At 44.1% G+C, this 115,343-nt stretch carries 108 protein-coding genes, 9 tRNA genes and 7 rRNA genes (2 of these 124 cut by a window edge); 31 read left to right on the plus strand and 93 right to left on the minus strand.

Going from position 1 to position 115,343, the window contains the following annotated elements:
• From wecG to trxA, 14 genes are all read right to left on the minus strand, one after another.
• Positions 1-247, minus strand: partial view of a lipopolysaccharide N-acetylmannosaminouronosyltransferase gene (wecG, locus tag ACIH2S_RS18325; protein ID WP_430247833.1) — the beginning only. 491 nt of this gene lie to the left of the window's left edge; the window shows 247 of its 738 coding nt (coding positions 1-247); the start codon lies at positions 245-247; its stop codon lies off the left edge, out of view.
• A 10-nt stretch (positions 248-257) separates the two neighbouring features.
• A complete protein-coding gene (wzyE, locus tag ACIH2S_RS18330; RefSeq protein ID WP_154599723.1) occupies positions 258-1,613 on the minus strand; it encodes an ECA oligosaccharide polymerase in 1,356 nt (451 codons plus the stop codon).
• Positions 1,610-2,692 carry a TDP-N-acetylfucosamine:lipid II N-acetylfucosaminyltransferase gene (locus ACIH2S_RS18335; RefSeq protein WP_108478783.1) on the minus strand — a complete coding sequence of 361 codons (1,083 nt, stop codon included), beginning with the start codon at positions 2,690-2,692 and terminating at the stop codon, positions 1,610-1,612. The genes wzyE and ACIH2S_RS18335 overlap by 4 nt, the downstream gene beginning before the upstream one ends.
• Positions 2,689-3,939 (minus strand): lipid III flippase WzxE, encoded by a 1,251-nt coding sequence (gene wzxE / locus ACIH2S_RS18340; protein WP_036948828.1) that lies wholly within the window; start codon positions 3,937-3,939, stop codon positions 2,689-2,691. Before wzxE ends, ACIH2S_RS18335 begins: the two co-directional genes overlap by 4 nt.
• Complete coding sequence (gene rffA, locus ACIH2S_RS18345; protein ID WP_036948826.1) at positions 3,939-5,069, minus strand: dTDP-4-amino-4,6-dideoxygalactose transaminase; 1,131 nt, start codon at positions 5,067-5,069, stop codon at positions 3,939-3,941. Before rffA ends, wzxE begins: the two co-directional genes overlap by 1 nt.
• Entirely contained in the window at positions 5,056-5,796 is a 741-nt protein-coding gene (rffC, locus tag ACIH2S_RS18350) for a dTDP-4-amino-4,6-dideoxy-D-galactose acyltransferase (protein WP_036948823.1), read from the minus strand. The genes rffA and rffC overlap by 14 nt, the downstream gene beginning before the upstream one ends.
• Positions 5,774-6,655, minus strand: coding sequence for a glucose-1-phosphate thymidylyltransferase RfbA (gene rfbA / locus ACIH2S_RS18355; RefSeq protein WP_036948820.1), 882 nt, complete (start codon positions 6,653-6,655; stop codon positions 5,774-5,776). The genes rffC and rfbA overlap by 23 nt, the downstream gene beginning before the upstream one ends.
• An 8-nt stretch (positions 6,656-6,663) precedes the next feature.
• Positions 6,664-7,737 carry a dTDP-glucose 4,6-dehydratase gene (gene rffG, locus ACIH2S_RS18360; protein ID WP_181477694.1) on the minus strand — a complete coding sequence of 358 codons (1,074 nt, stop codon included), beginning with the start codon at positions 7,735-7,737 and terminating at the stop codon, positions 6,664-6,666.
• Positions 7,728-8,990, minus strand: a complete 1,263-nt coding sequence (gene wecC / locus ACIH2S_RS18365) for a UDP-N-acetyl-D-mannosamine dehydrogenase (RefSeq protein ID WP_036948818.1) — start codon at positions 8,988-8,990, stop codon at positions 7,728-7,730. Before wecC ends, rffG begins: the two co-directional genes overlap by 10 nt.
• Entirely contained in the window at positions 8,987-10,117 is a 1,131-nt protein-coding gene (gene wecB, locus ACIH2S_RS18370; protein WP_108478780.1) for a non-hydrolyzing UDP-N-acetylglucosamine 2-epimerase, read from the minus strand. Before wecB ends, wecC begins: the two co-directional genes overlap by 4 nt.
• Positions 10,118-10,213: 96 nt before the next feature.
• Positions 10,214-11,272, minus strand: coding sequence for an ECA polysaccharide chain length modulation protein (gene wzzE, locus ACIH2S_RS18375; protein WP_272535503.1), 1,059 nt, complete (start codon positions 11,270-11,272; stop codon positions 10,214-10,216).
• 29 nt (positions 11,273-11,301) lie between these two features.
• Positions 11,302-12,369 (minus strand): UDP-N-acetylglucosamine--undecaprenyl-phosphate N-acetylglucosaminephosphotransferase, encoded by a 1,068-nt coding sequence (wecA, locus tag ACIH2S_RS18380; protein WP_036948807.1) that lies wholly within the window; start codon positions 12,367-12,369, stop codon positions 11,302-11,304.
• A gap of 551 nt (positions 12,370-12,920) precedes the next feature.
• The gene (gene rho / locus ACIH2S_RS18385; protein WP_004915469.1) at positions 12,921-14,180 is read right to left on the minus strand and encodes a transcription termination factor Rho; all 1,260 of its coding nucleotides are present in this window, start codon (positions 14,178-14,180) and stop codon (positions 12,921-12,923) included.
• 564 nt (positions 14,181-14,744) lie between these two features.
• The gene (trxA, locus tag ACIH2S_RS18390) at positions 14,745-15,071 is read right to left on the minus strand and encodes a thioredoxin TrxA (protein ID WP_036948804.1); all 327 of its coding nucleotides are present in this window, start codon (positions 15,069-15,071) and stop codon (positions 14,745-14,747) included.
• Between the two features lie 117 nt (positions 15,072-15,188).
• Between trxA and rhlB the strand changes: the two genes are divergently transcribed.
• Both rhlB and gppA read left to right on the plus strand, forming a co-directional pair.
• On the plus strand, positions 15,189-16,475 hold the full coding sequence (gene rhlB, locus ACIH2S_RS18395; protein ID WP_036948801.1) for an ATP-dependent RNA helicase RhlB: 1,287 nt from the start codon (positions 15,189-15,191) through the stop codon (positions 16,473-16,475).
• 11 nt (positions 16,476-16,486) lie between these two features.
• The gene (gene gppA, locus ACIH2S_RS18400) at positions 16,487-17,989 is read left to right on the plus strand and encodes a guanosine-5'-triphosphate,3'-diphosphate diphosphatase (protein WP_036948798.1); all 1,503 of its coding nucleotides are present in this window, start codon (positions 16,487-16,489) and stop codon (positions 17,987-17,989) included.
• Positions 17,990-18,053: 64 nt separating this feature from the next.
• On the opposite strand, the gene rep is transcribed toward gppA, so the two are convergent.
• Positions 18,054-20,081, minus strand: coding sequence for a DNA helicase Rep (gene rep / locus ACIH2S_RS18405; RefSeq protein WP_108478778.1), 2,028 nt, complete (start codon positions 20,079-20,081; stop codon positions 18,054-18,056).
• 480 nt (positions 20,082-20,561) lie between these two features.
• Positions 20,562-22,037, minus strand: coding sequence for a ketol-acid reductoisomerase (gene ilvC, locus ACIH2S_RS18410; RefSeq protein ID WP_108478777.1), 1,476 nt, complete (start codon positions 22,035-22,037; stop codon positions 20,562-20,564).
• A 188-nt stretch (positions 22,038-22,225) separates the two neighbouring features.
• Here ilvC and ilvY point away from each other — a divergent pair, with 188 nt between their 5' ends.
• Entirely contained in the window at positions 22,226-23,122 is an 897-nt protein-coding gene (gene ilvY / locus ACIH2S_RS18415; RefSeq protein ID WP_108478776.1) for an HTH-type transcriptional activator IlvY, read from the plus strand.
• Here the strand turns inward: ilvY and ilvA are convergent.
• The 6 genes from ilvA to ilvL all read right to left on the minus strand — a co-directional run bounded on the left by ilvA (position 23,114) and on the right by ilvL (position 29,686).
• On the minus strand, positions 23,114-24,688 hold the full coding sequence (gene ilvA, locus ACIH2S_RS18420) for a threonine ammonia-lyase, biosynthetic (protein WP_108478775.1): 1,575 nt from the start codon (positions 24,686-24,688) through the stop codon (positions 23,114-23,116). The two genes, ilvY and ilvA, sit on opposite strands and share 9 nt — an antisense overlap.
• A 2-nt stretch (positions 24,689-24,690) precedes the next feature.
• Positions 24,691-26,541 carry a dihydroxy-acid dehydratase gene (gene ilvD / locus ACIH2S_RS18425; RefSeq protein WP_036948781.1) on the minus strand — a complete coding sequence of 617 codons (1,851 nt, stop codon included), beginning with the start codon at positions 26,539-26,541 and terminating at the stop codon, positions 24,691-24,693.
• 61 nt (positions 26,542-26,602) lie between these two features.
• Positions 26,603-27,532: a branched-chain amino acid transaminase gene (locus tag ACIH2S_RS18430; RefSeq protein WP_006658220.1), complete on the minus strand. Its 930-nt coding sequence runs from the start codon at positions 27,530-27,532 to the stop codon at positions 26,603-26,605.
• 12 nt (positions 27,533-27,544) lie between these two features.
• On the minus strand, positions 27,545-27,814 hold the full coding sequence (ilvM, locus tag ACIH2S_RS18435) for an acetolactate synthase 2 small subunit (protein ID WP_036948778.1): 270 nt from the start codon (positions 27,812-27,814) through the stop codon (positions 27,545-27,547).
• Positions 27,811-29,457, minus strand: coding sequence for an acetolactate synthase 2 catalytic subunit (gene ilvG / locus ACIH2S_RS18440; RefSeq protein ID WP_108478774.1), 1,647 nt, complete (start codon positions 29,455-29,457; stop codon positions 27,811-27,813). The genes ilvM and ilvG overlap by 4 nt, the downstream gene beginning before the upstream one ends.
• 130 nt (positions 29,458-29,587) lie before the next feature.
• Positions 29,588-29,686, minus strand: coding sequence for an ilv operon leader peptide (gene ilvL / locus ACIH2S_RS18445; protein WP_108478773.1), 99 nt, complete (start codon positions 29,684-29,686; stop codon positions 29,588-29,590).
• 481 nt (positions 29,687-30,167) lie between these two features.
• Here ilvL and ACIH2S_RS18450 point away from each other — a divergent pair, with 481 nt between their 5' ends.
• The gene (locus ACIH2S_RS18450) at positions 30,168-31,694 is read left to right on the plus strand and encodes a YifB family Mg chelatase-like AAA ATPase (protein WP_108478772.1); all 1,527 of its coding nucleotides are present in this window, start codon (positions 30,168-30,170) and stop codon (positions 31,692-31,694) included.
• A gap of 97 nt (positions 31,695-31,791) precedes the next feature.
• Here the strand turns inward: ACIH2S_RS18450 and ACIH2S_RS18455 are convergent, their stop codons facing one another.
• Complete coding sequence (locus ACIH2S_RS18455; RefSeq protein ID WP_036948772.1) at positions 31,792-32,130, minus strand: DUF413 domain-containing protein; 339 nt, start codon at positions 32,128-32,130, stop codon at positions 31,792-31,794.
• 111 nt (positions 32,131-32,241) lie between these two features.
• On the opposite strand from ACIH2S_RS18455, the gene hdfR reads away from it, so the two are divergent.
• Complete coding sequence (gene hdfR, locus ACIH2S_RS18460) at positions 32,242-33,072, plus strand: HTH-type transcriptional regulator HdfR (RefSeq protein ID WP_108478771.1); 831 nt, start codon at positions 32,242-32,244, stop codon at positions 33,070-33,072.
• Positions 33,073-33,280: 208 nt separating this feature from the next.
• Here hdfR and ACIH2S_RS18465 read toward each other — a convergent pair.
• The 6 genes from ACIH2S_RS18465 to ACIH2S_RS18490 form a co-directional block, all read right to left on the minus strand.
• A tRNA-Trp gene (locus ACIH2S_RS18465) sits at positions 33,281-33,356 on the minus strand.
• An 8-nt stretch (positions 33,357-33,364) separates the two neighbouring features.
• A tRNA-Asp gene (locus ACIH2S_RS18470) sits at positions 33,365-33,441 on the minus strand.
• Positions 33,442-33,497: 56 nt separating this feature from the next.
• A 5S ribosomal RNA gene (rrf, locus tag ACIH2S_RS18475) occupies positions 33,498-33,613 on the minus strand.
• Between the two features lie 139 nt (positions 33,614-33,752).
• Positions 33,753-36,658, minus strand: a 23S ribosomal RNA gene (locus ACIH2S_RS18480).
• 226 nt (positions 36,659-36,884) lie between these two features.
• A tRNA-Glu gene (locus ACIH2S_RS18485) sits at positions 36,885-36,960 on the minus strand.
• A gap of 85 nt (positions 36,961-37,045) precedes the next feature.
• Positions 37,046-38,585, minus strand: a 16S ribosomal RNA gene (locus tag ACIH2S_RS18490).
• Together the 16S, 23S and 5S rRNA genes with 3 tRNA genes alongside form the textbook arrangement of a ribosomal RNA operon.
• A 571-nt stretch (positions 38,586-39,156) precedes the next feature.
• Between ACIH2S_RS18490 and ACIH2S_RS18495 the strand changes: the two genes are divergently transcribed.
• Positions 39,157-39,702 (plus strand): gamma carbonic anhydrase family protein, encoded by a 546-nt coding sequence (locus ACIH2S_RS18495; protein ID WP_036955843.1) that lies wholly within the window; start codon positions 39,157-39,159, stop codon positions 39,700-39,702.
• On the opposite strand, the gene ACIH2S_RS18500 is transcribed toward ACIH2S_RS18495, so the two are convergent.
• Genes ACIH2S_RS18500 through dprA form a run of 5 tightly spaced genes read right to left on the minus strand, consistent with a single transcriptional unit; the run spans position 39,678 to position 42,993 of the window.
• A complete protein-coding gene (locus tag ACIH2S_RS18500; protein ID WP_036955850.1) occupies positions 39,678-39,938 on the minus strand; it encodes a DUF1488 domain-containing protein in 261 nt (86 codons plus the stop codon). The genes ACIH2S_RS18495 and ACIH2S_RS18500 overlap by 25 nt on opposite strands.
• The gene (gene aroE, locus ACIH2S_RS18505; RefSeq protein WP_036955855.1) at positions 39,938-40,753 is read right to left on the minus strand and encodes a shikimate dehydrogenase; all 816 of its coding nucleotides are present in this window, start codon (positions 40,751-40,753) and stop codon (positions 39,938-39,940) included. The genes ACIH2S_RS18500 and aroE overlap by 1 nt, the downstream gene beginning before the upstream one ends.
• 6 nt (positions 40,754-40,759) lie before the next feature.
• The gene (tsaC, locus tag ACIH2S_RS18510; RefSeq protein ID WP_036955858.1) at positions 40,760-41,329 is read right to left on the minus strand and encodes an L-threonylcarbamoyladenylate synthase type 1 TsaC; all 570 of its coding nucleotides are present in this window, start codon (positions 41,327-41,329) and stop codon (positions 40,760-40,762) included.
• 9 nt (positions 41,330-41,338) lie between these two features.
• Positions 41,339-41,881, minus strand: coding sequence for a DNA topoisomerase family protein (locus ACIH2S_RS18515; protein ID WP_036955862.1), 543 nt, complete (start codon positions 41,879-41,881; stop codon positions 41,339-41,341).
• 32 nt (positions 41,882-41,913) lie between these two features.
• Positions 41,914-42,993 carry a DNA-processing protein DprA gene (gene dprA, locus ACIH2S_RS18520; RefSeq protein WP_108479703.1) on the minus strand — a complete coding sequence of 360 codons (1,080 nt, stop codon included), beginning with the start codon at positions 42,991-42,993 and terminating at the stop codon, positions 41,914-41,916.
• Positions 42,994-43,124: 131 nt separating this feature from the next.
• Between dprA and def the strand changes: the two genes are divergently transcribed.
• From def to mscL, 5 genes are all read left to right on the plus strand, one after another.
• On the plus strand, positions 43,125-43,646 hold the full coding sequence (gene def / locus ACIH2S_RS18525) for a peptide deformylase (RefSeq protein WP_036955874.1): 522 nt from the start codon (positions 43,125-43,127) through the stop codon (positions 43,644-43,646).
• Between the two features lie 44 nt (positions 43,647-43,690).
• Positions 43,691-44,638, plus strand: coding sequence for a methionyl-tRNA formyltransferase (fmt, locus tag ACIH2S_RS18530; RefSeq protein WP_108479702.1), 948 nt, complete (start codon positions 43,691-43,693; stop codon positions 44,636-44,638).
• A gap of 74 nt (positions 44,639-44,712) precedes the next feature.
• Entirely contained in the window at positions 44,713-45,999 is a 1,287-nt protein-coding gene (rsmB, locus tag ACIH2S_RS18535; RefSeq protein WP_036955881.1) for a 16S rRNA (cytosine(967)-C(5))-methyltransferase RsmB, read from the plus strand.
• Between the two features lie 33 nt (positions 46,000-46,032).
• On the plus strand, positions 46,033-47,409 hold the full coding sequence (gene trkA / locus ACIH2S_RS18540; RefSeq protein WP_036955884.1) for a Trk system potassium transporter TrkA: 1,377 nt from the start codon (positions 46,033-46,035) through the stop codon (positions 47,407-47,409).
• A gap of 115 nt (positions 47,410-47,524) precedes the next feature.
• Positions 47,525-47,938 carry a large-conductance mechanosensitive channel protein MscL gene (gene mscL, locus ACIH2S_RS18545; protein WP_036955890.1) on the plus strand — a complete coding sequence of 138 codons (414 nt, stop codon included), beginning with the start codon at positions 47,525-47,527 and terminating at the stop codon, positions 47,936-47,938.
• Here mscL and ACIH2S_RS18550 read toward each other — a convergent pair whose 3' ends face one another.
• The 37 genes from ACIH2S_RS18550 to ACIH2S_RS18730 form a co-directional block, all read right to left on the minus strand.
• A complete protein-coding gene (locus tag ACIH2S_RS18550; protein WP_036955893.1) occupies positions 47,939-48,139 on the minus strand; it encodes an alternative ribosome-rescue factor A in 201 nt (66 codons plus the stop codon). It lies immediately after the preceding gene.
• Between the two features lie 26 nt (positions 48,140-48,165).
• Positions 48,166-48,582, minus strand: a complete 417-nt coding sequence (zntR, locus tag ACIH2S_RS18555) for a Zn(2+)-responsive transcriptional regulator (RefSeq protein ID WP_036955922.1) — start codon at positions 48,580-48,582, stop codon at positions 48,166-48,168.
• A gap of 135 nt (positions 48,583-48,717) precedes the next feature.
• Entirely contained in the window at positions 48,718-49,104 is a 387-nt protein-coding gene (gene rplQ / locus ACIH2S_RS18560) for a 50S ribosomal protein L17 (RefSeq protein ID WP_036955900.1), read from the minus strand.
• 37 nt (positions 49,105-49,141) lie between these two features.
• Positions 49,142-50,131 carry a DNA-directed RNA polymerase subunit alpha gene (locus ACIH2S_RS18565; RefSeq protein WP_036955903.1) on the minus strand — a complete coding sequence of 330 codons (990 nt, stop codon included), beginning with the start codon at positions 50,129-50,131 and terminating at the stop codon, positions 49,142-49,144.
• A gap of 25 nt (positions 50,132-50,156) precedes the next feature.
• Complete coding sequence (rpsD, locus tag ACIH2S_RS18570; protein ID WP_004265487.1) at positions 50,157-50,777, minus strand: 30S ribosomal protein S4; 621 nt, start codon at positions 50,775-50,777, stop codon at positions 50,157-50,159.
• Between the two features lie 37 nt (positions 50,778-50,814).
• Positions 50,815-51,204 carry a 30S ribosomal protein S11 gene (rpsK, locus tag ACIH2S_RS18575; RefSeq protein ID WP_004388621.1) on the minus strand — a complete coding sequence of 130 codons (390 nt, stop codon included), beginning with the start codon at positions 51,202-51,204 and terminating at the stop codon, positions 50,815-50,817.
• Positions 51,205-51,220: 16 nt separating this feature from the next.
• A complete protein-coding gene (rpsM, locus tag ACIH2S_RS18580) occupies positions 51,221-51,577 on the minus strand; it encodes a 30S ribosomal protein S13 (RefSeq protein WP_004907144.1) in 357 nt (118 codons plus the stop codon).
• Positions 51,578-51,722: 145 nt separating this feature from the next.
• Entirely contained in the window at positions 51,723-51,839 is a 117-nt protein-coding gene (rpmJ, locus tag ACIH2S_RS18585; RefSeq protein WP_004265484.1) for a 50S ribosomal protein L36, read from the minus strand.
• Positions 51,840-51,884: 45 nt separating this feature from the next.
• Positions 51,885-53,210, minus strand: coding sequence for a preprotein translocase subunit SecY (secY, locus tag ACIH2S_RS18590; protein WP_036955906.1), 1,326 nt, complete (start codon positions 53,208-53,210; stop codon positions 51,885-51,887).
• 7 nt (positions 53,211-53,217) lie between these two features.
• Complete coding sequence (rplO, locus tag ACIH2S_RS18595) at positions 53,218-53,652, minus strand: 50S ribosomal protein L15 (RefSeq protein ID WP_006657024.1); 435 nt, start codon at positions 53,650-53,652, stop codon at positions 53,218-53,220.
• 3 nt (positions 53,653-53,655) lie between these two features.
• Positions 53,656-53,835 (minus strand): 50S ribosomal protein L30, encoded by a 180-nt coding sequence (rpmD, locus tag ACIH2S_RS18600; protein WP_006657023.1) that lies wholly within the window; start codon positions 53,833-53,835, stop codon positions 53,656-53,658.
• A gap of 6 nt (positions 53,836-53,841) precedes the next feature.
• A complete protein-coding gene (gene rpsE / locus ACIH2S_RS18605) occupies positions 53,842-54,342 on the minus strand; it encodes a 30S ribosomal protein S5 (RefSeq protein ID WP_006657022.1) in 501 nt (166 codons plus the stop codon).
• A 14-nt stretch (positions 54,343-54,356) separates the two neighbouring features.
• Positions 54,357-54,710 (minus strand): 50S ribosomal protein L18, encoded by a 354-nt coding sequence (rplR, locus tag ACIH2S_RS18610; protein WP_006816326.1) that lies wholly within the window; start codon positions 54,708-54,710, stop codon positions 54,357-54,359.
• Between the two features lie 9 nt (positions 54,711-54,719).
• On the minus strand, positions 54,720-55,253 hold the full coding sequence (rplF, locus tag ACIH2S_RS18615) for a 50S ribosomal protein L6 (RefSeq protein WP_006657020.1): 534 nt from the start codon (positions 55,251-55,253) through the stop codon (positions 54,720-54,722).
• A 14-nt stretch (positions 55,254-55,267) separates the two neighbouring features.
• Positions 55,268-55,660, minus strand: a complete 393-nt coding sequence (gene rpsH, locus ACIH2S_RS18620) for a 30S ribosomal protein S8 (RefSeq protein ID WP_004907134.1) — start codon at positions 55,658-55,660, stop codon at positions 55,268-55,270.
• Positions 55,661-55,694: 34 nt separating this feature from the next.
• Positions 55,695-56,000, minus strand: a complete 306-nt coding sequence (rpsN, locus tag ACIH2S_RS18625; protein WP_004265458.1) for a 30S ribosomal protein S14 — start codon at positions 55,998-56,000, stop codon at positions 55,695-55,697.
• A 12-nt stretch (positions 56,001-56,012) separates the two neighbouring features.
• Complete coding sequence (rplE, locus tag ACIH2S_RS18630) at positions 56,013-56,552, minus strand: 50S ribosomal protein L5 (protein WP_006657019.1); 540 nt, start codon at positions 56,550-56,552, stop codon at positions 56,013-56,015.
• 15 nt (positions 56,553-56,567) lie between these two features.
• Positions 56,568-56,882: a 50S ribosomal protein L24 gene (gene rplX / locus ACIH2S_RS18635; protein ID WP_004265452.1), complete on the minus strand. Its 315-nt coding sequence runs from the start codon at positions 56,880-56,882 to the stop codon at positions 56,568-56,570.
• Positions 56,883-56,892: 10 nt separating this feature from the next.
• Positions 56,893-57,264 (minus strand): 50S ribosomal protein L14, encoded by a 372-nt coding sequence (rplN, locus tag ACIH2S_RS18640; protein WP_004265449.1) that lies wholly within the window; start codon positions 57,262-57,264, stop codon positions 56,893-56,895.
• A gap of 176 nt (positions 57,265-57,440) precedes the next feature.
• Positions 57,441-57,695, minus strand: coding sequence for a 30S ribosomal protein S17 (gene rpsQ / locus ACIH2S_RS18645; protein WP_006657018.1), 255 nt, complete (start codon positions 57,693-57,695; stop codon positions 57,441-57,443).
• On the minus strand, positions 57,695-57,886 hold the full coding sequence (rpmC, locus tag ACIH2S_RS18650; protein WP_006657017.1) for a 50S ribosomal protein L29: 192 nt from the start codon (positions 57,884-57,886) through the stop codon (positions 57,695-57,697). Before rpmC ends, rpsQ begins: the two co-directional genes overlap by 1 nt.
• Complete coding sequence (rplP, locus tag ACIH2S_RS18655) at positions 57,886-58,296, minus strand: 50S ribosomal protein L16 (RefSeq protein ID WP_004926449.1); 411 nt, start codon at positions 58,294-58,296, stop codon at positions 57,886-57,888. Before rplP ends, rpmC begins: the two co-directional genes overlap by 1 nt.
• 11 nt (positions 58,297-58,307) lie before the next feature.
• Positions 58,308-59,009 (minus strand): 30S ribosomal protein S3, encoded by a 702-nt coding sequence (rpsC, locus tag ACIH2S_RS18660; protein WP_004907131.1) that lies wholly within the window; start codon positions 59,007-59,009, stop codon positions 58,308-58,310.
• A 17-nt stretch (positions 59,010-59,026) separates the two neighbouring features.
• Positions 59,027-59,359 carry a 50S ribosomal protein L22 gene (gene rplV, locus ACIH2S_RS18665; protein WP_004265430.1) on the minus strand — a complete coding sequence of 111 codons (333 nt, stop codon included), beginning with the start codon at positions 59,357-59,359 and terminating at the stop codon, positions 59,027-59,029.
• A 15-nt stretch (positions 59,360-59,374) separates the two neighbouring features.
• Positions 59,375-59,653: a 30S ribosomal protein S19 gene (rpsS, locus tag ACIH2S_RS18670; protein ID WP_004265426.1), complete on the minus strand. Its 279-nt coding sequence runs from the start codon at positions 59,651-59,653 to the stop codon at positions 59,375-59,377.
• Between the two features lie 14 nt (positions 59,654-59,667).
• On the minus strand, positions 59,668-60,492 hold the full coding sequence (gene rplB, locus ACIH2S_RS18675; protein ID WP_006657016.1) for a 50S ribosomal protein L2: 825 nt from the start codon (positions 60,490-60,492) through the stop codon (positions 59,668-59,670).
• A 19-nt stretch (positions 60,493-60,511) separates the two neighbouring features.
• Positions 60,512-60,814: a 50S ribosomal protein L23 gene (rplW, locus tag ACIH2S_RS18680; protein ID WP_006657015.1), complete on the minus strand. Its 303-nt coding sequence runs from the start codon at positions 60,812-60,814 to the stop codon at positions 60,512-60,514.
• Positions 60,811-61,416, minus strand: a complete 606-nt coding sequence (gene rplD / locus ACIH2S_RS18685) for a 50S ribosomal protein L4 (RefSeq protein WP_036955909.1) — start codon at positions 61,414-61,416, stop codon at positions 60,811-60,813. The genes rplW and rplD overlap by 4 nt, the downstream gene beginning before the upstream one ends.
• 16 nt (positions 61,417-61,432) lie before the next feature.
• Complete coding sequence (gene rplC, locus ACIH2S_RS18690) at positions 61,433-62,062, minus strand: 50S ribosomal protein L3 (RefSeq protein ID WP_036955911.1); 630 nt, start codon at positions 62,060-62,062, stop codon at positions 61,433-61,435.
• 32 nt (positions 62,063-62,094) lie between these two features.
• Positions 62,095-62,406 (minus strand): 30S ribosomal protein S10, encoded by a 312-nt coding sequence (gene rpsJ, locus ACIH2S_RS18695; protein ID WP_001181005.1) that lies wholly within the window; start codon positions 62,404-62,406, stop codon positions 62,095-62,097.
• Positions 62,407-62,728: 322 nt separating this feature from the next.
• The gene (gene bfr / locus ACIH2S_RS18700) at positions 62,729-63,202 is read right to left on the minus strand and encodes a bacterioferritin (RefSeq protein ID WP_036955915.1); all 474 of its coding nucleotides are present in this window, start codon (positions 63,200-63,202) and stop codon (positions 62,729-62,731) included.
• Positions 63,203-63,321: 119 nt separating this feature from the next.
• Positions 63,322-63,522 carry a bacterioferritin-associated ferredoxin gene (bfd, locus tag ACIH2S_RS18705; RefSeq protein ID WP_036955919.1) on the minus strand — a complete coding sequence of 67 codons (201 nt, stop codon included), beginning with the start codon at positions 63,520-63,522 and terminating at the stop codon, positions 63,322-63,324.
• A 176-nt stretch (positions 63,523-63,698) separates the two neighbouring features.
• Positions 63,699-64,883: an elongation factor Tu gene (gene tuf, locus ACIH2S_RS18710; RefSeq protein ID WP_187128653.1), complete on the minus strand. Its 1,185-nt coding sequence runs from the start codon at positions 64,881-64,883 to the stop codon at positions 63,699-63,701.
• A gap of 123 nt (positions 64,884-65,006) precedes the next feature.
• Positions 65,007-65,082 (minus strand) — tRNA-Thr (locus tag ACIH2S_RS18715).
• Between the two features lie 6 nt (positions 65,083-65,088).
• A tRNA-Gly gene (locus ACIH2S_RS18720) sits at positions 65,089-65,163 on the minus strand.
• Positions 65,164-65,234: 71 nt separating this feature from the next.
• Positions 65,235-65,319 (minus strand) — tRNA-Tyr (locus tag ACIH2S_RS18725).
• Positions 65,320-65,334: 15 nt separating this feature from the next.
• A tRNA-Thr gene (locus ACIH2S_RS18730) sits at positions 65,335-65,410 on the minus strand.
• Positions 65,411-65,837: 427 nt separating this feature from the next.
• Between ACIH2S_RS18730 and coaA the strand changes: the two genes are divergently transcribed.
• Positions 65,838-66,788: a type I pantothenate kinase gene (gene coaA / locus ACIH2S_RS18735; RefSeq protein WP_036950939.1), complete on the plus strand. Its 951-nt coding sequence runs from the start codon at positions 65,838-65,840 to the stop codon at positions 66,786-66,788.
• 32 nt (positions 66,789-66,820) lie between these two features.
• Here the strand turns inward: coaA and birA are convergent, their stop codons facing one another.
• The 10 genes from birA to btuB form a co-directional block, all read right to left on the minus strand.
• The gene (birA, locus tag ACIH2S_RS18740; protein ID WP_036950942.1) at positions 66,821-67,798 is read right to left on the minus strand and encodes a bifunctional biotin--[acetyl-CoA-carboxylase] ligase/biotin operon repressor BirA; all 978 of its coding nucleotides are present in this window, start codon (positions 67,796-67,798) and stop codon (positions 66,821-66,823) included.
• Positions 67,795-68,829 (minus strand): UDP-N-acetylmuramate dehydrogenase, encoded by a 1,035-nt coding sequence (gene murB / locus ACIH2S_RS18745; protein WP_430247843.1) that lies wholly within the window; start codon positions 68,827-68,829, stop codon positions 67,795-67,797. The genes birA and murB overlap by 4 nt, the downstream gene beginning before the upstream one ends.
• A 175-nt stretch (positions 68,830-69,004) precedes the next feature.
• Positions 69,005-69,120 (minus strand): 5S ribosomal RNA (gene rrf / locus ACIH2S_RS18750).
• A gap of 29 nt (positions 69,121-69,149) precedes the next feature.
• Positions 69,150-69,225 (minus strand) — tRNA-Thr (locus ACIH2S_RS18755).
• A 45-nt stretch (positions 69,226-69,270) separates the two neighbouring features.
• Positions 69,271-69,386 (minus strand): 5S ribosomal RNA (rrf, locus tag ACIH2S_RS18760).
• Between the two features lie 139 nt (positions 69,387-69,525).
• Positions 69,526-72,431: ribosomal RNA gene (locus ACIH2S_RS18765) — 23S ribosomal RNA — on the minus strand.
• A gap of 226 nt (positions 72,432-72,657) precedes the next feature.
• Positions 72,658-72,733, minus strand: a tRNA-Glu gene (locus tag ACIH2S_RS18770).
• 85 nt (positions 72,734-72,818) lie between these two features.
• Positions 72,819-74,358, minus strand: a 16S ribosomal RNA gene (locus tag ACIH2S_RS18775).
• Positions 74,359-74,801: 443 nt separating this feature from the next.
• Entirely contained in the window at positions 74,802-75,665 is an 864-nt protein-coding gene (murI, locus tag ACIH2S_RS18780; RefSeq protein WP_108479189.1) for a glutamate racemase, read from the minus strand.
• Entirely contained in the window at positions 75,610-77,493 is a 1,884-nt protein-coding gene (gene btuB / locus ACIH2S_RS18785; RefSeq protein WP_108479188.1) for a TonB-dependent vitamin B12 receptor BtuB, read from the minus strand. The genes murI and btuB overlap by 56 nt, the downstream gene beginning before the upstream one ends.
• Positions 77,494-77,971: 478 nt before the next feature.
• Here btuB and trmA point away from each other — a divergent pair, with 478 nt between their 5' ends.
• Entirely contained in the window at positions 77,972-79,069 is a 1,098-nt protein-coding gene (gene trmA / locus ACIH2S_RS18790) for a tRNA (uridine(54)-C5)-methyltransferase TrmA (protein ID WP_036950906.1), read from the plus strand.
• Positions 79,070-79,156: 87 nt separating this feature from the next.
• Here the strand turns inward: trmA and ACIH2S_RS18795 are convergent, their stop codons facing one another.
• Together ACIH2S_RS18795 and fabR are read right to left on the minus strand one after the other, a co-directional pair.
• Positions 79,157-79,546 (minus strand): YijD family membrane protein, encoded by a 390-nt coding sequence (locus tag ACIH2S_RS18795; protein ID WP_036950904.1) that lies wholly within the window; start codon positions 79,544-79,546, stop codon positions 79,157-79,159.
• Positions 79,547-79,556: 10 nt separating this feature from the next.
• Positions 79,557-80,216, minus strand: a complete 660-nt coding sequence (gene fabR, locus ACIH2S_RS18800; RefSeq protein WP_036950902.1) for an HTH-type transcriptional repressor FabR — start codon at positions 80,214-80,216, stop codon at positions 79,557-79,559.
• Between the two features lie 337 nt (positions 80,217-80,553).
• On the opposite strand from fabR, the gene sthA reads away from it, so the two are divergent.
• The gene (gene sthA / locus ACIH2S_RS18805; protein WP_036950900.1) at positions 80,554-81,954 is read left to right on the plus strand and encodes a Si-specific NAD(P)(+) transhydrogenase; all 1,401 of its coding nucleotides are present in this window, start codon (positions 80,554-80,556) and stop codon (positions 81,952-81,954) included.
• An 87-nt stretch (positions 81,955-82,041) separates the two neighbouring features.
• On the opposite strand, the gene oxyR is transcribed toward sthA, so the two are convergent.
• Entirely contained in the window at positions 82,042-82,947 is a 906-nt protein-coding gene (oxyR, locus tag ACIH2S_RS18810; RefSeq protein ID WP_036950898.1) for a DNA-binding transcriptional regulator OxyR, read from the minus strand.
• Between the two features lie 1,395 nt (positions 82,948-84,342).
• Between oxyR and ACIH2S_RS18815 the strand changes: the two genes are divergently transcribed.
• The gene (locus ACIH2S_RS18815) at positions 84,343-84,696 is read left to right on the plus strand and encodes a hypothetical protein (RefSeq protein WP_108479187.1); all 354 of its coding nucleotides are present in this window, start codon (positions 84,343-84,345) and stop codon (positions 84,694-84,696) included.
• 64 nt (positions 84,697-84,760) lie between these two features.
• On the opposite strand, the gene argH is transcribed toward ACIH2S_RS18815, so the two are convergent.
• The 4 genes from argH to argC form a co-directional block, all read right to left on the minus strand.
• A complete protein-coding gene (gene argH / locus ACIH2S_RS18820) occupies positions 84,761-86,137 on the minus strand; it encodes an argininosuccinate lyase (RefSeq protein WP_036950894.1) in 1,377 nt (458 codons plus the stop codon).
• 77 nt (positions 86,138-86,214) lie between these two features.
• Entirely contained in the window at positions 86,215-87,435 is a 1,221-nt protein-coding gene (locus tag ACIH2S_RS18825) for an argininosuccinate synthase (protein ID WP_036950892.1), read from the minus strand.
• A gap of 63 nt (positions 87,436-87,498) precedes the next feature.
• Positions 87,499-88,275, minus strand: a complete 777-nt coding sequence (argB, locus tag ACIH2S_RS18830) for an acetylglutamate kinase (protein WP_430247845.1) — start codon at positions 88,273-88,275, stop codon at positions 87,499-87,501.
• A gap of 34 nt (positions 88,276-88,309) precedes the next feature.
• The gene (gene argC / locus ACIH2S_RS18835) at positions 88,310-89,314 is read right to left on the minus strand and encodes an N-acetyl-gamma-glutamyl-phosphate reductase (protein ID WP_108479185.1); all 1,005 of its coding nucleotides are present in this window, start codon (positions 89,312-89,314) and stop codon (positions 88,310-88,312) included.
• A gap of 102 nt (positions 89,315-89,416) precedes the next feature.
• Here argC and argE point away from each other — a divergent pair, with 102 nt between their 5' ends.
• The 4 genes from argE to gadC all read left to right on the plus strand — a co-directional run bounded on the left by argE (position 89,417) and on the right by gadC (position 95,372).
• Positions 89,417-90,571: an acetylornithine deacetylase gene (gene argE, locus ACIH2S_RS18840; protein WP_036950886.1), complete on the plus strand. Its 1,155-nt coding sequence runs from the start codon at positions 89,417-89,419 to the stop codon at positions 90,569-90,571.
• Positions 90,572-90,802: 231 nt separating this feature from the next.
• Entirely contained in the window at positions 90,803-91,690 is an 888-nt protein-coding gene (metF, locus tag ACIH2S_RS18845; RefSeq protein WP_036950884.1) for a methylenetetrahydrofolate reductase, read from the plus strand.
• Between the two features lie 665 nt (positions 91,691-92,355).
• Positions 92,356-93,756, plus strand: coding sequence for a glutamate decarboxylase (locus ACIH2S_RS18850; RefSeq protein WP_036950882.1), 1,401 nt, complete (start codon positions 92,356-92,358; stop codon positions 93,754-93,756).
• Positions 93,757-93,833: 77 nt separating this feature from the next.
• The gene (gene gadC, locus ACIH2S_RS18855) at positions 93,834-95,372 is read left to right on the plus strand and encodes a glutamate:gamma-aminobutyrate antiporter (protein WP_036950880.1); all 1,539 of its coding nucleotides are present in this window, start codon (positions 93,834-93,836) and stop codon (positions 95,370-95,372) included.
• Between the two features lie 77 nt (positions 95,373-95,449).
• Here the strand turns inward: gadC and ppc are convergent, their stop codons facing one another.
• From ppc to metB, 3 genes are all read right to left on the minus strand, one after another.
• Complete coding sequence (gene ppc / locus ACIH2S_RS18860; protein WP_349488175.1) at positions 95,450-98,089, minus strand: phosphoenolpyruvate carboxylase; 2,640 nt, start codon at positions 98,087-98,089, stop codon at positions 95,450-95,452.
• A gap of 363 nt (positions 98,090-98,452) precedes the next feature.
• Positions 98,453-100,894 carry a bifunctional aspartate kinase/homoserine dehydrogenase II gene (locus ACIH2S_RS18865; RefSeq protein ID WP_108479183.1) on the minus strand — a complete coding sequence of 814 codons (2,442 nt, stop codon included), beginning with the start codon at positions 100,892-100,894 and terminating at the stop codon, positions 98,453-98,455.
• 17 nt (positions 100,895-100,911) lie between these two features.
• The gene (metB, locus tag ACIH2S_RS18870) at positions 100,912-102,066 is read right to left on the minus strand and encodes a cystathionine gamma-synthase (RefSeq protein ID WP_108479182.1); all 1,155 of its coding nucleotides are present in this window, start codon (positions 102,064-102,066) and stop codon (positions 100,912-100,914) included.
• Between the two features lie 325 nt (positions 102,067-102,391).
• Between metB and metJ the strand changes: the two genes are divergently transcribed.
• From metJ to ACIH2S_RS18885, 3 genes are all read left to right on the plus strand, one after another.
• Positions 102,392-102,709: a met regulon transcriptional regulator MetJ gene (metJ, locus tag ACIH2S_RS18875; RefSeq protein ID WP_036950870.1), complete on the plus strand. Its 318-nt coding sequence runs from the start codon at positions 102,392-102,394 to the stop codon at positions 102,707-102,709.
• 389 nt (positions 102,710-103,098) lie between these two features.
• Complete coding sequence (locus ACIH2S_RS18880; RefSeq protein WP_108479180.1) at positions 103,099-103,824, plus strand: outer membrane protein; 726 nt, start codon at positions 103,099-103,101, stop codon at positions 103,822-103,824.
• Between the two features lie 259 nt (positions 103,825-104,083).
• Positions 104,084-104,824, plus strand: coding sequence for an outer membrane protein (locus ACIH2S_RS18885; protein ID WP_036950866.1), 741 nt, complete (start codon positions 104,084-104,086; stop codon positions 104,822-104,824).
• A 97-nt stretch (positions 104,825-104,921) separates the two neighbouring features.
• On the opposite strand, the gene rpmE is transcribed toward ACIH2S_RS18885, so the two are convergent.
• On the minus strand, positions 104,922-105,137 hold the full coding sequence (gene rpmE, locus ACIH2S_RS18890; protein WP_036950864.1) for a 50S ribosomal protein L31: 216 nt from the start codon (positions 105,135-105,137) through the stop codon (positions 104,922-104,924).
• A gap of 225 nt (positions 105,138-105,362) precedes the next feature.
• Here rpmE and priA point away from each other — a divergent pair, with 225 nt between their 5' ends.
• From priA to rraA, 7 genes are all read left to right on the plus strand, one after another.
• Positions 105,363-107,561, plus strand: a complete 2,199-nt coding sequence (priA, locus tag ACIH2S_RS18895; protein ID WP_272535745.1) for a primosomal protein N' — start codon at positions 105,363-105,365, stop codon at positions 107,559-107,561.
• 290 nt (positions 107,562-107,851) lie between these two features.
• Positions 107,852-108,880, plus strand: a complete 1,029-nt coding sequence (gene cytR, locus ACIH2S_RS18900) for a DNA-binding transcriptional regulator CytR (protein ID WP_036950860.1) — start codon at positions 107,852-107,854, stop codon at positions 108,878-108,880.
• Between the two features lie 72 nt (positions 108,881-108,952).
• On the plus strand, positions 108,953-109,792 hold the full coding sequence (gene ftsN, locus ACIH2S_RS18905) for a cell division protein FtsN (protein ID WP_036950859.1): 840 nt from the start codon (positions 108,953-108,955) through the stop codon (positions 109,790-109,792).
• Positions 109,793-109,959: 167 nt separating this feature from the next.
• Positions 109,960-110,490 carry an ATP-dependent protease subunit HslV gene (hslV, locus tag ACIH2S_RS18910; protein WP_006660514.1) on the plus strand — a complete coding sequence of 177 codons (531 nt, stop codon included), beginning with the start codon at positions 109,960-109,962 and terminating at the stop codon, positions 110,488-110,490.
• An 11-nt stretch (positions 110,491-110,501) separates the two neighbouring features.
• Positions 110,502-111,836 (plus strand): HslU--HslV peptidase ATPase subunit, encoded by a 1,335-nt coding sequence (hslU, locus tag ACIH2S_RS18915; protein ID WP_108479178.1) that lies wholly within the window; start codon positions 110,502-110,504, stop codon positions 111,834-111,836.
• A 185-nt stretch (positions 111,837-112,021) separates the two neighbouring features.
• Entirely contained in the window at positions 112,022-112,939 is a 918-nt protein-coding gene (locus tag ACIH2S_RS18920) for a 1,4-dihydroxy-2-naphthoate polyprenyltransferase (protein ID WP_036950853.1), read from the plus strand.
• A 119-nt stretch (positions 112,940-113,058) separates the two neighbouring features.
• Positions 113,059-113,577, plus strand: coding sequence for a ribonuclease E activity regulator RraA (rraA, locus tag ACIH2S_RS18925; RefSeq protein WP_036950850.1), 519 nt, complete (start codon positions 113,059-113,061; stop codon positions 113,575-113,577).
• Between the two features lie 242 nt (positions 113,578-113,819).
• Here rraA and zapB read toward each other — a convergent pair whose 3' ends face one another.
• Positions 113,820-114,059, minus strand: coding sequence for a cell division protein ZapB (zapB, locus tag ACIH2S_RS18930; RefSeq protein WP_108479177.1), 240 nt, complete (start codon positions 114,057-114,059; stop codon positions 113,820-113,822).
• Between the two features lie 305 nt (positions 114,060-114,364).
• Here zapB and ACIH2S_RS18935 point away from each other — a divergent pair, with 305 nt between their 5' ends.
• A complete protein-coding gene (locus tag ACIH2S_RS18935; protein WP_036950846.1) occupies positions 114,365-115,195 on the plus strand; it encodes an MIP/aquaporin family protein in 831 nt (276 codons plus the stop codon).
• Positions 115,196-115,265: 70 nt separating this feature from the next.
• Positions 115,266-115,343: the 5' portion of a glycerol kinase GlpK gene (gene glpK, locus ACIH2S_RS18940; protein WP_036950842.1), read on the plus strand. It continues 1,449 nt past the right edge of the window; the window shows 78 of its 1,527 coding nt (coding positions 1-78); the start codon lies at positions 115,266-115,268; its stop codon lies off the right edge, out of view.

Raw genomic sequence — 115,343 nt, forward strand, 5'->3', positions numbered from 1 at the left:
GATATTTACGGCGAATAGCACGCACAATGCTGATCCCATCGGCATAAAGGTATTCCGCCTGCCCTAATAAGGTATTCAGCGCAGTATCTTGCTCTGCGATCATCACTTTCTCTGCGTTGATAGCCACTAATGTGCCTGTTTTGGTCTTACCGTCAGCAAACAGATAGTCCAAGAAATGGGCCATGTTTTTAAAGCCCCAAATATTATGACCTCTGATGCTATATTGAGGAATTGACGACTGTTCCATGATGCTCCTTTTAACGGCTTTCCCGTTGACCACTTTTTAAATATAAAGCGGCTTTGGTACGAATAAGACCGGCACTTTCAAATAACCAGTACAGTAATTTAGCTAACACTAAACATAGCCCGAAGACTAAGCAGAAAAAGACTACGCGCGAGACAAAGGAATCGACCCCTTCACGAGCTAATACAATCATGTTGAAGATGGCGCCGAAACAAAATGCCTGCATAATCGCAGCCTTGTAACGGTTGGATTCTTTTAGACTTAACCCATAAATCCAATCAAACCATTTAATGATCATGCCCACCACGATAGCGCCCAGCGGGATAAACAGCACGCCCCCCATGACCACCAGCGAGCCAATTAACGTAGGCGAAATCGCTAACCCAGAATGGTTATTCAGCACTTCCCAGGTAAAATAGTTAGCCGAGTTTAATACCGTATCAGGGCGTTCAGGCCATACCCATGCTGGAATAAACACATAGAAATCACGGATAATCGGCGCTAAACCTTGGAATTCCATTTGGTCATAATAGCTGAGCAATAATCCTAAGTTTTCCCATGGCGAGAACGTATCGCGAGTTAGATACAAGAAGGTGTAAAACGCTTCGGCACCGCTCACATCAAGACCGTAACGCTTGAGAGCTAACCAGAACATCCCAACAATACTTGCCACACCCGCCGCTGCCAGCATCCAAAGCGTGATCCAGCCTCTGACAATCCCGATAAATAGGAACAGGGCAAATGCTAAGATAATGTTGGCACGGGTTCCGCCTACAATCACATAAGTTAAGAAACCGAATGAAACCGTGCTAATCAGGAAGAAAATCCAGCGTTTTTGTGTGGGTTTCAAGAAATAAACAATCAGCATTGCAGGGATAAAGAAGTAGAAAAAGCGCTTCAATGCCACGCCCGACACCTGACTGGAGAATATCTGGCTATAGGATTTCAACTTAAACAGCAAGAAACCGTTATCCATGAAAAAAATGCCTACAGTAACCACCGCCACGGCAATCAGCAGTAGACAGGTCAGATTGGTTTCCACCTTATTCATACTAAATACGGCGCGACGCTGGGTATCCACGCGCTTAGTTAAACGCGTTTTGTACGTCACGTAGTAAATGGCGTAGAAGCTGGTTGACGCCAACATGGCATACATCAAGTAATCTGCGGGGACGATTGCCACGTCAAACTGGAAAACCAATGCACAAGTCAGCGGGAATCCGAAGTAAAACGTCAGCAAATACAATAAGGTAAAGAAAATATTAAAATTAAAGCGCACGCGCAAAAACTCTTTATACATCAGCGTGCCGATAAAGATAATAGAGATTAGGTAGATAAGCGCTAAGCCACCCAATTCAAGCAATGTCATGCTTTCGCCTCCGCAATGCTGAGGATCTGTTTCCAGCCATCAGTAAAGTTAGGCGCAAAGAATTCAATATGCTGTTTATTCAGCGAATTCATTTGGCGTTGTGCTTCATCCACTAATGGCAGAGTCAGCTCATCACCATAGAAAAAGACTGGGACATTCTGCGCTGTTAAATCTTGCCAGAAGGTATTTTGGCGACTAATGACAAAAGGAATAGAGAACTGAATAAGCAAACAAACCGTTCCAACCCCTTGTTGGCGATTAAAAATAAAGTAGCCAAGATCGCAGGTTTTCAGCAAATTCAGGTAATCATCGAACGCCATACGTTCTTTAAGAATATCCACCTGCCCCTGAGGGAATTCGCTTTGTGCTGCTTGCTCAACTTCGGCAATATAGTTTTGGTTATTCGCTGGGTAGCCCATCGGGACTATCACCTTCACCTTGTCACCAAATTGCTGTTTAATCGCGCTCAGCGCTTCCACATGACGATTAGAGCGGTCACCTGAGTTACCGAGCAGGATAGTTAATTGCTCGCCCTCACGAGGCTGACGTTCGTTTAGCGTCAATGCCGGATCCATACGCGTCGGGAAATAGAGAACCGACGATGGCACATTAGGATTCGACTGCTGAAAATGGCACAAATCTCCCCGTGTTGCACAAACGTGCCCCACTTTTTTTTGAGCCAGACGACGTAGAATATAAAACAGCTTGAATTTCAGTGAGCTAGATTCTTCATAGAGATCAGCGCCCCAAATATGCCACCAGAATTGATGGGATTTTATCTTGCCAAAAAGCAGTGCTAACCAAATTGGCGCATTAAATTGCCCATGGAAGAAAAAGCGTGTACGACGCTCCGCTTTCGCGCGACGAATAACGCTATCTGCAATAGATTGTTTGCTGTCAAAAACTTCAATTTCAAGCATCGGATAGGCAGCAGCAAGCTGCGCATCCTGGCTCACCACCATAAAATGCGGCTTTTGTGACGGTGCCATCTCTTGGCAAATAACGTTATTAAAAAACGTTAAAACCGTCTGATTATGATGCGGGAGATCAGATCCCAGTACATGTATTAAGGTTGTCATGCTCGCCTACGGTAGATCAAAAATACGCAACAACAGAGAGTAAAATATACGATATAGGTCGCCATATAGGCTTGTGTCGCCCCCACCGCGCCATGTTCAGGAATAAACCAATGGGCAAAGCCCGTTAACAGAACAAATTGGCTAACTTCCGTAAGAACATAAAAACGTAGCGCTGCTTTCGCGATGACGAGATAACCAAAGACGTAAGCACCCACTTTCAATACATCGCCGACCAGCTGCCAAGCAAACAGGTCTCTCATCCCTGTAAACTCTTTTGAGAACAGCAGCCAAATCGCAAAATCACGCAGCAGCCAAACCGTAAAGCTCACGGCGGCAACAGCCGGTAATACAAACTTCAATGCCTTAACAATTTCGGCAGAAATTTCATTTTTATGCTGTAAACGGGACAGCGTGGGCAGTAAATATACCGAAAATGTTGCTGTGATGAATTGTAAATAGGCATCCGAAATCGTGGTAACGCCCGTCCATAATCCCACTTCATCCCAGCTATAAGTCTGTGCCAATAAATTTCGCATCATGATATAGGCAACAGGCAGTGTGATTGCCGTGAGCATTGCCATGATGGTGAACTTACCTAAATTAGTGGCAATAGCTTTATCCCATGCGGGTTTTAGTGATGACAACGCAAATTGTTTACGTCGAATAATCATCCCAACCGCAGGCAATACCACTAAAGCGGGTACCAATGCTAGCCCTGCAAGTGCGCCATCATAACCTCCCATCAGATAGCATAAATAATAGGCGACTACGCCGATTATGCTACCAAAAATGATGGCCGTCGCATTCCCAGCAGCGTCTCGGTAACCTTTCAAAATCGCCAAGAAATAGTTCGCATACGCGATACCCATTTGAATCAAGGCAACCATGCGGATCACGCCACTGTATTGCTCAGTATCAAATAGTGCAGCACTGATAGGGGCGCTACATAGCAAGAAAATAATCGCCAGTAACGTTGAAAATCCGAGGATTATCGTTGAAGACGTTCCCAGCACAGCCCGTAATTTCTGCGGATCTTGATGGTGTTCTGCCACATATTTTGTGACGCCATTGAAGATCCCAGCACCAGACAATACGCCTAGCACCGTAATTAATTGGCGGAAGTTCCCCGCCAGACCCACACCACTCGGGCCAAATGAGACTGCAAATAATTTCACGATCAACAGGCCCACCCCGATTTTAATCAGGGTAGACCCAGCAGTCCAAACCGATGCTTTAGCGAGTGACATTAGGCAAAGAACGCTTTGATTCGCTCAATAACCACTTGTTGCTCGTCGTCTGTCATGTTGTAGAACATTGGCAGGCGCACTAAACGGTCACTTTCAACCGAGGTGTATTTGTCTTCACCGTGGAAATAGCCGAATTCCAGTCCAGCAGGGCTGGTGTGCAGTGGCACATAATGGAACACCGTCAAAATACCATGGGATTTCATATACTCATTGAACGCTGTGCGCTCTTCCACATCTTTGAGTTTGATATAGAACATATGAGCATTATGTTTCAAATCTTCCGGTACGGTTGCTAACACTAAGCGACCGGCAGCCACCAGTGGTTGTAACGCTTGATAATAGCGATCCCACAGCAGTAAGCGACGTTCGTTGATTTTGTCTGCTTCTTCTAACTGCGCCCATAAATAGGCTGCTTGTAAGTCAGATAACAGGTAGCTTGAACCGATGTCACGCCAAGTGTATTTGTCCACTTGACCACGGAAAAATTGACTGCGGTTTGTACCTTTTTCGCGGATCACTTCTGCGCGGTTAATCAACGCCTTATCATTGATTAAGGTCGCACCACCTTCACCACCCGAAGAGTAGTTTTTGGTTTCATGGAAACTATAGCAACCAATATGACCGATAGTACCCAGTGCTTTACCTTTATAGGTGGACATCACGCCTTGCGCTGCGTCTTCAATCACAAATAAATTGTGTTTCTTCGCAATCGCCATGATGGTGTCCATTTCGCAAGCCACGCCTGCGTAGTGAACAGGAACAATTGCACGTGTACGATCAGTGATTGCCGCTTCAATTTTGGTTTCATCGATATTCATCGTATCTGGACGAATATCCACAAACACAATTTTAGCGCCACGTAACACGAATGCGTTAGAGGTCGATACGAAGGTAAAGCTTGGCATGATGACTTCATCGCCTGGCTTAATATCAATCAGGATCGCTGCCATTTCTAATGAAGCGGTGCAAGACGGCGTTAACTGGACCTTCGGACAGTTAAAACGTTTCTCCATCCACTCTTCACAACGCTTAGTGAAACCACCATCCCCGCACAGTTTGCCACTTGCCATGGCCTGCTTCATATACTCAACTTCAGTACCTACAACGGGTGGTTTATTAAATGGAATCATGTTGTCCCCTGTATAACCAATATGCTGTGCTGGCGATAGCCGCACCGCTACGTGAATAAAGATTTAACGCCGCAACATTGCTCATTTGTGTGGCAACATTTAACTGTCTTTTTTGGTGTTGCACACACCACTGATACGCTGCTGACATTAATTTCCGACCGATACCGCGTCCTGCTGCACTTGGCGTTGCCGCTAACAGCCCAATTCGCGCTGTATTTGCATCAAGGCTGCGTAGGCTAACGAAACCTAAAATATCACCTGCATTATCTCTAAGGAGTAAACAGGTGTGGTCAAAGGTGCCGAGAACGGCTTTTTCTATCCATAATGCATAAAACCGACCGCTGTCCCCTTCATGGTACCAAGGGGTTCTAAAGCGGCTGTTACTAAACACAGAGGCCGCGGTGTCGCGCAGAGAAACAATATCCCCTGTTTGTGCAACAACCACATTATCCGTCTCTGATAACGCTGTGTTTAGATAAGCATTTTCTGTGCCAATAGTTAACGCAAAATCAATTTCGCCTTCAACAAAACTGAATCCCATACTGGCAAGTTCATCGATTTTAGCTGTTTCGGATGCCGCGACTTTCGCTTGCACAATATCAAACTTATCCAATTGATAAGAAAGAATAATTTGCGCATCAGTCGCGGCGAAATCCAGTTTCGCCGTTGAACGTTTGAAAAAATCAGATTCCCAATCTAGGGGATCAATATTGGCGCGGACGGACACGAAGTAAGTCCTCTAAATATTTGCCATAGCCTGTTTTATTCAGGCGAGTTGCGGCTTCTTTAACTTGGTCGTCTGATAACCAGCCATTGCGCCATGCAATCTCTTCTAAACAAGCCACTTTAAAGCCTTGGCGTTTCTCAACGGTCTGAACAAATGTTCCAGCTTCAATTAAGCTGTCATGAGTTCCCGTATCTAACCAAGCGAATCCACGACCAAGCAGCTCAACACTAAGCTCGCCGCGCTCTAAATACATTTGGTTGATAGAGGTAATTTCTAATTCACCGCGCTCAGAAGGTTTTACTTGTTTAGCAAAATCAACCACTTGGTTATCATAGAAATATAAACCCGTTACTGCCCAGTTTGATTTTGGTTGTTTTGGTTTTTCTTCGATAGACAACGCTTTGAAATTGTCATCAAATTCCACCACACCAAAACGCTCAGGATCCATGACTTGGTAGCCGAATACTGTCGCGCCTTTTTGGCGTGCCGCGACTGACATTAATTTAGGGCTGAATGAGTGACCGAAGAAAATGTTATCGCCCAGCACTAAGCAGCAAGAGTCCCCATTAATGAACTCTTCACCAATGATAAACGCTTGAGCCAGCCCATCTGGAGAAGGCTGTTCCGCGTAGCTCAATTCGATACCAAACTCATGACCGTCGCCCAGCAAACGCTGGAACATTGGCAAATCATCCGGCGTCGAAATCACTAGAATTTCGCGGATCCCTGCCAGCATTAACACTGACAGCGGATAGTAGATCATTGGCTTGTCATAAATCGGCAGCAACTGTTTTGAAATGCCGCGAGTGATCGGGTGCAAACGCGTTCCCGAGCCACCAGCCAGAATAATACCTTTCATATTGCCTCCTAGCTGCCTAAGCCCAGACGTTCACCGGCATAGGAGCCATCTTGCACACGACGCCACCAAGTTTCGTTGTTTAAATACCACAGAACCGTTTTACGGATCCCGGATTCAAACGTCTCTTCAGGTGTCCAGCCTAATTCACGCTCAATTTTATCGGCGTCAATGGCGTAGCGCATATCGTGACCAGGACGATCTTTCACATACGTGATTAAGTCGCGGTAATGAGCAACCCCTTGAGGTTTCTGCGGGTGCAGTTCTTCAAGTAATTCACAAATTGTTTCAACCACTTGAATATTACGACGCTCGTTATGACCGCCAATATTGTAGGTTGACCCCGGCTGTGCTTGAGTGGCCACTAAATGCAGCGCACGGGCATGGTCTTCCACAAACAGCCAGTCGCGAATTTGCTCACCTTTGCCATACACTGGCAGCGGCTTGCCGGAAATCGCATTCAAAATAATCAATGGGATTAACTTCTCAGGGAAGTGATAAGGACCATAGTTATTTGAGCAGTTGGTGATCATGGTCGGTAAACCATACGTTCTCTGCCACGCACGCACTAAATGGTCGCTGGACGCTTTTGAGGCTGAATATGGGCTGCTTGGTGCATACGGTGTAGTTTCCGTAAAGAAGCCATCTGGACCTTCCAAGTCACCATACACTTCATCGGTTGAAATGTGATGGAAACGGAAAGCCGCTTTTTTACTATCTTCAAGTGCAGACCAGTAATGACGAGCCGCTTCTAACAGTGTGTAAGTACCCACTATGTTGGTTTCGATAAATGCCGCTGGACCATCAATTGAGCGGTCAACGTGGCTTTCTGCCGCTAAATGCATCACAACATCAGGCTTGTGTTCAGCAAACACTTTATCCAATGCAGCGCGGTCACAAATGTTCACTTGTTCAAAAGCGTAGCGCTCGCTATTGGCGACTTCCGCTAATGATTCCAAATTGCCCGCGTAGGTTAAACAGTCAACCACAATCGCGTGATCTTTTGTGTTTTCAATCACATGACGAACAACAGCAGAGCCGATAAAGCCGGCTCCACCTGTAATTAAAATACGTTTCAACGCCATACTCCTTTTGTATCCACAACCCATTTTTGTGGGATAGCAGAACCTTGGATACCTTTAAACAGGTTATGGTCGACTAACATCAGGATCACATCCGCTTCGCTCACAGCAGTTTCAATAGAAACCAGCTCCGCAATACCTTTCAGTGCAGTTGGTAATTCGTGAATATGTGGTTCAACTGCAAATGTTTTACCTGGGTTCCAGTTCGCAACCATTTTGGTGATGTGCATTGCTGGGCTTTCACGCAGGTCATCGATGTTTGGTTTGAACGATAAACCGAAACATGCGATTTTGATTTCATTCGCTTTTTTGCCAGTTTCCACTAAGCAATCAGCCACTGCGGCTTTCACTTGATCAACAACCCAGATTGGCTTGCCATCGTTAACTAAACGCGCAGTGTGGATTAAACGAGATTGTTTTGGGCTTTGTGCCACGATAAACCATGGATCTACTGCGATACAGTGACCACCAACGCCTGGGCCCGGTTGCAAAATGTTCACGCGAGGGTGACGGTTTGCAAGGCTAATCAGTTCCCAAACATTGATATCTTGGTCTGCACAAATCAGCGATAATTCGTTAGCAAATGCGATATTGACGTCACGGAAGCTGTTTTCCGTTAACTTGCACATTTCAGCTGTTCTTGAGTTAGTGATTACACACTCACCTTCTAAGAAGATGTTATACAGTTCGCTAGCACGCAGTGAAGATTTAGGTGTCATCCCGCCGACAACACGGTCGTTTTTGATCAGTTCAACCATCACTTGACCCGGCAGTACGCGCTCAGGGCAATATGCCACGTCGATATCTGCTTCTTCACCAGCTTGGTGAGGGAAGGTCAAATCAGGGCGAGCTGCTGCTAACCACTGTGCCATTTGCTCAGTCGTACCGACTGGAGATGTGGACTCCAGAATCACTAAATCACCTTTTTTCAGGACTGGTGCGATAGATTCAGCTGCCGCTTTCACGTACACCAAATCAGGCTCATGTTCACCTTTGAATGGTGTCGGAACAGCAATCAGGAATGCGTCTGCGGGTTGTGGCTTGGTGAAGGCTTTTAGGTGACCTTCTTCAACTGCTTTTTTCACCACAACGTCCAGCTCAGGTTCCACAATATGGATTTTACCTTGATTGATAGTGTCAACAGCATGCTGGTTGACATCTACGCCGACAACCTGCTTCTTACGAGATGCGAAGGCTGCCGCTGTTGGTAAACCGATATAACCGAGGCCGATAACAGAAATAGTTTCAAAACTCATAATTTCACCTGATTGCTTTTTAATGCTGCAAGAATACGCTGACAAGCATGACCATCACCATACGGGTTATGTGCGCGGCTCATTTCGTGATATTCCGCTTCATCTGTCAGTAACCGATTAACTTCATTTACAATGGTTTTTGTATCTGTACCCACTAAACGGACTGTTCCTGCATCAACAGCTTCAGGGCGTTCGGTGGTATCTCTCATAACTAAAACAGGCTTGCCTAAAGATGGCGCTTCTTCTTGAATACCGCCGGAATCCGTTAAAATCAGATACGCGTGGTTCATCAAATAGACGAACGGCAGATATTCTTGAGGGCTAATTAAGATAATATTATCAATACCATGCAGAATACGTTTTACAGGCTCACTCACATTCGGGTTTAAGTGAACAGGGTAAACCACTTGAACATCAGGATGAGTTTGAGCGATATCCGCTAATGCATGGCAAATGCGCTCAAAACCACCACCAAAACTTTCACGGCGGTGACCTGTTACAAGCAACATTTTTTTATTTGGATCGATAAATGGGTAATTTGCGGCTAACTCAGCCATCATGTTTTGGTTACCCATTACCTTCTCTTTGACCCACAACAGCGCATCAATGACCGTATTACCAGTCACAAAAATATGGCTATCGGGAATGGATTCATTGAGTAAGTTTTGGCGCGAGTTTTCTGTCGGCGCAAAATGGTACTGAGCAAGGTGCCCCGCAATTTTACGGTTACCTTCTTCTGGCCATGGAGAGTAGAGGTTCCCTGTGCGCAGTCCAGCTTCAACATGCCCAACGGGGATGCGATGGTAGAATGCCGCAAGACTGGTTGCCATTGTTGTGGCGGTATCGCCGTGCACAAGGACAACATCGGGTTGGAAATCCGCAAATACTGCCTTTAATCCTTCCAGAATACGGCAAGTAATATCGGTTAAATCCTGACCTGGCTTCATAATGTTGAGATCATAATCAGGCGTGATCTCAAATAAGTTCAGTACTTGATCTAGCATTTCACGGTGCTGAGCGGTGACACACACTTTCGCTTCAAAGTCTGCATCATCAGCAAGAGCATGAACCAATGGAGCCATTTTAATGGCTTCAGGCCGTGTGCCGAATACAGTCAATACTTTCACAGTGACTCTCTTATATTTTCTTCGCAGTTTACTGCTTTCTTTAGTTTTAATGATGCTATTTCGCCACCGACCTTGCCGCCGGTGGCGAATATGACATTACGATGGGCGACGGCGAGACAGTACCACTCCGGCACCTACTAACATACCAATTGCACCCCACAGAACAGTAATAAATGCTCTGCGCGGACTATCGCGTTTGATTGGATCTTCAGGCGTTCGCAGATAACGATACGCATGGAAATTATCTTGAAGAACAGGCTCAACATTCAGCGTCGATAACATCGCCACATTCTGATCATAATCCGTATCAAAATCTGGACCCGTTGCTTTTAATGTCTCAATTTGAGCTTGCAGTAATGGAACTCCTAACATAAACATTTTTGAGTCGGGAATTTCATCCACTGGCGTGGTCGTTTGATTACGTAAAATGCCTTGTTTTTCCGCTACTTTTAGGGCTTGTTCAAGGCTATTTAGACGACGATCATACGCTGCCGTTGCGACCATCGCTTCACGTTTAACTAACGCTTTCATTGATTGGGTTTTGGTTGCCCACGTCCCTTTCAATTCATCATTCAAATTTGTGGTTGCGCGTTGATTAGCAAACTCAATATATTCACGTAAGAGTTGGTTGCTGTCTGTTGCTGTCTCAGCCACTAACTTCACGCTATCTGTTGGGTTTTTAAGTGCATCAGCTGGCGTATATTCGATATTGTTGATTAGCTCATCCAACAATGCCGCATCCGCTTTCGGATCATTCTCCAAACGCTGTTTATAATACTCAGTACCTAACCAAAATTGGCGGCGAGTATCGTAAGAACCAAGTTGTTTGGTAAATTCTTCATAAGCTTCTTTGGCAATCGTTGGTAATTGCCCTTCTTGCCCCACCGCATTAATACGAGAATCAAGGTTGCGCAGAAACTGTTGCTGAGAATAATAACTTCCCAGATTGTTCACAGTTGGTAAATCCGTGATAGCCGTTGTGCTCCACTTCGGCTGCATAAAATAGGACGCTCCCAGTGCAATCGCAGCAAAAATCACTGCACATGCGACGATCCAAATTTTACCCTGCCACAGTGAGCGGCATAAATCACGAATATCTAACTCCGCTTCAAGCGAGGTTTGATGTTGATTAGGTTGCGTTTCTGAGTTATTCACTGCACAGAACCTCTATAGTTCGTTTGTCGTTACCGGACCGCACTCTTACGCGCACGACGTCTAATTCGTTTGATAAAACGGGCGACTTTCCATGCTCGCTTGATGCAGTAACCATACATCATAAATACAAGCAAAAATAATGCCAACATTACCCATTCAGGAACGAATGAAAGGCGCTCGCCAATAATACCAATACACGCAAGAATTGCCGCAGCCAATGTGATGATTACAAATGCCCCTTTCGGGGTAAAACCTGAGCGCATAATCAAGTGATGAATATGCTGACGATCCGGTGAAAATGGACTCATACCTTTACGAATACGGCGGTACATAATTGCCACCATATCCATAAGCGGAATAGCAATAATCCATAATGCAGTCACTGGGTTGATTGGATGAACGTCTTCTTGTGTTGATGCTACCAAAATCCAAATAATGGTAAAACCAATCAACGTACTTCCCGCATCACCCATGAACACTTTAAAGCGACGCCCTAAAACACCCATATTCATGAGGATATAAGGAAGGATAGCCGCTATAAACGCAAAACACCAAAACGCTAACGCATAGTTACCATTTTGATACAGTAAGAAACCAAGGGCACCAAAGGAAACCGAGGACAAGCCGCCTAACAGGCCATCAATACCATCAACCATGTTGAAGGCATTGATCGCAGCCCAAACGGCAAATAAGGTGACGATATAACCAAATGGCCCAAGTACCAGTTCCCAAGGACCAAATGCATGGCCTAGAGATTCCAGTGACAGCCCACCCGCAGTCATCATTATCACGGCGACAATCGCTTGAACTCCAGCACGTAACTTCACACTGATGTCAAACCTATCATCCAGTGCACCAACGAACACTAAGAGCCCCGCACAAGCAATATATAGCCACTTATGGGGAATATATTCTTCTGTGATCATAAACGCGAAGCAAACGCCAAAGAAAACAGAGATCCCCCCAACCAGCGGAACCAATCCTACGTGTTTCTTCCTGAAATTCGGTTTATCAACCAAGCCAATTTTTTTAGCTACGATACGCGCGACAAAAATAAAGGCTAAGGTAAACAAAAAGACATAGAAGAGATTACTCATAAAGTGTGTGCTATCCACTGTTCTACTCTCTTATATTTCTATCTAACTTTTAAACACTAAAACTTTTGGTTGCTGTGATAGAAGTCCATCACACAGTATTCGAACAAAAATCAATCGTACGCTAAAACACATTTTTCTTGTTTTTAACATGCACAAAACATGCCGAAAAAAACATACAGCTCAAATTCAGCATAAATAAACAGTTTTGTGTGACAAATTTAACCTAAAGATTTTATCCTTTAATAAAGCAAGATGCATGCCATAAAACACAATCTCAGATTTGTTAACCATGATTTATGATTGTTTCCATCTAAACGAGTAAACATCACCCATTGGTTCTACTTAAGTATAAAAATTAATGTAGAAAATACCATCTTCTAGTGAATAAGCTAGTATCCGTTAATTATTTTATTTTACACATAAATAAAGTAACTCATGCTCATGTTGATAAATAATAAAGACTATTGTTTTGTGAATACTCACAGTTCATTGATAAAAAAATAGGCGCTCTAATTAGAGCGCCTATTTCTATACTCATAATCCTAACGAGACTATGCTCTTTTCATAAAATCAAAGAACTCTTCGTTAGTCTTAGTCATAGCTAATTTGCTGATAAGGAATTCCATTGCATCGATTTCGCCCATTGGGTGAATAATCTTACGCAGGATCCACATTTTTTGCAGTTCATCTTGAGAGGTGAGCAGCTCTTCTTTACGTGTACCAGAGCGGTTGTAATCAATCGCAGGGAAAACACGTTTTTCAGCAATTTTACGGGACAGGTGTAATTCCATGTTACCTGTTCCTTTAAATTCTTCGTAAATTACTTCATCCATTTTTGAACCGGTATCAACTAACGCGGTTGCGATGATAGTCAAGCTACCACCTTCTTCAACGTTACGAGCAGCACCGAAGAAACGTTTTGGACGATGTAATGCGTTTGCATCCACACCACCAGTCAATACTTTACCTGAAGAAGGTACGACGGTGTTGTATGCACGAGCAAGACGAGTAATAGAATCCAGTAAAATGATAACGTCTTTTTTATGCTCAACCAGACGTTTCGCTTTCTCGATAACCATTTCAGCAACTTGAACGTGACGCGCAGCTGGCTCATCAAATGTCGAAGCGATCACTTCACCTTTAACTAAGCGTTGCATTTCAGTAACTTCTTCTGGACGCTCATCGATCAGCAGAACCATCAATACGCAGTCAGGATAGTTGTGGGCAATGTTAGCCGCAATATTTTGCAGTAACATGGTTTTACCCGCTTTCGGAGGTGCAACGATCAAACCACGCTGTCCACGGCCGATAGGTGCGGCTAAGTCCAATACACGCGCAGTTAAATCTTCAGTAGAACCGTTACCACGCTCCATGCGCAGACGATTATTGGCATGTAATGGGGTTAAGTTTTCAAAAAGGATTTTGCTGCGGGCGTTTTCAGGTTTGTCAAAGTTAACTTCGTTAACTTTCAAGAGGGCAAAATAACGTTCACCTTCTTTCGGGGGACGAATTTTTCCTGAAATGGTGTCGCCGGTGCGTAGGTTAAAGCGGCGAATTTGGCTAGGGGAAACATAGATATCATCAGGGCCTGCGAGGTAAGAACTGTCTGCTGAACGGAGGAAACCAAATCCATCCTGCAATATTTCCAGTACGCCATCGCCGAAAATATCTTCTCCACTTTTAGCATGCTGCTTCAAAATTGAGAAAATAATATCCTGCTTTCTCATACGGGCTAAGTTCTCTAGCCCCATGTTTTCGCCTAACGTAATCAGTTCTGATACTGGCGTATTTTTTAATTCGGTAAGATTCATAATGGTGGGTTCTTTAACTCGGGGTATTTCTCGAACTATGAACGTAAATTGGAGGCAACTTTTATAGTGAACCTATGAAGCGCCAGTTTAACTTTATAGTGCCCTGTTGATAGATATGGACTCATAACCAACAACAATGCATTAAAATTTGTGCTAGCTACAACTAATATTGCTGTGAAGGTGTTGTGACTAACGAAAGCGTTATAATCATCAAGATGACATGCCGCATATTATTAGAAACGTAATCAATATTAGCAATAGTTTTTTATACATTTTAGGACAACATCTTATCCCTAATACAGCCCATTTATTTTACTCAAGACTTAAGCCACAGTGATACAACCATGAATTATCAACTTTATATTAATAATCAGTAACTAAAATTGGCATTGAACAGAACTGCAAGCTAGACGTTTCAGAAAAGAGCAAAGGCAAACAAGGTAATTCTTACGGGTACTCTATGAGGAATGCGGATAACTTATCATGCTTAAATGGGGACGTCTAGCGACTCTCTATATAAAATAAATGCGCCGCTAAACGTTTTGGCTTATATAAAGCTATAACTTACAGATTTTCGTCTAGAAATTCTTTCAGTTGAGTTTTAGATAAAGCACCAACTTTAGTTGCAGCTACACTGCCGTTTTTGAATAATAACAGTGTAGGGATACCGCGAATACCAAATTTTGGGGCAGTCGCTGGATTATCATCAATATTCAGTTTTGCGATAGTCACTTTGCCTGTATATTCTTCAGCAACTTCATCAAGGATTGGCGCGATCATTTTACAAGGTCCACACCATGCAGCCCAGAAGTCGACTAAAACAGGTGAACTTGCATTTAGAACGTCTGACTCAAAACTTGCATCAGTAATATGTTTAATTTTGTCGCTCATGTTGTACTCCAAAGGATCATTTTTACAGACATAGTGTAACATTAATTGGCAGCAGTATGCTTTATTTCAAAAGATACGCTTTCGTAAACCAACCGATAACTGATATTCTAACATACTATGAGTAAAGCACACTTGACAGAAAAGAAGTTTTCCGACTTCGCATTGCACCCAAAAGTCATTGAAGCACTTAATAAAAAAGGCTTCAACTTTTGCACGCCTATTCAGGCGTCTACCCTGCCTTATACTGTCGAAGGCAAAGATGTTGCGGGGCAAGCACAAACAGGTACAGGTAAAACGTTAGCATTCCTAACGTCTACATTTCATTTTCTCTTAACTCACCCGGCAATTGAGGGGAAAAAAACCAATCAGCCACGTGCGCTGATTATGGCTCCGACTCGCGAATTAGCCGTACAGATCTACTCCGATGCTAAAGAGCTCGCTGAGTACACTGGTTTGAAAATGGGTCTAGCCTATGGTGGTGATGGCTATGACGAACAATTACGCGTACTACAAAACGGCGTTGATATCCTTATTGGAACAACGGGTCGCCTTATTGATTACGCAAAACAAGGTCACGTTGATTTAGCGGCTATCCAAGTTGTTGTTTTGGATGAAGCTGACCGTATGTATGACCTCGGTTTTATTAAAGATATTCGTTGGCTATTCCGCCGTATGCCTGGCGCAGCGGACAGACTCAACTTATTGTTCTCCGCAACGCTCTCTTACCGTGTTAGAGAATTAGCGTTCGAACAAATGAACAGCCCGGAATATGTGGAAGTTGAACCACTACAAAAAACCGGTCACCGTATTAAAGAAGAGTTATTTTATCCATCCAACGAAGAAAAAATGCGCCTGCTGCAAACGCTACTCGAAGAAGAGTGGCCTGAGCGTTGCATTATTTTCGCAAATACGAAACATCGTTGTGATGATATCTGGGCTCACCTTGCAGCTGATGGTCACCGCGTCGGTTTATTGACTGGCGATGTCGCTCAGAAAAAACGTCTGCGTATTTTAGATCAGTTCACTCAAGGTCAAATTGATATCTTAGTTGCGACTGACGTTGCCGCTCGTGGATTACATATACCATCAGTAACTCATGTATTTAACTATGATTTACCTGACGATTGCGAAGACTATGTACACCGTATTGGACGTACAGGTCGTGCGGGTGAAAGCGGAAATTCTATCAGCTTAGCGTGTGAAGAATACGCACTAAACTTACCTGCAATCGAAGAGTATATTCAGCACTCTATCCCTGTCAGTAAATATAACAGTGATGCACTGCTGAGCGACCTGCCGGCACCAAAACGCCGTCATCGTCCGCGCCCAAGTGGTCCACGCCGCAATTCTAATGCGCCGCGTCGCCATAATGGCCCACGTAATAACCATAAACGTGCAGGCTGAGTAAATACCCTATGCTGAAATCTTCTTCTCTGTATGCTGCTATCGATTTGGGTTCCAACAGCTTTCATATGCTGGTTGTTCGCGAGACCGCAGGTAGCATTCAGATTATTTCTCGGGTTAAACGGAAAGTTCGCCTGGCTGCGGGTTTAGATAAAGATAATGTTTTATCTGAGCAAGCCATGGAGCGAGGCTGGCAATGCCTGCGTCTCTTCTCAGAACATCTGCAAGATATTCCTAACTCGCAAATTCGAGTTGTGGCAACCGCGACATTGCGCCTTGCCAAAAATGCCGATGTTTTTATTGAGAAAGCCAGCCAGATCCTCGGAAATCCCGTGAAAGTGATCCAAGGAGAAGAAGAAGCTCGCTTGATTTATCAAGGCGTCGCCCATACAACCGGCGGTCCAGAGCAACGCTTAGTGGTTGACATCGGGGGCGGCAGCACCGAACTTGTCACCGGTACAGGCGCTAAAGCTCAGTTACTTTATAGCCTCGAAATGGGTTGTGTAACTTGGCTTGAACGCTACTTTAGCGACAGAACGCTAACAGAAGAAAACTTTGCTCAAGCCGAAGCAGCAGCTCAACACGTCATTGCGCCTATCGCAGATGCCCTTAAAAATCACGGGTGGAAAATTTGTGTCGGCGCATCAGGCACTGTACAGGCGATTCAGGAAATTATGATTGCTCAAGGGATGGATGAACTCATCACCCTGAGTAAATTACAGCAACTGAAGCACAAAGCTATCCAGTGCCATAAATTGGAAGAGCTTGAAATCGAGGGTCTCACGTTTGAACGTGCCCTCGTTTTCCCGAGTGGCTTATCGATTCTGATCGCGATTTTCAAAGCACTGAATATCGAAAATATGACATTAGCCGGTGGCGCTCTTCGCGAAGGCTTAGTGTATGGCATGCTTGAACTGCCTATTGAGCAAGATATTCGCGCACGCACGCTACGCAATATTCAGCGACGCTTCCTTGTGGATATTGAGCAAGCTACCCGCGTGCGTCAGCTTGCTGAACATTTCTACCTGCAAGTAGTCAAAGAGTGGGAATTAGATAGCCGTTGCCGTGATTTGTTATCCAGCGCTTGTGCATTACATGAAATTGGGCTGAGTGTTGATTTTCGCAAAGGTCCAGAGCACGCAAGCTATTTAATCACTCACCTTGATTTACCAGGCTTCACTCCCGCGCAAAAACGTTTTCTCGCTGTTCTTCTCAAGAACCAGCAAGGTCAAATCGATCTCGCTTCCCTGAGCCAACAAAATGCACTACCCATTCAGCAAACTTACGCATTATGCCGTTTATTACGACTAGCCATTATTTTCGCCAGCCGTAGACGTGATGATACATTACCAGCATTGCGCCTTAATGCTAATGGACAGGATTTAACCATCGCATTGCCGTACCGCTGGCTTGAGGAGCACCCTTTACGAGCTGAGAATTTACAGCAAGAGGTTCAGTGGCAAGGGTATGTGAATTGGCAATTGGCCTTAGAAGAGCGTAATAGCTCCAATTGATATCGTTCTAAATTGGTGATGATAGGTTCCCACCTTGTAGTGGGAACTCTCTTAAACTCTTTCGCTACTGATCGGTTTTCTTATTTAACCCTAAGCGTGCCTTGATATCCGCTAAAGCAGACTGCCCTTTTTGCATTCGCTCTTCAGCAGTAACTACTTTTCGTTGCTGCTCCCACACCAAATCATCTTGCGGTAATTCCATCAAAAAGCGGCTCAGTTCAGGGCGGATCAGTTCACCGTATTGGCGACGCTCACGGCTATGAGTAAAGAATAACTCTCGCTGTGCTCGCGTAATACCCACGTAAGCCAGTCGGCGCTCTTCATCAATATTATTTTCATCGATACTACTTTGATGAGGTAATAATCCCTCTTCCATTCCAACTAAAAAAACATAAGGAAATTCAAGACCTTTAGATGCATGCAATGTCATCAACTGAACCTGATCTGAATCTTCATCATCTTCCCCACGTTCCATCATATCGCGCAATGTAAAACGAGTGACAACCTGATTGAGCGTCATTGGGTCATTCAGCTCATCCCCTTCAATCATTTCGCTCATCCATGTAAACAATTGATTGACGTTTTTCATTCGCATTTCGGCGGCTTTGGTACTGGCAGAGGTTTCGTACAACCAGCTTTCGTAATCCATCTCCCGTAAAAGATCCCGTACCGCTATCAACGGTTCACGCTCCGAAATCCGGACTATCCCTTCCATCCAATGAGTGAAACGTTGCAACGCTTCCAACCCTTTCCCTGTTAAAGTCTGTTCCAGACCTAAATCAAAGCTGGCGTGATATAAGCTTTTGCCTCGTTGATTCGCCCATTCTCCCAATTTTTGGATAGTTTTAGGGCCAATTTCTCGGCGTGGCGTATTCACAATGCGCAAAAAAGCGCTGTCATCTTCAGGGTTAGTCAGCACCCGCAAATAAGCTAAAAGATCTTTAATTTCAGGACGCGAGAAAAATGATGTTCCACCTGAAATTCGGTAAGGAATGCGGTTTTGCATCAGCATTTTTTCAAAAATACGCGACTGATGATTACCGCGATACAAAATTGCATAGTCTTTATATTGGGTTTTATTAATAAAGTGGTGAGCAATTAATTCACCAATCACGCGTTCCGCTTCATGGTCTTCATTATTTGCTGTCAGCACCTTTAATGGCGCCCCGAAGCCCAATTCAGAAAATAATTTTTTCTCGAAGACATGGGGGTTATTGGCAATCAAAATATTAGCGGCTTTTAAAATACGACCTGATGAGCGGTAATTTTGCTCCAATTTAATCACATTCAGCTTTGGAAAATCTTGGCTGAGTAATACTAAGTTTTGCGGTCTTGCGCCACGCCAAGAGTAAATAGACTGATCATCATCGCCAACGACGGTAAAGCGGGCACGGCTACCCACCAGCAATTTCACTAACTGATACTGGCTGGTGTTCGTATCTTGGTATTCATCCACCAGCAAATAACGGATTTTTTGCTGCCAGCGCTCCCTAACTTCTTCATTATGATACAGCAGCAATGTTGGTTTGCTGATTAAGTCATCAAAATCCAAGACATTACAACTTTTTAAATGCAGCTCATAGCGGCGATAGCACTCAGCAAAATGATGCTCTTTTTCCGTTCTCGCTTGCCCAACCACTTGCTGAGGAGAAATAAGATCGTTTTTCCAATTTGAGATCGCAGAGATCAATTGTTGGAGAAGATCTTTATCTTCTTCAAGCAAATCAAACGTGAGTTCTTTCAGTAATGCCATTTGGTCTTGGTCATCAAACAAAGAAAAATTGGCTTTGATCCCTAGCGCCTTATATTCACGTTTGATAATTTCCAGTCCCAAAGTATGGAATGTGGAAATAATTAACCCACGGGCTTCTTTTTTACCTAATGTTTGCCCCACACGCTCTTTCATTTCGCGCGCGGCTTTATTGGTAAATGTCACCGCCGCAATTTGCCGAGGTTGATAGCCACAATGGCGGATCAAATGCGCAATTTTATTGGTAATAACCCGTGTTTTGCCCGAGCCTGCCCCGGCCAAAACAAGGCACGGACCATCTACATATTCAACTGCCTGTTGCTGGCTAGGATTTAATCGCATGGTTTCTCTGCATCACTTAGTTATTCAAAAAGGAATTCGCTACAGATTGTAGCAGAAACCGACCCAACTCTTGAGCAACGATCCTACCTATTTATAAAAAACAAAAAACCACATCATTCATCAGAGCGATGTGGTTTTGTTTGCTTTCTGTTTTTTGTTTTTTATAACAGCCATACATTTTTCTAAACTATTCGCGTTAGAGGAAGGCGGCAAAGGAGGTTATCCCAAGGAGCATACATTAGTATGTGACTTGGGTAACCGAGCGCAGCCAACGCGCCTATCACGCGAAGAGTGACGAAAAATTAGGTTATCTCAAGGAGCATACATTGAGTATGTGACTTGGGTAACCGAGCTCAGCCAACGCACCTATCACGCGAAAAGTGACGAAAAATTAGGTTATCCCAAGTAGCATACATTGAGTATGTGACTTGGGTAATCTTAAGAAACTGACACCCCTAGAGCGTGAAAGGGGAAGGATAATTAGCTGGCGCTAGAAATCTTCTTCATATCCGTCATATACCCCCGTAAAGTCTTACCGATCTTCTCGATAGGATGATTACGGATAGCTTCGTTGATATCACGTAATTGCGCGTTATCTGTTCCATTATCTGCAACTGGTTTCGCTAAATCACCGGCTTGTAACTTGGTCATAAACTCTTTCAGCATTGGAACTGCTGCAAATGAGAACAGATAGTTACCGTACTCTGCAGTATCAGAGATAACGACGTTCATTTCATATAAACGCTTACGTGCGATTGTGTTAGCAATCAGTGGCAGCTCATGCAGTGATTCATAGTATGCTGACTCTTCTAAGATACCCGCTTCTAACATGGTATCGAACGCTAACTCAACACCCGCTTTAACCATCGCAACTAACAGAACACCGTGGTCAAAATACTCTTGCTCTGCGATTTTACCTGCAAACTCTGGGTAATTTTCAAAAGACGATTTACCGGTCTCTTCACGCCATGTCAGCAAGTTTTTATCATTGTTCGCCCAGTCAGCCATCATTGTTGATGAAAACTCACCAGAAATAATATCATCCATATGTTTTTGGAACAGTGGTGCTAAGATGGTTTTCAGTTGCTCTGATAATGCATAAGCACGGATTTTCGCTGGGTTAGATAAGCGATCCATCATCAGGGTGATGCCGCCCTGCTTCAGTGCCTCAGTGATTGTTTCCCAACCAAACTGAATTAATTTCCCTGCATAGCCTGGCTCTACGCCATCAGCAACCATTTTGTCATAGCTCAGTAACGCACCTGCTTGCAACATACCACACAGAATAGTTTGCTCACCCATTAAGTCAGACTTAACTTCAGCAACGAAAGAGGATTCCAAAACACCCGCACGATGGCCGCCAGTCGCTGCAGCCCATGCTTTCGCAATTGCCATCCCCTCGCCTTTCGGGTCATTTTCAGGATGAACTGCGATCAATGTTGGAACACCGAAACCACGCTTATATTCTTCACGAACTTCGGTACCAGGGCATTTTGGTGCAACCATCACAACCGTGATGTCTTTACGGATTTCTTCACCCACTTCAACGATGTTAAAACCATGAGAATAACCCAGCGCAGCGCCTTGTTTCATCATTGGCTGAACAGCACGAACAACAGTGGAGTGTTGTTTGTCTGGCGTTAAGTTAACAATTAAATCTGCATCAGGGATCAGTTCTTCATAAGTCCCAACTTTGAAACCGTTTTCTGTCGCCTTACGCCATGATGCACGTTTCTCGTTGATTGCTTCTGGACGCAGCGCATAAGCGATATCTAAGCCAGAATCGCGCATGTTCAAACCTTGGTTCAGACCTTGAGCACCACAACCGACGATGACGATTTTTTTACCTTTCAGATAGCCAGCTTCATCCGCAAATTCTTCGCGTTTCATGAAACGACATTTGCCTAATTGCGCTAACTGCTCACGTAAATTCAATGTATTAAAATAATTCGCCATGGTCTTACTCCATTATTCGGTCAGTGTTCTGTTGTGTTCGTATTATCAGGCAACTTCGTTACCTGTTGCTCATTATTGAGCAGTTATGGATTTACTATATGCGATGATGAGCATTGCTTAAATTGATATATTAACAATATAATGTTGCAATATTTGCAACGATAATCAAGGTATCATCAGAGGGCAAAATGGATATTCGTGAACTACAACTGTTTTTGCACTTAGCAGAAAGCTGCCACTTTGGTCGAACGTCAAAGGCCATGCATGTCAGCCCATCCACACTATCAAGACAAATTCAGCGTTTAGAAGATCAATTGGGTCATCCTCTGTTCATCCGTGATAACCGTTCGGTAAAACTGACCCAAGCAGGTGAGCACCTCAAGCAATTTGCCCAGCAAACGCTGCTGCAATATCAGCAACTAAAACATGCTCTCAACCAGCAAAGTCCATCATTAAGCGGTGAATTACGCCTATTTTGCTCAGTCACCGCCGCGTATAGTCATTTACCTCAAGTACTTGATAAATTTCGTGCTTTGCATCCGCTCGTTGAAATAAAACTCACTACAGGCGATGCCGCAGATGCCGTTGAAAAAGTCGAAACCAAAGAAGCAGATTTAGGCATCGCAGGTAAACCTGAAAAATTGCCCGATAACGTGAGATTCGCCAAAATTGGGGAAATTCCCCTAGTGCTTATTGCCCCATCACTGCCTTGTGCGGTACGGAGTATGGTGACTGAAGCCGAGCCTGATTGGTCCACGGTGCCTTTCATTCTTCCTGAACATGGACCTTCTCGTAAACGTATTGAATTATGGTTTAAACGCCATCGCATCCATAACCCAGTGATTTACGCGACTGTTTCAGGTCATGAAGCTATTGTTTCTATGGTGGCATTGGGCTGCGGTATTGCATTGATACCGAGTGTCGTCGTCGATAATAGCCCCGAGCCTGTTCGTAGCCGTGTCTCTCAACTCGATAATATTTCGATGGTAGAACCATTTGAACTTGGCGTTTGCCTTCTCAGCAAACGCCTAAGTGAGCCATTAATTAAGGCATTCTGGGAATTGCTCCCAGAACACTCAATCTAATGTTTTTCTGCTATCTTGAGGCGCTAAGAAGAAACGGAAGGATGGATTCCCTGTTTCATCATGATATTCATACCCTAGCGCATCAAGGTGGCGATCAAAGCGTACTTCTGGACCCGAAAGCTCAAAGGCCGCCAGCACTCGCCCATAGTCCGTTCCATGACTACGATAATGAAATAGCGTGATATTCCAGTGAGTTCCTAGTGTTTCTAAGAACTTCAATAACGCCCCTGGAGATTCAGGAAACTCAAAACTATACAGCTTTTCATCCAATGGCTTCGATGGGCGCCCACCAATCATATAGCGCACATGCAACTTCGCCATTTCATCATCCGATAAATCAGCGACTTCATAACCATTATTTTGCAGCCCTTGAATAATGTCGTGCCGCTCTTGCTCACCACCATTTAAGCGAACACCCACAAAAATGCAGGCACGCTCTGGGTCAGCATCTGTATAACGATAATTAAACTCAGTGATTGAGCGGTTACCAAGCAATTGGCAGAATCGCAAAAAACTACCTTTCTGTTCAGGAATAGTCACCGCAAGCAGCGCTTCTCGTTGTTCACCTAATTCGCAACGCTCGGAGACATAACGTAAACCATGGAAGTTCATGTTTGCACCTGACAAAATATGCGCCAGCCTTTCACCTTTAATGTTATGTTGCTGAACATATTTTTTTAGTCCCGCCAACGCTAACGCCCCCGACGGTTCTGCAATCGCTCTCACATCTTCAAAAATATCCTTCAGTGCCGCACAAATAGCATCACTATCTACGGTGATCACATCATCGACATACTGCTGGCATAGGCGAAAGGTTTCGTCACCAATGCGTTTCACAGCAACGCCTTCCGCAAATAAACCAACACGAGGGAGATCAACAGGATGACCAGCCTCTAATGCCGCTTTTAAACAGGCTGCATCTTCAGCTTCTACACCGATAATCTTAATTTCAGGCATCAACTGTTTGATTAATACAGCGACACCGGCAATCAATCCACCGCCCCCAACAGGCACAAAAATACGGTCGAGGTGCGCATCCTGCTGAAGGAGTTCTAGTGCAATAGTTGCTTGACCGGCTATCACTGACGGATGATCAAATGGCGGCACAAAGGTATATCCTTCACGTTTTGCCATCTCAATTGCGTGAGCTTTTGCTTCATCAAAATTTGCGCCGTATAAAATGGCTTCTCCACCAAAGCTGCGAACAGCATCCACTTTGATATCTGCGGTTGCCACTGGCATAACAATTTTGGCCTTAATTCCGACACGATTAGCCGACAACGCTACGCCCTGCGCATGATTCCCCGCGGATGCAGTGACAACACCTTTGGCTTTTTGCTCTTCGGTCAAGCCCGCAATCATGGCGTAAGCGCCACGTAATTTAAAACTGTGTACTGGCTGCCTATCTTCACGTTTGACTAAAATCGTATTACCCAGACGTGAAGAGAGCTTGCTCATTTCTTGTAGCGGCGTCACTTGTGCTGCTTCATAAACAGGCGCACTAAGCGCCGCTTTGAGATAATCGGCACCTGTCGGTGCCGCAGGTAATGGTTTTGCGGCTGCCACAATTAGCCTCCTAATTTAGACTTATCGCGTACAGCACCTTTATCCGCACTCGTCGCCAAAGAAGCATAAGCACGCAAAGCGAAAGAAACCTCACGCTGACGATTACGCGGAGTATAGGCTTTATCTCCGCGCGCTAATTCTGCTTCGCGACGTTTTGCTAACTCACTGTCGTTAACATCTAGGGACATGGTACGCTTTGGAATATTGATATCGATAATATCCCCATCTTGTACCAACGCCAGTAACCCGCCACTTGCTGCTTCAGGAGAGATATGCCCGATTGATAAACCTGAACTTCCTCCTGAGAAACGCCCATCAGTGATCAGTGCACAATCTTTACCTAATCCCATCGATTTCAGATAAGAAGTTGGGTACAACATTTCTTGCATACCTGGTCCGCCTTTAGGACCTTCATAACGGATAACAACAACATCGCCGGCAACAACTTTTCCACCTAAGATAGCCTCTACCGCATCATCTTGGCTTTCAAACACTTTTGCAGGTCCACGGAAAGTTAAGCTACCTTCATCAACCCCTGCCGTTTTCACGATACAGCCATCTTCGGCGATATTGCCAGCAAGTACCGCCAAACCACCGTCCAAGCTATAAGCATGCTCAAGATTGCGGATACAACCATTTTCACGGTCAGTATCTAGCGATGGCCAACGGCAATTTTGAGAAAATGCTTGAGTGGTACGAATACCCGCAGGTCCCGCTGAAAACATAGATCTTACAGATTCATCCTTCGTCAACATAACATCGTACTGAGCTAATGTTTCTGGTAATGAAAGACCTAGAATATTCTTCACATCTTCCTGCAATAAACCTGCACGGCTCAGCTCCCCAAGAATACCAATCACACCACCAGCACGGTGTACATCTTCCATATGATATTTTTGTGTGCTTGGTGCAACTTTACATAAATGAGGGACTTGACGAGATAAGCGGTCAATATCATCCATGGTGAAATCTACTTCTGCTTCTTGTGCAGCTGCCAGTAAATGCAGAACAGTATTTGTAGAGCCTCCCATCGCAATATCTAATGTCATCGCATTTTCAAATGCAGCCTTTGTCGCGATATTACGCGGTAATGCGCTTTCATCATTCTGTTCGTAATAACGTTTAGTCAGCTCAACAATTCGCTTACCTGCATTGATAAATAACGTTTTACGATCAGCGTGAGTCGCAAGTAATGAACCATTTCCTGGCTGAGAAAGACCCAATGCTTCGGTTAAACAGTTCATTGAATTCGCAGTGAACATCCCTGAGCATGACCCACATGTTGGACATGCTGAACGTTCAATTTTTTCACTATCTTCATCACTGACATTTGGATTCGCGCCTTGGATCATCGCATCCACAAGGTCAAGTTTGATGATTTGATCTGAAAGCTTGGTTTTTCCTGCTTCCATTGGTCCACCGGAAACAAAAATCACGGGAATATTCAGGCGCAAGGATGCCATTAACATACCTGGGGTGATTTTGTCACAGTTGGAAATACATACCATGGCATCTGCGCAGTGCGCATTCACCATATATTCTACTGAGTCTGCTATCAGTTCACGGGAAGGTAAGGAATACAGCATACCACCATGTCCCATTGCAATCCCATCATCCACTGCAATAGTGTTAAACTCTTTCGCGACGCCGCCCGCTTGTTCGATTTGTTCTGCGACGAGCTTGCCTAAATCACGTAAGTGCACATGACCAGGAACAAACTGAGTAAATGAGTTTACAACGGCAATAATTGGCTTCCCAAAATCATCATCGGTCATACCTGTCGCGCGCCATAATGCTCGCGCTCCTGCCATATTACGGCCATGAGTGGTTGTTGCTGAACGGTACTTAGGCATATCTTAACTCCCGAGTTTTAAAACAGGCGGGGAACGACCGCCTGTAATTTTTAATATTTAATTATTGAGGGTTTACTGGATCTAACCAGCCCCATTTGTCTTCTGTTGTACCGTTAAATAAGCCAAAGAATGCTTGCTGAATTTTCTTCGTCACAGGGCCACAACGACCGATACCAACTTGGATACCATCAACACTGCGAACTGGCGTGATTTCAGCTGCGGTTCCTGTCATAAAGACTTCATCCGCTAAGTACAGAGATTCACGAGACAACGTTTGTTCACGCACTTCAATTCCCATATCTTTTGCTAATGTCAAAATGGCATCACGGGTGATCCCTGGTAACGCTGATGACGTAAATGGCGGGGTATACAAAATGCCATCTTTCACTTCAAAGATATTCTCGCCTGCCCCCTCAGAAAGATAACCATGAACATCCAGAGCGATACCTTCTTGGTAGCCATGGCGGCGCGCTTCGCTACCAACCAGTAATGAAGACAGGTAGTTACCACCTGCTTTTGCACCAGTAGGGATAGTATTCGGTGCAACACGATTCCATGAAGAGACCATTGCATCAATTCCTTGGTCTAATGCCTCTTCACCTAAATATGCTCCCCATGGGAATGCCGCTAAAATAACATCAGTACTGTAGCCATCTGGTGGATTCACCCCCATGCCCACATCACCAATGAAAACTAATGGACGAATATAGGCGCTGACTAAGTTATTTTTACGTAGAGTTGCACGACAAGCTTCCATTAACTCATCAACGCTGTAGCTGACAGGCATACGGTAAATTTTCGCAGAATCATGTAAACGCTGCATGTGTTCACGATGACGGAAAACCACAGGTCCCTTGTGTGAATCATAGCAACGGACGCCTTCAAATACGGAAGTTCCGTAATGCAGAGCGTGAGACATTACATGAACTTTAGCATCTGCCCATGGCGTCATTTCACCGTTAAACCAAATAAAGTCAGCTTTCTTAGTCATTTTATCTATTCCTTACATTGCACTTTGTGTGCGTAATAGTCGCGATTCTTGTTGTTTTATTTCAACTTCAGTGATGTCAGCCAACTTCGTTAACTGTGCACATAACTGTGCCAACGGTCTCTGGCTGCTGACAGTTAGTTCGATACTTACATTATCACTATCTGATAATTGATCCACATTCATAGAACTAATCCGAAATCCACGATGGCGAGTTACTCGCAAAATACGCTCTAAAACCTCGGGGCGGAAACGGGCTAATATCGAGAGTTGATGTTGCATCATAACGGTTTCTCCATCATTTTTTCGTTACTAGCCCCTGGTGGAACCAATGGCCAGACATTTTCTAATTCATTAATTGATACCTGTAATAAAAACGCGCCCTCACTTGTCAGTAGCTCATCGAGTGCTGCGTCCACTTCTGATTTACATGTAATACGGCGACCTTGAATGCCAAAAGCGCTCGCTAATGCAACAAAATCTGGATTGTCAGTCAAAATGGTTTCACTGTAGCGTTGCTCAAAAAACAGCTCTTGCCATTGACGAACCATTCCTAATCGTTGGTTATCTAACAATAAAATCTTAACGGGTAATTGCTTACGTTTGATAGTTCCCAGCTCTTGCACGTTCATCATGAAAGATCCATCGCCAGATACACAAACAACGGTATCTTCAGGGCGAGCAACTTGAGCTCCCACCGCTGCGGGGATCCCAAAACCCATCGTTCCTAACCCGCTTGACGTTAAAAAATTCTCTGGTCCATCAACAACAATATGCTGAGCAGACCACATTTGGTGCTGACCAACATCTGTTGTAACAACAGTATTGGGTTTCATTTTGTCTGACAGCTGTTTCAGCAATAATGGGGCGTAGATTGGTTCGCCGGGGTGGTCATAGCGCCAGCCAAACTCGTGCTTGAGTTGTTGAACCTCTTCCTGCCAACTTGTGATATTTTTTGTCACCATCAATTGAGGCAATAGCGCTTTCGCATCCCCCAATAGTGCTACATGGGTTTGACGTAATTTATCCAACTCAACGTGATCAATGTCGATATGAATAACTTTCGCATTAGGAGCAAAAGTGTTTAATTTACCTGTAACTCTATCGTCAAAACGCGCACCAACCGCGATGAGTAAATCACAACGTTGCACTGAAATATTGGCAGCTTTTGTACCGTGCATCCCCAACATGCCTAGATAGTTTTTATCTGCTGGATGTACTGCACCTAAACCTTTCAAGGTGACAACTGACGGAATCTTTGTGTGTTCTATAAAGGCTCTTAATTCAGTTACAGCCCCTGACATTCCGACTCCACCACCAATGTATAACATCGGTTTTTCTGACTGTTCCAACAGCGTTCTTGCTTGTTGGATTGCATCCTCAGAAGTCGAATCTTGTTGCTCTACAGGCATTAAATAGGGCGATAAATCTGCACATTGCAGCTGAATATCTTTCGGAATATCAATCAGTACTGGTCCGGGACGCCCACTATTTGCGATTGCGAAAGCTTCAGCAAGAATACGAGGTAAGTCCTCTATGGATTCCACCAAAAAACTATGTTTTGTACAGGCCAAAGATAATCCTAAAACATCAATTTCCTGAAAGGCATCTGTACCAATAAACTCTGAAGCTACCTGCCCGGTGATAGCAACAACAGGGACGGAGTCAAGCAATGCATCAGCCAATCCTGTAATCACGTTTGTTGCTCCAGGACCTGAAGTCGCAATACAAACACCTGTTTTTCCTGTCGAACGAGCATAGCCGATGGCAGCGATAACTGCGCCTTGCTCATGGCGACACAGCAAATGCTCCACACCACCATCGTACAACGCGTCATAAACAGGCATGATAGCGCCACCTGGATATCCAAAAACAGTATCAACGCCTTGTGTCCTTAATGCTTGAACTAACCACTGTGCTCCGTTCATGTTTATCACCTATCTGCCTTTTTATTTACTTGTATTTATTATGTTTTTATTATCTTTGTTGGTTTGCATAAATTTTATGTCAAAAAAAACCCCGCGCCTTTCGGTGCGGGGTTCTCGTAAGATTTAGCTATTATTTCAGCTTTCGTCGTCCAAGTGCAGCCCCGCACGGTGGGATAATAATCACCACCACGCTAATAATTAGGCTAATCACTTGGATGAATTTGTTCATGTGTTTAATCTTTTCAACTTTAATCGTTATCTTTATTAAAGAACTATCATTTTAAAATTACTTTGACAACTCTTATTTATTTTTTTAATGATTAAGTTTTTTATTTCATTTAAATTCAATGAATTACAATTAAATCAGACTAAACAACTATTAATAAAGCAAAAAACTAGCGATTAGCAATAATATTTGCCCATGATTTAGCTCAATTCTCTATCTCTGATTTAGCGAAATGTACGCCATCAAGCCTATCCAAAAAATTAACCTCACTTAACCAATTTGCTGTTGAAACTATTGTTATTCAAAAAACAAAATGAATGTAACTAGCTAAGTTAAAGGCTTCAAAGCGCATCGAAAAAAAATGAAACACCCATGCAATTAAACAATTTAATTATCGAGTCGCTTCGCAAATATGAAAATCACAATAGAAAAACACGTCTGATTCACAACAGAATATTATGCTAGTCAATCAAAGAGGTGATTTATGACGTTAGCTATTGTTTACACGCGAGCATCTATTGGATTAGACGCTCCTCTTGTGACCGTTGAAGCTCATATTAGTAATGGACTACCGGGGTTAACTCTAGTTGGATTACCAGAAACCGCAGTTAAAGAAGCGCGAGATAGGGTACGGAGTGCTATGGTCAATAGTGGCTTTGAATATCCAGTAAAAAAGATGACGGTAAACTTAGCGCCAGCAGATTTGCCTAAAGAAAGTGGTCGTTATGATTTAGCTATTGCGATTGCAATACTGGCGGCATCTGGACAAATTCCTGATCAGTTATTGGAGCACCATGAGTTTCTTGGTGAATTAGCGCTCTCTGGAGATATACGTTATGTCAACGGCGGGATCCCTGCCGCTCAAGCAGCAATAATCCAAAACAGACAATTAATTCTATCGAAAGATAATCAATATCAACTCAGTTTATTAGCAGATAGTAGCGTCTGTTTTGCCGCATCTTTACTGGAACTTTGTCATTACTTGCATCAAAAAAGTACACTATCGAGGAATCAACAAGTTATTCAACATGCTTATCCCTCTGACCATGAAAATGATATTCGCGATATCATAGGTCAAGAGCAAGGAAAGCGAGCATTAGAAATCAGCGCAGCAGGTGGACACAATTTATTACTGCTAGGTCCTCCTGGTACAGGTAAAACTATGTTAGCTCACAGGTTGATAACTTTACTCCCGCCCTTAACGCCTCAAGAAGCACTGGAAGTCACAGCATTACATAGCCTTAGCCAAACCATGGAAACCATAAATAAGTGGCCTACACGACCATTTAGATGCCCTCACCACAATACATCAATGACCGCTTTGATTGGTGGTGGCTCCTTACCTAAGCCAGGAGAGATATCCCTCGCCCATCACGGCATATTGTTTCTAGATGAATTACCTGAATTCACACGCTCCGTATTAGACTCTTTACGAGAACCGCTAGAATCTCATCAAATTGTCATTTCAAGAGCAAAAGCTAAGGTGTGTTTCCCTGCTAACTTCCAATTAATCGCGGCCCTTAACCCTAGCCCCACTGGGCATTACCAAGGAGAAATGAGTCGTACCTCTCCAGCGAAAGTACTACGATACTTATCACGCATTTCAGGACCATTCTTAGACAGGTTTGATCTCTCTATTGAGATCCCTCTACTCCCTCTAGGTACTTTAAGTCAACAAACGCACCAAGGCGAAGCTAGCAAACAAATTCGCTTACGAGTTATTGAAGCAAGAAACCAACAAATCAATCGAGCGGGGAAAATTAATAGTCAGCTAACAGCAAGTGAAACAACAAAAACCTGCCTACTGGCTGCTGAAGATGCACTATTCTTAGAGAATGCACTTATTAAACTAGGGCTATCTATCCGCGCTTGGCACAGGATTCTTAGAGTTTCGCGAACAATTGCAGATCTTAGCTATTCACCGAATATACAACGTGAACATTTACTAGAGGCGCTAGGGTATCGGGCAATGGATAAGTTATTGCTTCATTTGCAAAAACAAGTAAGCTGAAGGAATTAAGACAAAAGTTAATGCTTAGACATAAACAACAAAAGGGACCTAAGTCCCTATTTGTTTTAATGCTTATACTGTTTTAATACTAATGAAATTAATCATCCGTATCAGTATAGTCTTCTGATGGATCTATCTGTGGCTTACCACCCGATAGTGTGTGGAAGCGCTTTGGACGGTTAATTCTGCTAGAATATTTCACCCATACTTTTTCTTCAAGGGTTGTAGGTTCGCGCTCTCCACGGCAAACAGCGACGAATAATTTTTCTTCTTCTGTTTGCGCTGCGCGTTTTCCTGTATCAAGCTCATTGAAAGCTTGACCATGACGTTCTAGCAACTGAGCTTCTTTGATGGTGAAATCACCATGACGAGAAAAGCCACGTGGGTAATGTTTATTATCAAAAAAACGATTAGTCGTGATGAAGCTATCTGCCATCTGACACACTCCTAACTGATTACGGTCAACTCTATATGGCGCGGAGTATTAGACAGCATTGACAATCTGTAAAACAAAACATTTGAATCATCACGACAAAAATTATTGGAGATGCGTGTGGACAGCGAGTTATTAAGAACTTTTTTAGAAGTTAGTAGAACCAGACACTTCGGCAGAGCCGCAGAATCTCTCTACTTAACGCAGTCTGCCGTTAGCTTTCGTATCAGACAGTTAGAAACCCAATTAGGTACAAGTCTATTCACACGACACCGAAATAATATTCGTTTAACTGCTGCTGGAGAACGTTTAGTTCCTTATGCCGAATCTCTAATGAATACATGGCTTCAAGCCAAAAAAGAGATATCACACGCATCCCAGCATACAGAGCTGTCTATCGGCGCTACTTCATCATTATGGGAAAGTTATCTCACTGGTTGGTTGGAAGTTTTATATAACCAACATGATGAGCTACGATTAGAAGCTCGCGTATCTACACGTCAATCACTCGTAAAACAGTTACACTCTAGAGAATTAGACTTACTGATAGCGATCGAGCCGCCAAAAATGGATGAATTTGAAAGTACCATCATTGGTTCTATTCAACTTCAATTAATGGCATCCCAAAAGAATATAGCCCTTACTCAGTATAATTTTATCAAGCTAGAATGGGGGGCTGATTTTCATCCCAAGAATGAACCAACGCTACTTCAAGATGATTCCCCTATAATGATTACGACGTCCGCAGAAATTACGCGTCAATTGTTGCCTGTATCGCTTTCAGCGGCATTTTTACCAACACATTGGCTCCAACATTATCCAACGTTAAAAACACTCTCAAATAACGTTATTACTAAGCCTTTATATGCAATTTGGCTGAAAAAAAATGATCAGCAAGTTCTAATTAATCAACTTATTAAAACACCAATACCAAACACCCAATAGACATTAGAGAATTCAAAACAGGGCGAACTGTCGCCCTTTTTTATTGCTATGTTTTATCACTTAGATGGAATATTTAAAGGTAGATAGGTAGGATAAGTGCTAGGAAATTTTATAGTTAGGAAGAAATGAAGGGATACAAAAAGAAAAACCCGATTAATATAATCGGGTTATCAATAGATACTTCTTTTATTATTACTTAATTGGTAACTGGCAGGGGCGGAGAGACTCGAACTCCCAACACCCGGTTTTGGAGACCGGTGCTCTACCAATTGAACTACGCCCCTAAATTAAGTGGCGGAACGGACGGGACTCGAACCCGCGACCCCCTGCGTGACAGGCAGGTATTCTAACCAACTGAACTACCGCTCCACTTATTCTTTTTGCCTTTCAGCAACTTATTGCTTCGCAATAAGCTTTAATTTAATGTCTGGCAGCTCCCTACTCTCACATGGGGAGACCCCACACTACCATCGGCGCTACGGCGTTTCACTACTGAGTTCGGCATGGGGTCAGGTGGGACCACCGCGCTATTGCCGCCAGACAAATTCTGTTTATTCCCGTCTAAGTTTTCTCTTAAACCAGAATATCAATCCTGAACAAGCTGTGTGTCTACCTTCCGGATTCTCACTTTCTTTGAAAATCAACTTAATCTCTCATCTCGAAAACACCTTCGGTGTTGTCAGGTTAAGCCTCACGGTTCATTAGTATTGGTTAGCTCAACGTATCGCTACGCTTACACACCCAACCTATCAACGTCTTAGTCTTAAACGTTCCTTTAGGACCCTTAAAGAGTCAGGGAAGACTCATCTCAAGGCAAGTTTCCCGCTTAGATGCTTTCAGCGGTTATCTCTTCCGCACTTAGCTACCGGGCAATGCCATTGGCATGACAACCCGAACACCAGTGGTGCGTCCACTCCGGTCCTCTCGTACTAGGAGCAGCCCCTTTCAATCTTCCAACGCCCACGGCAGATAGGGACCGAACTGTCTCACGACGTTCTAAACCCAGCTCGCGTACCACTTTAAACGGCGAACAGCCGTACCCTTGGGACCTACTTCAGCCCCAGGATGTGATGAGCCGACATCGAGGTGCCAAACACCGCCGTCGATATGAACTCTTGGGCGGTATCAGCCTGTTATCCCCGGAGTACCTTTTATCCGTTGAGCGATGGCCCTTCCATACAGAACCACCGGATCACTAAGACCTACTTTCGTACCTGCTCGAGCCGTCACTCTCGCAGTCAAGCTGGCTTATGCCTTTGCACTAACCGCATGATGTCCGACCATGCTTAGCCAACCTTCGTGCTCCTCCGTTACTCTTTGGGAGGAGACCGCCCCAGTCAAACTACCCACCAGACACTGTCCGCACCCCGGATTACGGGGCTACGTTAGAACATCAAACATTAAAGGGTGGTATTTCAAGGTTGGCTCCACGCAGACTGGCGTCCACGCTTCAAAGCCTCCCACCTATCCTACACATCAAGGCTCAATGTTCAGTGTCAAGCTATAGTAAAGGTTCACGGGGTCTTTCCGTCTTGCCGCGGGTACACTGCATCTTCACAGCGAGTTCAATTTCACTGAGTCTCGGGTGGAGACAGCCTGGCCATCATTACGCCATTCGTGCAGGTCGGAACTTACCCGACAAGGAATTTCGCTACCTTAGGACCGTTATAGTTACGGCCGCCGTTTACTGGGGCTTCGATCAAGAGCTTCTCCTTACGGATAACCCCATCAATTAACCTTCCAGCACCGGGCAGGCGTCACACCGTATACGTCCACTTTCGTGTTTGCACAGTGCTGTGTTTTTAATAAACAGTTGCAGCCAGCTGGTATCTGCGACTGGCTTCAGCTCCATGAGTAAATCACTTCACCTAATGCCAGCGTGCCTTCTCCCGAAGTTACGGCACCATTTTGCCTAGTTCCTTCACCCGAGTTCTCTCAAGCGCCTGAGTATTCTCTACCTGACCACCTGTGTCGGTTTGGGGTACGATTAATGATAATCTAGAGCTTAGAGGCTTTTCCTGGAAGCGGGGTATGAGCTACTTCGCCACCGTAGTGACTCGTCATCAGACCTCAGCATATAGTGAACCGGATTTGCCTAATTCACCTGCCTACATCCTTAAACCGGGACAACCGTCGCCCGGCCAGCCTAACCTTCTCCGTCCCCCCATCGCAATTATCACCAGTACGGGAATATTAACCCGTTTCCCATCGACTACGCATTTCTGCCTCGCCTTAGGGGTCGACTCACCCTGCCCCGATTAACGTTGGACAGGAACCCTTGGTCTTCCGGCGTGCGGGTTTTTCACCCGCATTATCGTTACTTATGTCAGCATTCGCACTTCTGATACCTCCAGCAACCCTCACAGGTCACCTTCACAGGCTTACAGAACGCTCCCCTACCCAACAATATTTACATATCGCTGCCGCAGCTTCGGTGCATAGTTTAGCCCCGTTACATCTTCCGCGCAGGCCGACTCGACCAGTGAGCTATTACGCTTTCTTTAAATGATGGCTGCTTCTAAGCCAACATCCTGGCTGTCTGAGCCTTCCCACTTCGTTTCCCACTTAACTATGACTTTGGGACCTTAGCTGGCGGTCTGGGTTGTTTCCCTCTTCACGACGAACGTTAGCACCCGCCGTGTGTCTCCCGTGATAACATTCTTCGGTATTCGTAGTTTGCATCGAGTTGGTAAGTCGGGATGACCCCCTAGTCGAAACAGTGCTCTACCCCCGAAGATGAGTTCACGAGGCGCTACCTAAATAGCTTTCGGGGAGAACCAGCTATCTCCCGGTTTGATTGGCCTTTCACCCCCAGCCACAAGTCATCCGCTAATTTTTCAACATTAGTCGGTTCGGTCCTCCAGTTAGTGTTACCCAACCTTCAACCTGCCCATGGCTAGATCACCGGGTTTCGGGTCTATACCCTGCAACTCATTCGCCCAGTTAAGACTCGGTTTCCCTACGGCTCCCCTATACGGTTAACCTTGCTACAGAATATAAGTCGCTGACCCATTATACAAAAGGTACGCAGTCACACCATAAAGGTGCTCCCACTGCTTGTACGTACACGGTTTCAGGTTCTATTTCACTCCCCTCGCCGGGGTTCTTTTCGCCTTTCCCTCACGGTACTGGTTCACTATCGGTCAATCAGGAGTATTTAGCCTTGGAGGATGGTCCCCCCATATTCAGACAGGATAACACGTGTCCCGCCCTACTCGTCGAGTTCACAACACCAACACCTTCGGATACGGGGCTATCACCCTTTACTGCCGGCCTTTCCAGACCGTTCTCCTGATGCTAATGCTGATTAAGACTCTGGGCTGCTCCCCGTTCGCTCGCCGCTACTAGGGGAATCTCGGTTGATTTCTTTTCCTCGAGGTACTGAGATGTTTCAGTTCCCTCGGTTCGCTTCGTTTGACTATGTATTCATCAAACGATAGTGCAACGAATTGCACTGGGTTTCCCCATTCGGAAATCGTCGGTTATAACGGTTCATATCACCTTACCGACGCTTATCGCAGATTAGCACGTCCTTCATCGCCTCTGATTGCCTAGGCATCCACCGTGTACGCTTAGTCGCTTAACCTCACAACCCGAAGGTGTCTTTACCAACTGACCCGACGGCCAGTTGAACACATTCAAGTTGAGATTTTTGAGAGACTCTCACATTGTTTAAGCGATAAACAATGTGCGTTGTTTTCAATTTTCAGCTTGTTCCAGATTGTTAAAGAGCATAATTGTTAAACCAACTACAACGTAATTGGCTTAATCATTATTTGTGGGGAACGTCTTTCACTCATTCTCCGCGCAATTGGCGTCCCCTAGGGGATTCGAACCCCTGTTACCGCCGTGAAAGGGCGGTGTCCTAGGCCTCTAGACGAAGGGGACACTACAGTCAGCTTCGCAGACGCGCTTTTTGCTCTACTTTCTATCAGACAATCTGTGTGAGCACTTCACAAAAACACTTCAATGGTAAGGAGGTGATCCAACCGCAGGTTCCCCTACGGTTACCTTGTTACGACTTCACCCCAGTCATGAATCACAAAGTGGTAAGCGCCCTCCCGAAGGTTAAGCTACCTACTTCTTTTGCAACCCACTCCCATGGTGTGACGGGCGGTGTGTACAAGGCCCGGGAACGTATTCACCGTAGCATTCTGATCTACGATTACTAGCGATTCCGACTTCATGGAGTCGAGTTGCAGACTCCAATCCGGACTACGACGTACTTTATGAGTTCCGCTTGCTCTCGCGAGGTCGCTTCTCTTTGTATACGCCATTGTAGCACGTGTGTAGCCCTACTCGTAAGGGCCATGATGACTTGACGTCATCCCCACCTTCCTCCGGTTTATCACCGGCAGTCTCCTTTGAGTTCCCGACCGAATCGCTGGCAACAAAGGATAAGGGTTGCGCTCGTTGCGGGACTTAACCCAACATTTCACAACACGAGCTGACGACAGCCATGCAGCACCTGTCTCAGAGTTCCCGAAGGCACTAAAGCATCTCTGCTAAATTCTCTGGATGTCAAGAGTAGGTAAGGTTCTTCGCGTTGCATCGAATTAAACCACATGCTCCACCGCTTGTGCGGGCCCCCGTCAATTCATTTGAGTTTTAACCTTGCGGCCGTACTCCCCAGGCGGTCGATTTAACGCGTTAGCTCCGGAAGCCACTCCTCTAGGGAACAACCTCCAAATCGACATCGTTTACAGCGTGGACTACCAGGGTATCTAATCCTGTTTGCTCCCCACGCTTTCGCACCTGAGCGTCAGTCTTTGTCCAGGGGGCCGCCTTCGCCACCGGTATTCCTCCACATCTCTACGCATTTCACCGCTACACATGGAATTCTACCCCCCTCTACAAGACTCTAGCTGACCAGTCTTAGATGCCATTCCCAGGTTAAGCCCGGGGATTTCACATCTAACTTAATCAACCGCCTGCGTGCGCTTTACGCCCAGTAATTCCGATTAACGCTTGCACCCTCCGTATTACCGCGGCTGCTGGCACGGAGTTAGCCGGTGCTTCTTCTGTTGGTAACGTCAATCGCTGATGATATTAGCATCAACGCCTTCCTCCCAACTGAAAGTACTTTACAACCCTAAGGCCTTCTTCATACACGCGGCATGGCTGCATCAGGCTTGCGCCCATTGTGCAATATTCCCCACTGCTGCCTCCCGTAGGAGTCTGGGCCGTGTCTCAGTCCCAGTGTGGCTGATCATCCTCTCAGACCAGCTAGGGATCGTCGCCTTGGTGAGCCATTACCTCACCAACTAGCTAATCCCATATGGGTTCATCCGATAGCGCAAGGACCGAAGTTCCCCTGCTTTGCTCCTGAGAGATTATGCGGTATTAGCTACCGTTTCCAGTAGTTATCCCCCTCTATCGGGCAGATCCCCATACATTACTCACCCGTCCGCCGCTCGTCAGCGAGAAGCAAGCTTCCCCTGTTACCGCTCGACTTGCATGTGTTAGGCCTGCCGCCAGCGTTCAATCTGAGCCATGATCAAACTCTTCAATTAAAAAGCTTGATGCTCAAAGAATGTTACTGTCGTTTGATTTCCGAAGAAACCAAATTACCTATTAGTTCATATATATGAATTAACGTGTTAGTCACTCTTCAAGACTTAAAATCAAATATTTTTTTGATAGTGCCCTGTGAGTGCCCACACAGATTGTCTGATAAATTGTTAAAGAGCGGTGCGACTTAATCTTTTGATTATCGACTTTAGGTCGTTGTCGCGAGGTGTCGTATACTACGTTTTTTATTTAGAAAGTCAAGCGATTATTTTCAACTATTTTCTTTCTTCACCTCTGTTATCACGGGGCTTCGAGGTTTTCTTCGAGCCGGTTTGTCGTGACAACGGATGCGCATTATAGGGAGCTCGAAAAATTACACAACCTTTTTTTTAAAAAAAAATACCGTTTGCAGATAATTTCATCATTATGCTTTTTTTACTATCACTATGATTATAAAAACAGCTATTTTGCCGTATAATTCTATTCATATTGTCCTCTCTTAATTATTTGATTCTTAATTAAGAGCTTCCTTATAGTTACCTTTATATCCATCTACGTTTTATGGCTACGAATATGAATACATCTTTAAGACATTATTTAGAAACCTTCCCTTCTGTCGCTGCAAATGTTTTTATTGACCCATCTTCTGTCGTCATTGGAGATGTTCGCTTAGCCGAAGATGTAAGCATCTGGCCACTATCCGTACTACGTGGTGATGTAAATTATATCTCTATAGGTGCACGGACAAATATTCAGGATGGCTCAGTGCTACATGTCACCCATAAATCCGCCAGCAATCCTGATGGAAATCCATTAATTATTGGAGAAGATGTCACTGTTGGACATAAAGTCATGCTGCACGGATGCACGATAGGTAATCGTGTTCTTGTCGGCATGGGATCTATTGTGATTGATGGAGCTATTATTGAAGATGATGTTGTGATCGGCGCTAACAGCCTCGTCACTCAGGGAAAAAGATTGGAGTCTGGTTACTTATATATGGGAAGCCCAGCCAAGGCGATACGAAAGCTCACCGAAGCTGAACTTGGCCATTTACGTTATTCGGCTAATAATTATGTTGAGTGGAAAAATAACTATTTATCGTCCAGCAATTCATAGAAGCCATTCTCATTATCGAGTCCTTGTTCAATCAAGGTCTCGAACTCTTCTTCTATATCCCAACGATAATGTTGAAAAAGCGCCAATGGTGTTTCATTCTGACCATATCGTTTAATAAGTAAGGTTTGTGAAATAACGCACTCTGACAGTAGTCCATTGACTAAAACAGGGAACCGTACCTTATTAATAGCCGAGTCCCATACTTCCCTATCTGGAAATTGAATCGCCTGATTCATTATTCAAGTTCCTTTTTTAACTCTTTTAATACTGGCTCAATCTCTGGTACCACCCCATGCCAAAGTTTAAAGGCAAATGCAGCTTGCCCAACCAGCATACCTAAGCCATCAGCTAGCTTATTCACTTGGTGTTGCTTAGCAAATAACAAAAAAGGTGTTAAACCTCGTTGATAAAACATGTCATAGCATGCGGTTTGTTGAGAAAATAATTCAGGGCTGATTTTAGGGATCTCGCCAGTCACCCCAGAAGAAGTACCATTTATGATTAGATCAAATTCTGCTGAAATGAGCTGTGCCATTGGTCTACTCTGTATTTTCCCAAGAGCCGAAAAATGGTGAGATAAAGATTCTGCTTTTATAAAGGTTCGGTTAGTCAATGTAATATCGCAGCCGTACTCAAGTAGAGGTAATAGAGCACCACGAGTTGCGCCACCAGCTCCAATAACCAATATTTTGCTTGAAGGCGACACAAACCCAAGACGCTGTAGATCAAGCAACAATCCCACACCATCAGTATTGTCACCCAACAAGCGATGATTATCGAGTTTTCTAATCGTATTGACGGCACCACAGATTTGAGCTCTTTCTGTCAACTCTGATACGAATTGAAAAGCCCTTTCTTTAAACGGCAATGTAATGTTTGCACCCTGCCCGCCTTTTTCGAAAAAATCTGATAAATAGACTTCGAAATCTTCTACGGGAGCAAGTATTTTCTGGTATTCAAGATCAATGCCTGTCTGCTTAGCAAACATTTGATGTATTGAAGGTGATTTACTGTGTTGAATCGGGTTACCAAAAACTGCAAACATTCCCATTAATCATTATCCTTTACGATATAATTGCCCAGTCATAGCATCACGAATTTCTGATGGATTTAATCTTCCACCAACAACACCATCAAGAACAGGGATTGTGTCTTTAAACTGCACGATTACTTCTTCTGTAGTTCGACATGGTTCCAATCCACTCAAATTTGCACTCGTTGATACGATTGGCTTGCCATATTCCCTGCAAAGCGCTTTCACTAATTCATGGTTTGTCACACGAACAGCTAAAGTGTCAAATTGCCCCGTCAACCATTTTGGTGTCGTTTTCTTTGCAGGGATCACCCAGGTGACAGGTCCCGGCCATGTAGCAAACATTGCTTGGCGCTGCTGTTCGTTTAGCTGGCTGTCATCGACATAATTTTTGAGCTGTTCATAATTATCAGCAATCAAAATTAACCCTTTTTCCCAAGGGCGCAGCTTCAATTCAAGTAATTTATTTACCGCAACTTCACTATCAGGATCACATCCTAAGCCAAAAACGGCTTCTGTTGGATAAGCGATAACTTGTTGTTGTTTCAATGCTTCAATAATATTTTTAATTGCAGGTGTAGATTGATTTTGCATAGTTTTAACTCATAGTTCTTCTTGTAACTGACCGCAGCGTTTGCTGGCACAGAACAATCTTACTCCCTGTCCAACCTTTTTTTCCATAAGTAATGGGTATTCACAAGACTGACATTTTCCCACTACAGGCTTATTATTCAGGATAAACTGACAGTTAGGATAGTTATCGCAAGCATAAAAAGTTTTACCAAAACGGGATTTTCTTTGTAGTAAATTACCTGTTTGGCATTGAGGACAAGGAACCTTGGTTTCATCCGGTTTATCGATGAGCTCTGTATGTTCGCATTCAGGATAGTGGCTACAGCCAATAAACATCCCAAAACGCCCTTGTTTTAACACCAAATCATATCCGCATTTAGGACAGCTTTGACCTTCCAATACTTTGACAATGTGAGTCTCAGCAACAGCTCTTAATGGCTTAATATAATGACATTGAGGGTAACCAGAGCACGCTAAAAAAGGCCCATGAGCTCCGTTTCGAATAACCAGCAAAGAGTTACATTCAGGACAGTATTCATTTTTATCTGTATCAAAAGGCAATTGCTTCGACATGTTTTTGTTTAATCCACTCTTTTCTTCAACGACTAGTTTACTCTGAGATATCCACCAGCCACAGATATAACTGCACCACCTATCTCCAGTTCAGTTAAGGCTGAAATTACTTGCGTGATAGGTAACTGTAATTCAGTCGCGATGATATCTGCAGGGATCGGTTGGTACCCTACCATACCTAAAATCCGACTTTCTGTCAGATTTAACTCTGGCTGCACAGAGGTTTCAATCTCCAATTTTGGTTGTATCCAATTTGGTGAGCATTCTAGATGTAATAATATGTCCTCGGGTTCTACCAGCAGGTATGCCCCTTGCTGTATCAACCAATGATTACCACTAAATGCTGAGTTACCTAATGGTGCCGGTAGTGTAAATAGATCTCGATTTTGTTCAATTGCATATCGGGCTGTAATCAATGATCCACTTTTCATACCCGCTTCGATAACCAATACCACTTTGCTTAACCCACTAATGATACGGTTCCTTCGAGGAAACTGTTTTGCTAATGGAGGAGTATCAGGAAAATACTCTGAAACTAATACCCCTTCAGACCTAATTCGTTCTGCTAGATCAAAGTGTTGTTTTGGATAAATATGGGAAAGTCCACTTCCTAATACTGCGACTGTCTTTCCTTGGTTTTCTATTGCAGTTCTATGACTGATACCATCAATACCGAGAGCCAAACCACTGGTGATCGTCAATTTGTAATTTATAAATTTTCGAACAAAAGCTTCCGTCCATTTCTTACCATATGCAGTAACTTGCCGGCTTCCTATGATGGCAATTTGCTTTTCAGATAATAATTCACTTCGTCCCGACACAAACAGTAATAAAGGAGGGTTATATATCTGCTTTAATAAAAAAGGATATTGCGCATCCAAAAATGTAATTAATTGATTTTCTTTGACTTCCAACCATTTCAAAGTTGAATCAATGCGCTTTAAAGGGACATTTAGGAATTGCAATCGTTGCATTTCATTCAGCCCACAGGCTTTTAATACTGTATGGCTTACTTTATCCACTTGTTTTAATTGAGATACTATCTTTGGTGCTGTTTTTATCCCAACCCGGCTAACTTGCGAAAGCCTTAGCCATATTTCCTGTTCATTCATTTTGTCTTCCTGACAGTAAGTTAGCACATTTGGAAACGAACAAATCATAACCAATACTGTCAATATGACTGATAAATGTCTAGAATAGACGGTAATTACCTTTCAAATTTTGGAAACTACTCGAAAAATTTATGTCAGTCTTAAACGTGTTACATTATCCAGACGAGCGCCTTCGCACCGTTGCAAAACCAGTTGAAAAAGTTGATGCATCTATCCAGCGTATTATTGATGATATGTTCGATACGATGTATGACGAGGAAGGCATTGGGCTCGCAGCAACGCAAGTGGATATCCACCAGCGCATCATTGTTATTGACGTTTCTGAATCACGTAATGAGCGCCTTGTACTTATCAATCCTGAGCTTCTTAATAAAGAAGGTGAAACAGGTATAGAAGAAGGCTGCCTATCAATCCCTGAACAGCTAGGATTTGTACCAAGGGCGGAGAAAGTGAAAGTTCGTGCTCTTGATTATAACGGTACATCATTTGAACTGGAAGCTGATGGTCTACTGGCTATCTGTATTCAACATGAAATGGACCATTTAGTTGGAAAACTATTCGTTGATTACTTATCACCGTTGAAGCGCCAACGTATCCGCCAAAAAGTAGAAAAACTTGATAGACTGAGAGCTAAAGAAGCTAAAAATCGTTGATTTGATAATAAGTTAGTCTTTATTACTATAAATGGGAAAGGATCGTGTCAGAACCATTAAGAATTATTTTTGCAGGTACGCCTGATTTCGCAGCTAAACATTTGGCTGCATTGTTAGAAACCAATCATAACGTTGTTGGTGTATTAACTCGTCACGATAAACCTGCAGGCAGAGGCAAAAAGCTAACACCTAGCCCAGTGAAAATCCTTGCGGAAGAACATGGAATACCTGTTTTCCAGCCCGTTACTTTACGTGATCCAGACAATCAACAATGGATCAAAGATCAAAATGCTGATCTGATGATTGTCGTTGCTTATGGTTTGATCCTGCCACAAGCCGTTTTGGATATTCCCCGTTTAGGCTGTTTGAATGTTCATGGTTCATTGTTACCACGCTGGAGAGGCGCAGCTCCGATTCAACGATCCATTTGGGCAGGTGACAATGAAACTGGTGTCACGATCATGCAGATGGATGCCGGTCTTGATACTGGAGATATGTTATATAAAGCCACTTGCCCGATTACGGCTGAAGATACGAGTGCGACTTTATATGAAAAGCTGGCGATGACAGGGCCTAAAGCGCTCATTCATACAGTAGATTTACTCTCTTCGGGCCATTGTTCCCCAGAAAAACAAGATGATTCACTCGCCAATTACGCTGAAAAATTATCTAAAGATGAAGCGCGAATTGATTGGCAACTACCTGCTGAACACATTGAACGGTGTATTCGTGCCTTTAACCCTTGGCCAATGAGTTATTTCATGGTGCAAGAGCAATTAATCAAAGTATGGCAAGCGGAAGTCATCGCTCAAGCACATAATCGGCGCCCAGGTACTATTATCAGTGCCGATAAAAAAGGTATCAGTGTTGCAACTGGCAATGGGGTATTAAATATTACTCAGCTACAGCCACCTGGTAAAAAAGCGATGAGTGCGCAAGATATCCTTAACTCCCGCCGCGAATGGTTCATACCTGAGCAATTGCTAGACTAATATATTGGTAGCATTACCTGAAAGAGCAGAATCCGGTAATGCTACTTAAATAACTAATAGACTCTCTTTCAATTATGAAAAACAAATATAATTTGCGTAGTATCGCTGCGACCGCCATTAGTCAGGTTTTAGATAACGGACAATCGTTAAGTACCGTTTTACCTGATCTTCAACGTAATATTAATGATAAAGATAAAGCACTACTGCAAGAAATTTGCTTCGGTGTTTTACGTTATCTACCAAAGCTCGAATGGTTTATTAGCCAGCTTATGGAAAAACCGCTAACAGGTAAGCAAAGAACTTTACATTACCTCATCATGGTTGGGATCTACCAATTGCTCTATACACGCATCCCTGCACATGCAGCTTTAGCAGAAACCGTGGATGGTGCTGTTGCATTAAAGCGCCCACAATTGAAAGGTCTAATAAATGGAGTACTACGATCTTTTCAGCGTCAGCAAGTTCAGTTAGAAGAGCGCAATACAAATAACAACAGCCAATATTTACATCCTAGTTGGTTATTAAAACGCATTCAAACTGCCTACCCTGATAACTGGGAAAATATCGTTGATGCCAATAATCAACGTCCGCCAATGTGGTTGAGAGTTAATTCTCAACATCATACTGCCGCGCAATATTTAGAGTTACTCGAACAAGCGGAAATTACAGCACACTTGCACCCATCCCATCCAAGTGCAATTCGCTTAGAAGAAGCGGCTCCCGTTACCGGTTTACCTGGTTTTGAAGATGGCTGGTCTACAGTGCAAGATGTTTCTGCGCAAGGCTGTGCTGAATTACTCTCTCCAGTTAATGGCGAGAATATTCTCGACTTATGTGCCGCTCCGGGCGGAAAAACAACACATATTTTAGAACTAGCCCCTAAGGCCCATGTTCTCGCTGTAGACATTGATGAATCACGGCTCAAGCGAGTGAAAGAAAATCTGCAAAGATTGAAGCAACAAGCTATTGTTATTCAAGGGGATGGTACGAAACCTGAAGAGTGGGCGAAAGATCAACAATTTGATCGTATTTTGCTGGATGCTCCGTGTTCTGCAACGGGAGTTATTAGGCGCCACCCTGATATTAAATGGCTAAGGCGCGATTCAGATATTCAAGAGCTATCTCAGCTACAGGCTCAAATCTTAGAGGCTGTATGGCCATACTTAAAACCTGGCGGCACATTAGTGTATGCCACATGCTCCATCATGCCTGAAGAAAATAGCCAGCAGATTCAGCATTTCCTCTCTAAACATACTGATGCAAGTATGAATGATGGTACAGAATTAGGCTTACAAATATTACCAAGCGCAACTGGGGGCGATGGTTTCTTTTACGCCCGCTTACTCAAGCACGTACAGTAATATTTAACAAAGACTCTGAGATAGGAAGATGCTATGAAGATCATTATTCTAGGTGCAGGGCAAGTCGGTGGGACACTCGCTGAAAACTTAGTGGATGAAAATAACGATATTACCGTTGTTGATACCAATGCCGATCGCTTGCGCCAGCTACAAGATCAGTTTGATCTGCGCGTAGTTAATGGGCATGGATCTCATCCCCGAGTTCTTAGAGATGCTGGAGCTGAAGATGCGGATATGTTAGTTGCGGTGACTAACTCGGATGAAACCAATATGGTTGCTTGCCAAATTGCTTATAGCCTATTTAATACACCGAATAAAATCGCGCGTATTCGTGCAACCGAATATATCCGCGAAGCGGACAAGCTTTTTTTGGCAGAGCAAATCCCTATTGATTATCTGATATCACCAGAACAGCTGGTTATTGAATATATCTATAAACTTATCCAATATCCGGGGGCTTTACAGGTCGTTAATTTCGCTGAAGGTAAAGTGAGTATTGTGGCGGTAAAAGCCTACTATGGGGGCTCTCTGGTAGGCAATGCATTATCTAGCTTACGTGAGCACATGCCACATATTGATACTCGAGTTGTCGCCATATTCCGTCAAGATAGACCGATTCGTCCTCAAGGTTCAACTATTATTGAAGCAGGTGATGAAGTTTTCTTCGTTGCCTCCACTCAACATATAAGAGCAGTAATGAGTGAGCTTCAGCGATTAGAAAAACCATACAAGCGTTTAATGATTGTGGGTGGTGGTAACGTAGGTGCTGGTTTAGCTAAGCGATTGGAAAAAGACTATAGCGTTAAACTGATTGAACGTAATCAGGAAAGAGCAACTGAACTCGCTGAGTTGCTCCATGATACGATTGTTTTTTATGGTGATGCCTCAGATCAAGAGTTACTGACTGAAGAACACATTGAACAAATGGATGTGTTTATTGCACTTACCAATGATGATGAAGCAAATATCATGTCCGCTATGCTTGCAAAAAAAATGGGGGCCAAAAAAGCCATGGTATTAATTCAACGGTCTGCCTATGTTGAATTAGTTCAAGGTGGTGTTATTGATATTGCAGTATCTCCACAGCAAGCTACTATTTCAGCTTTACTTGGTCACGTCAGAAAAGCGGATATTGTCAGTGTCTCATCGTTACGCCGAGGAGTCGCAGAGGCCATTGAAGCGATTGCCCACGGTGATGAGAACACATCAAAAGTGGTTGGTAAAAAAATATCAGAAATTAAACTCCCTCCAGGCACAATTATTGGAGCCATCGTAAGAGAGGAAGAAGTCATCATTGCTAGCGATTACCATATTATTGAGCAAGGTGACCATGTCATTATGTTTATTACCGATAAAAAATATGTGCCGGATGTGGAAAAGCTGTTCCAACCAAGTCCGTTCTTTTTATAATTATCTAAAATAAATAGTAAAGGTTTGCAGGTTAATAATTCTAGATACTATAATTTTGATACGTGGTTCCACACGTTTAGTCATTTAGTTAATAAATAAAGGGAAGGGGTCGTACATGAGTTTTTTAAAAGAGTTCCGCGAATTTGCCATGAAGGGCAACGTTGTGGATATGGCAGTCGGTATTATTATTGGTGCCGCATTTGGTAAAATTGTTTCTTCGCTAGTCGCCGATGTGATCATGCCCCCACTTGGACTAATCATTGGCGGTGTAGATTTTAAACAATTCAGCCTTGTACTTCGAGAAGCGGAAGGAAGTGTACCTGCCGTCGTAATGAATTATGGGATGTTTATCCAAACTGTTTTTGATTTTGTTATTGTCGCATTTGCTATTTTTATGGCGATCAAAGTAATGAACAAAGTTCGTCGTGAAAAAGAAGAAGCTGCACCAGCAGAGCCTGCTGCACCATCTACAGAAGAAGTTTTACTGTCTGAAATTCGTGACTTACTGAAAGAACAGAATAAAAAATAACTAAAAGGTCAGTGGTAATAAGTTTATTAACCGATTACCACTGGCCTCCCAGTTATCTGCCTTATTGGTTTTTCCTTTTCTTGTATAGCTTCCTTTGCCTTTCTTATTTTTCTCAACTCTCTGACGAAATAGAGGGTCATGCAACAGTGCCTCAATGGCATTATCTTTAATCTCACCACGCTTATGCTGATACTTATTCATAATCTACCTTCATAATCAGTTTTAAATTAATAAATTTTTGATGCGCCTTTTTCCAAAATCTCCATGATAGAGCAGTATGTTGATGCATGCTCATCACCACAGCATGCTGAACTCAAGGTTTTCAATGAGTCTCTCATGATGATCAGCTCTTGGATCTTCTTTTCCACTTCAATCAGTCTAATATCAACAATATTTTTTGATTCCTGACAAGTGTGATGTTCGGGGTCAACACGAATTGATAATAACTCAGTAATCGCTTCAAGTGTAAATCCTAGCTGCTTAGCATAACGGATAAAACGTAGGCGCTGTAAATCTTGCTCCGTAAACAACCGGTAGCCACCTTCCGTTCTCGTTTTGTGCCCCATCAACCCCTGTTTTTCATAAAAACGGATCGTATCTGGTGTAACATCTGCCAACTTAGCTATTTGACCTATCTTATACATGCTCATTTGCTTATGCCTATAAGTATGGATAGAAAATAAAAATTCAAGGATGGAAAAGAATTAATTTGGAGGGTTAGAATAGCAGGTACAAAAAAACCGGGCAATACACCCGGTTTTCTTGAAAGCAATTACAGATTACTCTGCAGCTGCTTCTTGAGACTCAACAGCACGGTCAACAAGCTCGATGTAAGCCATCGGAGCGTTGTCACCTGCGCGGAAGCCACACTTAAGAATACGAGTGTAACCACCTGCGCGAGCTGCGAAACGAGGTCCCAGTTCATTAAATAGTTTTGCAACGATCTCGTTATCACGAGTACGTGCGAATGCCAGACGACGATTAGCTACGCTGTCGGTCTTGGCAAGAGTAATCAGCGGCTCAACGACGCGACGCAGTTCTTTCGCTTTAGGCAGAGTCGTCTTGATGATTTCATGACGAACTAAAGAACCTGCCATGTTACGGAACATAGCTTGGCGGTGGCTGCTGTTGCGGTTCAATTGACGACCACTCTTACGATGGCGCATGACCTTATCCTTCTCAGTAAAACCTTAACCTGTGATCCTAATCATCAGCAATACTTGCTGGTGGCCAATTTTCTAAGCGCATGCCCAGAGAAAGACCACGAGATGCCAAGACGTCCTTAATTTCAGTAAGAGATTTCTTACCGAGGTTCGGAGTTTTGAGCAACTCAACTTCTGTACGCTGTACCAGATCACCGATGTAGTGGATAGCTTCTGCTTTGAGGCAGTTAGCAGAGCGGACAGTCAATTCCAGATCGTCAACTGGGCGCAGTAAGATAGGATCGAATTCTGGTTTCTCTTCTTTAACTTCTGGCTGACGTACATCACGTAGGTCAACAAAAGCTTCAAGTTGTTCAGCCAGGATGGTAGCTGCACGGCGAATCGCCTCTTCAGGATCGATTGTACCATTAGTTTCCATTTCGATTACTAACTTATCCAAGTCAGTACGCTGCTCAACACGAGCTGCTTCAACATTGTAGGCAATACGCTCTACAGGGCTATAGCAAGCATCGACTAACAGACGACCGATTGGGCGCTCATCTTCTTCCGAATGAACTCGGGCAGAAGCCGGCACATAACCACGACCACGCTGAACTTTAATACGCATATTTACAGATGCGCTTTCGTCAGTGAGGTGGCAGATCACATGCTGTGGCTTGACGATTTCGACATCACCATCATGGATGATGTCGGCTGCAGTCACAGGGCCAATGCCAGATTTATTCAAGGTTAAAATAACTTCATCTTTCCCCTGAACTTTTACCGCCAGCCCTTTCAGGTTGAGGAGAATCTCCAGGATATCTTCCTGTACACCTTCTTTGGTGCTGTACTCATGCAGTACACCATCAATCTCAACCTCTGTCACCGCACAACCCGGCATAGACGAAAGCAGAATACGGCGCAGTGCGTTACCTAGAGTGTGGCCAAAGCCGCGCTCTAAAGGCTCAAGGGTCACCTTAGCGTGCGTCGAACTCACTTGCTCGATATCTACCAGGCGCGGTTTTAGAAACTCTGTCACAGAACCCTGCATTGTGTCCTCTCTTTGGTGCTAAGCTTTACTTGGAGTAAAGCTCGACGATCAGGTGTTCGTTAATGTCCGCAGACAAGTCAGTACGTTCAGGAATACGCTTGAACACACCTTCCATTTTAGCAGCATCAACTTCCAGCCAAGTTGGCTTCTCACGCTGTTCAGCCAGCTCTAAAGCAGCCTTGATACGAGACTGTTTTTTAGCTTTCTCACGAACGCTGATAACGTCATTCGGGGAAACCTGATAAGAAGCGATATTAACTACACGACCATTTACCATGATAGCTTTGTGGCTAACCATTTGACGTGCTTCTGCGCGAGTTGCGCCAAAGCCCATACGATAAACGACGTTATCTAAACGACCTTCCAGCAGGGTCAGCAGGTTTTCACCTGTGTTGCCTTTCAGGCGAGTTGCTTCTTTATAATAGTTACGGAATTGACGTTCCAGAACACCGTAAATACGACGAACTTTTTGTTTTTCACGTAACTGAACACCATAGTCAGACAGACGCGGTTTACGCGCACCGTGCTGGCCAGGTGCCTGTTCTAATTTACACTTGGTGTCAATCGCGCGAACACCAGACTTCAGGAAGAGGTCTGTTCCTTCGCGACGGCTCAGCTTGAGCTTAGGACCCAAATATCTAGCCATTTTCTTTCTCCAACAGTCCTAAAAAAAACGAAACGTATTAAACGCGACGTTTTTTCGGTGGGCGACAACCGTTATGAGGGATAGGAGTCACATCAGTAATATTAGTGATGCGGAAACCAGCGGCGTTCAGAGCACGAATTGTTGATTCGCGACCCGGACCCGGTCCCTTAACCATAACTTCCAGGTTTTTGATTCCGTATTCTTTCACAGCTTCTGCGCAACGCTCTGCCGCAACTTGAGCTGCGAACGGAGTGGATTTGCGAGAACCACGGAAACCGGAACCACCGGCAGTTGCCCAACCTAATGCGTTACCCTGACGGTCAGTAATGGTAACGATTGTGTTGTTGAAAGAAGCATGGATATGAGCCACACCGTCTGAGACTTGTTTTCTTACACGCTTACGTGCACGAACTGGTGCCTTTGCCATTATTCAATACCCCGACTTATTTCTTGATCGGCTTACGCGGACCCTTGCGGGTACGAGCGTTAGTCTTAGTACGCTGTCCGCGCACAGGAAGACCACGACGATGACGTAAACCACGGTAACATCCAAGGTCCATCAGACGCTTGATGCTCAGGGTAATTTCACGGCGTAAGTCACCTTCTACAACGTATTTAGCAACTTCGTCACGCAGCTTGTCGATTTGTTCTTCAGACAGCTCACTGATCTTAACATTTTCAGCAATACCAGTTGCTTCACAGATAGCCTGTGAACGAGTTTTGCCGATGCCGAAAATCGATGTTAAAGCGATTACGGTATGTTTATGATCAGGAATGTTAATGCCTGCTATACGGGCCACTATGCACTCCTAAGTTAAAATATACATTACTGTGCTGAAAAGCCCGTTTTCAGGATACTCAAACAATAATGTATCTTAGATAAAAAAGATTGGCTGGCTAATTTAGCCAGCTCAACCCAACTTTGCAAGAAAAAAATGCTTTTTCTTAGCCTTGACGTTGTTTATGTCTTGGCTCAACACTGCAAATCACACGAACGCTACCATTGCGACGGATAATTTTGCAGTTACGGCATAATTTCTTGACGGAAGCACGAACTTTCATTTTTACTCTCCGTAACTTCTAAGCAAACCATAATCACTCGCGTGATTATTTACCTTTTAGATTTGCTTTCTTCAATGCAGACTCATACTGACTTGACATCATCAGAGTTTGCACTTGAGCCATAAAGTCCATGATAACGACAACCACGATTAAGAGGGAAGTACCACCAAAGTAAAAAGGTACTTTCATTGCGTCACGCATGAACTCCGGGATTAGGCAGATAAAGGTAATATAAAGAGCACCGATTAATGTTAATCGTGTCATTACCTTATCGATGTACTTGGCCGTTTGCTCTCCCGGACGAATTCCTGGTACAAATGCACCGGACTTCTTCAGGTTATCTGCTGTTTCTCTTGGGTTGAAAACCAACGCAGTATAGAAGAAACAGAAGAAGATGATCGCAGAGGCATAAAGCAACACATATAACGGTTGTCCAGGCTGTAAGTACATAGATACTGTAGTCAGCCAGTCCCAGCCAGTTCCATCACCAAACCAAGACGCTATTGTACCCGGGAATAGTATGATACTGGAAGCAAAAATTGCAGGAATTACACCCGCCATATTCACTTTTAACGGTAAATGTGTACTTTGTGCAGCGTAGACACGGCGTCCTTGTTGGCGTTTAGCGTAGTTTACGACGATACGACGTTGACCACGTTCCATAAACACTACAAAGAAAGTTACCGCGAATACTAATACCGCAACCAACAGCAACAGGAGGAAGTGCAGATCGCCTTGCCGAGCTTGCTCGATGGTATGGCCAATAGCCGGCGGGAGACCCGCAACGATACCAGCGAAGATAATAATTGAAATACCGTTACCGATACCTCTTTCAGTTATCTGCTCACCTAACCACATAAGGAACATAGTTCCTGTGACTAAGCTAACAACTGCCGTGAAGTAGAATGGGAGGCCTGGATCAAGAACTAATCCCTGCATCCCTGGCATATTCGGTAGACCCATTGCAATACCAATAGATTGGAATATTGCTAATACCAGAGTACCCCAGCGAGTATATTGGCTTATCTTCCGACGACCTGCTTCTCCTTCCTTCTTGATCTCTGCTAATCGTGGGTTAACCACAGATAATAACTGGACAATGATCGATGCCGAAATATACGGCATGATACCCAGAGCAAAGATAGAAGCACGGCTAAGAGCACCACCAGAGAACATGTTAAACATTTCAATGATGGTGCCTTGTTGCTGTTCGAGCAATTTGGCAAGCACAGTGGCATCAATACCAGGGATTGGAATAAAAGAACCAATTCGGAAAACAATTAGCGCCCCAATAACAAACAAAAGTCTGCGTTTTAGTTCGCCAGCTCCACCTTTGGCACTTTGGAAATCTAATCCTGGTTGTTTAGCCATCTGTCACTTATTCCTCAATTTTACCGCCGGCAGCTTCGATTGCAGCGCGAGCACCTTTAGTAACACGAAGGCCACGTACAGTAACTGCACGATTCACTTCGCCAGACAGAATAACTTTTGCGTATTCAATCTGGATGTCAATAACGTTCGCGGCTTTCAGTGCGTTCAGATCAATAACATCGCCTTCAACAGAAGCAAAATCAGACAGACGGATTTCCGCAGTGATCATTGCTTTACGTGAAGTGAAACCGAATTTCGGTAAACGACGGTATAAAGGCATCTGGCCACCTTCGAAACCACGACGTACGCCACCGCCAGAACGAGACTTCTGACCTTTGTGACCACGACCGCCGGTTTTACCCAGACCAGAACCGATACCACGACCTACGCGTTTAGGCGCGTGCTTGGCACCTTCAGCCGGAGACAGAGTATTTAAACGCATCTCTTACTCCTCAACTTTAACCATGTAGGAAACCAAGTTGATCATACCACGAACAGCAGGAGTATCCTCGCGCTCTACTGTATGACCAATGCGACGCAGACCTAAACCGACCAGTGTTGCCTTGTGTTTCGGCAGACGACCGATTGAACTGCGAACTTGTGTAATTTTAATAGTCTTAGCCATGGCTGATTACCCCAGAATTTCTTCGACGGATTTTCCACGCTTAGCTGCGACCATTTCTGGAGACTTCATGCTGTCTAAAGCATCCAGTGTTGCACGAACCACGTTGATTGGGTTAGTGGAACCATAGGTTTTAGCCAGTACGTTGCGAACTCCAGCTACCTCTAAAACAGCACGCATTGCACCACCGGCAATAATACCGGTACCTTCGTGAGCAGGTTGCATAAACACGCGAGAACCGGTGTGTGTACCTTTCACTGGGTGGAATAATGTGCCGTTGTTTAGAGCAACGGTTTTCATACTGCGACGGGCTTTTTCCATCGCTTTCTGGATTGCTGCCGGAACTTCGCGCGCTTTGCCGTAACCAAAACCAACGCGACCGTTACCATCACCAACTACAGTCAGTGCGGTAAAGCTGAAAATACGGCCACCTTTAACGGTTTTAGCTACGCGGTTTACCGCGATCAGCTTTTCCTGCAGTTCGCCAGCTTGTTTTTCGATGTGAGACATCTTACACCTCTACCTTAGAACTGAAGGCCAGCTTCACGGGCAGCATCTGCCAGTGCCTGGACTCTACCATGATATTGGAAACCAGAACGGTCAAAAGCAACAACAGTGATGCCTTTTTCCAGTGCACGCTCAGCAATTAATTTACCAACTGCTGCTGCTGCATCTTTGTTTCCAGTGAATTTCACTTGCTCATTGATAGCTTTTTCTGTAGTAGAAGCGGCAACCAATGTTTCAGAACCGTTAGGTGCAATAACCTGCGCATAAATATGGCGTGGAGTACGATGTACCACCAGGCGAGTCGCACCCAACTCTTGGATCTTGCGGCGTGCGCGGGTCGCACGACGGATACGAGCTGCTTTCTTATCCATAGTGTTACCTTACTTCTTCTTAGCCTCTTTAGTACGCACGATTTCATCGGCGTAACGAACACCTTTGCCTTTATAAGGCTCAGGACGACGGTAAGCACGCAGTTCTGCTGCAACTTGACCAATCACTTGCTTATCCGCACCTTTCAGTACGATTTCAGTTTGTGTTGGACATTCAGCAGTAATGCCTGCTGGCAGTGCGTGTTCAACCGGATGCGAGAAACCTAAAGACAAGCTTACTGCGTTGCCTTTGATTGCTGCACGGTAACCAACACCGACCAGTTGAAGTTTTTTGGTGAAGCCTTCGGTAACACCGATAACCATTGCATTCAGCAGTGAGCGAGAAGTACCCGCTTGTGCCCATGCATCAGCAAAACCTTCGCGCGGAGCGAAAGTTAAGTGGCCATCTTCATGTTTAACTTCAACTGCATTATGGATAGTACGAGTAAGCTCGCCGTTTTTACCCTTGATCGAAATAACCTGACCGTTGAGTTTTACCTCTACGCCGGCAGGAATGACGACGGGTGCTTTTGCCACACGAGACATTCTTTCCTCCCGAATTAAGCTACGTAGCAGAGAATCTCGCCACCAAGACCAGCTTGGCGAGCTGCACGATCAGTCATGACACCTTTAGAGGTAGAAACAACAGCGATACCTAAGCCAGCCATAACTTGTGGCAGCTCATCTTTTTTCTTATAGATGCGCAGACTTGGGCGGCTTACACGCTGGATGCTTTCTACGACAGCCTTACCTTGGAAATAACGTAAAGTCAGTTCCAATTCTGGCTTGATGTCGCCTTCAATTTTAAAATCTTCAATATAACCTTCTTCCTTCAGCACTTTGGCAATCGCCACTTTCAGCTTGGAGGAAGGCATGGTGACCGCAACTTTATTCGCGGCCTGACCGTTACGGATACGGGTCAGCATATCCGCGATGGGATCTTGCATGCTCATCTGTCTTTACTCCCGTGATTCAATATGGTGACAATTACCAACTAGCCTTTTTAAGGCCCGGGATTTCACCGCGCATAGCGGCTTCACGGACTTTAATACGGCTCAGACCAAATTTCCGCAGGAAACCATGCGGACGCCCAGTTTGACGGCAGCGGTTACGCTGACGAGAAGGACTTGAATCACGTGGCAGTGTTTGCAGCTTGAGAACAGCGTCCCAGCGATCTTCATCAGATGCTTTAACATCAGAGATGATAGCTTTCAGTTCTACGCGTTTTGCGAAGAATTTCTCAGCTAATTTAGCACGCTTAACATCACGCGCTTTCATAGATTTCTTAGCCATGAGTAACCTGCCTTACTTGCGGAACGGGAAGTTGAACGCTGCTAACAGTGCGCGACCTTCATCATCAGATTTCGCAGTAGTGGTGATAGTAATATCTAAACCACGTACACGATCCACTTTATCGTAATCGATTTCAGGGAAGATGATTTGTTCACGTACACCCATGCTGTAGTTACCGCGACCATCGAAAGACTTAGCGGACAAGCCACGGAAGTCACGAATACGTGGTACAGCAATAGAAATCAGACGCTCAAGGAACTCCCACATGCGTTCGCCACGCAGAGTTACTTTACAGCCGATTGGATAGCCCTGACGGATTTTGAAGCCTGCAACAGATTTGCGTGCTTTGGTGATCAATGGTTTTTGACCAGAGATTGCTGTTAAGTCAGCTGCTGCGTTATCCAGCAGTTTTTTATCAGCGATCGCTTCACCAACACCCATATTCAGGGTGATCTTCTCGACCCGAGGGACTTGCATGACAGAAGTGTAGTTAAACTCAGTCATGAGTTTATTAACTACTTCGTCTTTATAGTAATCATGCAGTTTCGCCATCGTATACTCCAAAAATTACTTGATAGTTTCACTGTTAGATTTGAAGAAACGGACTTTTTTGCCGTCTTCGAATCTAAAGCCTACACGGTCAGCCTTGCCAGTTGCCGCGTTAAAGATTGCAACGTTAGAAACTTGAATAGCCGCTTCTTTTTCAACGATGCCACCTGGTTGGTTCAGAGCCGGAACTGGCTTCTGATGTTTTTTAACCAGATTGATACCTTCAACGATAACTTTACTAGAAGAAATAACCTGCTTTACTTTACCGCGCTTACCTTTGTCTTTCCCAGTTAGCACGATAACTTCGTCATCACGACGGATTTTCGCTGCCATAGTTCGCTCCTTAGAGTACTTCAGGTGCCAGAGAGATAATTTTCATAAACTTCTCATTACGAAGTTCACGAGTTACCGGCCCAAAAATACGCGTACCGATTACTTGCTCACTGTTATTGTTTAATAACACACAAGCATTACCATCGAAGCGAATGACAGAACCGTCAGGGCGACGTACACCCTTCTTGGTGCGCACCACTACCGCTTTCAGGACATCACCCTTTTTAACTTTACCGCGTGGAATTGCTTCCTTAACAGTAATTTTAATGATGTCGCCTACATGTGCATAGCGACGGTGCGAGCCACCTAGAACCTTGATACACATTACGCGACGTGCACCGGAGTTGTCGGCCACGTTCAGCATAGTCTGTTCTTGGATCATTTTAGTGCTCCGCTAAATGTCAACTACTACTGAGCCACCTCATTATGAAGAGGCCGTTCAAATATACCCATACTACGAGGGCGCGGCATTATAACACCACATCTTCGTGTTGGACAGGAAAAAATAAACGGCTCGATCAAAAAGAGCCGTTTATTCATCACGAAAAATCTATTCTATTACAGAACAGCTTTTTCTACAACGCGAACTAAGGCCCAAGACTTAGTCTTAGACAGTGGACGAGTTTCGCGGATTTCTACCACGTCACCAATTCCACATTCATTGTTCTCGTCATGTACGTGCAATTTAGTCGTACGACGGATGAATTTACCATACAGAGGGTGTTTCACCATACGCTCGATAGCAACAACAATAGATTTCTCCATTTTGTCACTAACTACACGACCTTGCAGAGTACGGATTTTATCGTTCATTACGCACCTGCCTTCTCAGTCAGTAAAGTCTTCACGCGTGCGATATCACGACGCACTTGTTTCATTAGATGAGACTGTTGCAGCTGACCACTCGCAGCCTGCATACGTAAGTTAAATTGCTCACGTAACAGGTTTAAAAGTTCAGCGTTCAGCTCTTCTACGCTTTTTTCGCGCAGCTCTTGTGCTTTCATTACATCACCGTCTTAGTTACAAAGGTGGTTTTGATAGGCAGTTTCGCTGCTGCCAGAGAGAATGCTTCACGAGCCAGCTCTTCAGGCACACCGTCCATTTCATACAGGACTTTACCAGGCTGAATTAAGGCAACCCAATATTCTACGTTACCTTTACCTTTACCCATACGAACTTCGAGTGGCTTTTCAGTGATTGGCTTGTCTGGGAATACACGAATCCAGATTTTACCTTGACGCTTAACAGCACGGGTCATAGCACGACGTGCCGCTTCGATCTGACGTGCAGTCAGACGACCACGGCCAACAGCTTTAAGACCGAAAGTGCCGAAGCTAACATCCGTACCTTGCGCCAGACCACGGTTGCGGCCTTTGTGCACCTTACGGAATTTTGTACGCTTTGGTTGTAACATAGCGACGCTCCTTACTTGCGGCCTTTACGCTGCTGCTTTTTAGGTTGAGCAGCTGGTTTCTCAGCTTGTTCAACTGCAGCCATACCACCCAGAATCTCACCTTTGAAGATCCATACCTTAACGCCGAGAACACCATAAGTGGTGTGCGCTTCTGAAGTGTTGTAATCGATGTCAGCACGTAATGTGTGCAGTGGCACACGGCCTTCACGATACCACTCGGTACGAGCGATTTCAGCACCGCCTAAACGGCCACTGACTTCAACTTTGATACCTTTAGCGCCCAGGCGCATTGCGTTCTGTACTGCACGCTTCATAGCACGACGGAACATAACACGACGTTCCAGCTGTGAAGAGATGCTGTCAGCAACTAATTTAGCGTCCAGTTCTGGTTTACGAACTTCGGCGATATTGATTTGCGCAGGAACACCAGCGATATCCGCTACTGTTTTACGCAGTTTTTCAACGTCTTCACCTTTCTTACCGATAACGATACCTGGGCGAGCAGTGTGAATAGTCACACGGATGCTTTTAGCAGGACGCTCGATTACGATGCGTGAAATTGACGCTTTTGCCAATTCTTTATTCAAGTACTGGCGTACTTTAAAGTCGCTGTCTAGGTTGTCAGCGAATTCATTAGTATTCGCATACCAAGTAGAGTTCCAAGGTTTGACAATACCCAGGCGAATACCATTAGGATGTACTTTCTGACCCATTGCTAGTCTCCAGAGTCTCAGCGATCGGACACAACCACAGTAATGTGGCTGGTGCGCTTAAGAATACGATCTGCACGGCCTTTCGCACGCGGCATGATGCGTTTCATAGTTGGACCTTCGTCTACGAAAATTTTCGCAACTTTCAGGTCATCAATGTCAGCGCCATCGTTTTGCTCTGCGTTAGCAATAGCAGATTCCAGTACTTTCTTCACTAAACCAGCAGCTTTCTTGTTGGTGTAGGTCAGAATTTCCAGAGCTTGCGACACTTTCTTACCGCGAATCAGGTCGGCTACTAAGCGAACCTTCTGGGCAGAAGAACGAGCGTGGCGATGCATAGCTAAAGTTTCCATCTCTTCCTCCTATCCTTAACGTTTCTTAGCTTTCTTATCTGCCGCGTGGCCGCGATAAGTGCGAGTCGGTGCGAATTCACCCAGTTTGTGACCAACCATTTCGTCGGTTACGAATACTGGAACATGCTGACGACCATTATGGACAGCGATGGTCAATCCGATCATATTAGGAAAGATCGTTGAACGACGGGACCAAGTCTTGAGAGGCTTCTTGTCTCCGCTTTCCACCGCTTTCTCTACCTTCTTCAGCAAGTGCAGGTCAATAAAAGGACCTTTCTTGAGAGAACGTGGCATGGCTTATCCTCTAATTATTTTTTAGAACGATGACGTACGATGAATTGATCAGTACGCTTGTTACTACGAGTTTTCTTACCTTTGGTCTGAACGCCCCATGGTGTTACTGGGTGTTTACCAAAGTTACGGCCTTCACCACCACCATGTGGATGGTCAACTGGGTTCATCGCAGTACCGCGAACGGTAGGACGAATACCACGCCAGCGGCTAGCACCAGCTTTACCGAGAACTCGTAACATATGCTCAGCGTTACCAACTTCACCTAAGGTTGCACGGCAATCAGCTAAAACTTTACGCATTTCACCAGAACGCAGACGCAGGGTGACATAAGCACCATCACGAGCAACGATTTGAGCGTAAGTACCTGCTGAACGCGCTAACTGACCACCTTTACCTGGTTTCAGTTCGATGTTATGAACTGTAGAACCAACAGGGATGTTGCGCATTGGCAGTGCGTTACCAGCTTTGATAGCTGAATCAACGCCAGATTGAATCTGGTCACCAGCTTTCAGGCCTTTTGGTGCAAGAATATAACGACGTTCACCGTCTTTATATAGTACCAGTGCAATGTTCGCAGAACGGTTTGGATCATATTCCAAACGTTCAACAACTGCAGGGATACCGTCTTTGTTGCGTTTGAAGTCAACTAAACGATAATGCTGCTTATGGCCACCACCAATATGACGGGTAGTGATACGGCCATTGTTGTTACGACCACCGGATTTACTGTTTTTTTCTAACAGCGGAGCATAAGGCTTACCCTTATGCAGCTCAGGGTTAACCACTTTAACAACGTGGCGACGGCCCGGAGACGTAGGTTTACATTTAACAACTGCCATTGTTCTTTACTCCTCCGACTTACTCTGCGCCGCTAACGAAGTCCAGATTCTGGCCTTCTTTCAGCGTAACGTAAGCTTTTTTCCAGTCACTACGACGACCAGAACGCTGACCGTGGCGTTTAGTTTTGCCTTTAACCAGCAAAGTGTTAACACCTTCAACTTCAACTTCAAACAGTTTCTGTACAGCAGCTTTGATTTCTGCTTTAGTTGCGTCTTTTGCAACTTTGAGAACGATGGTATTGCTTTTTTCCATCGCTGTAGAAGCTTTTTCAGATACGTGCGGCGCGCGCAGTACTTGTAGCAGACGTTCTTCACGGATCATGCCAGCATCTCCTCAACTTGCTTCACAGCATCAGCAGTCATAACCACTTTGTCGAAAGCAATCAGGCTAACTGGGTCGATACCTGCTGCATCACGAACGTCAACCTTGTACAGGTTACGTGCTGCTAAGAACAGATTTTCATCTAATTCAGCAGTGATGATCAGAACATCTTGCAGAGCCATATCTTTCAGTTTCTGTGCCAGCAGCTTAGTTTTAGGCGCTTCTACAGAGAACTGCTCGACAACGATCAGACGATCTTGACGTACCAATTCAGACAGGATGCTTTTCAGAGCACCGCGGTACATCTTCTTATTAACTTTTTGACTGTGGTCCTGTGGTTTAGCTGCGAAGCTAACACCACCAGAGCGCCAGATTGGGCTCTTGATTGAACCAGAACGTGCACGGCCTGTGCCTTTTTGACGCCATGGTTTTTTACCAGAACCAGAAACTTCAGCACGAGTTTTCTGAGCACGAGTACCTTGACGAGCACCAGCTGCATACGCAACAACTACTTGGTGAACAAGCGCTTCATTGAAATCACGCCCGAAGGTAGTTTCGGAAACAGTCAGCGCGCTTTGCGCGTCTTTCATTACCAATTCCATTCCTATCTCCTCGACGTTAAGCCTTGACAGCCGGTTTTACGATCAGGTTGCTGCCAGTTGCTCCTGGAACAGCACCTTTGACCAGCAGCAGGTTGCGCTCAGCGTCAACACGTACTACATCTAAGCTTTGAACAGTTACACGTTCATTACCCAGTTGGCCTGCCATTTTCTTGCCTTTAAACACTTTGCCCGGAGTCTGGTTCTGACCGATAGAACCCGGAACACGGTGAGACAAGGAGTTACCGTGAGTAGCATCTTGAGTACGGAAATTCCAGCGCTTAACTGTGCCGGCAAAACCTTTACCTTTAGATGTACCAGTAACGTCGACTTTTTTAACGTCAGCGAAAATTTCAACGCTAATGCTTTGACCTACGTTAAATTCAGTACCCTCTTCAGTACGGAATTCACGCAGAATGCGGCCAGCTTCAACGCCAGCTTTAGCGAAATGACCTGCTTCAGGCTTAGTTACACGGTTAGCTTTTTTGCTACCAGTAGTAACCTGAATTGCATTGTAACCGTCAGTTTCTGCAGTTTTAACCTGAGTAACGCGGTTATTTTCAATTTCGATAACAGTTACAGGGATAGATACGCCATCTTCAGTGAAGATACGAGTCATTCCCACTTTCTTACCGACTAAACCAATCATTGTTTCAACCTCTCAATCGTTCGACGACCTGATTAACCCAGGCTGATCTGCACGTCAACGCCGGCAGCCAGATCCAGACGCATCAGAGCATCAACGGTCTTCTCGGTTGGCTCAACGATGTCAACCAGACGTTTGTGAGTGCGAATTTCGTACTGATCACGCGCGTCTTTGTTAACGTGCGGAGAGATCAGAACGGTAAAACGCTCTTTACGTGTCGGCAGCGGGATAGGACCACGTACTTGCGCACCAGTGCGCTTAGCAGTCTCTACGATTTCCGCAGTTGATTGATCGATTAAACGATGATCAAAAGCTTTCAGGCGGATACGGATTCTTTGGTTCTGCATGAGACCAGAGCTCCAACTATTTTATAAACGTAAATGATTACTCCTCGCACCCATTTCGATTGATAGGGGAGTGTAATCGTTCTTGATGTAACCCCCATATCGGGAGTATTGTCTAAATGAGCAACAAATCGTTGACTCAATACTGAGATTTCAGTCCTAAAATTTAGGGCTTACTCATCAGTAAGCCCGCGCATTATACGTAATTTATCGCGAAACGCAAGCAATCGGGGAAAATATGTGCGAATATTCTAATGTGCAAATTTAGCAGATATAAAAAAGGCCCATTACTGGGCCTAATTATGTTTTCGCCAATCATACAAAACTATTCTTCGATAACTTGTGCTTGAAGATAGTTTTGAATACCTAAACGTTTGATCAATTCCAGCTGAGTTTCAATCCAATCTATATGATTTTCTTCATCTGCAAGAATTTCTATCATTAAATCTCGGCTAACATAATCATGGATTGAATCCGCATAGCTAATAGCTTCTTTTAAATTTTTGGCGCCATCGAGTTCTAATTTCAAATCTGAAGCAAGCATCTCTTCGACATCTTCACCAATGTTCAGCTTACCTAGATCTTGTAGATTCGGAATACCTTCGAGAAATAAAATGCGCTCAATGTACTTATCCGCGTGTTTCATTTCATCAATCGACTCGTGATATTCCATTTCATTGAGTTTAGTTAGCCCCCAATTTTTAAACATCCGGGCATGTAGAAAATATTGATTAATTGCAACAAGTTCATTGCCCAGTAATTTATTTAAGTGGGCTATCATTTTTTTATCGCCTTTCATATTACCTCCATCGCTTCCAGTCCTATAAGTGTAGTACTGAAATTGATGATAAGAATAATATTTACACAGTTATCTGCGTGACGAATTTTAACTGAACAATAAAGGGGTATGTGAAAGGGTTATGCGACGTGTTCAATACACTGTTCTTCTAGATGCTGAAGTTCTTCCTGCAGAATCTCGCGCGTTTGTCGGATACATTTTCCGCATTCGCGCCCTACTGGCAAAATCTGACGTAGCCCTTTCAAAGAGGTGACATGATATTTACGCGCCACGTTCCTGATTTGTTTATCAGTGATTGCTTCACAAAGGCATACATACATGATCATTTACCTGCACAAATTACATACATAAAGTTTAAATGAAAATGATTGGCATTTCAATTATCATTAATTGCAATATTTGAAAATAAAACAAATTAATGAGCTATATAAAAACAAAAAGGACGTCCTAAGACGTCCCTTTTTCTGTGGTTCTTTCTTATTCAGAAAGAGCGGTATTATGCAATGATCTTTGCAACAACACCCGCACCTACAGTACGACCACCTTCACGGATTGCGAAACGTAAACCATCATCCATCGCGATTGGGTGAATCAGAGTCACGATCATGTTGATGTTGTCGCCTGGCATTACCATCTCTACGCCTTCTGGCAGTTCGATAGTACCGGTTACGTCAGTTGTACGGAAGTAGAACTGTGGACGGTAGCCTTTGAAGAATGGAGTATGACGACCACCTTCATCTTTGCTCAGAATATAAACTTCTGATTCGAATTGAGTGTGTGGCTTGATTGAACCTGGTTTAGCCAGTACTTGACCACGTTGAATTTCTTCACGCTTAGTACCACGCAGCAGAACACCAACGTTCTCACCCGCACGACCTTCGTCCAGCAGTTTACGGAACATTTCAACGCCAGTACAAGTCGTCTTAGCCGTTGCTTGGATACCAACGATTTCAACTTCTTCACCAACTTTGATGATACCACGCTCAACACGGCCTGTTACTACTGTACCACGACCAGAGATTGAGAATACGTCTTCGATTGGCAGCAGGAATGGCTTGTCAATTGCACGCTCTGGTTCTGGGATGTAAGAATCCAGGTAGCCTGCTAATTCAACAATTTTCGCTTCCCACTCTGGGTTGCCTTCCAGCGCTTTCAGTGCTGAACCGCGAACAACTGGAGTGTCGTCGCCTGGGAAATCGTATTGAGACAGAAGTTCACGAACTTCCATTTCAACTAATTCTAACAGTTCTTCGTCGTCTACCATGTCACATTTGTTCAGGAAAACGATGATGTAAGGAACACCTACTTGGCGACCTAACAGGATGTGCTCACGAGTTTGTGGCATTGGGCCATCAGTCGCAGCAACAACCAGAATTGCACCGTCCATCTGCGCAGCACCAGTGATCATGTTTTTAACATAGTCGGCGTGACCTGGGCAGTCTACGTGTGCGTAGTGGCGAGTTGGAGTATCGTATTCTACGTGAGAAGTAGAAATGGTGATACCACGCGCTTTTTCTTCTGGTGCGTTATCGATTTGGTCGAATGCACGAGCGTTACCGCCGTAAGTTTTCGCCAGAACAGTAGTGATTGCTGCTGTCAGGGTAGTTTTACCATGGTCAACGTGGCCGATTGTACCAACGTTAACGTGCGGTTTTGAACGTTCAAATTTTTCTTTAGACATTAGATTGTCCCTCTAAGACACGGAATCGGTGGTTAAACCACATCAACCAAGCAAGGATTAAATTCGCTTGTATTCTTTCTTTACAGGAGACAAAACAGGAGATAATTGAGAACATCGGGGAAGTGGTGCTGATAGGCAGATTCGAACTGCCGACCTCACCCTTACCAAGGGTGTGCTCTACCAACTGAGCTATATCAGCACATCTTGGAGCGGGCAGCGGGAATCGAACCCGCATCATCAGCTTGGAAGGCTGAGGTAATAGCCATTATACGATGCCCGCAATGAACTCGGCTACCTGAGTTATCAGCTGTTAAACTGTTTTCCGCAAAGCTTATAGAAGCTTATTGGAGATGGTGGTGGGAGAAGGATTCGAACCTTCGAAGTCTGTGACGGCAGATTTACAGTCTGCTCCCTTTGGCCGCTTGGGTATCCCACCTATCCAAATTTTTAATGGTGCCGGCACCAAGAGTCGAACTCGGGACCTACTGATTACAAGTCAGTTGCTCTACCAACTGAGCTATGCCGGCATCAAGTGCTGCGCATTCTAGGAAGAGTGAGCGCAGGTTGCAACAAAAAAATTTAATTTTTTGTTCATTTGCTCATATTTTATTCGCTTTTTGCGATTTTGTTGATTTTTTATCTATTTTGAGATTAAAACATCAACAGCAGCCATCAACTATAATCGATTATAATCTTAGGAGTAAAGCACCGTTATCGAGTTTGGTTTCGTAAAATATAATTTTTTTATTCACTATCACAGTTTTTCCCCTATTTTTATCGTTTAGTTTTTCAGCAAAAATCCTGCTTTTTTTTGCATACGTCAAAAAAAATTCACATAAAACACAAAAAAACCTACGCCTACTTCTCTTCACTCGCTATGATGCTACCAAATTTTATGGATACAGATGCTTTTGCAGCCTGTCCAACCTGCACACAATAGGCAGATGTTGGCTTATGAAACAAAAAGAAAATTTTATGACGACACCATATTTAGAGTTCGATAGAGAGCATTGGGCCACTTTGCGTGATTCTGTACCTCTAACATTATCATCAAGTGAGCTTCTTGAACTTAAAGGTATTAATGAAGAGCTCTCCATGGATGATGTCATCGAAATTTATCTTCCTCTTTCGCGTCTGCTGAACTTTTATATAAGTTCCAATTTGCGCCGTCAGGCGGTGTTAGAGCAATTTTTAGGGACTAATGGTGCAAAGGTACCCTATATCATTGGTATCGCTGGTAGTGTTGCTGTAGGAAAAAGCACTACCGCTCGTTTGCTACAAGCGCTACTAACCCGTTGGCCAGAACATCGAAAAGTTGATTTGATTACTACCGATGGCTTTTTATATCCAAACCAAGTCTTGCGCGACAAAGATATAATGAAGAAAAAAGGTTTTCCGCAATCTTACGATATGCGGAAGTTGGTTAACTTTGTTTCTCAAATCAAGTCAGGAGCGCGCAATGTTGCAGCACCTGTTTATTCGCATTTAACATACGATATTGTTCCTGATCAGACACAAGTTATCGACCAACCTGATATTTTAATATTAGAAGGGTTAAACGTCCTGCAAAGTGATATGGACTACCCTCAAGATCCTCACCATGTCTTTGTTTCTGATTTTGTTGATTTTTCCATTTATGTTGATGCTGACCCTCAATTACTGAAGCAATGGTATATCGGACGCTTTTTGAAATTTAGACAAGGTGCGTTTTCTGATCCCGATTCATATTTCCATAATTACTCTAAGCTCAGTGAAGAAGAAGCTATCAATGTAGCGAGTTCAATTTGGGATGAGATTAATGGTTTAAATCTTGAAGAGAATATTTTGCCGACGAAAGAACGGGCAAGTTTAATTATGACTAAGGGTGAAAATCATTCTATTAGGAATGTACGCTTAAGAAAATAATTGATAAGGCCGGTATTATCCGGCCAATTTAATTAATTTTCATTCGATCTTAATGATATTTCACCGCCAATATAGGGGATAATGTCTCCATTTTCTTTTTGTAATAACAGAGCGCCCTGCTCATTTATTCCCTTTTCAACACCTACAACAATATCATTACCAATCAATAATTTAACCTTGCGTCCTAAAAAATTATCTAATTCAAACCATCGAGACAAAAATGGTTCCAATCCTTGTTTCTCAAATATACATAATGATTCTTTTAATGAATTAATAATATTTCCAGCTAACTCATTTCTCTCAATATTTTCAATTTCATCAATTAATGCAGACCAAGCTTGATTTATTGTTTCTTCTTTTTTAATGATATTTTTACTCATACCAATATTGATACCAACACCAATAATAATATGCGCTGCATCACCAGTTTTACCGGTTAGTTCAACCAGAATTCCAGCAAGCTTCTTATCATTCATGTAGAGGTCATTAGGCCATTTAACTTTGACTTTATTTCCACATAATTTATTTAAGGTTTCAGCAATCACAATACCAACAACTAAGCTCAAACCAATCGCAGCAGCAGGACCTTGCTCTAACTTCCAATATGTTGAAAGGTAAAGGTTGCATCCGAATGGTGAAATCCATTGGCGCCCACGACGACCTCTTCCTGCACTTTGGTATTCAGCTAAGCAAGTATCCCCAGATTGCAGATGAGGGATTCGATCCAACATATATTGGTTAGTTGAATCGATAACCGGTTCAACTATGACATTAGAGTCAGTAACATATTGTTCAATTCGTTCTTTACTCAATAGGTTAATTTGCGAAGGAAGCTGATATCCTTTGCTAGTCACTGTTTGAATATCAAGACCCCATGAGCGCAATGTTTTGATATGTTTGTTAATTGCTGCTCTCGTCATTCCTAAGCGCTCACCCAGTTGTTCCCCTGAATGAATTTGTCCATCCGCCAAAATATCGATAACCTGTAATGGAATACTCATCTCTTTCATTGTATACAGTCCACCGCATTGACTTCGCCATTTCGCCCTATAAAACGAACTTCAGGCTCCAAAAATATATCGAAATGCTGTGCAACTGTATGGCTGACATGCTTAGCGAGCTCCACAATATCTTTTCCTGTCGCATTCTCTTTATTGATCAATACCAAAGCTTGCTGTGTATGAACTGCAGCACCACCTAGTTCATAACCTTTTAAGCCGCATTGGTCAATCAACCAACCTGCCGCTAATTTCACATTTCCATCTGCCTGAGCATATTGGGGGCAATTAGGATAGTTAGCTTTGATTGTCTCCGCGAGTTCAGCAGAGACGACGGGATTTTTAAAGAAACTACCAGCATTACCTGTTACAGCGGGATCCGGTAATTTACTTCTGCGAGTCGCACATACCGTATCAAACACATCAGAAGGCGTTACAGTATTAGGATCGAGCTTAGCTAAATCACCATATGTTAGCTTTGGTGACCATTCCTTAGCAAAAATCAATCCAACGCTGATAATCGCATGTGAATTCTGATATTCATGTTTAAAGATGCTGTCTCGATATCCAAAACCGCATTCTTCAGCAAGGATTCGAGTGATTCGACCTGTATTTAAGCAGAGGATATCCACATATTCACAAATATCTTTTAGCTCTAAACCATAAGCTCCAATATTTTGTATCGGTGCAGAACCTACGCATCCAGGGATCAGCGCTAAGTTCTCTGCGCCATATATTCCTTTATGAAGCAATGTTTCAAGTAGTTGATGCCAGTTTTCCCCCGCGGATGCGTGTACATGCCAAGCATCTGCAGACTCAGTAATTTCGATACCTTTAATTCTGTTTACAATGACCACACCTTCAAAGTCTTCAGTAAATAACACATTGCTTCCCCCGCCTAATAGCAGTACTGGAAGATTGCCATTTTTTGCTGTTGTCCACTGTTGGTACAGCGCATCAGCGCTTTGTACAATATTCACCTTAATAGCTTTGGCATCAATACCGAAGCTATTAAGTGATTTGAGTTCGGCGGTCAGGTTCATTACTACCTTCATTTCAAATAGTGATCTAAGATTTTATAAGTCTATCAGCCAGACCTAGCAGTGAATAGCATGTAGGCGGAAATAATATGATAAGTAAAAAATTGAGAAGAGTTTTGGAAAGTACAGATCGTTAGATAGCAAGAAGCCACCCATTGGGTGGCTTCTTATATTTAAAACCTAGCAGTTCCCTACTCTCACATGGGGAGACCCCACACTACCATCGGCGCTACGGCGTTTCACTACTGAGTTCGGCATGGGGTCAGGTGGGACCACCGCGCTATTGCCGCTAGGTAAATTCTTTTAAACTATTTTAGTATTCATGGTGCTGATACCCAGATTCGAACTGGGGACCTCACCCTTACCAAGGGTGTGCTCTACCAACTGAGCCATATCAGCAATATGGTACGGTCAGTCAGCACTGACACAACCTTAAAAATTGATGTCTGGCAGTTCCCTACTCTCACATGGGGAGACCCCACACTACCATCGGCGCTACGGCGTTTCACTACTGAGTTCGGCATGGGGTCAGGTGGGACCACCGCGCTATTGCCGCCAGACAAATTCTGTTTATTCCCGTCTAAGTTTTCTCTTAAACCAGAATATCAATCCTGAACAAGCTGTGTGTCTACCTTTCGGCTTCTCACTTTCTTTGAAAATCAACTTAATCTCTCATCTCGAAAACACCTTCGGTGTTGTCAGGTTAAGCCTCACGGTTCATTAGTATTGGTTAGCTCAACGTATCGCTACGCTTACACACCCAACCTATCAACGTCTTAGTCTTAAACGTTCCTTCAGGACCCTTAAAGAGTCAGGGAAGACTCATCTCAAGGCAAGTTTCCCGCTTAGATGCTTTCAGCGGTTATCTCTTCCGCACTTAGCTACCGGGCAATGCCATTGGCATGACAACCCGAACACCAGTGGTGCGTCCACTCCGGTCCTCTCGTACTAGGAGCAGCCCCTTTCAATCTTCCAACGCCCACGGCAGATAGGGACCGAACTGTCTCACGACGTTCTAAACCCAGCTCGCGTACCACTTTAAACGGCGAACAGCCGTACCCTTGGGACCTACTTCAGCCCCAGGATGTGATGAGCCGACATCGAGGTGCCAAACACCGCCGTCGATATGAACTCTTGGGCGGTATCAGCCTGTTATCCCCGGAGTACCTTTTATCCGTTGAGCGATGGCCCTTCCATACAGAACCACCGGATCACTAAGACCTACTTTCGTACCTGCTCGAGCCGTCACTCTCGCAGTCAAGCTGGCTTATGCCTTTGCACTAACCGCATGATGTCCGACCATGCTTAGCCAACCTTCGTGCTCCTCCGTTACTCTTTGGGAGGAGACCGCCCCAGTCAAACTACCCACCAGACACTGTCCGCACCCCGGATTACGGGGCTACGTTAGAACATCAAACATTAAAGGGTGGTATTTCAAGGTTGGCTCCACGCAGACTGGCGTCCACGCTTCAAAGCCTCCCACCTATCCTACACATCAAGGCTCAATGTTCAGTGTCAAGCTATAGTAAAGGTTCACGGGGTCTTTCCGTCTTGCCGCGGGTACACTGCATCTTCACAGCGAGTTCAATTTCACTGAGTCTCGGGTGGAGACAGCCTGGCCATCATTACGCCATTCGTGCAGGTCGGAACTTACCCGACAAGGAATTTCGCTACCTTAGGACCGTTATAGTTACGGCCGCCGTTTACTGGGGCTTCGATCAAGAGCTTCTCCTTACGGATAACCCCATCAATTAACCTTCCAGCACCGGGCAGGCGTCACACCGTATACGTCCACTTTCGTGTTTGCACAGTGCTGTGTTTTTAATAAACAGTTGCAGCCAGCTGGTATCTGCGACTGGCTTCAGCTCCATGAGTAAATCACTTCACCTAATGCCAGCGTGCCTTCTCCCGAAGTTACGGCACCATTTTGCCTAGTTCCTTCACCCGAGTTCTCTCAAGCGCCTGAGTATTCTCTACCTGACCACCTGTGTCGGTTTGGGGTACGATTAATGATAATCTAGAGCTTAGAGGCTTTTCCTGGAAGCGGGGTATGAGCTACTTCGCCACCGTAGTGACTCGTCATCAGACCTCAGCATATAGTGAACCGGATTTGCCTAATTCACCTGCCTACATCCTTAAACCGGGACAACCGTCGCCCGGCCAGCCTAACCTTCTCCGTCCCCCCATCGCAATTATCACCAGTACGGGAATATTAACCCGTTTCCCATCGACTACGCATTTCTGCCTCGCCTTAGGGGTCGACTCACCCTGCCCCGATTAACGTTGGACAGGAACCCTTGGTCTTCCGGCGTGCGGGTTTTTCACCCGCATTATCGTTACTTATGTCAGCATTCGCACTTCTGATACCTCCAGCAACCCTCACAGGTCACCTTCACAGGCTTACAGAACGCTCCCCTACCCAACAATATTTACATATCGCTGCCGCAGCTTCGGTGCATAGTTTAGCCCCGTTACATCTTCCGCGCAGGCCGACTCGACCAGTGAGCTATTACGCTTTCTTTAAATGATGGCTGCTTCTAAGCCAACATCCTGGCTGTCTGAGCCTTCCCACTTCGTTTCCCACTTAACTATGACTTTGGGACCTTAGCTGGCGGTCTGGGTTGTTTCCCTCTTCACGACGAACGTTAGCACCCGCCGTGTGTCTCCCGTGATAACATTCTTCGGTATTCGTAGTTTGCATCGAGTTGGTAAGTCGGGATGACCCCCTAGTCGAAACAGTGCTCTACCCCCGAAGATGAGTTCACGAGGCGCTACCTAAATAGCTTTCGGGGAGAACCAGCTATCTCCCGGTTTGATTGGCCTTTCACCCCCAGCCACAAGTCATCCGCTAATTTTTCAACATTAGTCGGTTCGGTCCTCCAGTTAGTGTTACCCAACCTTCAACCTGCCCATGGCTAGATCACCGGGTTTCGGGTCTATACCCTGCAACTCATTCGCCCAGTTAAGACTCGGTTTCCCTACGGCTCCCCTATACGGTTAACCTTGCTACAGAATATAAGTCGCTGACCCATTATACAAAAGGTACGCAGTCACACCATAAAGGTGCTCCCACTGCTTGTACGTACACGGTTTCAGGTTCTATTTCACTCCCCTCGCCGGGGTTCTTTTCGCCTTTCCCTCACGGTACTGGTTCACTATCGGTCAATCAGGAGTATTTAGCCTTGGAGGATGGTCCCCCCATATTCAGACAGGATAACACGTGTCCCGCCCTACTCGTCGAGTTCACAACACCAACACCTTCGGATACGGGGCTATCACCCTTTACTGCCGGCCTTTCCAGACCGTTCTCCTGATGCTAATGCTGATTAAGACTCTGGGCTGCTCCCCGTTCGCTCGCCGCTACTAGGGGAATCTCGGTTGATTTCTTTTCCTCGAGGTACTGAGATGTTTCAGTTCCCTCGGTTCGCTTCGTTTGACTATGTATTCATCAAACGATAGTGCAACGAATTGCACTGGGTTTCCCCATTCGGAAATCGTCGGTTGTAACGGTTCATATCACCTTACCGACGCTTATCGCAGATTAGCACGTCCTTCATCGCCTCTGATTGCCTAGGCATCCACCGTGTACGCTTAGTCGCTTAACCTCACAACCCGAAGGTGTCTTTACCAACTGACCCGACGGTCAATTGAACACATTCAAGTTGAGATTTTTGAGAGACTCTCACATTGTTTAAGCGATAAACAATGTGCGTTGTTTTCAATTTTCAGCTTGTTCCAGATTGTTAAAGAGCATAATTGTTAAACCAACTACAACGTAATTGGCTTAATCATTATTTGTGGGGAACGTCTTTCACTCATTCTCCGCGCAATTGGCGTCCCCTAGGGGATTCGAACCCCTGTTACCGCCGTGAAAGGGCGGTGTCCTAGGCCTCTAGACGAAGGGGACACTACAGTCAGCTTCGCAGACGCGCTTTTTGCTCTACTTTCTATCAGACAATCTGTGTGAGCACTTCACAAAAACACTTCAATGGTAAGGAGGTGATCCAACCGCAGGTTCCCCTACGGTTACCTTGTTACGACTTCACCCCAGTCATGAATCACAAAGTGGTAAGCGCCCTCCCGAAGGTTAAGCTACCTACTTCTTTTGCAACCCACTCCCATGGTGTGACGGGCGGTGTGTACAAGGCCCGGGAACGTATTCACCGTAGCATTCTGATCTACGATTACTAGCGATTCCGACTTCATGGAGTCGAGTTGCAGACTCCAATCCGGACTACGACGTACTTTATGAGTTCCGCTTGCTCTCGCGAGGTCGCTTCTCTTTGTATACGCCATTGTAGCACGTGTGTAGCCCTACTCGTAAGGGCCATGATGACTTGACGTCATCCCCACCTTCCTCCGGTTTATCACCGGCAGTCTCCTTTGAGTTCCCGACCGAATCGCTGGCAACAAAGGATAAGGGTTGCGCTCGTTGCGGGACTTAACCCAACATTTCACAACACGAGCTGACGACAGCCATGCAGCACCTGTCTCAGAGTTCCCGAAGGCACTAAAGCATCTCTGCTAAATTCTCTGGATGTCAAGAGTAGGTAAGGTTCTTCGCGTTGCATCGAATTAAACCACATGCTCCACCGCTTGTGCGGGCCCCCGTCAATTCATTTGAGTTTTAACCTTGCGGCCGTACTCCCCAGGCGGTCGATTTAACGCGTTAGCTCCGGAAGCCACTCCTCTAGGGAACAACCTCCAAATCGACATCGTTTACAGCGTGGACTACCAGGGTATCTAATCCTGTTTGCTCCCCACGCTTTCGCACCTGAGCGTCAGTCTTTGTCCAGGGGGCCGCCTTCGCCACCGGTATTCCTCCACATCTCTACGCATTTCACCGCTACACATGGAATTCTACCCCCCTCTACAAGACTCTAGCTGACCAGTCTTAGATGCCATTCCCAGGTTAAGCCCGGGGATTTCACATCTAACTTAATCAACCGCCTGCGTGCGCTTTACGCCCAGTAATTCCGATTAACGCTTGCACCCTCCGTATTACCGCGGCTGCTGGCACGGAGTTAGCCGGTGCTTCTTCTGTTGGTAACGTCAATCGCTGATGATATTAGCATCAACGCCTTCCTCCCAACTGAAAGTACTTTACAACCCTAAGGCCTTCTTCATACACGCGGCATGGCTGCATCAGGCTTGCGCCCATTGTGCAATATTCCCCACTGCTGCCTCCCGTAGGAGTCTGGGCCGTGTCTCAGTCCCAGTGTGGCTGATCATCCTCTCAGACCAGCTAGGGATCGTCGCCTTGGTGAGCCATTACCTCACCAACTAGCTAATCCCATATGGGTTCATCCGATAGCGCAAGGACCGAAGTTCCCCTGCTTTGCTCCTGAGAGATTATGCGGTATTAGCTACCGTTTCCAGTAGTTATCCCCCTCTATCGGGCAGATCCCCATACATTACTCACCCGTCCGCCGCTCGTCAGCGAGAAGCAAGCTTCCCCTGTTACCGCTCGACTTGCATGTGTTAGGCCTGCCGCCAGCGTTCAATCTGAGCCATGATCAAACTCTTCAATTAAAAAGCTTGATGCTCAAAGAATGTTACTGTCGTTTGATTTCCGAAGAAACCAAATTACCTATTAGTTCATATATATGAATTAACGTGTTAGTCACTCTTCAAGACTTAAAATCAAATATTTTTTTGATAGTGTCCTGTGAGTGCCCACACAGATTGTCTGATAAATTGTTAAAGAGCGGTGCGACATTTCTTGAGAAATTCGACTCAGTTTTTATCAACTTAGGTCGTTGTCGCGAGGTGGCGTATATTACGCTTTCCTCATTGAGAGTCAAGTATTTTTTTACTTAATCTTTTCAGATTCTCTCGCTGCCGATTCAGTGTCCATCGCGCTTTGCGTTGGCTTGTTCCCGGTCAGTGGTGGCGCATTATAGGGAGTCAGAAAAATCTGGCAACCCTTTTTTTGATATTTTTTTTCGTTCGCTCAGCTTTTCAGCGAATTTAGCTTAAATTGCCAGTTTTTGCAGCGATTTGAAGCCTTCTGCCTCAAGAACAGGGCGTAATTCTTGTAAACTGTCATTCATTAATAAGCAGTAAGCGAAGTCTTCTTCATTTGAATCCGTAACTTCAGCCTGATTATTGATGAGCCAAACGGTTCTTCTGGCAATCGCGGCGCCAGAATCAATGAATCGAGTTCCGCTTGGAAGCACTTTTTCTAACTCTTCTACTATAAGAGGGAAATGAGTGCAGCCAAGAATCACCGTATCTGGGGCTTCTTTCATTTTGATCCACGGTTTGACGGCTTGAGCCACTTCATCTAGCGGCAGTATTTCACCATGCAATTTTCTCTCTGCCAGTTGTACGAGTTCCGCTGAACCTAAAGAGATCACTTTACAGTCTGTCGCAAAGCGCTCAATCAGCTCTTTTGTGTATTCACGATTCACCGTACCTCGAGTTGCCAACAAACCAACTACACCATTACGCGTCAGTTTGGTTGCGGGCTTAATCGCCGGAACGACACCGACAATTGGGAAAGCAAAATTTGCTCTTAAGTTAGGTAAGCTCACCGTGCTTGCAGTATTACACGCAATGACGGCAATGGTGAGAGGATGCTTTTTCGCGATGGCATTAACGATTTGATAAACCCTATCAATAATGAACTCTTCACTTTTCTCCCCGTAAGGGAAGGCTTCATTATCGAATGCATATATATAGTGCGCATTCGGGATCAGTTTTTTGACTTCACGATAGACAGATAACCCGCCCACTCCGGAGTCAAACACCAGAATGGTCGGGCGAACAGATAGGTTGTTATCAGAAGTTGTAGCTTCCTGTGAGGAAATATTCTCTTCCAGCGGTGCGATAACCATACGCGGTCTCATAGTCTTTATCGAACATATTAGCTATTTTACCACGAATTGTGAGATGTGAAGTGATTGGATATGCGGCTGTGATATCCCAAAGGCTAACGCCGCCGAGTTTTAATCTTTTATAGTCACCAGTACTAGTGTCATATTGACCGAAGTCTTTATCATATCTAGAGCCAATGTATTGATAAGTTAGCCCCCAATCTACATTGGCAACATTCCAATCTAGTTGATATTTGATCTGTTGCTTAGCTCGACGAATTAAGACTTTATTCGTTTTCTCATCCCTAGGATCGGTATATTGATATGTAAGCTGATGGTGGAATATGCCTGTATCCATATCCCCGTTCCACTCGATACCTTTTATTGTCGCCTCACCAACATTTTGCCATCCCCAATTAGTTTCGGCTTTCGCATCAATAAGATTGGTAATTTCATTCTTATATGCAACTAATTGCCAATTTAAAGGACCTGTGAGCCCTTTCATTCCACCTTCCCATTGCTTGCTTTCTTCTGGCTTTAGGTCTGGATTGCCATATGGCGCTGAAGCATATAGTTGGCTAATGTTTGGTGCTTTATAAGCCGTAGCATAAGAGCCTATTAGCTGATATCCATCAATGAATTCCCATCCAGCACCTGCTTGCCATGTTGTATGCCAGCCAAACTCTGAATGTTTTTCAGACCTTACAGCGCCTTCAATAGTGAAAGCAGAGATTGCTTGCTGAGACGTTAAATAGATTCCAGTATTATTGATTGATTCATTGTTTGGTAATGAAGATGTTCCCGCTTCAATGGTTTGCTTTTGATAATCAATGCCAGCCGAAACTGTACCATTTTCAAATTGGTAATTATTTCCCCATTGAACGTTATACTGTTTCGAATCATCAACACGAGAACCTTTACCGTATTTTCCATATCTTGGGTCATAGTTATAATCTTTAACGTGACTATAACTGCCCATTAATGAAGTAGAGTATTTCTCCTGATGATATTTAACACCAGTTTCATAGGTACGGCTATATAGCTTGCGGGTATCAGCCAAAATACCAGCAAACTCAGAGGCATCATAATTTGTTCGATTATCGTACCCATAAGCTCTGGCATAAGCTAAAACATCTGGAGTAAATTGATGTTCCACACCTAGCCATAATGTTTTATTAAGAAAACCATCCTTGTCTGGCTGGGGATGTCCTCCTGTATTTCCTCTTGCCTCTACATCAAACCCTTTTGTATATGTATAAGCCGCCGCGCCCGTAACGGTTGTATTCTCACCAATTTTTTGTTGCGTTGAACCGTTATAGTTTTGATAGCCATAAGAACCAATTCCAGCATTCAGTGTGGTTCCTTCATTATTACGGCGAGTAATAATGTTAATCACACCACCCACTGCATCAGAGCCATAAACTGCTGAACGTGCGCCACGAATATATTCAATACGCTGCACTAGCGAGATTGGAATTTGGCTCATATCTGAAGAACCAGAAATCCCTGCTTGATTAAGACGAACACCATCAATTAAAACCAAAACATGGCGTGATTCTGTTCCTCTAATAAAGAGGGAACTTTGTTGCCCTATTCCACCATTTTGTGCAACATCCACACCCGGCAGGCGTCTCAATACATCAATCACGGTATTTGACTGCCAATGATCAATATCTTCACGGGTCACTACAGTGACTGGCGCTAATATAGAAGAGATAGGTTGCTCGAAACGGTTAGCAGACACCACCATTTCATCTGACGAATTAGAGCTTGCACTTGCCAAAGAGGAAATACCGCACAACACTGCCAGAGCTGCCACCGAAAGCGATAGCGACTTGTTATTATTCATTATGTTTACACTCGGAAAATCAATTAAATTAACATTCCGCGACGCCGAAAATCAGATCCGCGCTGAGATTCAACAAAGCGATAAGAAGTGTGGTAGGTATCGGACTTATAAAGTGACAAGTTGGGTTTCTATATATGAAGCGATATATAAAATAAAAATTCGACCTGTTATATCCCCTAAATAATTCAAGCTGCATGTAGGTGGCAAGCGAAGATATTCCTAGGAGCATACTGAAGTATGTGACTAGGATAGCTGAGCGATGCCAACACCCATGTAGTTTGAAGAATGACGGGAATACCTTAATTACCGTTGCGCGTCAGCTTTGGACTCTCACCAAATTCCCTAAAACCACGAACTATTATCCTAAGTTGAATAGTTGTCAGTGTCCATGAATCGATAATGAAAACTGGACATCTTCGCTGCTTGCCCTACAATTTCGCCCCTGATGTGAATTTTGACTGTTTTATGGGGCCATATGATGCAAAACACCTTGCACACCGAAGATTACGAACTGCAACTTGCAGAGAAAGTTGACCGTCTGAAGAGTTTGATGGCCCCTTATGCTGCGCCTGAACCTGAAATTTATTCATCTCCAACTTCCCATTATCGGATGCGTGCAGAATTTAGAATTTGGCACGAAGGTGATGACCTATTTCATATTATGTTTGATAAAGAGACCAAAGAACGCATTCGAATTGAGTCATTTCCAGTTGCTAGCCAGCTAATCAACGACATGATGGCTGAACTTCTGCCTTTATTAAAACGCACTGAACTACTGCGCCATAAATTATTCCAGATAGATTACTTATCGACGCTGAGTAATAAGCTGATTGTTTCTCTGCTTTATCATAAAAAATTAGGTGATGAATGGACGGGACAAGCCAAACAATTGAAAGCGGATTTAACCGCGAAAGGCTTTGATGTTCAAATTATTGGTCGCGCCTCTAAAACTAAAATTATGCTCGACCACGATTATGTTGATGAAGTTTTACCTGTAAAAGGGAAAAACATGATTTATCGCCAGGTGGAAAATAGCTTCACACAGCCAAACGCACAGGTGAATATTAAAATGTTAGAGTGGGCGATTGATGCGACTCAACATTCAACTGGCGATTTATTAGAGCTATATTGTGGTAATGGCAACTTTTCACTGGCGCTGGCTCAAAACTTCAATCGTGTTTTAGCAACTGAAATTGCCAAGCCTTCCGTGCATGCGGCGCAATACAATATAGAAGCTAACAAAATAGATAATGTGCAGATTATCCGAATGTCTGCGGAAGATTTTACTCAAGCCATGAATGGCGTTCGTGAGTTTAATCGTTTAGAAGGGATTAATTTAGCGGATTACCAGTGCAATACTATTTTTGTCGACCCACCACGCAGTGGCCTGGATGACAAAACTGTTCAGCTGGTTCAAGAATATGACCATATTCTGTATATCTCCTGTAACCCTGAAACGCTGTGCGATAATTTAGCGGAACTCACCAAAACCCATAAAGTCGAAAAACTGGCTTTATTTGACCAATTCCCATATACCCATCATATGGAAAGTGGTGTGTTACTCACTCGACGCTAATACTCTCTATAAATTATTCCCTATAATTATCCATAAAAAAACGCCGCACTATTATGTTGCGGCGTTTCTTTTTATTCAAAACTGATATTAATGTTCAGTTTCGCTTTCGAGAGCTTGTTCGTGTAGCTCTTTTTTACGTGCTTTCCAACTGGTGTACATCCACAATGCAATAATGACGATCACCGTGGCCGGGATAAAGTTAGAACCGACATCAGGATGTTGGACGCGTAAAATCGCTGCGTAGCCAAACATGCCTAAGAAAAAGCTGCCGGCGACAAATTTTGGTAATCCCATTGGCATGGCTTGATTTAAATAACGCTGGTGTAAGCAGTAAACAGCCAAAATTAATGTGACGATTGGGAAGATAGAAAATTCCACAAGGGAATTAAACAGGGTAGAGAACGTTCCGTGAGTCGATAAGCCAATTACTAAAGATAGCAGTAATGTGCTCCTCTCATAATTCTTGTGTTCCGTCATTGTCTCTCCTTTACTCTTTGGTTAAGTCAGGGTCTGTATCATTTTGTTTTTCTTGCTCGCGGCGGTACCAGTAATAAGCGCCTTTGGCTATCATACGTAGTTGCAACACTAACCGCTCTTCGAGGCGTCGACGTTTTTCTTCATCAATATCAAGCGCTTCAGCACCCGCACTAAACACGATAGTGACCATGGCTTCGGCTTGCATTTCAGTGAAATAACGCGGCGTACGATTTTCTAATTCAAGATAATCCGCTAATTCTGCAATAAAATGTTGGATTTCTCGTGCGACCGCAGCACGAAATTCAGCAGAAGTTCCTGAGCGCTCACGCAATAGTAACCTAAACGCGTTAGGGTTATTACCAATAAACTCCATAAAAGTGGAGACTGATGTGCGGATCACACTCCCGCCTTTTGCAATACGTTGGCGCGCTTGTCTCATCAGTTGGCGTAGCATCAAACCGCTTTCATCAACCATGGTTAACCCAAGCTCATCAACATCTTTGAAGTGACGGTAAAACGAAGTTGGTGCGATGCCCGCTTCACGAGCTACTTCCCGTAAGCTGAGGCTAGTAAAACTACGTTCTGCACTTAATTGGCTAAATGCCGCTTCCACGAGTGAACGACGAGTTTTTTCTTTTTGTTTTGCTCTAACGCCAATAGTGTTGCTCACGATTTTCCTAATTTTCTACAATTAAAACGCCGCGAATAGATCAAAATATCACTTTTGAATACGCCCATCCGTTAAGCATACCTGAAAATTATTAATCTAGTTTAATGAAAAGATGACTCTCCCATCAATTTCGCCATTTTCAGAATTTCACCCAGCTTCATTTTTTTCTAGGCTGTGTCTTTTATCGACTTTTTTCCTATAAACTTTTTATATACTTTGCACCTCTTTATTTTTATCTACTTCCTATACTTATTTGTCTTTAGGATTTCGAATTGAGACAAGATGGCAAACGAATGTTACTATCACAACGTCCCTAGAATTAAAACAGGCTTACCTCATGCAACAACATACCCATTTTGATGCAATTGTCATTGGTTCCGGTCCTGGTGGTGAAGGTGCCGCTATGGGGCTGGTTAAACAAGGAAAAAACGTTGCTGTTATAGAACGTTATAACAGTGTCGGCGGCGGCTGTACCCACTGGGGTACGATTCCCTCTAAAGCCCTTCGTCATGCTGTTAGTCGCATTATCGAATTTAATCAAAACCCTCTATATAGTGATAATTCCCGCAGTTTACGCTCCTCGTTTTCTGAAATTCTTACTCATGCCGAAACCGTGATAAGTCAGCAAACTCGCATGCGTGAAGGGTTTTATGAACGCAATGGTTGCCAAATGTTTTCTGGTGAAGCAACTTTTGTTGATGATCAGCATGTTAGCGTGCGCTATGCAGATGGAAGTTGTGATGTCCTAAGTGCAGATAAAATTATCATTGCGACTGGATCACGTCCTTATTGCCCGCCTGATGTTGATTTTACCCACTCCCGAATTTATAACAGCGATACCATTCTCAGCCTTTCCCACGAACCTCGCCATGTGATTATTTATGGTGCGGGTGTGATTGGTTGTGAGTACGCATCCATATTTCGTGGGTTAGGGGTCAAAGTCGATTTGATCAACACCCGCGATCATTTATTGGCATTCCTTGATCAAGAGATGTCTGATGCGTTGTCTTATCATTTCTGGAATAGTGGCGTGGTTATTCGTCACAACGAAGAATATGAAAAGATTGAAGGTTTAGATGATGGCGTTATTGTTCATCTTAAATCGGGCAAAAAAGTGAAAGCGGATTGCTTACTGTTCGCGAACGGCCGTACTGGTAATACTGATAATATCGGTCTGGCGAATGTGGGAATCGAAGCGGATGGTCGCGGCTTAGTTAAAGTTGACCATGCTTATCGCACAAGTAATGAGCACATCTATGCTGTTGGTGATGTGATTGGCTATCCAAGCCTAGCTTCTGCGGCTTATGATCAAGGACGTATTGCGGCTCGCGCAATTACCTCTGGTTTAGGTAATGCCCATTTAGTTGAAGATATTCCGACGGGTATTTATACCATTCCAGAAATTAGTTCTGTGGGTAAAACAGAACAAGAATTGACGGCAATGAAAGTCCCTTATGAAGTCGGTCGTGCTCAGTTTAAACATTTAGCACGAGCACAGATTGCGGGCATGAATGTGGGTAGTTTGAAAATTCTCTTCCATAGAGAAACACTTCAAATTTTAGGTATTCACTGTTTCGGTGAGAGAGCGGCTGAGATTATTCATATCGGCCAAGCGATTATGGAACAAAAAGGTGAAGGGAATACCATCGAATACTTCATTAATACTACATTTAACTATCCAACCATGGCAGAAGCGTTCCGAGTTGCTGCATTGAATGGTCTAAATCGACTGTTTTAGTCAATCTCTACGCTTTACACTGAATGATTGGCTTTAGAATAAGTGATTGCAGGTTCATCCCCGCAATCACTTTTTTGCTTTTATAGCTTACTTTTTATTTCTGTAGTACTTATCCATCGAGCTGTAAATTGTTTCAGCAAGCTGCTCATAGCGTCCACGCAATGGAGAGCCCGGACGGTAAACTAATACAATTCGGCGTTTTGGCTCAGGTTCGATACAGTTCAAGTAACAAACGCCATCCCGACAAGCCTCATGAGGTACAGCCAAATCAGGCAGCAATGTAATTCCGCTACCCGCTGCTACCATGTTTCTCAGCGTTTCTAAGCTCGTTGCTCTAAAATGAGTATCTTCTTTTGCCCCGGCTTGGAAACAGAATCCCATCGCTTGATCACGTAAACAGTGGCCATCTTCCAACATCAATAACTTCTCACCCGCTAATTCCCCCATTTCAACCGTGTCACGGTCATGCCATGGGTGATTTTCATAAATCGCGAGTTTCATTGGCTCTTCAAATAATGGCACCACAATAAATGGCTCGGTTTCTTTGACTTCTGCCAGGATGGCGCAATCCAACTTACCACTATCTAACTGAGCTAATAATTGCTGAGTCTGTGCTTCGTGCAAGTAAATTTCTAGTTTAGGGTGCACACGATGTAATTCAGGAATAATGTGCGGAAGTAAGTAAGGTGCAACCGTTGGGATCAGCCCTATATGTAAAGGCCCCGACATACTTTCACCTTGTAAAGCTGCCATTTCTTGTAGAACTTTTATCTCTCTTAAGATCGTTCTTGCCTGCTCAACGAGCAATAAACCTTGTTGAGTAAAAAGCACTTTTCGGCTGGTTCTTTCTAATAGCATCACGCCGAGCTCTTCTTCAAGCTTACGAATTTGACCGCTCAGCGTAGGCTGACTTACATGGCAAGAATCCGCAGCACGTCTAAAGTGCTTGTGCTCAGCAAGTGCAACTAGGTACTCCAGATCACGAATATTCATCCGCCTTTTTCCTCTCGTTATGCCTGACTATATAGATAATACCAATCATTATAAAGAATAGATAATATTTCATCTATCAATAAAATTAAAAAACACCCTTGCCTTTTTAGGATTTATCTCATGTGAAAATGAAACAAATTGTAAGAATAAGAAAATAAATATATTTCTATAATTTAATTGAGAAAAATAGTACCGAACAGAAGTATCAAACAATATTACTCTTATTTAGAGTAATATTATCCAAATTAAATCACTAAATATTACTATTTTAAAATAAATAGTTACTTAACCTAAATTTAACAATGACATAAAAATAGTACAATAATGCAAATTGATACAGAAAATAGCGCTTCGTTCCAATAAATTGAACGGCCATTAATATCCATAAAGGTAAATTACACTATTGCTCTTAGATATGATAACAATCGTTATTAACTTATTGTTTTTCCAGTAATATTTAATAATATTTCGAACGTTGAATTTCGAATCATTTAGACAAATAATTACTGTAATCAAACGCAAAATAAATAACGCCAACGTAAAAATTGGCAGCTTAACTCGTAGTCAGACACCTTTTAGACATTTAGATAAGTTAATTAAGGTAAGAAGAAAAAACGTGATAAGCATTGTGAGCATTGGATTCCGCTACAAAAGACATTAAGTCACTTTAAAACTAAGGAATGTTCAATACAGATGATATCAAATGTAAAACGCATATTGTTTATCATGAAAGTACGGAATATTGATACTTAGCCATCTAGATAATTTCTCTTATATTTCTATATAGAATGATTATCAAAAACCCTCTAAAAAATGACAATAACGAATGGCTCAAAACACACTAATGGAACTTAATACCCAAAAATAAGGTAATAACAATTATAAAGAACATAGCTTTATTAAGTATTACCCCATAGTAATGAAACATTTTGTTATATTCTCTTTCATATCTAATTAAAGTTTGTAAATACATATAAAAGAATATATTAAAGTGATCTGCATAGATTTTGATATATATTATCAATCACTCAATGAATGAGTGCATGCAAATCTCATAAATTGATTTTTTCATTCAAAAATATCTAATAAGAAGGTTTTTTACACCATAATTATAAACTAAATGGTGATTAGATAGTTTTTTATGGGTGAGCACTTTTACTTATACTATATTTAACTTATCCCATATTGTTTAATTTAATTTTAAAATTTCCATACATTTGATTTTCAATATTTACACCTTAATCGAGTTATTTGAATTATTATATGCTCCATCAAATAGCACGAGGTAATTGAAAAAATAAAAGTAGCCAATATATACCTTACGCAATACCGAATTTATTAAATTAATACACTTAAACAAATTGATTAAACACAAATCAGTTAGGGGATCCTATTATGAAAAATTTAACATCAATCGCTAAAAAAACCTTCTCTCGCGCAGTCATGACATTATTACTCGTTCCGGCTTTTAGCGCAGTTAATGCCTATGCAGAAAACAGCGAACATAACGGTACCATCCAATTTACAGGCTCAATTGTCTATGCCTCTTGCTTGAATGAAGTAAATAATAATAATGTCACTTTAAATTGTTTAAACGACAATGACGATATGGTTGCCAATAGCATTGACCTGAAAAAATTAGTAAAAACTCAAGGTTGGAAAGTCTTGAATGGCGGTCGAAGTGTCTATTCTTATGATTGGCTGAATGAAGACAAACAGATGGGTATGTTAACAATTAAATATAGTTAAGATTAAACGTTATGGAAATTGGGGTAGCCATGCTACCCCCCATTTTTTACTACATTTTCTTTATTTACATCTTCAAGCGAGTTTTCGCATCTACAATGGCTTTTGCTACCTGCTTTTGAGATACCCCACCTTTTGCTAATCGCTTATCAAGACAAGACTGCAGAGATAAAATCTCATACACATCCAGTTGGATAGTTGCACTGAATTTTTGCAAATCACTTAATGCCATTTCTTCTAATGCTTTCCCCTGCGCTATCGCAGCCACAACAGCTTCACCCACAATATGGTGAGCTTCACGGAATGGAACGCCTTTTGCGACTAAATAATCAGCCAGCTCGGTCGCATTTGCATAGCCTTGTTTTGCTGCATCTTCACAACGAGGACGACGAATTTGAATACCATCCAGAACAAGTACCGCCATATGCATACAATCTAACCACGTATCAAGGGCATCGAATAACCCTTCTTTGTCTTCTTGCATATCTTTGTTGTAGGCAAGCGGTAATCCTTTCAGTGTCATCATCATGCCGGTTAATGCCCCTTGAACACGGCCACATTTACCACGAATTAGCTCCAATGCATCAGGATTTTTCTTTTGCGGCATCAGCGACGAACCTGAAGTCACTTTATCCGATAACTCTACAAACCCGGCTTCGCCACTATTGAAGAAAATCAAATCTTCAGCAAAACGTGATAAGTGCACCATACCGATACTTGCGTCGGATAACAGCTCTAACACATGGTCTCTATCAGAAACTGTATCTAAACTGTTACGCGTTGCGGAGGAAAAACCTAACCATGATGCCAATTGCTCGCGGTCAATATCATAGGCTGTACCCGCCAGCGCCCCGCACCCTAATGGGCTGACATCTAAACGTTTTAAAGTATCTTGCAAACGACTTTCATCACGAGACAACATTTCGCAATACGCTAAACACCAATGAGCGAATGTCACTGGCTGGGCACGTTGTAAGTGGGTATAGCCTGGCATCACGGCATCTTGGTTATGTTCAGCAGTGATGACCAGCGCTTTTTGTAACTCAGTCACAGCTTCTAATAACAGCGCCACTTGGCCTTTACACCACAGTTTTAAATCTGTCGCAACTTGGTCATTACGGCTACGACCTGTGTGCAGTTTTTTCCCTAAATCACCGACCTTATCAATCAGTTTACCTTCGACCCAGCTATGGATATCTTCGGCGTCGCTTTGCAAGATAATCTCAGGCTCGGCTTGCACTTCAGCCAATAGCGCATTGAGTGCTTGCTCGAGAGATTTTTGCTCGCTATCAGACAGCACGCCAACTGTGACCAACGCTTTTGACCATGCCACAGAGCCAATAATATCCTGCTCAGCTAAGCGATAATCAAAACGCAGTGAATCATTGAATTGTTTAAACCGTTGATCTGCCTGCTGACTAAAACGTCCACCCCAAAGTGCCATAACGAGTCCCTACCTGATTGATAAAATAAGTGTCTGCCCGACAGCCCTATCTGGCTGTCGGGGTCATTCTGATAAAACTATTTTGCTTTGTTCTGTTCTTTCAGCGCACGAATACGTGAAGAGAGTGAATAGAGACGGATAAACCCACCAGCATGGCTGTGATCGTAAACTTCATCTTCACCAAATGTTGCAAACTCTTCAGAGTACAGGCTCTTATCCGCTTTTTTCTGGATAGCAGTCACTTGCCCTTTATACAGTTTCAGAACCACTTCACCCGTCACATCCTGAGCCAGGGATTCTGCCGCTGCTTGCAGAGAATGACGCAGTGGCGCAAACCAGCGACCGTCATACACCACATAAGACATTTCTAGACCTAACTGCTCACGCCATTTGTAGCTATCGCGGTCTAATACTAATTGCTCAACACCACGCAGTGCAGCCATCATGATGGTGCCCCCTGGGGTTTCATAGCAACCACGGGATTTCATACCCACTAAACGGTTTTCTACGATATCGATACGACCCACGCCATGTTTTGCACCCAGCGTATTTAATGTTTCTAAACAACCCAATGGAGACAAGGCTTTACCGTTCACAGAAACCACTTCACCGTGTTTCACACCCACAGTCACCAGCTCAGCTTCATCCGGTGCGTCTTTCGGATCAACCGTCCATACCCAGCAATCTTGGTTGGCTGCATTCCATGTGCTTTCTAATACGCCACCTTCGGTAGAAATGTGCCATGCGTTTTCATCACGGCTGTAGATTTTCTCTAAGCTAGCGGTAGTTGGAATATTACGTTCTTTCAGGTAATCCAGCAGAGCTTCGCGGGAACGTAAGTCCCACTCACGCCATGGCGCAACCACTTTCAGTTGTGGTGCTAAAGCGGTGTAAGTGCTTTCGAAACGCACTTGGTCATTACCTTTACCGGTTGCGCCGTGCGCGACTGCGTCTGCGCCAACTTTCAATGCGATTTCAACTTGCGCTTTAGCGATAATTGGACGCGCCATTGACGTACCCAGTAAATAGCTACCTTCATACAATGCACCCGTTTTCAGTACTGGGTAGATATATTCCTTGATAAACTCTTCACGCAGATCAACCACATAGCATTCAGAAGCACCTGATTGCAGGGCTTTTTTCTCAACACCGACTAAGTCTTCTCTGTCTTGACCCACATCAGCAACGAATGCCACGACCTCACAGTCATCGTAGTTCTCTTTTAACCATGGAATGATAGCCGACGTGTCTAATCCACCGGAGTATGCTAATACAATCTTCTTAATGCCCTTTTTCATAAATTACCTGTCCCAATTCTTTTAAAATAAATGTTTGATTTGTCTGTTTGCTCAGTTCTTCATTCAAGAAGCAAGAATTCGTGTGCCAATCGCGGTGCCATTAAATAATGATGGCAATTGCTCCGCATGGCGCCAGCTTGCAATATCTACCGGGCGTTGCAATGTGGAAGCCGCTTCTAAAGCCGCATTCACTTTGACTATCATTCCATCCGTGATGATGCCTTGGTCGATAAGTTTTTGCGCTTTGGTAGTGGTCATTTCATCAATTTTTTGACCTTTACCATCCAAAATACCGCTCACATCAGAAAGCAGGACTAAATCTGCATTCAGTGCTTGGGCAATCGCTGTCGCGGCTTGGTCTGCATTGACGTTCATAAGTTGCCCCTCTTCGGTGATCCCGATAGAGCTAATGATGGGTAAATATCCCGCAGACAGTAATAATTTCAGTAACTTCGCATTACCCGCTTTCGCGCTACCCACATGGCCTAACTCATCATTAATTTGCGTAACCACTGCGCTGTGTCCATCCCCAAGGGATAAACCCACCGCTTGCAATTGATGTTTAATCGCCCATGCCAACAAAGTTTTATTCGCCGTTCCGGCTAACGCACCAGTAATAATGTCGATTTGGTCTGCTGGCGTAACGCGCAATCCTTGCTTTTTCACAACGGGTAATTGCAGTTTTTGCATTAATTCATCAACTAGACATCCACCACCGTGAACAATTACCAGCTCACGTTGATGAGCCTGACGGTAGGTTTGGATCGCCGTAAATAATCTTTCTAGGGCTTCTTCGCTATCGAGTAACACACCACCCAATTTAATGACTAAAGGTTGCATGGAGATTTATCCTTAATAAATTGCCATAAGAGCATTAAAGTAATGACTGCGTTTCGTTGAAACCAAACCGAATATTCATGCACTGAACAGCTTGCGCCGCGGCACCTTTTAATAGGTTATCTTCTGTACCCACTAAAATCAGGTGCTCACCTTTCAATACAAAGCCGATATCACAAAATGGCGTGCCAACCACCGATTTCAGTGCAGGAACCCCTTTGTCATATAAACGAACTAACGGTTTGTTGTGATACGCATCTTTAAATGTTTGGCTAATTTGCTCCGCTGTAACGCCGGCTTTCACTTTGCAAGTGATGGTCGCCAGTATGCCCCGTGCAAAATTGCCTAAATGTGGCGTGAAAATCACATCTCTACCTAGATGCGTCGCGATTTCAGGTTGATGACGGTGAGTGAAAATACCGTAAGGCTGTAAGCTCACTTCGCAAAAGCTGTTCGTCATGGAAGCTTTGCGCCCTGCCCCTGAAACGCCACTGGTCGCATTAATGACTGGCCACATGTTTTCATCGAGCAAATCCGCTTCAATCAGCGGCTTTAATGAAAGTTGAGAAACCGTTGGATAACACCCCGGTACCGCAATCAGTTGAGCTTGACGGATTTTATCTGCCTGCCATTCCGCTAAACCGTAAACTGCTTGCATTAACCACTGGGTATTTGTATGTTCGAAACCGTAGTATTGCGGATAAAACGCCGCATCTTGAACACGATAAGCACCCGAAAGGTCAAACACCACGCAACCCGCTTCAAGAAACTGGGGCGCGATGTCATGGCTCACTTCATGGGCGGTCGCGAGGAAAACAACATCGACCCCTTTTGCAGCCTCAGCCACATCAGTAAGCGGCTGAACCGGAAGGTCGATAATGCCTTTATACTGGGGATGTAAATCAGAAAAGCATTTACCTGCATCCGCACTTTGTGCGGAAACCATCAGCCCAGAAAGATGAATATCGGGGTGACGTTGTAAGTAAGCGGCTAATTCTGCTCCAGTATAACCACTGGCCCCGACAATGAGTGTGTTCAACATGTGTTTTCTACCTTGTACTCGTGACCCAAACAGTTTAATGTGTATTTTTATTCAAATAAAGTGCATGAATATTGATACTATTATGGATAAAGGCTGTCAACAGTGAATATTAAATTACCTGCATTTATTGAGATTTATCGTCAATTAATCGCCACTCCGTCGATTAGTGCGACTGATTCGCAACTCGATCAGAGTAACCGAGCGCTGGTGGAGCTATTAGGTGGATGGTTAGAAACCTTAGGCTTTACTGTGAATATTCAACCGGTCCCTGATACCCGAGATAAATATAACCTGTTAGCCTCGATTGGCGAGGGTAACGGAGGGTTGATGCTATGTGGTCACACGGATACCGTCCCATTTGATGACGGTCGCTGGACTAAAGATCCGTTCAAGCTCACCGAACATAATGGCAAACTGTATGGGCTAGGCACCGCAGATATGAAAGGCTTTTTTGCCTTTATTATTGATGCACTGCGAGATGTTGACCTCAGTACCTTAAAACGTCCTTTGCATATTCTCGCCACGGCAGATGAAGAAACCTCGATGGCTGGCGCTCGCTTCTTTGCCGCCAGCACGCAATTACGCCCTGATTTCGCCATCATCGGTGAACCGACATCATTACAGCCTATTCGCGCGCATAAAGGGCATCTTTCCAATGCCATTCGCATTACAGGTCAATCTGGGCATTCCAGTGATCCAGATAGAGGCGTTAATGCCATTGAATTAATGCATGAATCTATCTCTCACTTAATGACCTTAAGAAATACATTGAAAGAGCGCTATAACAACCCTGCGTTTGTGATCCCTTATCCAACCATGAACTTCGGTCATATTCATGGTGGTGATGCAGCAAACCGAATTTGTGGTTGCTGTGAATTACATATGGATATTCGCCCACTACCAGGTTTAACGTTGCAAGATCTGGACGAGCTACTCAATGAAACTCTCGAACCCGTTCGTGCAAAATGGCCGGGTCGCTTAGCCATTGAAGAGATGCACCCACCGATCCCCGGCTACGAATGCCCCACAGATCATAAAATGGTGGCAGTCATTGAGCAGTTATTAGGTAAAAAAGCGGAAACCGTGAACTACTGTACGGAGGCGCCATTTATCCAAGAACTCTGCCCAACACTGGTGCTGGGTCCCGGCTCTATTGAACAAGCCCACCAGCCTGATGAGTTCATCGATATGAGCTTTATTGAACCAACCCGCCAACTCATCAGCCAAATGGTCGAGCACTTCTGTTTTACTGAATAATGTTGTACTGCATGCGGAGTCACTTGGCTCCGCATTTCCCCATCATGAATTTTTCTCTTGTTGCGCCTGAAAAAACATCAATTCCAAATTTGATTTAGGAGTTGACTCTCACTCAATATCGCGTAATCTCTATTTAGACGTCTAAACGTATAGAAGTACAAAAGAGTGCATATAATCGAATAACGAAAATAATCATTAAATAATGAGTTTCTTGAGGCGAGGTCACAGGGTATGAGTTTCTTTCACGCAAATCAGCGCGAGGCGTTGAACCAAAATTTAGCTGAATTAGATGGGCAGATTAATGTCTCATTTGAATTTTTCCCACCTCGCTCAGCAGAAATGGAACAAACATTGTGGAAGTCTATCGATAGGCTCAAGGTCTTAAAACCAAATTTTGTCTCTGTCACCTACGGTGCTAACTCCGGTGAGCGAGATAGAACCCATAGCATCATTAAAGATATCAAAGATAAAACAGGATTAGTGGCAGCACCGCACTTAACCTGCATCGATGCCAGCCCTGATGAACTAAAAACCATCGCGCGCGATTACTGGAATAACGGTATTCGCCATATTGTGGCATTACGGGGAGACCTTCCTGATAACAGCCGCAAGCCCGACATGTATGCTGAGCATTTGGTTGAATTACTGAAAACTGAAGCCGACTTTGACATTTCCGTCGCCGCTTACCCCGAAGTGCACCCTGAAGCTAAAAGTGCTCAGGCAGACTTAATCAATTTGAAGAAAAAGATTGAAGCCGGAGCCAACCGTGCCATTACCCAATTTTTCTTCGATGTTGAAAGCTACCTACGTTTTCGTGACCGATGCGTAGCAACAGGCATTGATGTGGAAATCGTACCGGGAATTTTGCCAGTCTCTAACTTTCGCCAGCTAGAACGTTTTGCCAAAATCACCAATGTGCGTATCCCAAGTTGGATGAATAGAATGTACGAAGGCTTAGATGATGACCCTGAAAGTCGTAATCTTGTTGGTGCATCAATTGCCATGGACATGGTGAAAATTTTAAGTCGTGAAGGCGTAAAAGATTTCCATTTTTACACCTTAAACCGCTCTGAATTGACTTACGCCATTTGCCACACATTAGGCGTTAGACCAAAATAATTGGGTGTTAGGTTGAAGTAACCACTTCATTCCTATCACTTATCGGGTTAATTCATTTATCGTGAATTAACCCAGTTATATTCCCCTCCCTCTATTCTATTTATCGCCATTCTCTATAATTCCATTTTCCATAGTTAATGCAGGCTAAAACCAATCATTATTAGACTAGATATTAAAGTTATGGAATAAATAATCCCTTAAATATGCCCAAATAGAATTAAAATGCAGAAAATATTTAATTAAAAACCTGAAATTAGATCAATCCAAAACAAATAGTCGCTTAGTGATGTGCTGATTAATATCATTAAAAATCACATAAAACGCTATTTTATCCTTATTCACCATTATTTACCTGATAATGAAAATATTATTTTTCAATAGCTTACAAAACAAAAGAAACCACATATCCCATTGATGCAACTCATTTTTTCACATTGAATGACGTAGTGAAAACCCAGATTAACAATGTTGATAAATTGTTATACCTGATTAACTTCGAATTTAAATCATATTTACCATAAAAACAAATAATCAAAACAACCGCTATTAAAATAAGACTTTCGTTTAAAGAACTTTATTCTAATTTATTTTTATGCTTATATGAAAATATAAGATTATTGATCATTCCTAGTAATAACATCTCAATTATTGAGGAGATTCGTTGTATGAATAATAAATCAGTATCTTCAAAATATAGTGAATTAGATGATATTTATGCTTCATTTGATTTATCCCAATCCTTACCAAAAACGAAATTCCCAATCAAAGAAAGCGACCCGAGAAATGTATTTAGCGCAGTACGTGATGAGCTAATGCTAGATGGTAATTCCCGACAAAACTTAGCGACATTTTGCCAAACATGGGTCGATGACGAAATTCGCAGTTTAATGGATCTCTCTATCGACAAAAACATGATTGATAAAGACGAATATCCGCAAACCGCTGAAATTGAAAACCGCTGCGTGCATATGCTCGCTGACTTATGGAACTCTCCTGACGCACTCAATACATTAGGCTGCTCAACAATTGGCTCTTCAGAAGCCGCAATGTTAGGGGGACTGGCGTTAAAATGGCAATGGCGTAAAAAACAAGCTGCCAAAGGAAAACCCACCGATAAACCTAACTTAATCTGTGGTCCTGTCCAAATTTGTTGGCATAAATTTGCCCGTTATTTTGATGTTGAACTGCGTGAAATTCCACTTGAAGGCGACCGCCTGATCATGAGCCCTGAAGAAGTTCTCAAACGCGTTGATGAAAATACTATCGGTGTCGTTCCGACTTTAGGTGTGACGTTCACTTGCCAATATGAGCCAGTGAAAGCAGTTCATGATGCATTAGATAAACTGCAAAAAGAAACTGGCTTAGACATTCCTATTCATGTGGATGGTGCAAGTGGTGGTTTCCTCGCGCCTTTCTGCGCGCCTACCCTGGAATGGGATTTCCGTTTACCTCGTGTTAAATCCATCAACGCATCTGGACACAAATTTGGTTTAGCGCCATTAGGTGCCGGTTGGGTAATTTGGCGTGAAGCGAAAGACCTCCCAGAAGAGCTAATTTTCAATGTGAACTACCTTGGCGGTAACATGCCAACCTTCGCATTAAACTTCTCTCGTCCAGGTGGACAAATCATTGCACAGTATTACAACTTCCTGCGTCTTGGTCGCGAAGGCTACGCTAAAATTCATAATGCTTGCTATGCCACCGCGCAATACCTTGCCCGTGAAATTGAGAAACTGGGTCCATTTGAGATGATCTTTGATGGCGATAGTGCCAAAGGTATCCCAGCGCTGGCATGGAAATTAAAAGACGGAGCGAAAACTAGTAACTACTCTTTATATGATATTGCAGACAAACTACGTAGTCGCGGCTGGCAAGTTCCCGCTTACTCAATGCCTGCAAACCGTGAAGACCTGGTGATCCAACGTATTTTAGTCCGTCATGGTGTCAGCCTAGACCTCGCCTCACTGCTCATCGAAGATTTCAAACGCACCCTCGAATATTTCGAGAAACACCCTGTCAGTACACCACTTTCTGAAGAAGAAAGCGGCGGTTTCAATCACAGCTAATCCTTAGTCGTTTATCCAGTCGGCGTATTCATTTATGCGCCGACTGACTTCGTAAAACATATGACAGGAGAATAGGCATGGCGACGTCAACAACAGCTCCAGCCGCAAAACAACTCACCTTGTTAGGTTTTTTTGCGATCACCGCGTCTATGGTGATGGCGGTCTATGAATATCCGACATTCGCCACATCGGGTTTCAGTTTAGTCTTCTTTTTACTCTTAGGGGGATTGCTATGGTTCATCCCCGTAGCCTTATGTGCTGCCGAAATGGCCACCGTTGAAGGTTGGGAAGAAGGAGGGATTTTCGCGTGGGTTTCCAACACATTGGGAGAGCGTTGGGGATTTGCGGCGATTTCATTTGGTTATCTACAAATTGCGATAGGTTTTATTCCGATGCTGTACTTTGTACTCGGCGCCCTATCCTACATATTAAATTGGCCAGAACTCAATACTGATCCCATCACCAAAACCATCGGCGCTCTGGTGATTTTATGGGTTCTCGCCTTTACCCAATTTGGTGGAACAAAATATACAGCAAGTATCGCAAAAGTCGGTTTCTTTGCTGGGATTTTATTACCGGCTCTAATTCTCGTTGGGCTAGCGATTAGCTACTTGGCAAGCGGTGCGCCTTTAGCTATCGAGATGAGCACAAAAACCTTTATTCCTGACTTCACTCAAATCGGCACATTAGTGGTCTTTGTCGCCTTTATTCTCAGCTACATGGGTGTTGAAGCCTCTGCAACCCACGTCAACGAAATGAAAAACCCTGGTCGAGATTATCCTGCAGCAATGTTTTTACTGATGATTGCGGCGATTTGCTTAAGCTCTATTGGCGGTTTATCGGTTGCTGCCGTGATCCCTAACAGCGAAATCAACCTATCTGCTGGTGTGGTACAAACCTTTGAGGTTCTCGTTACCCACTTTAATTCCACTTTAGAGTGGGCAGTACGGATTATTGCCGCGTTGCTATTACTCGGCGTATTAGCGGAAATTGCCTCTTGGATTGTGGGACCTTCCCGTGGGATGTATGTCGCTGCACAAAAAGGAATTCTGCCGAAAAGCTTTGCCAAAGTGAATAAAAATGGCGTGCCAGTCACGTTAGTGATTTCCCAATTACTGATCACCACGGTGGCGATTATTGTCCTTACTAACACGGGCGGCGGCGGGAATATGTCCTTCCTGATAGCGCTGGCATTAACCGTTGTTATTTATCTGTGTAGCTACTTTATGCTGTTCCTCGGTTATATGCATTTAGTCTGCAAACAATCTGATAAAAAACGGGCATTCAACGTTCCGGGCGGTAAAAGCTTTAAATTGTTAATCGCGTTTGTTGGGTTAGTGATCTCAATTCTGGCATTTGTGGTGTCATTCTTCCCACCAAGTTCATTGCCGGGCGGAGCAGATGATACGACTTACGTGACGCTGCTCGCGGTCAGTTTTGTAATTATCTTCCTGCTGCCTTTTGTGATTTATGCATTCCACAATAAAGTAGGAAAATCCACCAACGTCTCCATGGTGCATATCAAAACTCACAATGCCCCAACGAACCATTTCTTTATTCATCCACGGGCGCGTTCGCCTTATCATTTGATCCATAATGATCAGAACAAAAAATAACGTTCGACCATAAACGAAAAAGGCTGCCAATTGGCAGCCTTTTACTTATCACTAATTATAAATAACGTAATCAATTGCTAGCCTGTATTACGCATACCCGCCGCAACACCAGCAATGGTCACCATCAACGCTTGCTCCACACGCGGGTCTGGATGCTCTTGTTGACGAGAGCGCTGTAATAGCTCAGCCTGCAATACGTTCAGTGGGTCGGTATAGACGTTACGTAGTGCGATGGATTCAGCAATCCACGGTAGATCCGCCATCAACGCTTCATCTTTAGAGACCGCTAAAACACTTTTAATATCTTCAGATAACTGGTCACGCAGCTTTTGTCCCAGTGGCCATAGACGTTTTTCAACGAGGCAATGGTCATAATACTCCGCCAGCCATAAATCAGCTTTCGCGTACACCATTTCCAGCATCGCAATACGGGTTTTGAAGAATGTCCACTCTTGCCACATTTCATCCAGTACCGCTTGCTTGCCTTCTTTTTCGATGACATGTTTCAGCGCCGCACCTGCCCCTAACCATGCGGGTAACATCAAGCGGTTTTGTGTCCACGCGAAAATCCAAGGAATAGCGCGAAGGGTCTCAACACCCCCAGAAGGACGACGTTTTGCAGGGCGAGAACCTAATGGCAATTTGCCCAGCTCTAACTCTGGGGTCGCCGCACGGAAATACGGGACAAAGTCAGGCTGTTCACGCACATAATCGCGATACATCGCGCAAGATACGTCAGACAACGAATTCATTACCGCCTTCCACTCTTCTTTTGGCTCTGGCGGTGGCAGTAAGTTAGCTTCGAGGATAGCGCTCGCGTACATGGCTAAGCTGCTAATGGTCACTTGCGGGAGACCAAACTTAAAGCGGATCATTTCGCCTTGTTCCGTCACACGCAACCCGCCTTTTAAACTTCCCGGTGGTTGGGAAAGTAATGCAGAGTGCGCTGGCGCACCGCCACGACCAATGGTGCCGCCACGACCGTGGAACAGTGTCAGTTTCACGCCTTCTTTATCACACAACTTAATCAGGGCATCTTGTGCACGATACTGCGCCCATGATGCTGCCATCACACCCGCATCTTTTGCAGAGTCAGAGTAACCAATCATCACCATTTGGCGATCATCAATCAGCTCACGATACCACTCAATGCTAAGCAACTTAGTCATCACGCTTTCGGCGTTATTTAAGTCTTCCAGAGTTTCGAACAGTGGCGCAACCGGCAATTTAATGGAGGCACCCGCTTCTTTTAGCAGGAGTTTGACGGCTAAAACGTCGGATGGCACTTTCGCCATCGAGATCACGTAAGCGGCGATAGAGTCATTCTTCGCTTTAGCGATAACGCGGCAAGTTTCGAATACTTCTTGCGTTTCTGCTGTCGGTTGCCAATCTTGTGGGATCAGCGGGCGGCGAGATTGCAGCTCAGTCAGTAAGAAATCTTGCTTCTCTTGTTCTGACCAATTGCCATAGTTACCCAGCCCCAAATATTCTGTCAGCTCAGACAGCGCATCAGTATGGCGAGTGCTTTCTTGGCGCACATCGATACGCACCAATTGCAGACCAAAGCTGCGGATACGACGCAGCGTATCTAACAGTGAACCATTGGCAATAATGCTCATATTACAAGCAACGAGAGATTGGTAGCAGGTATACAGCGGATCCCACAGTTGCGCGTTATCCGTCAGTAAATCCGCTGGTGGCAGAACTTGCTCGCCTTTCACTCGGCGCTCTAAATATTCCAATGTAGAGAACAGTTGGCTACGCAGATTTTTGGCAATTTGGCGATAAGGCTCATCCACATCATCGCCACCCGCGAGCGCACGCAGTTCTGGCGTCGCTTCCGTCATAGAAAGCTCCGACACCAAGACTTGAATATCTTTCAAGAATAAATCGGCGGCTTTCCAGCGACTTAATAGCAGAACATGGCGAGTGACTTCCGCGGTCACATTCGGGTTACCATCACGGTCGCCGCCCATCCATGACGTAAAGCGGATTGGGTTTGCTTCGACAGGTAATTCAGCCCCAATGGACTCTTCAAGCTGTTCATTGAATTCCCGTAAAAATGCCGGAACGCCTTCCCACAACGAGTTTTCAACAACCGCAAAGCCCCATTTAGCTTCATCGATTGGCGTAGGGCGAATTTTACGAATTTCATCGGTATGCCAAGATTGCGCCACCAGTTGGCGTAAGCGACGCATAATATTGTTGCGTTCGTAATCCGCTAAATCATCATGATCGAGCTGGGATAAACAGGTGTTCACCTCAACAAGTTTGTGAATTAAGGTGCGGCGGGCGATTTCGGTTGGATGGGCAGTCAGTACCAGCTCAATAGAGAGCTCTTCAACGGCTTTTTGAATATCACCGTGGCTAAAATCATGCTCTTTTAAACGCCCAAATAATTTCTGTAGGGCAACAGGGTTACTCGCCGCTTCACCGTGGGGAGAAATACTGTGGTATTGCTCTGCCACGTTGGTTAAGTTTAAGAATTGGTTGAATGCCCTCGCAACGGGTAATAGCTCGTCGTTGGTGAGTGTTTGCAAGGTCATTAATAATTTTTGGCGCTGAACTTCATTACCTGCGCGGGAGGATTTGGATAGCTTACGAATAGATTCGACTTTATCGAGGATATCTTCACCAAGAGCGTCTTTGATGGTATCACCGAGTAGCTTACCCAACATACTGACATTACTGCGCATTGCGGAATATTGCTGATTCATGGGACTCCTGATCTTGTGCTGTTGGCAGGATGCCACCCCGCTTCTCGTGAACGGTTAACAAACTGCGCTGGATTTCCTGTAATAAAATTTCAGTCGGCTAGAATTATGTTTTGTGATGCAGACCGCGAATTTCACCCTGTACCCTATATTCATATCAGAAAAAAAGCGCTTTGGGTGATTTTTCTGAAATTTAATTACAGCACCATTTTTATTAATTTTTCTTATTTAAGTATTGCGTCAGCGCAATCTATCGTCGATTCAGCACTTTTAAGTCATGAATCTTATTTAAGAATAAAATAGGAATTGGAAAATTTGGGAAATGAAGAGAACGCACGCGTTTATCTAACCCGTGCGTTACTGATTTTATAAAAGCTGAGAAAGTCGATTCAGGTCAGATTGGATAGCACCGGCGGTCACATCGCGACCCGCACCTGGTCCACGGATCACCAATGGGTTATCACGGTACCAACGGCTTTCAATGGCAAAAACGTTATCCCCCGGCAATAAAGAGGCTAACGGGTGCTCAGGTTTAACCGCCTCGACACCCACTTTTGCTTTACCTTTCACTGCATCAAACCGCGCCACGTAACGTAGCACTAACCCCAGCTCCTTCGCGGCTTCTAAGCGCTGCTGCATCTGCTCGTTAATCACGGCGCTATTTTCAAAGAATTCATCCAGTGAGCCTGTTTCCGCTTGCGCTGGCACTAACGATTCCACGCGCACATCATCCGGTTCGATATCATAGCCCGCTTCTCGCGCCAGAATAATGAGCTTGCGCATCACATCTTGCCCAGATAAATCGATGCGCGGATCCGGTTCCGTTAATCCTTGCTGCCAAGCTTGCTCGACAAGCTCACTGAAAGGCACTGAGCCATCAAACTGCAAGAATAGCCACGATAATGTGCCAGAGAAGATCCCGCTGATCGCCAGAATCGCGTCACCGCTTTCTTTGAGATCGCGCACTGCGTAGTTGATCGGCAACCCAGCGCCAACGGTCGCATTATAGAGCCAATGACGCCCCGTTTTGGCGAATGCATCACGAATTTCACGATACTGCTGAGTAGGCGCTGCCCCTGCGAGTTTGTTTGCACTGATAACATGGAAACCGTAACTCGCAAAGTCCACATAACTATTAGCAAGCTCGCCACTGGCTGTGACATCCAACACAATCAGGTCATCATAAGGGTGCGCTCGCATCCATAAAAACAGATTGTCGTCCTGATGCTCGACCGCTTCATCATCAAAGAAAGCTAATGCACGGCTTGGGTCAATACCTTGGTAATTCAATAAACTGCGGCGACTATCCACGACACCCGCCAAAACAAAGTCAAAGTCACTGCGAGCAGAAATATTTTGCTGCTCAACCGAAAACAGCTCTAACCAACGGGCGCCAATATTCCCTTTACCAAATAATACTAAGCCGATGCGCTTTTCGGCGCGGAATAAGCTTTGGTGCATACCTTGAATGATATGCTCAGTTTGATTAGTACGCAGTACCGCGACTAAGCTAATGCCATCTTCTGAGTGCCAGATAAACTCAACCGGCTGCCCTTTAAGCTCTTCATAAAAACGGTGGCTATGCAGCGGTTTTTTACACACACCAGCGCCAACCAGAGCCACCAGTGAAAAACCTTCACGTAATGAAAGAGACCCAGGCAATGCCGCTTCTTCCAATACATTCAACGCGCTTTCCACCACTTCCGAGGTGTAGCACAGTTGCAAGATAGCGCGGTCATGGTGAACGCCTCGCGCCAATGGGCGAAGTTGTACGCGTTTTAATAATAAATCCACATCCTTGCAGATTTGGTTGAAGTCGCGCCCTGCAGCAATTCGCAGCTCAATTAAGCACACATCGTTGTGGCTGGTGACAATTTTTGCCCCCGTCCCCGAGGCTAATACACGCTCAATTTTGGTGGAGCCTTGCTCCGGCTGGTAGCTACAGCGCAGCTGCAAATCAATATTGCTGACGGAAACAGGCTGCAAAGTACGCGTATGTAAGACAGGCGCAGCAAGGCGAGCCAATTCACTCGCTTCATCTAAACGCAATAACGGCAATAGACATGCATCTTTCACCTTGCGAGGATCCGCACTGTATACCCCTGCCACATCACTCCAAATGGTGACTTTGCCGACATCCGCTAATGCCCCTACTTGGGTAGCCGAATAGTCACTGCCATTACGTCCTAACAGGACGGTTTCACCTTTTTGATTACGGGAGATAAACCCTGTGACCACAAGACGGCGCTGAGGATGTTGCACCAGTAATTGCTGTAGGAGATGGCGGGATTGAACCTCATCCACCTGTGGCTGCGCTGCTCTTTCTGCGCGTAAAAATGTACGTGCATCTAGCCAAGCGCTTGCCATATCAAACTGTTCAAGCACGGCAGACATTAAACGTGCAGACCAAATTTCACCATGCCCCACAACTTCTGCGTAGGCAGCATCATTGATAGGTTTATCCAGTAGCCCACTGAGTCGTTCTAAATCCGCAACAAATAGCTGATTGAGCTCATTAGCCTTCTCTTCAGGCAGTAAACCACTGATCAAATCTTGCTGGTAGCGGCGTAGCGCTTGCTGCACTTGATGGGCAGAAATACGGTCACTCTGGCTTAATTTAAGCCAACTTATCAGCTGGTTTGTGGTACTCCCTGCCGCAGAAACAACCATTAAATCGCCGGGTTGGCTGTAGTTCGCCATAATGGTGGCGACACGCTGATAACATTTCACATCAGCTAAGCTACTTCCCCCAAACTTGTGTAACTGTCGGTGACAAGGGATCACCTCAAATGCTGTTATTGCACTCATCAAAAACTCCGCTAACGTTATGACGCAACCTTAAATGCGTGGCTTAAATCTGCGATAAGATCCTGACTATCTTCAAGACCGACTGAAATGCGCAATAAACTATCAGTAATACCTGCTGCGGCTCGCGCTTCAGGAGACATGCCAGCATGGGTCATGGTCGCCGTATGGGAAATCAAGGTTTCTACACCACCGAGAGATTCCGCTAATGTAAACAAGCTCAGCGCCTGTAAAAACTGACGAAGTTGCGCTTCATCGCCTGCAAATTCAAAACTTAACATTGCGCCAAAGCCAGATTGTTGCGCGGCGGCAATGTGATGTCCCGGATGATCACTCAAGGCAGGATAATATATTTTCTTCACCAGCGACTCAGTTTTAAGATATTTTACGATTTCACCCGCATTATGCTGCTGCTGTTTTATGCGAGGCAACAATGTTCTCATACCTCTGAGTAGCAGATAACTGTCAAATGCACCGCCAGTGACACCGATATTATTCGCCCACCATGCTAATTCTAGAGCCCATTTCTCTTCTTTTGCAATCACCGCACCCGCAATAATATCTGAATGACCATTGAGATATTTTGTACAAGAATGTACAACAAAATCAGCACCTAACGCTAATGGTTGCTGTAATGCAGGGCTTAAAAATGTGTTATCCACCACCACCAAAGCCCCTGCTTGATGTGCAAGCGTTGAAATATGTTGGATATCGTAAATTCTCAGTAACGGGTTACTTGGGGTTTCAATGAGTACCAGTTTGGGTTTTCTCGCTAATGCCGCTTGCAACGCAGATTCGTCACTTTGATCAACAAATTCAACCTGATAAGCCCCTTTTTGGCTCAAGCTATTAAATAAACGGTAGCTGCCGCCATAGCAATCGTGAGGGGCAACGAGCAAATCACCCGGCTGTAATAATACCGTGCATAATAGATGGAGAGCCGACATCCCGCTGTTAGTCATCACGGCACCACTTCCCCCTTCTAGCTGTGCCAGTGTTCGCTGCACAATATCTCGCCCAGGATTACCACGACGGGAGTAGTCATGGGTTCTTGGCTCATTGAAATCTGTAAAATTATAGGTGCTAGATAAATAGATGGGAGGAACAACGCAACCAAATTGCGAGTCTTCATTGAGTCCATTATGTATCGCGATAGTGGATGCTTTGTATGTCATGAGTGTCTCTCCAAGTATGGGATAGCTCAAATCATACTCAAAGCAAATTTAGCCGTCAACATGTCTGGACGTCTAAACCTCTTTACGTTTATAACAACTAATGGAATAATCAGCCATAATAATTATGTGCCAATGGATAGTTAGACCACCTTACCGGCATATAAAAAGACTTAATTTATTGATTTTAATACGCATTAAATAATAACTTAAGCCCTTTATTCTTAACCCGTATGCTGAGTGTATCTTGAAAAAAATTCATCTTCAGGATCAGGAAACTGACACTCGTATATTATTTTATTATCAATGAATATATCCAAGGTATCTCATGGCTGAATGGAACGGTGAATATGTCAGTCCGTATGCTGAACATGGCAAAAAAAGCGAGCAAGTCAAAAAAATTACAGTATCGATTCCTTTAAAAGTACTGAAAATTTTAACTGATGAACGTACTCGTCGTCAGATCAATAACTTGCGCCACGCGACTAACAGTGAATTACTGTGCGAAGCCTTTTTGCATGCGTTTACTGGTCAACCGCTGCCGGATGATGATGATTTGCGTAAAGAACGCAATGATGAGATCCCTGAAGCAGCAAAAGAGATCATGCGCGAACTGGGTATTGACCCAGAAACTTGGGAATATTAATCCCTCCGCGTCTTTCTTTAACACTCGACTTACTGATGTGGGTCGAGTGTGACTTATCTTAGCAGCCTATTTCACCTCAATAACACTCTTACCCGCTGATCCACCATCATTTATTTTCATTATCTTCATGCTGTTAAGCAATTTCATTTGTTGCCGATAACCAATGTACGCGTTTTGCCATGGATTAATCTCAAGAACAAGCCATCCGTCAAATAAAGCGCGATTTTTCTTTCCTCTAAAGACTATTTTTACAGCTAAATGCTTAATTATATTAAAAAACAATAAAGCCTGCTGTATATCAAGTTTTATGGGGATCCTGCATAGATAAATTTAATAGTTATCTATACTCATATTGCGTGATTCGAATACATAGCTAAATGGAATTTATAATGAAAAAAATTATTGCCGTATCTCTACTCAGTTTGGTGTCTAGTGCTGCCTTTGCAGGGGCAGAAAGCCTGTATGTCTCAGGTAAAATCGGGGCTTCAATTGTCCAAGTTTCAAATCAAAAATGGCTCACTAGCGATAACGAATTTGAAAAAACCAATCTCGGAAATACCAATGATTCTGTTTTCGGCGGCAACATTGCCGTCGGTTACGATTTTTCTAAAACCACCACGTTACCTCTGCGTACCGAACTTGAATTTGGGATGAGGGAAAAAGCCTCCACAAGCCATAACTTGGCGTCCTACAACGACCACGTCGATTTAAGTAGCTCGGATGATGTCAAAACCGATATCACCTTAAATACGGTAATGCTCAATACCTATTATGATTTCAAAAATGACACCAAATTTACCCCTTACGTGAACGTCGGGTTAGGTATGGCAAGCATTAACCACAAAATGCGCTACGACTACAATGAACATATTGTTAGCATGAACCAATTCACTCATGAAAAATTCACCAAATCTAAAACCACCACTAATTTTGCGTGGAGCGTCGGCTTAGGTTCGCAATACAGAGTGAATAATCACGTTTCATTAGATATGGGATACCGCTTCTTAGATGCAGGAAAATCTGAAGCGAGTTACTACGCAGATAGCCAAGAAAACACTTCTAAAGTCAAAGTGAGAAGCCATGACATTATGTTTGGTATAACTTACCGTTTCTAAGGATTTTCAGTTGGCACCTTAATACATATTCTTGAGGTGCCAACCTACTTCTTTCAGCCATTGAATCTAAATATTACAATTATGATGAGAATTTATTTCTTATAATCTATATTATACAGAACTTAATTCTGATGAATATTCATTTTATTCTCTCTTTTTAGCGCAATCCCTCGAAGTTTCTTACACTGACTATAACCCCGCCTTCATCACTTATACTCCAGTAAGGTTTCCATCCGAAATCATTCACTGGTGCTTAATTATGAAAAATTTACTTTTGGCTTCAAGTTGCTTGTTGTTTGCTAATTTAGCAATAGCATCCAGTAATAACGGCGTATATATATCCAGTAAAATTGGTGTATCAGTTTTGAATATGTATGATTCAAAGCTCAAATCCGCAAGTCTCAGCGATCCCAATTTTAGTACCATCAATTTTAGTGATAAAAGTCATTCTGCTTTTGGTAATTACCTTGCTATTGGCTATAACTTTTACGATCAATTTTCACTGCCTATTCGTAGTGAATTAGAGCTTGGTATGAGAGGGAAAATTCAAAATAATTATAATGTTGCTAAGGTTTCTACTCCATCTGGCATAGATGCATCTACAGATATGAAAAATGAAGCAACTCTCACAACAGTGATGCTAAATGGATACTACGATATGAAAAACCAGACTCAGTTTACACCTTATATTTCTTTTGGATTAGGTCTGGCAAGTACTCGATATGATAGAGAACTACAAACATTTCTCCAAACGCCTAGTAGTAAATCTACAGACCTGAATTCAGCATCGGAAAGAATTAATAAATTAGCATGGAGTATAGGCTTCGGTAGTCAATATGCATGGAGCGACAATTTATTATTTGATATGAGTTATCGTTTCTTAGATGCAGGGAAGTATCAGATCACAACTAAAGATGCATTTGATCCTGGTGATACCCACAAATCCCAATTCAATCTCGCCAGCCATGACTTTATGTTTGGAGTCGCCTACCGTTTTTAACAGCTCAATTGGCGAATTTTAGGCAATAAAAAACCTGTTCAATTGAACAGGTTTTCTTACTGAATACGTTAAATCAACTTCAACGTGACAGGTTTTATTACTTTTTAGCACCTGGGATGCTGAAACGCTGGTTGAAGCGATCAACACGACCACCGGTAGCAACATCACGTTGTTTACCAGTATAGAACGGGTGGCAGTTACCACAAACGTCCAGGTTCAGAGAGTGACCAGCTGTTGAGTTGATTTTCATTACGTTGCCGCAAGAACAAGTTGCAGTAACTTCTTCGTATTTAGGGTGAATACCTTTTTTCATGGGAGAACCTCTAATAAGGCCGTGTCGCCATTCCAGCCCTAACGCCGGACACCACACGTCGTGTTGATTAAATTTAGTTTATTGGCAAAACAAAATTAATTGATACCAAAGGCGGCGGATCATACAGAAAATCTGTTTATCACGCAATGAAAATAGCATGATTTTTGTGGTACTCTAACAGAATACCCTCATATTTTTGTACAAAAAACAGACGGAAATCCAGCTATGATCGTCGTTCAGGTGGCGTTACCTGTTCCTTTAAATCGCACATTTGATTATCTCTTGGGTGCAAATATGCCAGTCCCCGTCATCGGTGGGCGGGTCATGGTACCTTTTGGCAAACGCCAAGCCCTTGGTGTGGTTGTCAATCTGAGCGATAAAAGCGAGTTTCCCGAAGACCAACTCAAAGCCGTGGAGCTGGTGTTAGATTCAAAAACCCTGTTCCCCGACGATCTCTGGCAGCTGCTGCTATGGTCATCTCAATATTATCATTACCCAATTGGCGAAGTATTATTTCACGCGATGCCGACCCTACTACGCCAAGGGAAACCTGCTGAATTTACGCCGATCTGGCAATGGCAAGTGACTGAAGAAGGCCAAGCGGCGGATTTGAATGAGCTAAAACGATCCCCAAAACAGCAGCAAGCATTAGCGCTATTACGCCGCCGTCCAGTTTATCGCCATCAAGTTAGTGAGCTTGAAATCAGTGAAACCGCCCTGCAAGCATTAAAGAAAAAACAGTATGCCGAGTTGCACCCTGTTCAACCGGTTGCGGAAAAATGGCAATCACAGTTTGCCGTGAGTGGAGAACGTTTACGACTCAATAGCGAACAAGCCACTGCTGTAGGCGCAATTCGCGCAGAAGATGATAATTTTTCACCGTGGTTACTGGCAGGGATCACCGGATCGGGAAAAACCGAAGTCTACCTGAGTGTGTTAGAAAATATTCTGGCGCAAGGAAAACAGGCTTTGGTATTGGTCCCCGAAATTGGCTTAACGCCACAAACCATTAATCGCTTCCGTGAACGCTTTAACGTTCCCGTTGATGTGCTGCATTCTGCCCTCAATGACAGTGAACGCTTAGCGGTTTGGTTACGGGCAAAGCAAGGCTCTAACGGCATTATCATCGGAACGCGCTCAGCCTTGTTCACGCCATTTGCTCGTCTTGGCATTATTATTATCGATGAAGAGCATGACAGTTCGTATAAACAGCAAGATGGCTGGCGCTACCATGCCCGTGATTTGGCGGTTTTCCGTGCAAAAAAAGAAAATATCCCAATTATCATGGGAACTGCGACGCCATCACTCGAAACACTGAGCAATGTTCAACAGAATAAATATCGTCAATTAAATCTCACTATCCGTGCAGGAAATGCCCGTCCCGCCGATCAACATTTGATTGATTTAAAAGGTCAGCCACTTAAATTTGGGCTATCCCATTTACTGATTCAACATATTAAAAATCACCTCGCACAAAATAATCAGGTGATTTTATTTTTAAACCGACGAGGTTATTCACCTGCACTGATCTGCCATGAATGTGGTTGGATAGCGGAATGCCAGCGTTGCGATCATTACTATACTTTGCACCAAAATTTTCATCAGTTACGCTGCCACCACTGTGATAGCCAACGCCCTGTTCCGCGCCAATGCCCGCAATGTGGGTCGACGCACTTAGTGCCTGTCGGGATGGGAACCGAGCAGCTAGAAGAAGGGATTTCCGAGCTATTTCCTGATGTGCCCGTCACCCGCATTGACCGCGACACCACTAGCCGCAAAGGGGAACTGGAGCAACATTTGAACGCAGTCCATGAAGGTGGTGCGCGAATTTTGATTGGCACACAAATGCTGGCGAAAGGACACCATTTTCCAGATGTGACTCTCGTGGCATTGCTGGATGTTGATGGCGCCTTATTTTCTAGCGATTTTAGAGCCGCCGAACGTTTCGCACAATTATATGTTCAGGTATCCGGACGAGCAGGACGAGCAGGTAAGCAGGGGGAAGTGTTCTTACAGACTCACCACCCTGAGCACCCGCTTTTGCTCACCTTACTAGAAAGTGGCTATAACGCCTTTTCCGCAGAAGCCCTTGAAGAGCGCCGAGTGGCAATGCTCCCTCCGTTCACTAGCCATATTTTGATCCGCTCTGAAGATCATAATAATCAGGATTCACGGCAATTTTTACAGAATGTTCGCCAATATATTAGCCAACACCCACAAAGTGACTCGCGTTTATGGATTCTAGGCCCTGCACCGTCTATTCAAGCCAAACGAGGCGGACGTTTTCGCTGGCAGCTTTTATTGCAACATCCATCACGCGCCTATCTGCAACAGTTTATGGCGCAATTATTACCTGAGTTACTAAAACAACCGGAAAGCCGCAAGGTAAAATGGAATGTTGATGTGGACCCTACGGATGGTTAACAGCACTAATTTACCTGAAAAATAGGTACTGTAACTAACTGACAACAATAACTAAACCGTCATTTTTTGCCATAAATACATGGATGAAGAATTTGGATTAAGTGGATATCACTATAACTATTTTCAAAATTTGCGAGGCAGCTCTAAAAAATGATGCAAGTCACACTTTTTATGCAAACTAGGTAACAGATATTATTGTGAAACTCTTTAGAATGTCTTTTAATTAACAAAATGACGTGTTCGCGCCATTCAAAAAAAAGCAATCGATTAAATAGACAAAGGAAGGCGTTGTGGAAAGTAAAAAGCACAATAATACGGCGACCATGAAAGATGTCGCGAACGCAGCTGGCGTATCAACAGCCACCGTTTCTCGGACATTGATGAACCCTGAAAAAGTCTCCCTGCAAACACGCCAAAAAGTTGAGCAAGCCGTCTTAGATGTTGGCTATTATCCTCATAACCTTGCCCGCAGCTATAAACGCAATGAATCCAAAACTATTCTCGCGATCGTCCCAGACATTAGCGATCCATTCTTCAGCGATGTGATCTGCGGTATTGAAGAAGTGGCTGCTCACGAAGGTTACTTTGTGCTGATTGGTGACTGTAAACATCAACAAAAACAAGAAAATGCCTTTATCAACCTGATCATTACCAAACAGATTGATGGCATGGTTCTGTTGGGCTCTAACTTACCGTTTGATGTCTCAACCGAAGAACAAAAAAATCTACCGCCAATTGTGATGGCTAACGAATTCGCGCCAGAGTTAAAACTCCCAACGGTGCATATTGATAACCTCACCGCGGCCTTCAATGCTACCCATTACCTGCTAAAACAAGGTCATAAACGTATTGCTTGTATCGCAGGACCTGAAGAGATGCCACATAGCCAATACCGCTTAGAAGGGTATAAAAAAGCCATGTTACGCACCGGAGAAGGGCTAAGAGAGAGCTATATTGTACGTGGAGATTTCTCTCATGAAAGCGGCGCTGAAGCATTAAAAACATTACTTTCTTTACCAGAGCCACCGACTGCCGTTTTCTGCCATACTGATATCATGGCATTCGGTGCCATGTGGCAAGCGAAGAAAATGGGTCTGAACATTCCAGACGATATCTCTTTTGTCGGCTTTGATAACCTTGAGCAAGCCAAATATACATTACCCGCACTGACGACCATCAATCACCCTCGCAGGGAAATTGGTCGCCATGCGATGCTATTATTACTAGAACAGCTACACGGAAATAGTGTCACCGCAGGTTCTCGTCTCCTAGATTCTGATTTAATCGTTAGAGAGAGTACAAAAGCGCCTAAATGCTAGGCAAAATCGTTAAGGTTAAGTAACATATGACCTAAATAACGATTAACAACTGACAACTAGTGAATTAATAGCGTGGCACAAAAAGATTATGTAGCTCGAGGACGGTCGTCCGCTCGTAAAAAAAGCAAAGGCAAATCGAAGAAGGCCCAAGGGCTACCGCTAACCACATTAATTGTGGCGGTCGCTATTGTGGTGTTATTCGTTGGTGGGCTATTTTTTATTACTCATAATAAAAAAGAAGCGCCTCAAACTGCACTCCCCACTCAAGCTGCAAAACCGGGTAGCACGCTGCCACCTAAACCTGAAGAACCTTGGCGCTATAAAAGGGAGCTGGAAGAGCCTTGGCAAGATTACACTTCGCCATCGCAACCTAGCACAAATAGCGGCAATATTCGTCAGTCTGATCTCACTACCGAACAGCGCCAGTTGTTAGAACAAATGGATTCTGATCGTCGTCAACCTGTGACCAACCTGCAAGAAGTGCCATTTAATGGTAAGCCGGTACCGCGCTCACAAGTGGTGATCAATGAACCAGCTAAGCCCGTTGAAACTCCGACTCAACGCAAACCGTCGATTATTGAGCAAAAACCGGAAACACGTCCAGTTGCGCCAGTTCAGCAAGCTCAGCCTGTCACAAAACCGGAAGTGAAATCTGAACCTAAACCTGAGACAGCTCCTGTGAATAAAATGCAGAATATGCTCGTGCAATGCGGTTCATTTAAAACAGCAGAACAGGCTGAATCAGTACGTGCCACTCTCGCATTTGCAGGTATCGAAAGTCGCGTCACCGCAGGTGGTGGCTGGCATCGCATCGTATTAGGCCCATATTCTAAGTCCACCGCTGAAAACATGCGTGACCGTGCAGCAGGCGTTGGTGTGAGTGGTTGTATTCTTCGTGCTTCTGGGGGTTGAAAAATCCCCGCCCCCCCCCCATCTACTGTTTTAACGTACTCGTAAGCAGTTATTTTTGAGATCAATCTCTTTCAAGTGATAGTGAATAGACCACTATCACTTGAAATTTATCTATCAAAAAATGAAATCAACTGCATTCTTTTTGTAATACAACCAGGGGCTAACTCATGACAACAATCGTAAGTGTTCGCCGTAATGGCCAAGTTGTAATCGGTGGTGATGGACAGGCGACGATGGGTAATACCGTCATGAAAGGCAATGTCCGCAAAGTACGCCGTTTATATAACGACAAAGTCATTGCAGGATTTGCCGGTGGCACCGCAGACGCATTCACACTCTTTGAACTGTTCGAGCGCAAACTTGAACTCCATCAAGGACACCTCACTAAAGCGGCGGTGGAATTAGCCAAAGATTGGCGTACCGACCGCATGCTGCGCAAATTAGAAGCACTGCTTGCCGTCGCTGATGAACACACTTCATTAATTATTACGGGTAATGGCGACGTCGTTCAGCCTGAAAATGACCTGATTGCGATTGGCTCTGGTGGTCCATATGCCCAATCAGCAGCACGCGCCCTTCTCGAAAATACAGACTTAAGCGCTCGCGAAATCGCGGAAAAAGCCCTCGCGATAGCGGGAGATATCTGTATTTACACCAACCATAATGTCAACTTTGAAGAAATTTCTTCAAAATCATAAGGATTGCTAGCATGTCCGAAATGACTCCACGCGAAATTGTCAGCGAACTCGACAACCATATTATTGGTCAACATAAAGCTAAACGTTCTGTTGCTATCGCCCTGCGTAACCGCTGGCGCCGTATGCAGTTAAATGAGCATTTACGCCATGAAGTGACTCCCAAAAACATTCTGATGATTGGTCCTACCGGGGTAGGTAAAACCGAAATCGCACGCCGTTTAGCCAAACTGGCAAATGCGCCATTCATCAAAGTTGAAGCCACTAAGTTCACGGAAGTGGGCTATGTAGGTAAAGAAGTTGACTCTATCATCCGCGATCTTACCGATTCTGCGGTAAAAATGGTGCGTTTACAATCTATCGAGAAAAACCGTTATCGTGCCGAAGAAATGGCGGAAGAACGCATTCTTGATGTGTTGATCCCACCAGCAAAAAATAACTGGGGACAAGCAGAACCTGTTGATGAGCAATCACCAGCACGCCAAGCATTCCGTAAGAAATTACGTGAAGGTCAGTTAGACGATAAAGAAATTGAAATTGAAGTTTCCGCAGCACCAATGGGCGTTGAAATCATGGCTCCTCCAGGTATGGAAGAGATGACCAACCAGCTACAATCTATGTTCCAAAACTTAGCAGGTCAAAAACAGAAGCCTCGTAAGATGAAAATCAAAGAAGCTTTTAAACTGTTGGTGGAAGAAGAAGCGGCAAAACTGGTTAATCCTGAAGAGCTGAAAGAACAAGCCATTGAAGCGGTTGAACAAAACGGTATCGTGTTTATTGATGAGTTCGATAAAATCTGTAAACGTGGTGGTCAAAGTTCAGGTCCAGATGTGTCCCGTGAAGGGGTTCAGCGTGACCTATTACCATTAATCGAAGGCTGCACCATCTCAACCAAACACGGTATGGTGAAAACTGACCACATCCTGTTTATCGCATCTGGGGCATTCCAAGTCTCTAGCCCATCTGATTTGATTCCAGAACTGCAAGGTCGTCTGCCAATTCGTGTTGAACTTCAGGCGCTGACCACTGAAGATTTCGAGCGCATCTTAACTGAGCCTAATGCTTCTTTGACTGAACAGTACAAAGCGTTGATGGCAACAGAAGGTGTTAGCGTTGAATTCACCGCAGATGGTATTCGTAAAATTGCAGAATCTGCATGGCAAGTGAATGAGTCAACCGAGAATATCGGTGCGCGTCGTTTACATACTGTGCTAGAACGTCTGATGGAAGATATCTCTTTCGACGCCAGCGAGCGCGACGGACAAAGCATTACAATTGATGCTGAGTATGTCCGCCAACACTTAGACGAACTGGTAGCAGACGAAGACCTGAGTAGATTTATTTTATAATCTTATTAATTATCAGGTTTTCATGTATCCTTAATGGATGTTAGCTAAAGTGCAGCAATCTTGCTGCACTTTTGACATATAAAATCCAACTTAATAAGAACATTTACTCCCAATAATTCAAACGGTCACTCAGCAGCAAAGCCACGTTACCCATTGAAATATCACGAGTACGGTGAATAAATTACATGAACTCATCTTCAATCAGCCGCAAACAAGCTTGGCTAGAAAGTTTACGACCAAAAACCCTACCATTAGGGGTGATTGCCATCGTCACTGGATCCGCATTGACCTATTTCACGGGTAACTTTAAGTGGCCTGTCGCTCTGCTTTCTATTATCACAGCGGGCTTATTACAAATTTTATCTAACCTCGCCAATGACTATGGCGATGCGATTAAAGGCTCAGACACCGCTGAACGCATCGGACCTCTGCGTGGAATGCAAAAAGGCGTCATCACCAAAGAAGATATGAAAAAAGCGCTGAAGCTGAATATCTTCGCGGCTTGCCTTTCTGGTCTATTGTTGATTATTGTCGCGTGCGAAAAACCAGAAGATGCCATCGGATTCCTTGGCTTAGGGTTAGTGGCTATCGTGGCTGCCATTACGTATACCGTCGGTAAAAAACCTTATGGCTACCTTGGTCTTGGGGATATTTCCGTTCTCATTTTCTTTGGTTGGTTAAGTGTGATTGGTACTTTTTACCTACAAGCGAATAGCTTTAATATCATCACTATCCTACCAGCAACAGCTTGCGGTTTACTGTCTGTAGCTGTTTTAAATATCAATAATATGCGTGATATTGAAAACGACATTAAAGCGGGTAAAAACACGTTGGCAGTGCGTTTAGGTCCACAAGGCGCGCGCATGTACCACGCCATTATCATCATCGTTTCCATCTTATGTTTGGTATTTTTCAATTTACTCTATTTAACAGGTTGGGCGGGCTGGTTATTCTTATTGGCGGTGCCAATGCTGATGAATCATGTACGCAAAGTGCTTTCTGATCCTACCCCAGAAGGGATGCGCCCAATGCTAGAAAATATGGTGAAAATCGCTTTAGTCACCAACGTTTTATTCTCCCTTGGGGTTATCCTGAGTAAATAGTCTCAATTATTTGCTGTTTTTTTGACTTTTCCCGCTTATTTTCTGGCGGGAATTTTGCCAATCAGTGACTAAAAGGGATATACTGACCTTCCTCTTGCAGCAAAAAAGACCTAAATCCTATGAAATATGATACTTCCGAACTCTGCGACATCTACCAAGAAAGCGTTAATGTAGTAGAACCTTTATTCTCCAACTTTGGTGGACGTACTTCATTTGGCGGTCAAATCATTACAGTAAAATGCTTTGAAGATAATGGCATTCTGTATGATTTGCTGGAAGAAGACGGCCATGGGCGCATCTTGCTGGTGGATGGCGGTGGTTCAGTGCGTAAAGCACTGATTGACGCTGAGCTCGCGCGATTAGCGGTAGACAATGGCTGGGAAGGTATTGTGGTTTACGGTGCCGTCCGTCAAGTGGATGCATTAATGGAGTTAGATCTCGGCATCCAAGCAGTTGCTGCAATCCCTGCGGGTTGCCCTGACGAAGGTATCGGCGAAAGCGATATCCGCGTTAATTTTGGCGGCGTGACATTCTTCTCCGGCGATTATCTGTATGCCGATAACACGGGCATGATTTTATCCGAAGAACCACTGACCCAAGCAGCCAACGACGATTTCGACGAAACCATCGACGAATAAGCCCCACCAAACTCCACAAAAAAGGCAGATATCACTATCTGCCTTTTTCTTTTCTGTTTTCTGTTTTCTGTTTTCCGTTTTTCACTTCTTTCAGAAAACACTTCTACATACCCCTACATTCCCAAAATAATTCGAGTCACAGGTAGGCGGCGAGTGGAGGATATCCCGATGAGCATACATAAGTATGTGATTCGGGTATCCAAACGAAGCCAACACCCCTGTGGCTTGAAGTATGAAGGGAATTAAACTTCTTCCATCTTACCGAGAAGGGTCCGTAAACGTTCCTGCCAAGTCGCCTGCTCTTGCTTCAGCTGTTCATTTTCACGAACCAGTGATTCAGTACCTGATTTGTTGGCTTGTAACTCTTGGCTTAATGCACTGTTTTGTTCTTTCAGTTCATCAATTTCCATTTGCATTAATGCGATGGTGTCGATGGCTTGTTGAACTTTGGATTCTAGTTTCTCAAATACTTCAAATGACATGTTCGGATCTCCCTTTATAAGCGCTTTCCCTCGATTGTAAGTAGCATGATCCTCTGTGTCCAGTGACTTACACTTGATTACAAACATTATTCTTTTAATTGTCTCGCCCGTGACTATTCAAATGTTTGAATTCGACCTTAAAAATGATTGTTTGTTTTCGTTTTTTGGTGATTTGACACACAGTTTTCACAAATCGCAATATTCGATTATCTTTTTTCTCGCTAAATTAACAGAATAAATTTTCGCAGAGAAAATTATACTCGTGCAAAACACCTCTCTTAACAACTATTGCAGGATGAACATTTATGAGCAAAATGACACCTTCAACACTGACAGGTCAGTGTATATCGGAGTTTCTTGGAACTGCTCTGTTGGTTTTTTTTGGTTTAGGATGTGTCGCGGCTGTACGTATTGCAGGTGCTCAGTTAGGTCTTTGGGAAATTAGTGTGATTTGGGGCTTCGGCGTCGCACTGGCTGTTTACCTAACTGCGGGCATCTCTGGCGCTCACTTAAACCCTGCCGTCACATTAGCATTATGGTTATTCGCGTGTTTCGATAAGCGAAAAGTCGTTCCTTACATTATCGCTCAAATGCTCGGGGGCTTTTGTGCTGCTGCCCTAGTTTACTCAATGTATTCCCCTGTTTTTTTCGATTACGAACAAGTTCACCATATTGTTCGTGGCACACAAGAAAGTTTGTTTACAGCGGGTGTCTTCTCAACTTACCCTGCGCCACAAATCAGCGTGTTCCATGCGTTCTTTATTGAAGTGGTGATTGCCGCCATTTTAGTCTGCTTAATTTTAGGTTTAACTGATGATGGCAATGGCGTTCCTAAAGGTCCATTAGCACCATTATTAATTGGTATCTTAATTGCGGTTATCGGTGGCTCTTTTGGTCCATTGACTGGATTCGCCTTAAACCCAGCGCGTGACTTTGGTCCGAAAGTCGTGGCTTATTTAGCTGGATGGGGTGATATTGCCCTGACCGGCGGACGTGATATTCCTTATTTCCTTGTCCCATTGACTGCGCCGATTGTTGGTGGTCTGCTAGGGGCATTCGGTTATCGTAAACTCATTGGTCGCCATCTGCCTTGCATGACTTGCGAGTCTGATGAAGAAGAGAAGAAATCCTCTTAATACCGTTTCTTATTTCTAAAACTGGGTTTACCTAAAACCAGATTAACCCATTGCTGAACAGGTTTAAATTATGACAACAGAAACCAATATCGTTAAAAAATATATTGTCGCTCTTGATCAAGGCACAACCAGTTCGCGAGCTGTCGTT

The organism is Providencia lanzhouensis (assembly GCF_050469745.1).
Classification (GTDB): domain Bacteria; phylum Pseudomonadota; class Gammaproteobacteria; order Enterobacterales; family Enterobacteriaceae; genus Providencia; species Providencia lanzhouensis.

Excerpts from the sequence above, each read along its gene's own strand:
- ACIH2S_RS18880 (WP_108479180.1), top strand. The coding sequence starts at position 103,099 with ATGAAAAAAATTATTGCCGTATCTCTACTCAGTTTGGTGTCTAGTGCT.
- ACIH2S_RS18430 (WP_006658220.1), bottom strand. The coding sequence starts at position 27,532 with ATGACTAAGAAAGCTGACTTTATTTGGTTTAACGGTGAAATGACGCCA.
- rhlB (WP_036948801.1), top strand. The coding sequence starts at position 15,189 with ATGAGTAAAGCACACTTGACAGAAAAGAAGTTTTCCGACTTCGCATTG.
- sthA (WP_036950900.1), top strand. The coding sequence starts at position 80,554 with ATGCAACAACATACCCATTTTGATGCAATTGTCATTGGTTCCGGTCCT.
- wzxE (WP_036948828.1), bottom strand. The coding sequence starts at position 3,939 with ATGTCACTCGCTAAAGCATCGGTTTGGACTGCTGGGTCTACCCTGATT.
- ACIH2S_RS18825 (WP_036950892.1), bottom strand. The coding sequence starts at position 87,435 with ATGAAAAAGGGCATTAAGAAGATTGTATTAGCATACTCCGGTGGATTA.
- rpsK (WP_004388621.1), bottom strand. The coding sequence starts at position 51,204 with ATGGCAAAGGCACCAGTTCGTGCACGTAAGCGTGTAAGAAAACAAGTC.
- rffA (WP_036948826.1), bottom strand. The coding sequence starts at position 5,069 with ATGATTCCATTTAATAAACCACCCGTTGTAGGTACTGAAGTTGAGTAT.
- trkA (WP_036955884.1), top strand. The coding sequence starts at position 46,033 with ATGAAGATCATTATTCTAGGTGCAGGGCAAGTCGGTGGGACACTCGCT.
- rplX (WP_004265452.1), bottom strand. The coding sequence starts at position 56,882 with ATGGCAGCGAAAATCCGTCGTGATGACGAAGTTATCGTGCTAACTGGG.
- tuf (WP_187128653.1), bottom strand. The coding sequence starts at position 64,883 with ATGTCTAAAGAAAAATTTGAACGTTCAAAACCGCACGTTAACGTTGGT.
- ACIH2S_RS18815 (WP_108479187.1), top strand. The coding sequence starts at position 84,343 with ATGAAAAATTTAACATCAATCGCTAAAAAAACCTTCTCTCGCGCAGTC.
- wecA (WP_036948807.1), bottom strand. The coding sequence starts at position 12,369 with ATGAGTAATCTCTTCTATGTCTTTTTGTTTACCTTAGCCTTTATTTTT.
- ACIH2S_RS18920 (WP_036950853.1), top strand. The coding sequence starts at position 112,022 with ATGAACTCATCTTCAATCAGCCGCAAACAAGCTTGGCTAGAAAGTTTA.
- ACIH2S_RS18795 (WP_036950904.1), bottom strand. The coding sequence starts at position 79,546 with ATGACGGAACACAAGAATTATGAGAGGAGCACATTACTGCTATCTTTA.
- rpsH (WP_004907134.1), bottom strand. The coding sequence starts at position 55,660 with ATGAGCATGCAAGATCCCATCGCGGATATGCTGACCCGTATCCGTAAC.
- dprA (WP_108479703.1), bottom strand. The coding sequence starts at position 42,993 with ATGAATGAACAGGAAATATGGCTAAGGCTTTCGCAAGTTAGCCGGGTT.
- tsaC (WP_036955858.1), bottom strand. The coding sequence starts at position 41,329 with ATGCAAAATCAATCTACACCTGCAATTAAAAATATTATTGAAGCATTG.
- ilvG (WP_108478774.1), bottom strand. The coding sequence starts at position 29,457 with ATGAACGGAGCACAGTGGTTAGTTCAAGCATTAAGGACACAAGGCGTT.
- zapB (WP_108479177.1), bottom strand. The coding sequence starts at position 114,059 with ATGTCATTTGAAGTATTTGAGAAACTAGAATCCAAAGTTCAACAAGCC.
- birA (WP_036950942.1), bottom strand. The coding sequence starts at position 67,798 with ATGAAAGAGATGAGTATTCCATTACAGGTTATCGATATTTTGGCGGAT.
- ACIH2S_RS18455 (WP_036948772.1), bottom strand. The coding sequence starts at position 32,130 with ATGGCAGATAGCTTCATCACGACTAATCGTTTTTTTGATAATAAACAT.
- rpsD (WP_004265487.1), bottom strand. The coding sequence starts at position 50,777 with ATGGCTAGATATTTGGGTCCTAAGCTCAAGCTGAGCCGTCGCGAAGGA.
- trxA (WP_036948804.1), bottom strand. The coding sequence starts at position 15,071 with ATGAGCGACAAAATTAAACATATTACTGATGCAAGTTTTGAGTCAGAC.
- rpmD (WP_006657023.1), bottom strand. The coding sequence starts at position 53,835 with ATGGCTAAGACTATTAAAATTACACAAGTTCGCAGTTCAATCGGTCGT.
- rplC (WP_036955911.1), bottom strand. The coding sequence starts at position 62,062 with ATGATTGGTTTAGTCGGTAAGAAAGTGGGAATGACTCGTATCTTCACT.
- rpmE (WP_036950864.1), bottom strand. The coding sequence starts at position 105,137 with ATGAAAAAAGGTATTCACCCTAAATACGAAGAAGTTACTGCAACTTGT.
- secY (WP_036955906.1), bottom strand. The coding sequence starts at position 53,210 with ATGGCTAAACAACCAGGATTAGATTTCCAAAGTGCCAAAGGTGGAGCT.
- wzyE (WP_154599723.1), bottom strand. The coding sequence starts at position 1,613 with ATGACATTGCTTGAATTGGGTGGCTTAGCGCTTATCTACCTAATCTCT.
- rpsJ (WP_001181005.1), bottom strand. The coding sequence starts at position 62,406 with ATGCAGAACCAAAGAATCCGTATCCGCCTGAAAGCTTTTGATCATCGT.
- rplQ (WP_036955900.1), bottom strand. The coding sequence starts at position 49,104 with ATGCGCCATCGTAAGAGTGGTCGTCAATTGAACCGCAACAGCAGCCAC.
- coaA (WP_036950939.1), top strand. The coding sequence starts at position 65,838 with ATGAAACAAAAAGAAAATTTTATGACGACACCATATTTAGAGTTCGAT.
- rfbA (WP_036948820.1), bottom strand. The coding sequence starts at position 6,655 with ATGAAAGGTATTATTCTGGCTGGTGGCTCGGGAACGCGTTTGCACCCG.
- ppc (WP_349488175.1), bottom strand. The coding sequence starts at position 98,089 with ATGAATCAGCAATATTCCGCAATGCGCAGTAATGTCAGTATGTTGGGT.
- rpmJ (WP_004265484.1), bottom strand. The coding sequence starts at position 51,839 with ATGAAAGTTCGTGCTTCCGTCAAGAAATTATGCCGTAACTGCAAAATT.
- rplD (WP_036955909.1), bottom strand. The coding sequence starts at position 61,416 with ATGGAATTGGTAATGAAAGACGCGCAAAGCGCGCTGACTGTTTCCGAA.
- rpsN (WP_004265458.1), bottom strand. The coding sequence starts at position 56,000 with ATGGCTAAGAAATCTATGAAAGCGCGTGATGTTAAGCGTGCTAAATTA.
- ilvM (WP_036948778.1), bottom strand. The coding sequence starts at position 27,814 with ATGATGCAACATCAACTCTCGATATTAGCCCGTTTCCGCCCCGAGGTT.
- metJ (WP_036950870.1), top strand. The coding sequence starts at position 102,392 with ATGGCTGAATGGAACGGTGAATATGTCAGTCCGTATGCTGAACATGGC.
- argB (WP_430247845.1), bottom strand. The coding sequence starts at position 88,275 with ATGCAACCTTTAGTCATTAAATTGGGTGGTGTGTTACTCGATAGCGAA.
- rffG (WP_181477694.1), bottom strand. The coding sequence starts at position 7,737 with ATGGCGTTGAAACGTATTTTAATTACAGGTGGAGCCGGCTTTATCGGC.
- metF (WP_036950884.1), top strand. The coding sequence starts at position 90,803 with ATGAGTTTCTTTCACGCAAATCAGCGCGAGGCGTTGAACCAAAATTTA.
- rplF (WP_006657020.1), bottom strand. The coding sequence starts at position 55,253 with ATGTCTCGTGTGGCAAAAGCACCCGTCGTCATTCCTGCCGGCGTAGAG.
- ACIH2S_RS18850 (WP_036950882.1), top strand. The coding sequence starts at position 92,356 with ATGAATAATAAATCAGTATCTTCAAAATATAGTGAATTAGATGATATT.
- rplN (WP_004265449.1), bottom strand. The coding sequence starts at position 57,264 with ATGATCCAAGAACAGACTATGCTGAACGTGGCCGACAACTCCGGTGCA.
- def (WP_036955874.1), top strand. The coding sequence starts at position 43,125 with ATGTCAGTCTTAAACGTGTTACATTATCCAGACGAGCGCCTTCGCACC.
- rplW (WP_006657015.1), bottom strand. The coding sequence starts at position 60,814 with ATGATCCGTGAAGAACGTCTGCTACAAGTACTGCGCGCGCCGCACGTA.
- murI (WP_108479189.1), bottom strand. The coding sequence starts at position 75,665 with ATGGTTATCGCACCGCTGGAAGAGAATATTTCCTCACAGGAAGCTACA.
- mscL (WP_036955890.1), top strand. The coding sequence starts at position 47,525 with ATGAGTTTTTTAAAAGAGTTCCGCGAATTTGCCATGAAGGGCAACGTT.
- rpsS (WP_004265426.1), bottom strand. The coding sequence starts at position 59,653 with ATGCCACGTTCTCTCAAGAAAGGTCCTTTTATTGACCTGCACTTGCTG.
- ACIH2S_RS18935 (WP_036950846.1), top strand. The coding sequence starts at position 114,365 with ATGAGCAAAATGACACCTTCAACACTGACAGGTCAGTGTATATCGGAG.
- ACIH2S_RS18515 (WP_036955862.1), bottom strand. The coding sequence starts at position 41,881 with ATGTCGAAGCAATTGCCTTTTGATACAGATAAAAATGAATACTGTCCT.
- rho (WP_004915469.1), bottom strand. The coding sequence starts at position 14,180 with ATGAATCTTACCGAATTAAAAAATACGCCAGTATCAGAACTGATTACG.
- rsmB (WP_036955881.1), top strand. The coding sequence starts at position 44,713 with ATGAAAAACAAATATAATTTGCGTAGTATCGCTGCGACCGCCATTAGT.
- ACIH2S_RS18495 (WP_036955843.1), top strand. The coding sequence starts at position 39,157 with ATGAATACATCTTTAAGACATTATTTAGAAACCTTCCCTTCTGTCGCT.
- ACIH2S_RS18335 (WP_108478783.1), bottom strand. The coding sequence starts at position 2,692 with ATGACAACCTTAATACATGTACTGGGATCTGATCTCCCGCATCATAAT.
- bfr (WP_036955915.1), bottom strand. The coding sequence starts at position 63,202 with ATGAAAGGCGATAAAAAAATGATAGCCCACTTAAATAAATTACTGGGC.
- ACIH2S_RS18885 (WP_036950866.1), top strand. The coding sequence starts at position 104,084 with ATGAAAAATTTACTTTTGGCTTCAAGTTGCTTGTTGTTTGCTAATTTA.
- metB (WP_108479182.1), bottom strand. The coding sequence starts at position 102,066 with ATGACATACAAAGCATCCACTATCGCGATACATAATGGACTCAATGAA.
- hslU (WP_108479178.1), top strand. The coding sequence starts at position 110,502 with ATGTCCGAAATGACTCCACGCGAAATTGTCAGCGAACTCGACAACCAT.
- rplV (WP_004265430.1), bottom strand. The coding sequence starts at position 59,359 with ATGGAAACTTTAGCTATGCATCGCCACGCTCGTTCTTCTGCCCAGAAG.
- rep (WP_108478778.1), bottom strand. The coding sequence starts at position 20,081 with ATGCGATTAAATCCTAGCCAGCAACAGGCAGTTGAATATGTAGATGGT.
- argC (WP_108479185.1), bottom strand. The coding sequence starts at position 89,314 with ATGTTGAACACACTCATTGTCGGGGCCAGTGGTTATACTGGAGCAGAA.
- gppA (WP_036948798.1), top strand. The coding sequence starts at position 16,487 with ATGCTGAAATCTTCTTCTCTGTATGCTGCTATCGATTTGGGTTCCAAC.
- rplP (WP_004926449.1), bottom strand. The coding sequence starts at position 58,296 with ATGTTACAACCAAAGCGTACAAAATTCCGTAAGGTGCACAAAGGCCGC.
- priA (WP_272535745.1), top strand. The coding sequence starts at position 105,363 with ATGATCGTCGTTCAGGTGGCGTTACCTGTTCCTTTAAATCGCACATTT.
- aroE (WP_036955855.1), bottom strand. The coding sequence starts at position 40,753 with ATGGGAATGTTTGCAGTTTTTGGTAACCCGATTCAACACAGTAAATCA.
- ilvL (WP_108478773.1), bottom strand. The coding sequence starts at position 29,686 with ATGAACAAATTCATCCAAGTGATTAGCCTAATTATTAGCGTGGTGGTG.
- rpmC (WP_006657017.1), bottom strand. The coding sequence starts at position 57,886 with ATGAAAGCACAAGAGCTGCGCGAAAAAAGCGTAGAAGAGCTGAACGCT.
- ilvD (WP_036948781.1), bottom strand. The coding sequence starts at position 26,541 with ATGCCTAAGTACCGTTCAGCAACAACCACTCATGGCCGTAATATGGCA.
- rplR (WP_006816326.1), bottom strand. The coding sequence starts at position 54,710 with ATGGATAAGAAAGCAGCTCGTATCCGTCGTGCGACCCGCGCACGCCGC.
- ilvC (WP_108478777.1), bottom strand. The coding sequence starts at position 22,037 with ATGGCGAATTATTTTAATACATTGAATTTACGTGAGCAGTTAGCGCAA.
- rplB (WP_006657016.1), bottom strand. The coding sequence starts at position 60,492 with ATGGCAGTTGTTAAATGTAAACCTACGTCTCCGGGCCGTCGCCACGTT.
- ACIH2S_RS18500 (WP_036955850.1), bottom strand. The coding sequence starts at position 39,938 with ATGAATCAGGCGATTCAATTTCCAGATAGGGAAGTATGGGACTCGGCT.
- rpsQ (WP_006657018.1), bottom strand. The coding sequence starts at position 57,695 with ATGAACGATAAAATCCGTACTCTGCAAGGTCGTGTAGTTAGTGACAAA.
- trmA (WP_036950906.1), top strand. The coding sequence starts at position 77,972 with ATGCAAAACACCTTGCACACCGAAGATTACGAACTGCAACTTGCAGAG.
- hdfR (WP_108478771.1), top strand. The coding sequence starts at position 32,242 with ATGCGTGTGGACAGCGAGTTATTAAGAACTTTTTTAGAAGTTAGTAGA.
- rplO (WP_006657024.1), bottom strand. The coding sequence starts at position 53,652 with ATGCGTTTAAATACTCTGTCTCCGGCTGAAGGTGCCAAGCACGCGCCT.
- zntR (WP_036955922.1), bottom strand. The coding sequence starts at position 48,582 with ATGTATAAGATAGGTCAAATAGCTAAGTTGGCAGATGTTACACCAGAT.
- wecC (WP_036948818.1), bottom strand. The coding sequence starts at position 8,990 with ATGAGTTTTGAAACTATTTCTGTTATCGGCCTCGGTTATATCGGTTTA.
- ACIH2S_RS18865 (WP_108479183.1), bottom strand. The coding sequence starts at position 100,894 with ATGAGTGCAATAACAGCATTTGAGGTGATCCCTTGTCACCGACAGTTA.
- rplE (WP_006657019.1), bottom strand. The coding sequence starts at position 56,552 with ATGGCGAAACTGCATGATTACTATAAAGACGAAGTAGTTAATAAACTC.
- murB (WP_430247843.1), bottom strand. The coding sequence starts at position 68,829 with ATGAACCTGACCGCCGAACTCAAATCACTTAATAGCTTCGGTATTGAT.
- ACIH2S_RS18565 (WP_036955903.1), bottom strand. The coding sequence starts at position 50,131 with ATGCAGGGTTCTGTGACAGAGTTTCTAAAACCGCGCCTGGTAGATATC.
- ACIH2S_RS18550 (WP_036955893.1), bottom strand. The coding sequence starts at position 48,139 with ATGAATAAGTATCAGCATAAGCGTGGTGAGATTAAAGATAATGCCATT.
- rpsE (WP_006657022.1), bottom strand. The coding sequence starts at position 54,342 with ATGTCTCACATCGAAAAACAAGCTGGCGAACTGCAGGAAAAGCTGATC.
- argH (WP_036950894.1), bottom strand. The coding sequence starts at position 86,137 with ATGGCACTTTGGGGTGGACGTTTTAGTCAGCAGGCAGATCAACGGTTT.
- gadC (WP_036950880.1), top strand. The coding sequence starts at position 93,834 with ATGGCGACGTCAACAACAGCTCCAGCCGCAAAACAACTCACCTTGTTA.
- ACIH2S_RS18450 (WP_108478772.1), top strand. The coding sequence starts at position 30,168 with ATGACGTTAGCTATTGTTTACACGCGAGCATCTATTGGATTAGACGCT.
- oxyR (WP_036950898.1), bottom strand. The coding sequence starts at position 82,947 with ATGAATATTCGTGATCTGGAGTACCTAGTTGCACTTGCTGAGCACAAG.
- ilvY (WP_108478776.1), top strand. The coding sequence starts at position 22,226 with ATGGATATTCGTGAACTACAACTGTTTTTGCACTTAGCAGAAAGCTGC.
- rraA (WP_036950850.1), top strand. The coding sequence starts at position 113,059 with ATGAAATATGATACTTCCGAACTCTGCGACATCTACCAAGAAAGCGTT.
- bfd (WP_036955919.1), bottom strand. The coding sequence starts at position 63,522 with ATGTATGTATGCCTTTGTGAAGCAATCACTGATAAACAAATCAGGAAC.
- btuB (WP_108479188.1), bottom strand. The coding sequence starts at position 77,493 with ATGAATAATAACAAGTCGCTATCGCTTTCGGTGGCAGCTCTGGCAGTG.
- rpsC (WP_004907131.1), bottom strand. The coding sequence starts at position 59,009 with ATGGGTCAGAAAGTACATCCTAATGGTATTCGCCTGGGTATTGTCAAA.
- hslV (WP_006660514.1), top strand. The coding sequence starts at position 109,960 with ATGACAACAATCGTAAGTGTTCGCCGTAATGGCCAAGTTGTAATCGGT.